Source organism: Arthrobacter sp. B3I9, assembly GCF_030816935.1.
Classification (GTDB): domain Bacteria; phylum Actinomycetota; class Actinomycetes; order Actinomycetales; family Micrococcaceae; genus Arthrobacter.
The window spans coordinates 3,189,254-3,304,596 of sequence record NZ_JAUSYO010000001.1; the positions used below are offsets into that span (position 1 = coordinate 3,189,254).

90 protein-coding genes, 1 tRNA gene, 2 pseudogenes and 2 riboswitches (2 of these 95 running past the window's edge) are annotated in these 115,343 nt (G+C 67.7%); of the genes and pseudogenes, 40 read left to right on the top strand and 53 right to left on the bottom strand.

What is annotated here, in order from left to right; genetic code table 11:
* Positions 1–107 carry the 5' end (the start) of a glycine--tRNA ligase gene (locus tag QFZ65_RS14850; RefSeq protein WP_306911471.1) on the bottom strand. The gene continues 1,279 nt to the left of window position 1, outside the view, so 107 of the gene's 1,386 nt are visible here — the first part of the coding sequence; the start codon lies at positions 105–107; its stop codon lies off the left edge, out of view.
* 196 nt (positions 108–303) lie between these two features.
* Positions 304–1,272 carry a DMT family transporter gene (locus QFZ65_RS14855; RefSeq protein ID WP_306911472.1) on the bottom strand — a complete coding sequence of 323 codons (969 nt, stop codon included), beginning with the start codon at positions 1,270–1,272 and terminating at the stop codon, positions 304–306.
* A gap of 33 nt (positions 1,273–1,305) precedes the next feature.
* Between QFZ65_RS14855 and QFZ65_RS14860 the strand changes: the two genes are divergently transcribed.
* Positions 1,306–1,542, top strand: coding sequence for an RNA-binding S4 domain-containing protein (locus tag QFZ65_RS14860; RefSeq protein WP_306911473.1), 237 nt, complete (start codon positions 1,306–1,308; stop codon positions 1,540–1,542).
* A 45-nt stretch (positions 1,543–1,587) separates the two neighbouring features.
* Here the strand turns inward: QFZ65_RS14860 and QFZ65_RS14865 are convergent, their stop codons facing one another.
* Positions 1,588–2,238: an alpha/beta hydrolase gene (locus QFZ65_RS14865; RefSeq protein WP_306911474.1), complete on the bottom strand. Its 651-nt coding sequence runs from the start codon at positions 2,236–2,238 to the stop codon at positions 1,588–1,590.
* Positions 2,239–2,308: 70 nt separating this feature from the next.
* On the opposite strand from QFZ65_RS14865, the gene QFZ65_RS14870 reads away from it, so the two are divergent.
* On the top strand, positions 2,309–3,187 hold the full coding sequence (locus QFZ65_RS14870; protein ID WP_306911475.1) for an SGNH/GDSL hydrolase family protein: 879 nt from the start codon (positions 2,309–2,311) through the stop codon (positions 3,185–3,187).
* Between the two features lie 111 nt (positions 3,188–3,298).
* Entirely contained in the window at positions 3,299–3,778 is a 480-nt protein-coding gene (locus QFZ65_RS14875; RefSeq protein ID WP_306911476.1) for a hypothetical protein, read from the top strand.
* A gap of 73 nt (positions 3,779–3,851) precedes the next feature.
* On the opposite strand, the gene QFZ65_RS14880 is transcribed toward QFZ65_RS14875, so the two are convergent.
* A complete protein-coding gene (locus tag QFZ65_RS14880) occupies positions 3,852–5,336 on the bottom strand; it encodes a CoA-acylating methylmalonate-semialdehyde dehydrogenase (protein WP_306911477.1) in 1,485 nt (494 codons plus the stop codon).
* A gap of 51 nt (positions 5,337–5,387) precedes the next feature.
* On the bottom strand, positions 5,388–6,290 hold the full coding sequence (gene mmsB, locus QFZ65_RS14885) for a 3-hydroxyisobutyrate dehydrogenase (protein WP_306911478.1): 903 nt from the start codon (positions 6,288–6,290) through the stop codon (positions 5,388–5,390).
* Between the two features lie 189 nt (positions 6,291–6,479).
* Between mmsB and QFZ65_RS14890 the strand changes: the two genes are divergently transcribed.
* A complete protein-coding gene (locus tag QFZ65_RS14890) occupies positions 6,480–7,379 on the top strand; it encodes a LysR family transcriptional regulator (RefSeq protein ID WP_306912597.1) in 900 nt (299 codons plus the stop codon).
* Positions 7,380–7,521: 142 nt separating this feature from the next.
* On the opposite strand, the gene QFZ65_RS14895 is transcribed toward QFZ65_RS14890, so the two are convergent.
* The 3 genes from QFZ65_RS14895 to QFZ65_RS14905 form a co-directional block, all read right to left on the bottom strand.
* Positions 7,522–8,904, bottom strand: coding sequence for an MFS transporter (locus tag QFZ65_RS14895; protein WP_306911479.1), 1,383 nt, complete (start codon positions 8,902–8,904; stop codon positions 7,522–7,524).
* Positions 8,905–9,105: 201 nt separating this feature from the next.
* A complete protein-coding gene (locus tag QFZ65_RS14900) occupies positions 9,106–10,242 on the bottom strand; it encodes a homoserine O-acetyltransferase (protein ID WP_306911480.1) in 1,137 nt (378 codons plus the stop codon).
* Positions 10,243–10,252: 10 nt separating this feature from the next.
* Positions 10,253–10,368, bottom strand: a riboswitch (SAM riboswitch).
* A gap of 125 nt (positions 10,369–10,493) precedes the next feature.
* Positions 10,494–11,810: a bifunctional o-acetylhomoserine/o-acetylserine sulfhydrylase gene (locus QFZ65_RS14905; protein WP_306911481.1), complete on the bottom strand. Its 1,317-nt coding sequence runs from the start codon at positions 11,808–11,810 to the stop codon at positions 10,494–10,496.
* A 65-nt stretch (positions 11,811–11,875) separates the two neighbouring features.
* A riboswitch (SAM riboswitch) is annotated at positions 11,876–11,991 on the bottom strand.
* Between the two features lie 202 nt (positions 11,992–12,193).
* Between QFZ65_RS14905 and QFZ65_RS14910 the strand changes: the two genes are divergently transcribed.
* Positions 12,194–12,832, top strand: a complete 639-nt coding sequence (locus QFZ65_RS14910) for a VOC family protein (protein WP_306911482.1) — start codon at positions 12,194–12,196, stop codon at positions 12,830–12,832.
* Positions 12,833–12,931: 99 nt separating this feature from the next.
* Here QFZ65_RS14910 and QFZ65_RS14915 read toward each other — a convergent pair whose 3' ends face one another.
* The 6 genes from QFZ65_RS14915 to tdh all read right to left on the bottom strand — a co-directional run bounded on the left by QFZ65_RS14915 (position 12,932) and on the right by tdh (position 19,292).
* The gene (locus QFZ65_RS14915; protein ID WP_306911483.1) at positions 12,932–13,681 is read right to left on the bottom strand and encodes a CPBP family intramembrane glutamic endopeptidase; all 750 of its coding nucleotides are present in this window, start codon (positions 13,679–13,681) and stop codon (positions 12,932–12,934) included.
* Between the two features lie 101 nt (positions 13,682–13,782).
* Complete coding sequence (locus QFZ65_RS14920) at positions 13,783–14,388, bottom strand: Rho termination factor N-terminal domain-containing protein (RefSeq protein ID WP_306911484.1); 606 nt, start codon at positions 14,386–14,388, stop codon at positions 13,783–13,785.
* Positions 14,389–14,512: 124 nt separating this feature from the next.
* A complete protein-coding gene (gene hutI, locus QFZ65_RS14925; RefSeq protein ID WP_306911485.1) occupies positions 14,513–15,721 on the bottom strand; it encodes an imidazolonepropionase in 1,209 nt (402 codons plus the stop codon).
* A gap of 11 nt (positions 15,722–15,732) precedes the next feature.
* Entirely contained in the window at positions 15,733–16,866 is a 1,134-nt protein-coding gene (locus QFZ65_RS14930) for an FAD-binding oxidoreductase (RefSeq protein ID WP_306911486.1), read from the bottom strand.
* A 106-nt stretch (positions 16,867–16,972) separates the two neighbouring features.
* On the bottom strand, positions 16,973–18,193 hold the full coding sequence (locus QFZ65_RS14935) for a glycine C-acetyltransferase (RefSeq protein WP_306911487.1): 1,221 nt from the start codon (positions 18,191–18,193) through the stop codon (positions 16,973–16,975).
* 52 nt (positions 18,194–18,245) lie between these two features.
* The gene (gene tdh, locus QFZ65_RS14940) at positions 18,246–19,292 is read right to left on the bottom strand and encodes an L-threonine 3-dehydrogenase (RefSeq protein WP_306911488.1); all 1,047 of its coding nucleotides are present in this window, start codon (positions 19,290–19,292) and stop codon (positions 18,246–18,248) included.
* A 160-nt stretch (positions 19,293–19,452) separates the two neighbouring features.
* Between tdh and QFZ65_RS14945 the strand changes: the two genes are divergently transcribed.
* Entirely contained in the window at positions 19,453–20,358 is a 906-nt protein-coding gene (locus tag QFZ65_RS14945) for a LysR family transcriptional regulator (RefSeq protein WP_306911489.1), read from the top strand.
* A gap of 9 nt (positions 20,359–20,367) precedes the next feature.
* On the opposite strand, the gene gatB is transcribed toward QFZ65_RS14945, so the two are convergent.
* The 4 genes from gatB to QFZ65_RS14965 form a co-directional block, all read right to left on the bottom strand.
* Positions 20,368–21,873, bottom strand: coding sequence for an Asp-tRNA(Asn)/Glu-tRNA(Gln) amidotransferase subunit GatB (gatB, locus tag QFZ65_RS14950; protein ID WP_306911490.1), 1,506 nt, complete (start codon positions 21,871–21,873; stop codon positions 20,368–20,370).
* Positions 21,873–23,444, bottom strand: a complete 1,572-nt coding sequence (gatA, locus tag QFZ65_RS14955; RefSeq protein ID WP_306911491.1) for an Asp-tRNA(Asn)/Glu-tRNA(Gln) amidotransferase subunit GatA — start codon at positions 23,442–23,444, stop codon at positions 21,873–21,875. The genes gatB and gatA overlap by 1 nt, the downstream gene beginning before the upstream one ends.
* Before the next feature lie 4 nt (positions 23,445–23,448).
* Entirely contained in the window at positions 23,449–23,745 is a 297-nt protein-coding gene (gene gatC, locus QFZ65_RS14960) for an Asp-tRNA(Asn)/Glu-tRNA(Gln) amidotransferase subunit GatC (RefSeq protein WP_306911492.1), read from the bottom strand.
* 231 nt (positions 23,746–23,976) lie between these two features.
* The gene (locus tag QFZ65_RS14965; protein WP_306911493.1) at positions 23,977–25,446 is read right to left on the bottom strand and encodes a CitMHS family transporter; all 1,470 of its coding nucleotides are present in this window, start codon (positions 25,444–25,446) and stop codon (positions 23,977–23,979) included.
* A gap of 156 nt (positions 25,447–25,602) precedes the next feature.
* On the opposite strand from QFZ65_RS14965, the gene QFZ65_RS14970 reads away from it, so the two are divergent.
* Positions 25,603–27,318: a sensor histidine kinase gene (locus tag QFZ65_RS14970; RefSeq protein ID WP_306911494.1), complete on the top strand. Its 1,716-nt coding sequence runs from the start codon at positions 25,603–25,605 to the stop codon at positions 27,316–27,318.
* Entirely contained in the window at positions 27,311–27,982 is a 672-nt protein-coding gene (locus QFZ65_RS14975; protein ID WP_306911495.1) for a response regulator, read from the top strand. The genes QFZ65_RS14970 and QFZ65_RS14975 overlap by 8 nt, the downstream gene beginning before the upstream one ends.
* Before the next feature lie 19 nt (positions 27,983–28,001).
* On the opposite strand, the gene QFZ65_RS14980 is transcribed toward QFZ65_RS14975, so the two are convergent.
* The 9 genes from QFZ65_RS14980 to QFZ65_RS15020 form a co-directional block, all read right to left on the bottom strand.
* Positions 28,002–28,523: a hypothetical protein gene (locus QFZ65_RS14980; protein WP_306911496.1), complete on the bottom strand. Its 522-nt coding sequence runs from the start codon at positions 28,521–28,523 to the stop codon at positions 28,002–28,004.
* Between the two features lie 65 nt (positions 28,524–28,588).
* Positions 28,589–29,092: a GNAT family N-acetyltransferase gene (locus tag QFZ65_RS14985; protein ID WP_306911497.1), complete on the bottom strand. Its 504-nt coding sequence runs from the start codon at positions 29,090–29,092 to the stop codon at positions 28,589–28,591.
* 19 nt (positions 29,093–29,111) lie between these two features.
* The gene (locus tag QFZ65_RS14990; RefSeq protein WP_306911498.1) at positions 29,112–29,963 is read right to left on the bottom strand and encodes an inositol monophosphatase family protein; all 852 of its coding nucleotides are present in this window, start codon (positions 29,961–29,963) and stop codon (positions 29,112–29,114) included.
* Positions 29,960–32,260, bottom strand: coding sequence for an NAD-dependent DNA ligase LigA (gene ligA / locus QFZ65_RS14995; protein WP_306911499.1), 2,301 nt, complete (start codon positions 32,258–32,260; stop codon positions 29,960–29,962). The genes QFZ65_RS14990 and ligA overlap by 4 nt, the downstream gene beginning before the upstream one ends.
* A 78-nt stretch (positions 32,261–32,338) precedes the next feature.
* Positions 32,339–33,229 carry a PP2C family serine/threonine-protein phosphatase gene (locus QFZ65_RS15000; protein ID WP_306911500.1) on the bottom strand — a complete coding sequence of 297 codons (891 nt, stop codon included), beginning with the start codon at positions 33,227–33,229 and terminating at the stop codon, positions 32,339–32,341.
* A gap of 141 nt (positions 33,230–33,370) precedes the next feature.
* The gene (locus QFZ65_RS15005) at positions 33,371–34,609 is read right to left on the bottom strand and encodes an adenylate/guanylate cyclase domain-containing protein (protein ID WP_306911501.1); all 1,239 of its coding nucleotides are present in this window, start codon (positions 34,607–34,609) and stop codon (positions 33,371–33,373) included.
* On the bottom strand, positions 34,606–35,208 hold the full coding sequence (locus QFZ65_RS15010) for a PH domain-containing protein (RefSeq protein ID WP_306911502.1): 603 nt from the start codon (positions 35,206–35,208) through the stop codon (positions 34,606–34,608). Before QFZ65_RS15010 ends, QFZ65_RS15005 begins: the two co-directional genes overlap by 4 nt.
* On the bottom strand, positions 35,201–36,145 hold the full coding sequence (locus QFZ65_RS15015; protein WP_306911503.1) for a biotin--[acetyl-CoA-carboxylase] ligase: 945 nt from the start codon (positions 36,143–36,145) through the stop codon (positions 35,201–35,203). The genes QFZ65_RS15010 and QFZ65_RS15015 overlap by 8 nt, the downstream gene beginning before the upstream one ends.
* A gap of 73 nt (positions 36,146–36,218) precedes the next feature.
* The gene (locus QFZ65_RS15020) at positions 36,219–37,109 is read right to left on the bottom strand and encodes an NAD(P)-dependent oxidoreductase (protein WP_306911504.1); all 891 of its coding nucleotides are present in this window, start codon (positions 37,107–37,109) and stop codon (positions 36,219–36,221) included.
* Positions 37,110–37,319: 210 nt separating this feature from the next.
* Here QFZ65_RS15020 and QFZ65_RS15025 point away from each other — a divergent pair, with 210 nt between their 5' ends.
* From QFZ65_RS15025 to QFZ65_RS15045, 5 genes are all read left to right on the top strand, one after another.
* Positions 37,320–38,903 (top strand): acyl-CoA carboxylase subunit beta, encoded by a 1,584-nt coding sequence (locus QFZ65_RS15025; protein WP_306911505.1) that lies wholly within the window; start codon positions 37,320–37,322, stop codon positions 38,901–38,903.
* Positions 38,900–39,139, top strand: a complete 240-nt coding sequence (locus QFZ65_RS15030; RefSeq protein ID WP_306911506.1) for an acyl-CoA carboxylase subunit epsilon — start codon at positions 38,900–38,902, stop codon at positions 39,137–39,139. The genes QFZ65_RS15025 and QFZ65_RS15030 overlap by 4 nt, the downstream gene beginning before the upstream one ends.
* Positions 39,140–39,185: 46 nt before the next feature.
* Positions 39,186–40,880, top strand: a complete 1,695-nt coding sequence (locus QFZ65_RS15035) for a DUF885 domain-containing protein (RefSeq protein WP_306911507.1) — start codon at positions 39,186–39,188, stop codon at positions 40,878–40,880.
* Between the two features lie 411 nt (positions 40,881–41,291).
* Positions 41,292–42,857, top strand: coding sequence for a glycoside hydrolase family 71 protein (locus QFZ65_RS15040; RefSeq protein WP_306911508.1), 1,566 nt, complete (start codon positions 41,292–41,294; stop codon positions 42,855–42,857).
* A gap of 261 nt (positions 42,858–43,118) precedes the next feature.
* Entirely contained in the window at positions 43,119–44,567 is a 1,449-nt protein-coding gene (locus tag QFZ65_RS15045; RefSeq protein ID WP_306911509.1) for a dicarboxylate/amino acid:cation symporter, read from the top strand.
* A 129-nt stretch (positions 44,568–44,696) separates the two neighbouring features.
* Here the strand turns inward: QFZ65_RS15045 and QFZ65_RS15050 are convergent, their stop codons facing one another.
* Entirely contained in the window at positions 44,697–45,257 is a 561-nt protein-coding gene (locus QFZ65_RS15050) for a hypothetical protein (protein ID WP_306911510.1), read from the bottom strand.
* Positions 45,258–45,458: 201 nt separating this feature from the next.
* Between QFZ65_RS15050 and QFZ65_RS15055 the strand changes: the two genes are divergently transcribed.
* Both QFZ65_RS15055 and QFZ65_RS15060 read left to right on the top strand, forming a co-directional pair.
* Complete coding sequence (locus QFZ65_RS15055) at positions 45,459–46,193, top strand: TetR/AcrR family transcriptional regulator (RefSeq protein WP_306911511.1); 735 nt, start codon at positions 45,459–45,461, stop codon at positions 46,191–46,193.
* 1 nt (position 46,194) lies between these two features.
* Positions 46,195–48,738, top strand: coding sequence for an MMPL family transporter (locus QFZ65_RS15060; RefSeq protein ID WP_306911512.1), 2,544 nt, complete (start codon positions 46,195–46,197; stop codon positions 48,736–48,738).
* A gap of 47 nt (positions 48,739–48,785) precedes the next feature.
* Here the strand turns inward: QFZ65_RS15060 and QFZ65_RS15065 are convergent, their stop codons facing one another.
* Positions 48,786–50,213, bottom strand: a complete 1,428-nt coding sequence (locus QFZ65_RS15065; RefSeq protein WP_306912598.1) for an HNH endonuclease signature motif containing protein — start codon at positions 50,211–50,213, stop codon at positions 48,786–48,788.
* A 216-nt stretch (positions 50,214–50,429) separates the two neighbouring features.
* Between QFZ65_RS15065 and QFZ65_RS15070 the strand changes: the two genes are divergently transcribed.
* The 3 genes from QFZ65_RS15070 to QFZ65_RS15080 all read left to right on the top strand — a co-directional run bounded on the left by QFZ65_RS15070 (position 50,430) and on the right by QFZ65_RS15080 (position 53,910).
* Entirely contained in the window at positions 50,430–51,128 is a 699-nt protein-coding gene (locus tag QFZ65_RS15070) for a nucleoside triphosphate pyrophosphatase (protein ID WP_306911513.1), read from the top strand.
* Positions 51,129–51,286: 158 nt separating this feature from the next.
* Positions 51,287–53,113, top strand: coding sequence for a biotin carboxylase N-terminal domain-containing protein (locus QFZ65_RS15075; RefSeq protein ID WP_306912599.1), 1,827 nt, complete (start codon positions 51,287–51,289; stop codon positions 53,111–53,113).
* A gap of 65 nt (positions 53,114–53,178) precedes the next feature.
* Complete coding sequence (locus QFZ65_RS15080; RefSeq protein WP_306911514.1) at positions 53,179–53,910, top strand: glutamine amidotransferase; 732 nt, start codon at positions 53,179–53,181, stop codon at positions 53,908–53,910.
* A gap of 187 nt (positions 53,911–54,097) precedes the next feature.
* Here the strand turns inward: QFZ65_RS15080 and QFZ65_RS15085 are convergent, their stop codons facing one another.
* Positions 54,098–55,507 (bottom strand): MFS transporter, encoded by a 1,410-nt coding sequence (locus tag QFZ65_RS15085; RefSeq protein ID WP_306911515.1) that lies wholly within the window; start codon positions 55,505–55,507, stop codon positions 54,098–54,100.
* Between the two features lie 287 nt (positions 55,508–55,794).
* Between QFZ65_RS15085 and QFZ65_RS15090 the strand changes: the two genes are divergently transcribed.
* From QFZ65_RS15090 to QFZ65_RS15110, 5 genes are all read left to right on the top strand, one after another.
* A complete protein-coding gene (locus QFZ65_RS15090) occupies positions 55,795–57,246 on the top strand; it encodes an MFS transporter (RefSeq protein WP_306911516.1) in 1,452 nt (483 codons plus the stop codon).
* Between the two features lies 1 nt (position 57,247).
* Positions 57,248–59,494: a molybdopterin oxidoreductase family protein gene (locus QFZ65_RS15095; protein WP_306911517.1), complete on the top strand. Its 2,247-nt coding sequence runs from the start codon at positions 57,248–57,250 to the stop codon at positions 59,492–59,494.
* The gene (locus tag QFZ65_RS15100; RefSeq protein ID WP_306911518.1) at positions 59,491–61,056 is read left to right on the top strand and encodes an FAD-dependent oxidoreductase; all 1,566 of its coding nucleotides are present in this window, start codon (positions 59,491–59,493) and stop codon (positions 61,054–61,056) included. The genes QFZ65_RS15095 and QFZ65_RS15100 overlap by 4 nt, the downstream gene beginning before the upstream one ends.
* A 70-nt stretch (positions 61,057–61,126) precedes the next feature.
* Positions 61,127–62,695, top strand: coding sequence for a hypothetical protein (locus QFZ65_RS15105; RefSeq protein ID WP_306911519.1), 1,569 nt, complete (start codon positions 61,127–61,129; stop codon positions 62,693–62,695).
* Positions 62,692–63,231 carry an NUDIX hydrolase gene (locus QFZ65_RS15110; protein WP_306911520.1) on the top strand — a complete coding sequence of 180 codons (540 nt, stop codon included), beginning with the start codon at positions 62,692–62,694 and terminating at the stop codon, positions 63,229–63,231. The genes QFZ65_RS15105 and QFZ65_RS15110 overlap by 4 nt, the downstream gene beginning before the upstream one ends.
* Positions 63,232–63,515: 284 nt before the next feature.
* On the opposite strand, the gene QFZ65_RS15115 is transcribed toward QFZ65_RS15110, so the two are convergent.
* Positions 63,516–64,736, bottom strand: coding sequence for a S1C family serine protease (locus QFZ65_RS15115; protein ID WP_306911521.1), 1,221 nt, complete (start codon positions 64,734–64,736; stop codon positions 63,516–63,518).
* Positions 64,737–64,912: 176 nt separating this feature from the next.
* Between QFZ65_RS15115 and QFZ65_RS15120 the strand changes: the two genes are divergently transcribed.
* Both QFZ65_RS15120 and QFZ65_RS15125 read left to right on the top strand, forming a co-directional pair.
* Positions 64,913–66,193, top strand: a complete 1,281-nt coding sequence (locus QFZ65_RS15120; RefSeq protein ID WP_306911522.1) for a neutral zinc metallopeptidase — start codon at positions 64,913–64,915, stop codon at positions 66,191–66,193.
* Positions 66,194–66,247: 54 nt separating this feature from the next.
* Entirely contained in the window at positions 66,248–66,976 is a 729-nt protein-coding gene (locus QFZ65_RS15125) for a hypothetical protein (protein ID WP_306911523.1), read from the top strand.
* A gap of 30 nt (positions 66,977–67,006) precedes the next feature.
* Here QFZ65_RS15125 and QFZ65_RS15130 read toward each other — a convergent pair whose 3' ends face one another.
* Both QFZ65_RS15130 and QFZ65_RS15135 read right to left on the bottom strand, forming a co-directional pair.
* Entirely contained in the window at positions 67,007–67,732 is a 726-nt protein-coding gene (locus tag QFZ65_RS15130) for a hypothetical protein (protein ID WP_306911524.1), read from the bottom strand.
* 20 nt (positions 67,733–67,752) lie between these two features.
* A complete protein-coding gene (locus tag QFZ65_RS15135; protein WP_306911525.1) occupies positions 67,753–69,168 on the bottom strand; it encodes an NAD(P)H-quinone dehydrogenase in 1,416 nt (471 codons plus the stop codon).
* 104 nt (positions 69,169–69,272) lie between these two features.
* On the opposite strand from QFZ65_RS15135, the gene QFZ65_RS15140 reads away from it, so the two are divergent.
* Positions 69,273–70,091 (top strand): purine-nucleoside phosphorylase, encoded by an 819-nt coding sequence (locus QFZ65_RS15140; protein WP_306911526.1) that lies wholly within the window; start codon positions 69,273–69,275, stop codon positions 70,089–70,091.
* Between the two features lie 54 nt (positions 70,092–70,145).
* Here the strand turns inward: QFZ65_RS15140 and QFZ65_RS15145 are convergent, their stop codons facing one another.
* The gene (locus QFZ65_RS15145) at positions 70,146–70,628 is read right to left on the bottom strand and encodes an Rrf2 family transcriptional regulator (RefSeq protein ID WP_306911527.1); all 483 of its coding nucleotides are present in this window, start codon (positions 70,626–70,628) and stop codon (positions 70,146–70,148) included.
* Between the two features lie 209 nt (positions 70,629–70,837).
* Here QFZ65_RS15145 and QFZ65_RS15150 point away from each other — a divergent pair, with 209 nt between their 5' ends.
* Positions 70,838–72,592, top strand: a complete 1,755-nt coding sequence (locus QFZ65_RS15150) for a phospho-sugar mutase (protein ID WP_306911528.1) — start codon at positions 70,838–70,840, stop codon at positions 72,590–72,592.
* A 20-nt stretch (positions 72,593–72,612) separates the two neighbouring features.
* Here the strand turns inward: QFZ65_RS15150 and nirD are convergent, their stop codons facing one another.
* Positions 72,613–72,990, bottom strand: coding sequence for a nitrite reductase small subunit NirD (gene nirD / locus QFZ65_RS15155; RefSeq protein WP_306911529.1), 378 nt, complete (start codon positions 72,988–72,990; stop codon positions 72,613–72,615).
* A gap of 256 nt (positions 72,991–73,246) precedes the next feature.
* On the opposite strand from nirD, the pseudogene nirB reads away from it, so the two are divergent.
* From nirB to QFZ65_RS15185, 6 genes and pseudogenes are all read left to right on the top strand, one after another.
* Positions 73,247–75,944 (top strand): annotated as a pseudogene (nirB, locus tag QFZ65_RS15160) (nitrite reductase large subunit NirB).
* 2 nt (positions 75,945–75,946) lie between these two features.
* The gene (gene cobA, locus QFZ65_RS15165) at positions 75,947–76,981 is read left to right on the top strand and encodes a uroporphyrinogen-III C-methyltransferase (protein WP_306911530.1); all 1,035 of its coding nucleotides are present in this window, start codon (positions 75,947–75,949) and stop codon (positions 76,979–76,981) included.
* A gap of 5 nt (positions 76,982–76,986) precedes the next feature.
* Complete coding sequence (locus QFZ65_RS15170) at positions 76,987–78,123, top strand: uroporphyrinogen-III synthase (RefSeq protein ID WP_306912600.1); 1,137 nt, start codon at positions 76,987–76,989, stop codon at positions 78,121–78,123.
* A gap of 147 nt (positions 78,124–78,270) precedes the next feature.
* Positions 78,271–79,131, top strand: coding sequence for an FAD-dependent oxidoreductase (locus QFZ65_RS15175; protein ID WP_306911531.1), 861 nt, complete (start codon positions 78,271–78,273; stop codon positions 79,129–79,131).
* A gap of 87 nt (positions 79,132–79,218) precedes the next feature.
* Positions 79,219–79,950, top strand: coding sequence for a deoxyribose-phosphate aldolase (gene deoC, locus QFZ65_RS15180; RefSeq protein ID WP_306911532.1), 732 nt, complete (start codon positions 79,219–79,221; stop codon positions 79,948–79,950).
* Positions 79,951–80,004: 54 nt separating this feature from the next.
* Positions 80,005–80,238, top strand: a complete 234-nt coding sequence (locus QFZ65_RS15185) for a hypothetical protein (protein ID WP_306911533.1) — start codon at positions 80,005–80,007, stop codon at positions 80,236–80,238.
* Positions 80,239–80,300: 62 nt separating this feature from the next.
* On the opposite strand, the gene QFZ65_RS15190 is transcribed toward QFZ65_RS15185, so the two are convergent.
* Both QFZ65_RS15190 and mfd read right to left on the bottom strand, forming a co-directional pair.
* Positions 80,301–81,134, bottom strand: a complete 834-nt coding sequence (locus QFZ65_RS15190) for a metal-dependent hydrolase (RefSeq protein ID WP_306911534.1) — start codon at positions 81,132–81,134, stop codon at positions 80,301–80,303.
* Between the two features lie 3 nt (positions 81,135–81,137).
* On the bottom strand, positions 81,138–84,791 hold the full coding sequence (gene mfd / locus QFZ65_RS15195; RefSeq protein ID WP_306911535.1) for a transcription-repair coupling factor: 3,654 nt from the start codon (positions 84,789–84,791) through the stop codon (positions 81,138–81,140).
* Between the two features lie 152 nt (positions 84,792–84,943).
* On the opposite strand from mfd, the gene QFZ65_RS15200 reads away from it, so the two are divergent.
* The 5 genes from QFZ65_RS15200 (at position 84,944) to QFZ65_RS15220 (ending at position 89,089) form a co-directional block, all read left to right on the top strand.
* Positions 84,944–86,470 (top strand): SDR family oxidoreductase, encoded by a 1,527-nt coding sequence (locus tag QFZ65_RS15200; protein ID WP_306911536.1) that lies wholly within the window; start codon positions 84,944–84,946, stop codon positions 86,468–86,470.
* 45 nt (positions 86,471–86,515) lie between these two features.
* Positions 86,516–87,013 carry a DUF2505 domain-containing protein gene (locus tag QFZ65_RS15205; protein WP_306911537.1) on the top strand — a complete coding sequence of 166 codons (498 nt, stop codon included), beginning with the start codon at positions 86,516–86,518 and terminating at the stop codon, positions 87,011–87,013.
* A 4-nt stretch (positions 87,014–87,017) separates the two neighbouring features.
* Positions 87,018–87,239 (top strand): SCO4848 family membrane protein, encoded by a 222-nt coding sequence (locus QFZ65_RS15210; protein WP_306911538.1) that lies wholly within the window; start codon positions 87,018–87,020, stop codon positions 87,237–87,239.
* A 62-nt stretch (positions 87,240–87,301) separates the two neighbouring features.
* Positions 87,302–87,748, top strand: coding sequence for a VanZ family protein (locus tag QFZ65_RS15215; protein WP_306911539.1), 447 nt, complete (start codon positions 87,302–87,304; stop codon positions 87,746–87,748).
* 27 nt (positions 87,749–87,775) lie between these two features.
* The gene (locus QFZ65_RS15220) at positions 87,776–89,089 is read left to right on the top strand and encodes a UDP-glucose/GDP-mannose dehydrogenase family protein (RefSeq protein ID WP_306911540.1); all 1,314 of its coding nucleotides are present in this window, start codon (positions 87,776–87,778) and stop codon (positions 89,087–89,089) included.
* A 5-nt stretch (positions 89,090–89,094) separates the two neighbouring features.
* On the opposite strand, the gene sufU is transcribed toward QFZ65_RS15220, so the two are convergent.
* From sufU to QFZ65_RS15300, 16 genes and pseudogenes are all read right to left on the bottom strand, one after another.
* Positions 89,095–89,550 carry a Fe-S cluster assembly sulfur transfer protein SufU gene (gene sufU / locus QFZ65_RS15225; protein WP_306911541.1) on the bottom strand — a complete coding sequence of 152 codons (456 nt, stop codon included), beginning with the start codon at positions 89,548–89,550 and terminating at the stop codon, positions 89,095–89,097.
* A gap of 12 nt (positions 89,551–89,562) precedes the next feature.
* Positions 89,563–90,876 (bottom strand): SufS family cysteine desulfurase, encoded by a 1,314-nt coding sequence (locus tag QFZ65_RS15230; RefSeq protein ID WP_306912601.1) that lies wholly within the window; start codon positions 90,874–90,876, stop codon positions 89,563–89,565.
* 684 nt (positions 90,877–91,560) lie between these two features.
* Complete coding sequence (locus QFZ65_RS15235) at positions 91,561–94,233, bottom strand: LuxR C-terminal-related transcriptional regulator (protein ID WP_306911542.1); 2,673 nt, start codon at positions 94,231–94,233, stop codon at positions 91,561–91,563.
* Between the two features lie 59 nt (positions 94,234–94,292).
* A complete protein-coding gene (locus QFZ65_RS15240) occupies positions 94,293–96,995 on the bottom strand; it encodes a LuxR family transcriptional regulator (protein WP_306911543.1) in 2,703 nt (900 codons plus the stop codon).
* Positions 96,996–97,329: 334 nt separating this feature from the next.
* The gene (locus QFZ65_RS15245) at positions 97,330–100,032 is read right to left on the bottom strand and encodes a LuxR C-terminal-related transcriptional regulator (RefSeq protein ID WP_373427599.1); all 2,703 of its coding nucleotides are present in this window, start codon (positions 100,030–100,032) and stop codon (positions 97,330–97,332) included.
* Positions 100,010–102,745 (bottom strand): LuxR C-terminal-related transcriptional regulator, encoded by a 2,736-nt coding sequence (locus QFZ65_RS15250; RefSeq protein WP_306911545.1) that lies wholly within the window; start codon positions 102,743–102,745, stop codon positions 100,010–100,012. Before QFZ65_RS15250 ends, QFZ65_RS15245 begins: the two co-directional genes overlap by 23 nt.
* A 148-nt stretch (positions 102,746–102,893) precedes the next feature.
* The gene (pth, locus tag QFZ65_RS15255; RefSeq protein ID WP_306911546.1) at positions 102,894–103,481 is read right to left on the bottom strand and encodes an aminoacyl-tRNA hydrolase; all 588 of its coding nucleotides are present in this window, start codon (positions 103,479–103,481) and stop codon (positions 102,894–102,896) included.
* Between the two features lie 126 nt (positions 103,482–103,607).
* Positions 103,608–104,183: a 50S ribosomal protein L25/general stress protein Ctc gene (locus QFZ65_RS15260; protein ID WP_306911547.1), complete on the bottom strand. Its 576-nt coding sequence runs from the start codon at positions 104,181–104,183 to the stop codon at positions 103,608–103,610.
* A gap of 240 nt (positions 104,184–104,423) precedes the next feature.
* Positions 104,424–105,404 (bottom strand): ribose-phosphate diphosphokinase, encoded by a 981-nt coding sequence (locus QFZ65_RS15265; protein WP_306911548.1) that lies wholly within the window; start codon positions 105,402–105,404, stop codon positions 104,424–104,426.
* Between the two features lie 5 nt (positions 105,405–105,409).
* Positions 105,410–106,900, bottom strand: coding sequence for a bifunctional UDP-N-acetylglucosamine diphosphorylase/glucosamine-1-phosphate N-acetyltransferase GlmU (gene glmU, locus QFZ65_RS15270; protein ID WP_306911549.1), 1,491 nt, complete (start codon positions 106,898–106,900; stop codon positions 105,410–105,412).
* Positions 106,901–107,012: 112 nt separating this feature from the next.
* Positions 107,013–107,084, bottom strand: a tRNA-Gln gene (locus QFZ65_RS15275).
* Positions 107,085–107,202: 118 nt separating this feature from the next.
* Positions 107,203–109,038, bottom strand: coding sequence for an ABC-F family ATP-binding cassette domain-containing protein (locus QFZ65_RS15280; protein ID WP_306911550.1), 1,836 nt, complete (start codon positions 109,036–109,038; stop codon positions 107,203–107,205).
* 94 nt (positions 109,039–109,132) lie between these two features.
* A pseudogene (locus tag QFZ65_RS15285) lies at positions 109,133–110,096 on the bottom strand (4-(cytidine 5'-diphospho)-2-C-methyl-D-erythritol kinase).
* A 30-nt stretch (positions 110,097–110,126) separates the two neighbouring features.
* Positions 110,127–111,065 carry a 16S rRNA (adenine(1518)-N(6)/adenine(1519)-N(6))-dimethyltransferase RsmA gene (gene rsmA, locus QFZ65_RS15290; protein WP_373427600.1) on the bottom strand — a complete coding sequence of 313 codons (939 nt, stop codon included), beginning with the start codon at positions 111,063–111,065 and terminating at the stop codon, positions 110,127–110,129.
* Positions 111,066–111,147: 82 nt separating this feature from the next.
* Positions 111,148–112,347 carry a resuscitation-promoting factor gene (locus QFZ65_RS15295; RefSeq protein ID WP_306911551.1) on the bottom strand — a complete coding sequence of 400 codons (1,200 nt, stop codon included), beginning with the start codon at positions 112,345–112,347 and terminating at the stop codon, positions 111,148–111,150.
* Between the two features lie 281 nt (positions 112,348–112,628).
* Complete coding sequence (locus tag QFZ65_RS15300; protein ID WP_306911552.1) at positions 112,629–113,516, bottom strand: TatD family hydrolase; 888 nt, start codon at positions 113,514–113,516, stop codon at positions 112,629–112,631.
* A gap of 223 nt (positions 113,517–113,739) precedes the next feature.
* Between QFZ65_RS15300 and QFZ65_RS15305 the strand changes: the two genes are divergently transcribed.
* Both QFZ65_RS15305 and QFZ65_RS15310 read left to right on the top strand, forming a co-directional pair.
* Positions 113,740–114,888, top strand: a complete 1,149-nt coding sequence (locus QFZ65_RS15305) for a MoxR family ATPase (protein WP_306912603.1) — start codon at positions 113,740–113,742, stop codon at positions 114,886–114,888.
* A gap of 12 nt (positions 114,889–114,900) precedes the next feature.
* Positions 114,901–115,343 carry the beginning of a DUF58 domain-containing protein gene (locus tag QFZ65_RS15310; protein WP_306911553.1) on the top strand. 988 nt of this gene lie beyond the right edge of the window, so the window shows 443 of its 1,431 coding nt (coding positions 1–443); its start codon is at positions 114,901–114,903; its stop codon lies off the right edge, out of view.

Genomic DNA, 115,343 nt, shown 5'->3' on the forward strand with positions numbered 1-115,343 from the left:
TAGTCCCAGGCAGAACGGGAGCCACCATAGATTTCACCGGCCTGGAATACGAAACCCCGGCGCTTGGCGAGGGAAATGATCTGGTCGAGGACGGATTTTGCTGCCATGGGTACTCCACTTTCTACAGGGCCGCTGGGTGCGGTCCGCGGTCTTAGCCCCGGGACCCCGGCTGGTTGCCGGACGGGGCGCTTAAACGCAAAACAGTAGGCAAACGAACTAAGCACAGGATGATTGCGTGCAGGAAGCTGCGCCTCCAAGACTACCGGTCCGCCGGGGCCCCGGGGCCAGCCGCCCGTGGACACATCAACGCTTCAGCGCGCCCCTGGGCCACGGCAGGGTGGCCAGGATGATCGCGCCGAGGGTCAGCACGGTTCCCAGCACGGTCGGCAGAGCCACCACGGTCCCGGGCGCCGGGAAGGCCAGGTCCAGGCCGAGCGAACCCAGCAGCTGGCCGGAAATGGTGCCGAGTCCGGTCACGAGCACGCCGAGGCTCCGCACCAGCATGGCCGCCACGGCGATGAAGATGCAGCCCATCGGCCCGCCGAGGTAGTACCACCATTGCCCCGGCAACGGATTACCGGCACCGGCTAGCGCCAGCTTGACCAGCCAGGCAACCAACAGCAACGCCGTGCCGGAGACGAAGTTGACCAGGGTGGCGGTGATGGGCGTGCCGTAGTGCACCGTCGCGGTGCCGTTCATGGCCTGCTGGAAGCTCATGAGGAAACCGGCCAGCACGGGGAGAAGCACTGGGACCAGCAGCTCCAGGAGTCCCGAGCCTGCCCCGCCAAGCCTCGGGGACACGGCCCAGGCCACTGCAGCGACAGTGAGGATGCTGCCCAGCACCCGAATGCCCGTGACGGGCTTCTTACCGGCGGGACCGATGCCCAGCCGGTCCACGAGGAGCCCGCTCAACGTCTGGCCCGTCACGGCGGCCACCGTAAACAGCGCGACGCCGAGCAGGCCCACGGTGAAGGACTGGGCGAACACGAAGAACGCCCCGATGCAGCCGGCAAGGACGTAGTACGGAGGAAACTCCCGGTTCCGCACGGCCGGCACAATCCGCGCCAGCCCTGCCCTGCCCTTGGGCAGCAGGAACGAAACGGCGATGATCACCACCAGCCCGGTGCTGAAGCTGACGGCGGCAGCGGCGATGCCGTCCGCGAGCGCCGCGCCCAGCGCGCCGTTGATCCTGCCCTGGACCGGCATAAGGAGACCGGTTGCGACGGCCAGGGGCAGGCCGGCGAGGAGCGGCAGGCGGGGTGTGGAAGTCATTGCTGTTCCCTTACGTCAGGCATCATTGCTTGTATGAGCAACCCGGAAATTGAAGAAATCCCCATCCGCGACGACATGATCCGGCTGGGCCAGCTGCTGAAGCTGGCCAACCTGGTGGAGGACGGAGTGGAGGCGGCGGAACTGATCAAGGGCGGGCTCGTGAAGGTCAACGGTGATATCGATGACCGCCGCGGCCGCCAGCTCCATCACGGTGACACTGTGACCGTGAACGGCCGCACCGTACGGATCAGCACACCCTCGGGCGCCTAGCGTCCGGCGGGCCGTCCGGGCGCGCGCCGCTCTGCGGGGGCCGCCCTACTTGTTCAGCACTTCGTGGGTGAGGAACTCCGAGACATGGCCCACCTCCTGCTGGTTGATGCCATGCCACATTCCGGTGTAGAGCACCTTGGTGAGCTTGACGTGCTTGCGCACCCAGCCCATGGTGAAGTCGATCTTGTCCGGCGTGATCACCGGGTCCTGCTGGTCGCGGCCCCAGAACATCGGCACCGTTCCGTTCAGCTCGGCGTCGCGGAAGCTGGGGTCCGAATCGGCGTCCACCGCAAAGCCGGACAGCCCGACGACGGCGGCGAAGTCCGCGGGCCGCTGCCGCAGCAGCGTGGTGGCCATGGCCATCCCCATCGAGAATCCCAGCAGCGTCACGGACGGGTGGTTGTCCCTGACGGAATCGATCCAGTCCTGCGTATACGCGGAAGCTGCCTTGACGGCGTCGAGCGAATAGTCGATGGAGGCCGTCAGCGGGAACCAGGTGAAGCCGGGCCCGGAGACGAGGGGCGCCCGCACCGACGCCACCGCGAATTCCCGGGGAAGCATGTCCGCCAGGCTGAAGAGGTCCTGTTCGTTGGCCCCGTAACCGTGCAGCAGGACCAGCAGCGGCTTGCCGGTGCGCTCCTCCTCCGGATGGGACCACAGGACAACGGGCGCGGGGAAGGCAACAGCGGAAGTCATGAGTCCATTCTTGCAGTTACATCCGGGTCACAAGCGACGCTGGCGCCGGTTCGCCGTAAGAGTGCAGGATATGAACGTGAACGAATCCGTCGGAGTGGACCATTCAGCAGAAGCCGCCCTCAGCCATCCGTGGACGCGGTACGTGGCGATGGGCGACTCCTTTACGGTAGGCATCGGCGATCCTGAGCCGGCGAGCCCGGGTGGCCACCGCGGCTGGGCGGACCGCGTGGCCGAGGAACTCAGCCGGGGCCACCACGACTTTGCCTATGCCAACCTCGCCGTCCGCGGCCGGCTGCTGCAGCAGATCGTCGACCAGCAGCTCGCGCCCTGCCTGTCCCTCCGGCCGGACCTGGTAACCCTGTCCGCCGGCGGGAACGACCTGGTCCGGCCCGGCGGGGATCCGGACGCGCTGGCTGCGAAGCTGGACTCGGTGGTGCAGATCCTGAGCCTGGCCGGCGCCACCGTTGTCCTGTTCAACGCCCCGGACACCGGGTCTTCCGTGCTGGGGCGGATCCGCAGCAAGGTCGCCATCTACAACGAAAACCTGCGCACCGTCGCCGCCCGGCACGACGCCGTCATCGCGGACATGTGGTCCCTGCGGCAGCTAAACGACCCCCGGATGTGGGATCCGGACCGGCTGCACTTCTCGCCCCTGGGACACCACACGATCGCGGCCATGGTGCTGGATTCGCTGAACGTCCAGCACACGTTGGAGCCGCTCTCCCCCAAGCCGTTGCCGCCGCGCAGCTGGCGCGAAGCCCGTACCGGCGACCTGGTCTGGGCCCGAGAACATCTCGTGCCGTGGGTGATCCGCCGGCTGCGGCACCGTTCCTCGGGCGAGGGCATCACCGCCAAGCGTCCGTTGCCAGGCCCGGTCTTCGGTCCCGGGGTGCCGCTCGGCTGCGGCGAAGGCCCGCCGGGCGGCGCCCAGGAACCGGTGCGGTCCTAGCTGCCCTTGAGCTGCCGGAGGTTGCAGTTGTATCGCCCTGCGCGGAACCCAGGGGGTCCCGGACCGGTCCGGGCTTAAGCTGGGAGGACACTTCCCGAAAGGCGCCGTACCGTGAACAGTCTGTTCTTCTGGATCATCGTTCTCTCCTTCGTGGTTCCGGCGGCGATGCGCCTGTACCGGCGATCCATGCGCAGCCGTAACCAGGGCCAGGGCATGCCTGGCAGCTTCGGCCAGTTCCCCGGAAACTATCCCGGCCAGCAGAACACGCAGCCCAGGGACGGCTTCACCCAGCGGGACTACTACGGCGGCTTCGGCCAGCTCGGCGCCCCGCAGCAGCCCCTGCCCCCAAGGGACCAGCAGTTCCAGCCCCCCGTCCCGTACGAGGACAGCCCGGAGTACCCGGCCAACCGGAACCAGCCCGGGCCCCAGCAGTCCGGTTCCTCGGTGCCCCCGCCGCCCCCGGCGCCTTCGCCGTCAGGCCCGCAGGGTTTCCGGGCACGCAAGCTGGCGGAACTGGACCAGCAGTACAGCAACGGCGAGATAGGCATGGAAGAGTACATGGCCCGCCGCTCGGACATCATGAACGGCTGATCATCGCCGGTAGCTGCAACAACGACGACGGGCCCCGCAAGTTGCGGGGCCCGTCGTTGCGTTGCCGGCCGGGTCAGTCGACCTGGGGGAAGCCCAGGTCGATCACGGAGGTGGAGGGGTCCGGCCAGCGGGTCGTGACCACCTTGCCGCGGGTGTAGAAGCGGATGCTCTCCGGGCCGTACATGTGGGTGTCGCCGAACAGAGAATTCTTCCAGCCGCCGAAGGAGAACGTGCCCACCGGCACGGGAATCGGCACATTGACGCCCACCATGCCGGCCTCGACATCAAACTCGAACTGCCGCGCGGCGCCGCCGTCGCGGGTGAAGATCGCCACGCCGTTGCCGAACTCGTTGTCGTTGGCCAGCTGGACGGCGTCGGCGTAGGTCTCGACGCGGACCACCGAGAGCACGGGTCCGAAGATCTCGTCGTCGTAGACCTTCATGCCGGGCTTGACATGGTCGATCAGGCTGACGCCGATGAAGAACCCGTTGGAGTCGAACTCCTGCGTCCGGCCGTCCACAACCACAGTGGCGCCTTCGTCCTCCGCACCCGCAACGTAGGACGCGACGCGGTCCCGGTGCTCGGCCGTGATGAGCGGCCCCATCTGGGAGGCCGGGTCCGTGCCGGGCCCGATCTTGAGGGTGGCCATGCGGGTGGTGATGGCGCCGACGAGGTCGTCGGCGATGTTGCCGACGGCGACGAGGACACTCACGGCCATGCAGCGCTCGCCGGCCGAGCCATAAGCGGCGGAGACGGCGGCGTCCGCCGCCATGTCAAGGTCGGCGTCGGGCAGGACCACCATGTGGTTCTTGGCGCCGCCAAGGGCCTGCACGCGCTTGCCGTGGTCGGCGGCGCGCTTGTAGATGGACTGGGCTACCGGCGTCGAACCGACGAAGCTGATGGCCTTGACGTCGGGGTGCTCCAGCAGCACGTCCACAACTTCCTTGTCCCCGTGCACCACATTGAGCACGCCGGCCGGCAGGCCCGCCTCTGCGAAGATCTGGGCGATGAAGACGGCGGAGGACGGGTCCTTTTCGCTGGGCTTGAGCAGCACCGTGTTGCCGCACGCGAGGGCGCTGCCGATCATCCACAGCGGCACCATGGCGGGGAAGTTGAAGGGCGTGATGCAGGCGACGACGCCGACCGGCTGGCGGACCGAGTGGACGTCGATGCCGCTGGAGACCTGCTCGGAGCGCTCGCCCTTGAGCATGTGCGAGAGCCCGGTGGCGAACTCGATGTTCTCCAGCCCCCGGGTGATTTCGCCTTCGGCGTCGGAGAGCACCTTGCCGTGTTCGCTGGTCAGCAGGGCTGCCAGCTCGGGCCGGCGCTGCATCAGCAGTTCGCGGACCTTGTAAAAGATGGTGGTGCGTTTGGCCAGGCTCGTGGCGCGCCAGGCGGGCAGGGCGGCGCGCGCTGCCTGGACGGCCTCCTCGACGCGGGCTGCGGAGGCCAGGGCGACCTCTTTTTCCTGCTCGCCGGTAGCGGGGTTGAAGACCGGGCCGAAGCGCTCGGCGTCGGAAATCAGGGCGCCGTTGATAAAGTGCGGAATGCGTTCCATGGGGTGGGTCTCTTTCGTGTGGTGCAGGTTGGTAAAGGGCAGCCGGGAGGCCTAGTTGGCGGACTCGAGGGAGCCGTCGATGAGCTTGATGATCATGGAGCAGTCCTTGCCGGACTCTCCGGAGTCGATCAGGCGCTGGAACAGCTGCTGGACGTGCTCGCCGATTTCCAGCGGAGTGCCTGTGTCACGCGCGGCGCTGATGGCCAGCCCGATGTCCTTGTTCGCCAACTCGGTGGTGAAGGTCGGGGCGAAGTCGTTGTTGGAGGCAGCGGTCGGCACTACGCCGGCCACGGGGTACCAGGTGCGCAGCGCCCAGCTGTCCCCGGAGGAAACGGACGCGATGTCCCAGAAGACCTGTTTGTCCAGCCCCAGGCGGTCCGCCAGGACTGCGCCCTCCGCGGTCGAGGCAAGGTTGATGAACAGCATGAGGTTGTTGCAGATCTTCGCGGCCTGGCCCGTGGTCGCGCCGCCGGTCGGGATGATGTTCGCCGCCATGGGACGGATGTATTCGGTGGCCTCGGCGACGGCGCCTTCCTCTCCGCCCACCATGAAGGTCAGGGTTGCGGCCTTCGCGCCGCTCATGCCGCCGGAGACCGGGGCGTCCACGAAGCGGAAGCCGGCGGCAGCGGCGGCGTCGTGCAGGGCCTGGGCGGAGGCGATGTCGATCGTGGAGGAGTCCACCAGGAGCGTGCGGGTGTCGGCATGGGCCAGGACCCCGTCCTCGCCCAGGTAGACGGCGCGGGCGTGTTCACCCTTGGGCAGCATGGTGAAGACGACGTCCGCGCCCCCGACAGCCTCGGCGATGCTCCCGGCCGGCTTCACACCGCCCGCGGCGGCCGCGGCCACGGCATCGGTGTTGAGGTCGAAGCCGCGCACCTCGTGCCCGGCCTTGGCCAGGTTCACCGACATGGACCCACCCATGTTCCCCAGTCCGATCCAAGCGATAACCGCCATAACGTAAGCTCCTTTGCTTTTTCTGCTGCTGCTTTATCCGCTGCCGCTTTGTCCGCTGCTGCGCGGGTTCCGCGTGCGCTTTTTTTCCGTGTCCAGCATCACATCCTGCTACAGTGCAATCAAGGCAAAAAATCACAGATGGCATGTGCATGGATGCACATGGAGTCTCTAGGAGCATGACGCGTGGACCTGATGCGGTTACCCAGCCCGGACGACCTCCTGATCCTGTTGACCGTGGCACGGCTGGGCCGCTTCAACGCGGTGGCGGAGACGCTGGGCACCACGCACACCACCATCTCCCGCCGGATCCTCGCCCTCGACAGGCAGCTCGGCGGGCGCACCCTGGAACGGAGCCCGCACGGTTGGGAGCTGACCGAGCTTGGCAGCCAGGCGGTCGCCGCGGCTGAGGCCATCGAGGGCACGCTGGGAGCGCTGTCCAGCCGCATCGCCCGGACCGGTGACCAGCTGGCCGGCCTGGTGCGGATCGCGACGCCGGACGGCTTCGGTGCCGCCTTCGTCGCCCCGGCACTCGTGCGGCTGCAGCAGGATCACCCCTCGCTCAACGTGGAGATGCTTAGCGCCACCCGCAAGGTCAGCCAGAACCGCTCGGGAGTGGACCTGGAAGTGGTGGTGGGAAACCTGGATGCGACCAACGCGCAATCAATCTTCCTCAGCAACTACTTTCTGCGCCTGTACGCCAGTCCGCAGTACGCCCGGGAACGCGGACTGCCGCTCACGCTCGACGACGTCCGGCAGCACGGCTTTGTCTCCTATGTGGAGTCGGCCCTCCAGGTCGCGGAACTGGGCCACCGCTCAACCCAGCTCCCGGTGCCGCGCTCCAGCTTCCAGGCCACCAGCATCTTTGCCCAGCTCGAAGCCGTCCGGCGGGGTGCAGGGATCGGGCTGCTGCCCAATTTCATGGTGGTGGGGAACCCGGACTTCCTGCCGGTACTGCCCGACGATTTCCAGCGCCAGCTTCCCATCTGGGCCGTGGCGCGCTCGGAGTCGCTGCGCTCAGCACCCGTTCGGGCTGTGATCGAGGCGGTCCGGACCGGTATTTCTGAACGGCAGGACGTGCTGGCGGGCTGAGAAGGCACGCCGGTTTCGTCGCCGCAACGCCGGCACACAACGCCAGCAGCCCTTGTCCCGCGGAACGGGACAAGGGCTGCTGGTTGTTTTGCCGCTGTTACTTCGTGCCGTTACTTTTTGACGGTGTTACTTCTTGACGCGGTTACTTCTTGCCTGAGGCGAGGAGGTCGGCAGTCCCCTTGGCGTCGGCAGCGTCGACGTCGTGGAGCGAGATCCCCCGGGTTTCCTTGAGGAAGAACACGGCCACTGCCGTGATGGCGCAGGCGATGAGCAGGTAGACGGCCACCGGAGTGGACGACTTGTACTGGTTCAGCAGGGCGGTGGCGATGATCGGAGCCAGCGAGCCGGCCACGATCGACGTCACCTGGTAGCCGAGCGAGACACCTGAGTAGCGCATCCGGGTGGGGAACATTTCCGCCATGATGGCCGGCTGGCCGGCGTACATGAGGGCGTGGAAGAGCAGGCCGATGGTGATGGCCGCGAGGATGGTGAGGTCGTTCTTGGTGTCCATCATCGGGAAGGCGAAGAAGCCCCAGGTGGCTCCGAGGAGCGCACCGGCCATGTAGACCGGCTTGCGTCCGAAGTTGTCCGAAAGCTTGCCGACGATGGGAACGGCGCAGAAGTGGATGGCGTGCGCGACCAGCAGGAGCAGCAGGATCCGGGACGTGTCCGTCTGGACGACGACCTTCAGGTAGGTGATGGAGAACGTGACCACCAGGTAGTAGAGGATGTTCTCGGCGAAGCGCAGGCCCATCGCGGTGAAGACGCCGCGGGGGTAGCGGCGGAATACTTCGGCAACGCCGTAGCCCTTGTTCTCGACGACAACTTCCTTGCGTGCCTCGATGAAGATCGGGGCGTCCTGGACCTTGGTGCGGATGTAGTAACCGACGATCACGATCACGGCGGAGAGCCAGAAGGCAACCCGCCAGCCCCAGCCGAGGAATTCCGCGGAGGACAGCGTGGAGGACAGGACGAACAGCACGGCGGTGGCGAGCAGGTTCCCCATGGGAACGGCGGACTGCGGCCACGAGGCCCAGAAACCGCGGGACTTGTTCGGGCTGTGCTCGGCTACGAGAAGGACGGCGCCGCCCCATTCACCACCGACAGCGAAGCCCTGGACGAAGCGCAGGAAGACAAGCAGGGCCGGTGCCCAGTAGCCGATCTGCTGGAACGTCGGGAGGCAGCCCATCGCGAAGGTGGAGACGCCCACCAGGATGATGCTGAGCTGGAGGAGCTGTTTGCGGCCGAACTTGTCTCCGAAGTGGCCGAACACGATGCCGCCGATCGGGCGGGCGACGAAGCCGACAGCGTAGGTCACGAAGGCGGCGATGATGCCGTCGAGTTCCGTGCCGGAGTTCGGGAAGAACATCTTGCCGAAGACGAGGGTGGCGGCGGATGCGTAGAGGAAGAACTCATACCATTCGACGACGGTGCCCGCCATGGAGGCGGTGACCACCTTCTTCAGGCCGGAGGACTTGACGTTAGCCTCTTCCGTGCCTCTGGCGGCTGCTTTGTGCGTACTCATTTCGACTCCTTTGGTGTCGTCGTCGACACCCTATGGACCAATGGGAGGAGGACGCCTGTGATTTGTAACACGCGGCATCATTCTCAATGAGTATGGGGGCTCAGCGTCATCGCCTCAACGGCCATTAGTGCAGAGCGCATCTGCAAAAACGCACAGAGGGCCCGGGGAACATGCTCGCGCAGGAACGTTTCCGGCCGGCAATCAGCCGAAAAAGATGTCCCGCAGGTGCCCGCCCAGCTGGCCGATCTCGGTGAGGAATCCGTCGTGGCCGATCGGTGCCTCGATCATGCGCACCGGAACGGTTCCCGGCAGTGCCGCTGCGAGGGCAAAGGACTGGGCCGGGAAGTACAACCGGTCCGAGTCCACCGCGGCCACCAGGAACTCGGCCGTGGCCGAGGCCAGGGCCTCCTCGAGGGTGGCACCCCTGCCCCGGCTGACGTCGTGGCTCATGAGCGCCTCGGTGATGGCGATATAGCTGTTCGCATCAAAGCGCCGGACCAGCTTGTTCCCCTGGTAGTCCAGGTAGCTTTCCACCTGGTAGCGGCCCCGGCCGGCCAGCGACCCGGCAATCAGCGGGGTCTCGGACGCCTGCGGAGTCCGGCCGAAGCGTCCGTCCAGCTCCGCGGCGGACCGGTAGGTGATGTGCGCGATGCGCCGCGCCAGGGCAAGGCCTGCCTCGGGTCCGGGGCCGCCGTAGTAATCCCCGCCGTTGAAGCCGGGATCCTGGCGGATGGCGAGCGTCTGGGCCTGGGCAAAAGCAATCTGCTCGGCCGTGCTGCTGGCGCCGATGGAAATAACGGCGCAGCGCCGTACGCGCTCCGGATAGGTCACGGCCCACTCCAGCGCGCGCGCCCCGCCCAGGGATCCGCCCACGACGGCGTACCAGCTGCTGATGCCGAGGGCGTCCGCCAGCCGGGCCTCGGCCGCCGTCGTGTCCCGCAGGGTCACGAGCGGGAAGCGGGAGCCCCAGGGCTTTCCGTCCGGAGCGGGCGTGGAGGGTCCGGTGGAACCGTAGCAGCCGCCGAGGATATTGATGGAGACCACAAAGTACCGCTCGGTGTCCACGGGCGCGCCGGGGCCCGCAAGCTGTTCCCACCAGCCCGGCTCCCCGCTGGCGCCGCGGGTGACGTGCGTGTCGCCGGTCAGCGCATGCTCGATCAGGACCGCGTTGGAGCGGTCCGCGTTGAGGGTTCCCCACGTCTCGTAGGCGAGGGTGACGTCGGGCAGCCGGGAGCCGGATTCAAGCTCCAGGTCACTGATGCGGATGTACTGGACCGTCCCGTCGGGAACGGTGGTGGTGCTAACGGGTGCACCCGTACGGGCGGCGGCAATTGTCATTGGGGACCTCACTTCGCGCTTGCCCGCCGTCGGCAGACCGGCAGGCCAGGTCTTCACCCGGGGCACCCCGCCGCAAAAGGAGGGTTGCCGGCCAGCAAGCCGGGGCTGGCGCTGGCACTCATGACCTGTGTCGAGTTTACGAAAGGTGGCGCGCCTGTGGCCAAGAATGTGACGGTTATGTGACTACCCGCCGTTCCGGTGCCCGGTATTGGACCCGGGCACCGGAACGGCCCCGGGCACCGGAATACGGGTCAGTCGGCCTTGGCCGCGCGGAAGCCGGCATCAAGGTCCGCGAGGATGTCGTCGATGTGCTCCAGTCCGACCGAAAGCCGCACAAGGCCCGGATGGACGCCGGCGACCGTCTGCTGTTCCGGCGACAGCTGGCTGTGCGTGGTCGACGCCGGGTGGATGACCAGCGAGCGCACGTCCCCGATGTTCGCCACGTGGGAGTGCAGCTCCAGGGCATCGACGAAGCGCTTGCCGGCCTCCGCTCCCCCGGCGACCACGAACGACACCACGGCGCCGGTGCCCTTGGGTCCGTACTGGCGGCCGCGCTCATACCAGGGGCTGGACGGCAGCCCCGCGTAGGCGACCGATTCGACGTCGGCCCGGGCCTCAAGCCATTCGGCGACCTTGGTGGCATTGGCGACGTGGCGCTCCATCCGCAGGCTCAAGGTCTCGATGCCCTGGGCGATCAGGAAGGCGTTGAACGGGGAGACGGCCGAGCCCAGGTCGCGCAGCAGCTGGACGCGCGCCTTGAGGATGTAGGACAGGTTCGCGCCGAGGGCACCGTCCTTGCCGAGGTCCCGCGCGTAGACGATGCCGTTGTAGGTGGGGTCCGGGATGTTGAAGCCGGGAAAGCGCTCAGGCTCTGCTCCGAAGTCGAAGTTGCCGGAGTCGACGATCACGCCCGCGATGGCGGCGCCGTGGCCGCCAAGGTACTTGGTGGCCGAGTGCACCACGATGTCCGCCCCCCACTCGATCGGCCGGATCAGGTAGGGGGTGGCAAGGGTGTTGTCCACGATCAGCGGGACGCCGGCCGCGTGCGCCACCGCGGATATGCCCCCGATGTCCAGGACGTCCTGGCGCGGGTTGGACACCACCTCGCCGAAGAAGAGCTTGGTGTTGGGCCGGACGGCGCCGCGCCACTGCTCCAGATCGTCGGGGTCCTGCACGAACGTCACCGAGATCCCGAACTTCTTCAGGGTATGGGCCAGCAGGTTGTAGGTGCCGCCGTACAGGCTGGGGCTGGCGACGATATGGTCGCCGGCCTCCGCGATGTTGAGGATGGCGAACGTCTCCGCGGCCTGGCCGGAGCTGAGCAACAGCGCCGCGAGTCCGCCTTCCAGGCTCGCCACGCGCTGCTCCACCGCGTCCTGCGTGGGATTGCCGATCCGGGTGTAGATCGGCGCTATCTCCGCCAGCGCGAAGCGGTTGGCTGCGCTTTCGGCGCTGGGGAACACGAAGGACGTCGTCTGGTAGATAGGGAGGGAACGGGCGCCGGTGGCGCCGTCCGGCTGCTGGCCGGCGTGGATCTGGCGGGTTTCAAAGGACCAGGCGTTGGACATCGGGATGCTCCTAGGGGACCGGGGCACGCACCGCCCCTGCAGCCGTCGGCCCGGGGTCGGCGCAGGCGCCGCGCTTGCCGGCCGGCGGACGCCGGACGGCCAGGTCTTCACCCGGGGCACCCCACCGCGAAACGAGGGTTGCCGGCCAGCAAGCCGGGGCTGTGCGCTGGCACTCATGACCTGGCTTCAGTGTAGGAACGGTTAGCGGGCCCTGGATAGGTTTATGACGAAGATGAAGTCCGCACTCCGGCCCTGGCCCGGGGGGTACCGCAACGCGCCCCGCCGGGGCTCCGCGGAGCTTCCCGTCGCCCGTAAAACGGCGCCCCGCGGCGGTAAGGGTTACCTAAGCTGAGAGCACCATCACAAAGTGCCAAGATGAGGGCATGCGCATGGATCACGTCTCTTACGCCTGTGAACAGGATGGCCTCGCTGCCACCACCGAACGTATCGCGTCCGCCCTCGGCGTTGAAGCCGTGAAGGGCGGAGTACACCCCCGTTTCGGAACCCGGAACATGATTATCCCGCTCGCTGGACACAAGTACCTGGAGGTCGTGGAGGTCCTGGACCACCCCGCCTCGGACAAGGCGCCCTTCGGCCAAGCCGTCCGGGCCCGGTCCGCGGCCGGCGGCGGCTGGATGGGCTGGTGCGTCGAGGTTGACGACCTGGCACCCTTCGAGGAACGCCTGGGCCGCTCTGCCGTCAACGGGAACCGGAAGTTCCCGGACGGCCGCGAGCTTGTCTGGAAGCAGATCGGCATCCTGGGCCTCATCGCCGATCCGCAGGTGCCGTACATGCTCAAGTGGGAGGGCGATCCGGAACTTCACCCCTCCAACGCCTACCCCAGCGAGGTCAAGATGACGGCACTGACCATTGCCGGTTCCGCAGACCGCGTGACCGAGTGGCTGGGTGAACCGGTGGAGGAACCGCTGGAGGATGTCGCCGTCAATTGGATGGCTCCGCACGGCACGCCGGGCATCCTTTCCGTTACGTTCGAGACTGCCTCCGGGGCCGTCACCATCTAGGCCTCGCCGCCCACCGCACTTCGGCCGCCAGCAAGGGGCGCCAACGATGTCGCCCCTTGCTGGCGGCCGAGATCCTTTAACCCGCCGGAGTCTGACGGCTCAGCCCAGGCCGATGGACTTGCCGAACAGGCTGAAGCCGACGAACGCCACCGTGTCCAGCAGGGCGTGGGCTATGACGAGCGGCATCACGCGGCGGGTGCGGGTATAGACGAGGGCGAACACCACGCCCATCAGCGCATTGCCGATGAACGGGCCAAAGCCCTGGTAGAGGTGGTAGCTGCCGCGGAGCATTGAGCTCGCGAAGATCGCCAGCGGCATGCTCCAGCCGAGCTTGCCGAGCCGGTCCAGCAGGTAGCCCACCACAATGACCTCCTCGACGATGCCGTGCCGGACCGCGGAGAGGATCAGCACCGGCACCGTCCACCAGTAGGAGTCCAACGCGCTCGGAATGATCGCCGTCGTGATGCCCAGCGCCCGGCCCGCGGCGTAGAGGCCCAGCGAGGGGATTCCGATCAGCGCCGCCAGGCCCAGTCCCTGCAGCAGGTCGTTCCCCGGCCGGGCGAAGTTGAAGCCCAGCTTGCCGAACGCCGTGGCGCGGTGCTCGGCGAGGAAGTAGATCACCAGGACCACCGGCACCAGCGCGAAGATGATGTCCAGCAGCTGGTAGGTCAGATCGAAGTACTCGCGTGTGCTTTGCGAGCGGTTCAGCGTGGAGGTCCCCTGCGCGAGCGGCGCTTTGGTCATCTTGACCAGCAGCTGGACCACCGAGTAGACGGCCGACTGCCCCAGTGACAGACCCAGGACAATCCAGACTTCGAGCCGCAGGCGGCGGCGGGAGGGAACCAACATGCTTCTATCTTGCCTGCCGATGCCGGGACTTCACTGCACGTGCCTGTGCACGCGCCTGTGCCCGGGCAGCATCCCTGGCGCGCAGGGGCGGCCCGATGATGTCAGCCGTCCTCCCGCTCAGGGTTCTCGAGGCGGAAGAAGTTGGACTGCTGCCCGTCGCTTCGCTGTTCCTGGTAAATAAAGTTCAGCCCGCGGTCGTCAAACGTCTTGAACCATTCCTCCCAGCTCACCTGCCGGAGGTTGGCGTCGTTGCCGCCAAAGTCGATCCTGAGAACGCCTAGGTGGTCACCGTGTTCGGTGCCCTCCACGGTGGCCGGAACGCCGTCCCGGTCCTCTGCCCACCGCCGGATGACTTCGTGGTGGGTCGTGGCCAGGCTCCGGCCTTCCCGTTCGGGTTCATCCTCCGTGGACGTGACTTCCTGGGAATACTTCAGGGACTTCGAGGAATCCGAGCCGCCACGGATCCGCCCGCCTTCCGGGCCGGGCCCCAGATCGTCCGAGCCCTCGTCAGTCCCACGGCCGGCTTCAGCGTCACCGCCCGAACGGGCCTTGGCCACTTCCTGGACGAGTTCTTCCTTGCGCAGGTTCGAGGCGCCGCTCACCTCTTCAGCCCGGGCCTCCTTCCGGAGCTCATCGACCTTCATCTCGCGCAGTTTGGACTCGTCAGCTGCGCGGGCTTTCTGGTTCCCCGAATCCTTGTCCGCCATGGTTGCCACTCCTCACATCAGTCTGTCGCCGGCTTCATAAGCGTACTTACTATCTAGCTTCGGGTGCGCCGGTCTTGTCAAGACCAGCACCCCCGCCTTGTCAGTATTTCGCTCAGCCTTTCCCTCAGCGGACCCGTGTGCCCGCGCGCCAGACCGCATGGGTCAGCGGGATGCCGGGCCGGTAGGCCAGATGCGTGGCGGAAGGAGCGTTGAGCACGTGCAGGTCCGCGCGGTGCCCGACGGCGATCGACCCGACGGCGCGTTCGCCGTCGACGTCGTTACCGGCGTCCCGCCCAAGCGCCAGCGCACCGCCGTAGGTAGCGGCCCGCACGGCCTCATGCACGCTGAGGCGCATCTGCAGCACGGCGGTGGTGACGCAGAACGCCATGGAACTCGTGTAGGACGTGCCCGGATTGCAATTGGTGGCCAGCGCCAGCTGCACCCCGGCGTCCAGCAACTCCCTGCCCGGAGCCAGCGGCTGCCGGGTGGAGAGGTCGCAGGCCGGCAGGCACGTGGCCACCGTGCCGCGACGGCCGCCGGTACCGGCCTCCCAGCCTTCCCAGCTCGCGGCGAGAGACTCGACGTCGGCACCGGAAAGGTAATTCACATGGTCCACGCTGGCGGCACCGAATTCCACGGCGAGCCGCACCCCTGCGCCCACGCCGAGCTGGTTGCCGTGGACGCGGAGCCCCAGCCCGGCTTCACGGCACGCCTGCAGCACCCGGCGGGACTGCTCCTCAGTGAAGGCTCCCCGCTCGCAGAACACATCGGCCCAGCGGACGTAGGGGCGGACCGCGGCGAGCATGGGCCCGCAGACAAGGTCCGTGTACTCCTCGGCATCCATTCCGGCGGGCACCAGATGCGCACCCAGGTAGGTCACCTCGTCCACTACCGAGGATGCAATCCGCGCGCTGCGGGCCTCGTTCTCCACGTCCAGGCCGTAGCCGGTCTTGGTTTCCAGGTAGGTGGTGCCCTGCGCCACGGCTTCGGCCACCCGTCCCATCGCCAGCCGGGTGAGGTCGAAGTCGCTCGTGCTTCGGGTGGCGCCGGTGGTCACGGCAATACCGCCTGCGCTGTAATTCTCCCCCGCCATTCGGGCCTCGAACTCGGCCGTGCGGTCCCCGGCGAAGACCAGGTGCGTGTGGGAATCCACCCAGCCGGGCAAGACCGCGCGCCCGCCCGCATCAACAACGTCATCGGCGGCCGGGGCGCCGGCGGCCGGGCCGAGCCAGGCGATCCGTTCCCCGTCGACCACCACGGCCGCGTTCTGCAGGACGCGGTGCTCGAGGTCCTGGGTCATCAGTTCGGCGATGTTGGTGATGAGGGTGCTCATGGGTCCATTCTTCAGCGGCGGATGGACCAGCGCGTGGCGGACAGGGCCTCTGTTGTCCGGGATGCCGGACCCGTTCCGGTGGCGTTTCCGGTACCGCCGGCGGCACCGCCGGTGCCCTGGCCGGCCAGGATCAGCCCGGCAGCCAGCTCTGCGATCCCCGATGAGGTCTGGAACCCGTACCCGCCCTGGCCGGCGAGCCAGAAGAATCCGGGGGCTTCGGCGTCGAACCCCACGACGGGAACGCCGTCGGCCGCTGCCGTCCGCAATCCCGTCCAGGCCTTGCGGACCCCACGGATGCCCAGCGCGGTGATCCCGTTGAGCCGGGCGACCAGGGCCTCCACATCGCCCGGGTGCGGCTGCGCGTCCTCGGGTCCGCTCGGCACCGACTCGGACGGCGAGATGAGCACCTGGTCGCCCTCGCGCCGGAAGTAGAAGCTCTCATCGGCGGCCGCGACCATCGGGCAGGTCTCCGGAAGGGGGCGCTCGACGTCGACGATCGCCGCCGTGCGCCGGTAGGGCTGGAGTCCGAGCTTCTCCACACCGCTCAGGACCGCGAATTCGTCCGCCCAGGCGCCCGCGGCGTTCACCACGACGGCGGCCTGGAAGCCCTCCTGCCCGGCTCCGAGTTCCCAGCCGGAGCCGAGGCGCTGGGCGGAGTGGACCCGGGCACCGGTGATGATGTCCACGCCGCCGGCCTCGGCGCGCCGGCGATGGTCCTCGAGCAGCAGGGGGGCATCGCAGGCGAAGGAACCCGTGTCCAGGCCCGCGGCGGTGAAGGATTCGGGCACCAGGACCGGACAAAGCTCCAGGGCCTCCGCATGGCTGATCATGCGCATATGCCCGCTGGCTTCCGCCCGTACGGTGGCGTCGTCCCCGATCAGCAGGAAGCTGCGCGGGCTGAGCACCGGTTCGGCCCTGGCGGCGTCGTCCGCGGCGATGAGTTCGAGGGTACGGACGGTCAGCTCCTGGACCACGGCGGGGCCGTAGCTGGGGATCAGCTGCCGCGCCGAGCGTGCCGACGTGTGGTACGCCAGGGTCTGCTCCGCTTCGACAAGAGCCACGGTGCACTTGCCCGCGAGGGTGGACGCAAGGGACAGGCCGGCGATCCCGCCGCCGACGATCACGACATCGTAATGGGCTGACATGGTTACATCCTTGCAGATCGCCCGGCACGTCCGTGCCGCGCCTGCCCCGGCCCTGCCCGCCGGCTAAGCCCGCCGGGCTAAAGCCCACCGGGCTAAGCCCGCCGGATCAGGCCGCGCCGGCCGCGGCGACGGCGGCCCGGCTCCGGACAAACGCCTGCACGCAGGCCTCGATGTCTTCAGCGCTGTGTGCGGCGGAGAGCTGCACCCGGATGCGGGCAGCACCCTTGGGCACGACGGGGTAGCTGAAGGCGGTTACGAAGACTCCGTTGTGCAGCATCTCGTCCGCCACCTTGGCCGCCATCACGGCGTCACCGAACATGACCGGGACAATAGCGTGCTCCCCCGGGAGCAGCTCGAAGCCTTCCTCCGCCATCCGGTTCCGGAACAGCCCGGCGTTGGCGAAGAGCTTGCTGCGCAGTTCGCCGGAGTTCTCCACGAGGTCCAGGGCCTGCAAGGTGGCGGCGACAATGGCCGGCGCAAGCGAGTTGGAGAAGAGGTACGGGCGGGCCTTCTGCCGAAGCATCGCGACGATTTCACCGCGGCCCGAGACGTAGCCGCCCGATGCTCCGCCGAGGGCCTTGCCGAAGGTCCCGGTATAGATGTCCACCCGGTCCGAGACGCCGGCATGTTCAGGCGTTCCGGCGCCTGTGGCGCCCATGAAGCCCACCGCGTGGGAGTCATCCACCATGACCAGGGCGTCGTACTTTTCGGCGAGGTCGCAGATCGCTTCGAGCGGAGCGAGGAAGCCGTCCATGGAGAAGACACCGTCCGTGACGATGACCACGCGGCGGGCGGGGTTTTCCTGCGTCGTGGCCTGGACCAGCTTCGCTTCCAGGTCCGCCATGTCCTGGTTGGCGTAGCGGAAGCGCTGGGCCTTGCAGAGGCGGATGCCGTCGATGATCGAGGCGTGGTTCAGCGCGTCCGAGATCACGGCGTCTTCCGGGCCGAAGAGCGATTCGAACACGCCGCCGTTGGCATCGAAGCAGCTGGAGAACAGGATGGTGTCCTCGGTGCCGAGGAACCTTGAGACCCGCTCCTCCAATGCCAGGTGCAGGTCCTGGGTGCCGCAGATGAAGCGCACGCTGGCCATGCCGAAGCCGCGCTCGTCCATCGCGGCTTTGGCGGCGGCGATGATCTCCGGGTGGTCCGCGAGGCCCAGGTAATTGTTGGCGCAGAAGTTCAGTACCTCGGCGCTGTTGCCGCCGATCTGTCCGGCCTTGATGCGGTTGGCCTGCGGGGAATCAATGTGCCGCTCGGTCTTGAACAGGCCGGCGCCGCGGATCTCGTCCAGTTCGTGCTGCAACTGGTCCTTGATGGCTGAATACATGGGTTGTGCTCCTCAGCTGGGTGTGGTCGGTATGCCGGATAGCGGAACGGGCCTAGAAACCGGTCCAGTCCAGGACGACTTTGCCGCCCACGCCGGCGCGGGCGATCTCGAAGCCTTTTTCCCAGTCCGACGCAGGAAGGGTGTCCGTGACGACGGCGGAAATGTTGGCGTGCAGCACGGGGTTGGACGACAGCATGGCGCTCATGGCGTACCAGGTCTCGAACATCTCACGGCCGTAGATGCCCTTCAGCGTCAGCATATGCGTCACAACCTTGCCCCAGTCGATGTCGATCGACTGGCTGGGCAGTCCCAGCATCGCGATCCGGCCGCCGTGGTTCATGTTGTCGATCATCTCAGGCAGCGCCGTGGGGTGCCCGGACATTTCCATGCCGATGTCGAACCCCTCGCGCATGCCGAGTTCACGCTGGGCGTCCTTGACGCGCGTGGTGGACACGTCGATGGCGAGGTCGACGCCGAGGGTGCGGGCCAGTTCCAGCCGCGGGGCGGAGACGTCGGTGATGGCGATCTTGCGCGCGCCGGCGTGCCGGGCAACGGCGATGGCCATCAGCCCGATGGGCCCGGCGCCGGTGATCAGCACGTCCTCGCCGACCAGCGGGAAACTGAGGGCGGTGTGGACGGCGTTGCCGAAGGGATCGAAGATGGCACCGAGTTCCGGGGTCACCGAGGGATCGTGGTGGACCCAGACGTTGGTCTCGGGGATCACGACGTACTCCGCGAAGGCGCCGTCGCGCTGGACGCCGACGCTGACGGTGTGGATGCACATCTGCTTGCGGCCCGCACGGCAGTTGCGGCAGATGCCGCAGACGATGTGGCCTTCACCGGAAACCCGGTCCCCCACCTTGACGTCCAGCACGTCCTCGCCGACCTCCACCACCTCGCCGTAGAACTCGTGGCCGGCGATCAGCGGCGCGTTGATGATGCCCTGCGCCCAGGCGTCCCAGGACTGGATATGCAGGTCCGTGCCGCAGATGCCCGTGGTGATCACACGGATCTTGACCTCGTCCGGGCCGGCTTCAGGCTCCGGCCGGTCCGTCAGCTCGAATCCTGCGTGGGCGCCGGCCTTGTAGAGAGCCTTCATTGCGTTCCTAACTGTGCTTGGTTACACCGTCCGCGCCAGGGGCTCAAGGACAGCCCGGTGTGGGACAACTCACCCCCATTAGAGCCGGAATAAAGCGTTAGCACAACCGGATTTCTCTCAATCCACGATTTAGCATTTGCTTGTGAATACAATGGGCGGCATGGAAATCCACCAGCTTGAAATGCTCCGCGAACTGGGGGCTCTGGGCAGTGTCAAGGCCGTGGCCGAGACGCTGCTCGTGACGCCCTCTGCGGTGTCCCAGCAGCTCGCGGCCCTGCAGAAAACGGTGGACGTTCCGCTGACCCGGAAGGAGGGCCGCAACCTGGTCCTCACCGAGGCCGGGCAGGTGCTCGCCGACGCCGGGGCCGCCGTCGTCAGCGCGATGGCTGACGCCCGGACGGCGATCGGCGCCTACCACGGCTCCCCCGATGCGCCGGTGACCCTCAGCGGTTTCCACAGTGCCGGGCAGGCGCTGTTCGCCCCGCTCGCCCGGCTGCTGGCAGCCCCCGGGCAGCCGAGGATCCTGCTCTCCGACGAGGACGTGGCCCAGCAGGACTTCCCCGCGCTGACGGCCCGCTACGACCTTGTCCTCGCGCACCGGATGGACCACAGCCCGCGCTGGCCCGCGGAGCGCGTCGCGGTGATCCCGCTGGCGCATGAACCGCTGGATGTGGCGCTGCCTGCCGGCCACCCGCTGGCCGGGCAGCGGGCGCTGACGGCAGACGACGTCGTCGGCGAACCCTGGGTGACCAGCCACGCCGGCTACTCCCCCGCGGACGTGCTGTCCGCGGTCGCAGCCGTCTCCAGCCGCGAACTGAACATTGTCCACCGGATCAACGACTACTCCACGGTGGCCCGGCTGGTGGCGACGGGCAACGTGATCGGCCTCCTGCCGCGGCATACGGCGCGGCCCGTGCTGGGCCCGGAGATCGTGCTGCGCCCGCTCAAGGGCATCAGCACCCGGCGCCGGATCGACATCCTGGCCCGCCCGGAGAACCTTAAACGCAGATCGGTCATGATGGTCTGCGAAGCACTGCAGAGCATCATGACCGATCTGGTCACCTGAGGGGCGGAGTCAGCCTTCGACGCCGAGCCGCTCCAGGATCAGCTCGCGCACGCGGGCGGCGTCCGCCTGCCCGCGGGTGGCCTTCATGACGCCGCCGACAATGGCACCGATCGCCTGGATCTTGCCGCCGCGGATCTTGTCCGCGACGCCGGGCTGCGCGGCGAGGGCAGCATCGATGGCTTCCAGCAGGGGTCCGTCGTCGGAGACCACGGCCAGGCCGCGCTTTTCGACGATTTCCGCCGGGGTGCCCTCGCCGGCGAGCACGCCGTCGAGCACCTCGGTGGCCATCTTGTTGTTGATCTTGCCGTCCTCGACCATCTTGTTCAGCTCCACGATGGTGGCCGGTGCGACGCCCAGCTGGCCGGGATCGACGTCCGCGTTCTTGGCGCGTCCGACAATCTCGCCCATCCACCATTTGCGGGCCACCGTGGGGGTGGCACCGGCGGCGATGGTTTCCTCGATCTCATCCATCACGCCGGCGTTGACGACGTCGCGGAATTCGAGCTCGGAGTAGCCCCAGGCGGCCTGCAGGCGCTTGCGGCGCGCGGCCGGCGGTTCGGGCAGGGTGGCCCGGAGTTCCTCGACCCACTCACGGGACGCGACGATCGGGACCAGGTCCGGTTCCGGGAAGTAGCGGTAGTCGTCCGCGTCGGACTTGGCCCGGCCCGACGTCGTGGTCCGCGTGTCCTCGTGCCAGTGGCGGGTTTCCTGGGTGACCGGCTCGCCGGAGTCCAGCACGGCGGCGTGCCGCTGGATCTCGTAGCGGACAGCGTGTTCGACGGCGCGCAAGGAGTTGACGTTCTTCGTCTCAGAGCGGATGCCGAAGCGTTCGCGGCCGTGCGGGCGGAGCGAGACGTTCGCGTCGCAGCGGACGTTACCGCGTTCCATCCGGGCGTCCGAGACGCCAAGGTTCTTGACGATTTCGCGCACCGCGGCGACGTACGCCTTGGCCAGTTCCGGGGCACGGCTGCCGGCGCCCTCGATCGGCTTGGTGACGATTTCGACCAGGGGCACGCCGGAGCGGTTGTAGTCCACGAGCGAGTAGTCCGCGCCTTGGATGCGGCCGGTGGCGCCGCCCATGTGGGTCAGCTTGCCGGCATCCTCCTCCATGTGGGCGCGTTCGATCTCGACGCGGAAGACGGTGCCGTCGGAGAGCTCGATGTCCAGGTAACCGTCGTACGCGATCGGTTCGTCATATTGGGAGGTCTGGAAGTTCTTCGGGGTGTCCGGGTAGAAATAGTTCTTCCGGGCGAAGCGGCAGTTCTCGGCGATCTTGCAGTTGAGCGCCAGGCCGATCTTGATGGAGGACTCGATCGCGGTCCGGTTGACCACGGGCAGCACGCCGGGCATGCCGAGGTCCACCTCGTTGACGTTGGTGTTGGGCTCGTCGCCGAAGACGTTGGGCGCGGAGGAGAACATCTTGGTCTTGGTGTTGAGCTCCACGTGGACCTCGAAGCCAAGAACGGGATCGTACTTCTCCATGGCCTCTTCGAAGCTCAGGGTTGCGTCAGTCATTAGTGGGAACCTCCGTGGCTTGCAACGGCGTCATCGGTCAGGGAAGGGGCCGTCAGTGAGGGAGCACGATCCAGGAGCGGACCGCCCCACTGCGCCTCGAGCAGGGACTCGAGCACAGCACCGACGCGGTACAGCCGGGCATCCTGGCGGGCCGGAGCCAGCAGCTGGATGCCGACGGGCAGGCCGTCCTCGTCGGCGAGGCCGCCGGGCAGGGACAGCCCGGGCACGCCTGCCATGTTGGCGGGGATGGTGGCGACGTCGTTGAGGTACATGGCCAGCGGGTCGTCGAGCTTCTCGCCGAGCTTGAAGGCCGTGGTGGGGGCAGTCGGGGAGATCAGGACGTCCGCTTTCGCGAACGCGGCGTCGAAGTCGCGCTGGATCAGCGTGCGCACCTTCTGGGCCGAGCCGTAGTAGGCGTCGTAGTAGCCGGCGCTCAGGGCGTAGGTGCCCAGGATGATGCGGCGCTTGACCTCGTCGCCGAAGCCGGCGGCCCGGGTGGCACCCATGACGCGTTCGATCGTCATCGGACCCTCTTCGGGCAGGACCCGCAGGCCGTACCGGACGCCGTCGAACTTGGCGAGGTTGGAGGACGCCTCGGAGGGCATGACCAGGTAGTAGGCACCCAGCGCGTACTTGAAGTTGGGGCAGGAAACCTCGACGATCTCGGCGCCCGCGGCCTTGAGCAGCTCAAGGGATTCGTTGAAGCGGTTCTCGACGCCGGCCTGGTAGCCCTCGCCGTGGAGCTCCTTGATGATGCCGATCTTCATGCCGTCCACGTTGCCGGTCCGGGCGGCGGCCACAAGGTCGTCCAGCGGGTCCGGCAGCGAGGTTGAATCGTGCGGGTCGTGGCCGCCGATGACCTGGTGCAGCAGGGCCGAGTCAAGCACCGTGCGGGAGACCGGGCCGATCTGGTCGAGCGAGGAGGCCATCGCAATCGCGCCGTAGCGGGAGACGCCGCCGTAGGTGGGCTTGACGCCGACGGTGCCGGTGACGGCGCCGGGCTGGCGGATGGAACCGCCGGTGTCGGTGCCGAGGGCCAGCGGCGCCTCGAAGGCGGCGACGGCGGCTGCGGAGCCGCCGCCGGAGCCGCCGGGGATGCGGTCCAGGTCCCAGGGGTTGTGGGTGGGGCCGAAGGCGGAGTGCTCGGTGGAGGAGCCCATCGCGAATTCGTCCAGGTTGGTCTTGCCCAGGATCGGCATCCGTGCGGCGCGCAGGCGCTTAACCACCGTGGCGTCGTAGGGGCTGTGCCAGCCCTCGAGGATCTTCGAACCGGCCGTGGTGGGCTGGCCGACGGTCACGATCAGGTCCTTGACGGCAATCGGCACCCCGGCGAGGGCGTGCAGTTCCTCGGCGGCAGCACCGCCGGCGGCGCGGATGGCGTCAACCTCGGCGGCGACGGCCAGCGCCTCGTCGGTGTTGACGTGCAGGAAGGCATGGACCTGGCCGTCGACGGCGGCAATGCGGTCCAGGTGGGCCTGGGTGACCTCGACGGCGGACACTTCGCGGGCAGCGAGCTTGTCTGCGAGCGCGGCGGCGGAGGAGCGGATCAGTTCGGAGTTCGTTTCAGTCATGTTCTTAGTCCTCGTCCAGGATTGCCGGGACCTTGAAGCGGCCTTCGTGTGCATCGGGAGCGCCGGAGAGCGCCTGTTCGGCCGTGAAGGTGTGGCCCACGACGTCGTCGCGGAACACATTGGTCAGCGGAATCGGGTGGGACGTGGCCGGGACGTCAACACCGGCGGCCTCACTGACGGACTTCACCGAATCGACGATGACGGCGAGTTCGCCGGCCATCCTGTCCAGCTCTTCGGCACTCATCTCGATGTGCGCGAGTTGCGCGAGATGCGCGACGTCGTCGCGGTTGATCGCAGCCATGGATCTCCCCTGCAAGGTTCGGATTATTTTCCGTCCCAGTCTACGTGGGTTGAACTGTTGTTACTGTCCGGCGCCGGGCCGGACGATCCTCCGCGTGCTCGCTCGTTCCTCGCTTAGACGCACGCTTCCGGATGTCCGTCCCGTCACCGTCGCGCCTCCCTCACGCAAACGAGACTGCAGGGTGCGGAAAATCTTCCGCACCCTGCAGTCTCGTAGTTATTCGCGGGGTGGTTAGCCGATGCCGATGGCTCCGGTCAGGACTCCTACGGCCAGCATGACCAGGGAGATGACGCCGGTGCGCCAGAGGACCTTCTTGTGGTGGTCGCCGAGGTCCACGTTGGCGAGGGAGACCAGGAGCAGGATGGCCGGAACCAGCGGGCTCTGCAGGTGGAATGGCTGTCCGGTGATGGAAGCCCGGGCCATGTCGGCGGCGCTGACGCCGTAGTGGGCAGCCGTTTCGCTGAGGACCGGCAGGACGCCGAAGTAGAAGGCGTCGTTGCTCATGAAGAACGTCATCGGGATGCTCAGGACGCCGGTGATGATGGCCATGAACGGGCCCATGTCAGCGGGGATGATCTGGACGAGCCATTCCGACATTGCCTTGACCATGCCCGTGCCGTTGAGGACACCGGTGAGGACGGCGGCGGCCATCACCATGCTGACGACGGCGACGATGGACGGTGCGTGGGCGATCAGCTGGGCACCCTGCTCCTTGACCTTGGGGAAGTTGACCAGCAGGGCGATGGCGGAACCGACCATGAAGACGAACGGGAGCGGAATGATGTTGGCAACGAGCGTTCCCATGACGGCAACCGTCAGGCCGAGGTTGAACCAGAACAGCTTGGGACGAAGGGTCTTGCGGTTGGGGTCCAGCGCAGTGTCCGCCATGGCCGTGTCGTGGTCATCGACGAGGACTTCAGTGCGTTCCAGGACTGCAACGGAGCCGCCGCCCGTGGGGAGTCCGGCCGGAGGAGTGGAACCCTTGCCTCCGGAAGCGCGGCGGCCGGTGCCGCCGGTGGGCGCTGATCCGCCGTCGAACGTGCCGCCCTCGAAGGTGCCGCCGTCGCCCCAGATTTCCGGTGCGACGGTGCGGAGGCGGTTGCGTTCCTGCAGGCCGAGCAGCCAGGAGAAGACCAGCACGACGACGAGCCCTGCGATGAGGGACGGGACCATCGGAACGAAGACATCGTTGACGTCGAGCTTCAGCGCGGTTGCCGCACGTGCTGTGGGGCCGCCCCACGGGAGAATGTTCATGGTGCCGTTGGCGAGGCCCGCCACGCAGGTCAGGACTACGGGGCTCATCTTGAGGCGCAGGTATACCGGCAGCATGGCCGCGGTGGTGAGGATGAAGGTGGTGGAGCCGTCGCCGTCCAGGGAGACCGCCGCTGCGAGGATCGCCGTGCCGACGACTACCTTGGCGGGGTCATTGCCGAGCTTGCGCAGGATGAAACGGACCAGGGGGTCGAAGAGCCCGACGTCGATCATCAGGCCGAAGTAGATGATGGCGAACATCAGCAGGGCTGCCGTGGACGTCATCGACTTCATGGAGTCCATGACCATGGGTCCGATGCCGAGACCAGCACCGGCGAAAAGCCCGAAAATTGTGGGGACGATGATCAGCGCCAGCACTGGCGTCAACTTCTTCGTCATGATCAGCACCATGAATACCGCGATCATGGCGAATCCTAGTAATACCAGCACGGCCGGCTCCTTATTGTGTTTGGCACCACCCCGGTGTGATGCGTACTACAGACGTTAGAGTGGCCCCGGTCACGGCAGTGCCTTTGGCTCAATTGATTGGCATACTGCTTATTGGGAGCATTCTGCTCATTTAGCTCACACCCAAGGAGGACCGCCGTGCAGCGCTTAGCCCGCCGGCGTTCAACCGGCCGGACTCCCCTGCGTTTTTCCACCCAGACCCTCCTGCTGCAGCTGGGTGTCGTGGCCCTCGCCGTCCTCCTCAGCGCGGCCGTCCATGCCTGGCTAACCTACGACAGGCTGGGCCGCGAGGCCGAGAGCCAGGCGCTGACGCTGGCACGGACCGTAGCCTCCGATCCCGCGGTGCGGGCGGACGTGCAGCAAATCAGCGCACAGCCCGGCACCCCGCCGGCCGCCGAACTCCTCACCGGCCCCCTGATGGCCGCGGCCGAGGGTGCCCGCACCCGGACCGGAGCGCTGTTCGTTGTCATCACGGACGAGACCGGCCTGCGCCTGGCCCACCCCGACGCCGACCGCCTGGGCGAACGCGTCAGCACCGACCCCTCGGAGGCCCTTGCGGGCAAGGAGGTCACCACCCGGAACACCGGCACGCTGGGACCGTCGGCCGGCGCCAAGGTCCCCGTGTTCGCGCCGGGCTCGCAGGCGGTGATCGGTGAAGTCAGCGTGGGCTACTCCACGGAAACCATCGGCCAGAGCCTGGCCCGGGACATCATCCCGATCGCCCTTACCGCCGCCGGAGCCCTGCTCGCCGGAGTGCTTGGCTCCTTCCTGCTGCGGCGCCGCCTGCAACGGCTCACGCTGGGCCTCGAGCCGGAGGAGATCAGCACCCTGGTGCATGACCAGGTAGCCGTGCTGCAAGGCGTGGACGACGGCGTCATCGGGATCGCCGCCGACGGCCGGATCAGCGTCTTCAACGCCGCGGCCCAGCGGCTCCTGGACCTGCCTGACTTGGCCGGCGCACCATGGGACGCGGCCCAGGTCCCGGCCCAGCTGCGGGCCCTCACCAGCGCCGACGCCGCCGAGGGGGACGCGGTGGAATTCGTGGCCGGCGGCCGGGTCCTGGTGGCGAGCGCGCGCAAGGCGCTGCACGGCCGGGAGGACCTCGGCTGGGTGGTCATGCTCCGGGACCGCACCGAGCTCCAGCAGCTCACCCAGCAGCTCGACGCCGTCGGCACCATGTCCACCGCACTGCGGGCCCAGCGCCACGAGTTCGCCAACCAGCTGCACACGATCGCCGGGTTCATGAGCATCGGCCAGCACCAGCAGGCCCGCGAGTACGTGGCCCGGCTGGCGGCGACCGGGCCGCTGAAGTTCCCGGTGGACCAGGCCGAGCTGCTCCAGGATCCCTACCTCCAGGCCTTCCTCGGCGCCAAGGGCGTCGAGGCCGACGAGCGCGGCGTGAGCCTGCGTCTGGGCCCGGAAACCCTGGTCCGCGGCCAGGTCATCGAGCCGCAGGAAGTTACCACCGTCCTTGGAAACCTCATCGACAATGCGGTGAACGCCGCCGTCGCCGGCTCCGCCGCCGAGCGGTGGGTGGAGGTGGAGGTCCTCGACGAACCCGGTACGGGCGCCGGACCCGGAACCCTGCACATCGTCGTCGGAGACTCAGGTGACGGCCTGCCGGCCGGAGCGGTGGACGGGGATGAGGTGTTCACGGAGGGCTTCACGACGTCGGACCGCCCTGTCCGCGCCGGCGCCGGGCAGGGCCTGGGGCTGGCTCTGGCGCGGCAGCTAGCGCGCCGCCGCGGCGGCGACGTGCGGGTGCTGGACCGGGGCTCCCCCGGCGGGCCGGGCGCCGTTTTCATGGCGACCCTGCCGGGAACGACATTGAACGGGAAGGATAGCGATGCCTGAGGATTTCCGGGTGCTGATTGTGGACGATGATTTCCACGTCGCCAAGCTGCACGCAGCCTACGTGGATTCGGTGGCCGGCTTCCTGGCGCTGCCGCCGGCCGGATCGGCCTCCCTGGCGCTGCAGGCCATCCACAGCCTGCGGCCGGACCTGATCCTGCTGGACGTGTACCTGCCGGACGCGTCGGGACTGGACCTGCTGCACCAGCTGGATGTGGACACCATGATCCTCAGCGCCGCCTCGGACACGGCGTCCCTCCGGCTCGCGTTCCGGCGCGGCGCGCTCGGCTACCTGCTCAAGCCGTTCACGGCCGAGTCCCTCTCGCAGCAGCTCCGGTCCTATGCCCGCTACCGGCGGATCCTGGCCCAGCCCGGGTCCGTCACCCAGGACACGGTGGAGCGGGCCAAGCGCGCGCTGATCCCGGGGGACGTCATCGCCTCGGCCAAGCCACGGTCCGCTACCGAGGCGGCCGTGCTCGAATCACTGGAACCAGGGGAACAGTATTCGGCGGCCGAGGTCGCCACGCGGGTGGGCGTGTCCCGGGCGACCGCGCAACGGTACCTGTCGTCATTGGCGGACGACGGCGCCGTCGATATCCAGCTGCGCTACGGCGCCACCGGACGGCCCGAGCACCGGTACGGGCTGCCGGCCGGCGCGGGCGGCTAGGGCGCGTGCCCGGCTGCGGCTAGGCGGTGATGTCCCCGCGGTGGCGGAAGGCATTGCGGCGAGCATGTTCGTGGACGCGGCTCAGCGCCTCAATCTGGCTCCGGGCGTCCTCGCCGAGTTTCTGGAAGACGGCCGGATCCAGCCCGAGCTCGGGAGCCAGCTCCTCGAGGGTCTGCCAGCCACCCAGCTTTCCCAGGATCGCGCCCCGCATCAGCTCCGTCTCCAGCACCAAGGTCATCGGGGAACGCCGGAGGATCCGGCCGTTGAGCTTCAGGCGCCCGGCGCGTTCCGCCACCCATGCCGCAGCCTGCCGGTAGGGCCGCTGCCGCAGGCCCAGGTCCTTTATCAGGCCCTGGAGCTGGTCCCGCTCACGCTGGAGTTCCGCGCTGACGCGGGCAATGTCGGCCGAGAAGGGGGTGTCGGCGTGGGCTTCGGCCATCCGCTGGATCCGGGACACTCCGGCGGTCGAGCCGGTCAGATGGTCCGACAGGTAGAGTCCGAGGAGCTTTGCGTCGATCGAACCGGGGACGTGCGGTGCCATGGAACCTCCAGGGTGGGCCTCTTGATCGGGCGGATCAGGTGTTCAAAACACTACCCCACGCTGCCTTACAGCTCCTGGCGGTACACAAGCAGCCTGATGTCCGTATCGGGCACCAGCCAGTCGCGTTCCGGAACCCGGACAAACCCGGTTTTCCGGTACAGGCCGTGCGCACTTTCCCAGGTCATGCCCGTGGTGAGGGCTACGGCGCGGATTCCGGGCAGCGCCCTGGCGTGGTCGAGGATGGCGCGGACCATGGCCATTCCGGCGCCGCTGCGTTGGACGGCGGGATCCACCACGAGCATGCGGAATTCCAGTTCGTCGCTGCGGGCGATGTCCGCGTACGGCTCGCCGGCGACGGCAAGCGTCACGGACCCCACCACCGTGCTGTCCCGCTCCGCCACCCAGATCGTCGCCTTCGCGGCGCGCTTGGCGACGTCTTGGATCTGCCGCATGTACGGGTGCTCGGCGTCCTCGAAGTAGCCCGCGGCCAGATAGGCGTCCCGGGTGATGCGCGCAATCGCGTCGAAGTCAGCGGGAACTGCGGGTCGGATACGGATCTGCGAAGGCACCTGTCAATGGTACGGGCTCTCAGAGCGGGAATTTGCCCGAAAACTCCAGGCCGCCGGCGCAGGTCCAGGCCGCCAGGCGTTCCTCGTCGGACGGGCCGCCGGCCAGCGGGCTGGTGAGGCGGGGGCGGCGCACCCAGCAGCCTGCCTCCTCCGCGATCAGGGCTCCGGCGGCGAAGTCGTGCTCGTTGAGGCCGCGTTCGCCGAAGGCATCAATGGTGCCGTCCGCGACGAGGCAGAGGTCCAGGGCAGCGGAGCCGAGCCGGCGGACGTCGGCGAAGCCATCCATCAGGAGGCCCAGGCCCTCCGCCTGTTCGGCACGGACACCCGGATCGTAGTTGAAACCGGTGGCGAGGATCTGCCCGTGGCGGCCGGGCACCGGCCCGAACAGCTGCGTCTGCCGGCCGTTCTCCTCAAGCCAGGCTCCGCCGCCGCGGGAGGCGTAGTACGTCCGCCCCAGCGCAGGCGCATTAACGACGCCGGCCAGCCAGGCGCCGTCGGGATCCGCCACCGCCACCGAGGTGCCGTAGTAGACAATGTTGCGGATGAAGTTGGTGGTGCCGTCCAGCGGATCAACGGACCAGCGGTAGCCGCTCGCCGAATCCGGCAGCACGGTGCCGCCCTCTTCGCCGGTGATGGTGTCCCGCGGCCGGGCGGAGTTCAGCACGCCGCGGACGGCTTTCTCCGCGGCGAGGTCGAACGCTGTCACCCAGTCCCCCGGGTCGCCCTTGTTGCTGGCGCCGAGTTGGGCCGCGTTCCGGCCGGCAAGGACTGCCGCGCCGGCCGCCGCCGCGGCCCGGGCCAGCTCCAGCAGGGCGCCCGGCTCCGGGCCGGACGCCGCATCGCCACGGGCATCACCCCGGGCAGCACTCATACCGAAAGCACTTCCTGGTGGTCCTCGCCGTCGTCCTCGCCGGCGCCGTCTGCGTCGTCCTCCGGCTCCGCCGCCCCGGACGGCCCGGCAACCGTGCCGGTGCCGCCGGCCGGGCCACTGGCCAGCAGGGCGCGGAAGCCGTCCTCGTCCAGGACCGGCACGCCCAGCTGTTCGGCCTTGTCCATCTTGGTGCCGGCGTTCTCACCGGCCACAAGGTAGTCCGTCTTCTTGGAGACCGAGCCGGCGGCCTTGCCGCCGCGGACCAGGATGGCCTCTTTCGCCTCATCCCGGCTGAAGCCCTCGAGGCTTCCGGTGACCACGATCGTGAGCCCCTCCAGGGTCCGGGGCATGGAGGCGTCGCGTTCGTCCTCCATCCGGACGCCGTCGGCGGCCCAGCTGTCCACGATCTCGCGGTGCCAGTCCTCCGCGAACCACTCGGTGAGTGCCTGGGCGATGACCGGGCCGACGCCGTCGACGTGCGCCAGTTCCTCCTCGGATGCCTGCCGGATGGCGGTCATGGTCCCGAACGCGGTTGCAAGCGCACGGGAGGCCCGCGGGCCGACGTGCCGGATGGACAGCGCCACCAGGACGCGCCACAGCGGCTGGGTCTTCGCCTTTTCCAGTTCCCGGAAAAGTTTTTCGGTGGTCGCCGTCGGCTTGGACGGGGACTTGGCCGTGCCCTTGCTGTAGAAGTACGGCACCAGTTCGAACTCGCCGGTCGGCACGCCCTTGGTGCGCTTTTCGCGCCGGATCTTAACGTCGGCGAGGTCCTCGGGCTTCAACCGGAACAACGTGGCCTCGGTGGTCAGCGGCGGGGTCTCCGGCTCCGTCGGCTGCGTGAGGGCGATGGCGGCTTCCCAGCCCAGGGCCTCGATGTCGAAGGCCCCGCGGCCAGCAAGGTGGAACACGCGTTCGCGCAGCTGCGCCGGGCAGGAACGGGAATTGGGGCAGCGGATGTCCACGTCCCCTTCTTTCGCCGGGGCCAGGGGTGTGCCGCAGAAGGGGCATTCGGTGGGCATCACGAAGTCCCGGACCGGCGGGTCCTGCTGGTCGCGGAGGGCGAGGACCGGGCCCACGATCTCCGGGATGACGTCCCCGGCCTTGCGCAGCACCACGACGTCGCCGATCTTGACGCCTTTGGCCTTGACCACTTCCTGGTTGTGCAGCGTGGCCATTTCCACCGTGGAGCCGGCCACCTTGACCGGCTCCATCACGCCGAAGGGCGTGACGCGGCCGGTGCGGCCCACGTTGACGGCGATGTCCAGCAGCTTGGTCTGGACTTCCTCCGGCGGGTACTTGTAGGCCACCGCCCAGCGCGGGACGCGGGTGGTGTAGCCCAGTGCACGCTGGGTAGCGAAGTCGTCGACCTTAACCACGATGCCGTCGATCTCGTGGGCGAGGCTGTGGCGTTTGTCCCCGTAGCGCCGGATGAACTCCAGCACCTCCTTCAGCCCCGGCAGGACCTCGACATAGGGGCTGGTGGGCAGTCCCCACTCGGCGAGCTGGCGGTAGGTGTCGGACTGGCTGGCGGTGTCGAGGCCTTCGCGGGCGCCGATGCCGTGCACGTACATCCGCAGCGGCCGCTTTGCGGTCTCGGCGGGGTCCTTCTGGCGCAGCGAACCGGCGGCGGCGTTGCGCGGATTGGCCAGCGGAGCCTTGCCGGCCGCGATGAGGGCGTCGTTGAATTCCGCGAAGGCCTTGGAGGGGATGAAGACCTCGCCGCGGACCTCCATCTCGGCCGGGAAGCCCGCGCCGCTGAGCTGCTGCGGGATTTCCTTGATGGTCAGGACGTTGTGCGTGATGTCCTCGCCCGTTGTGCCGTCGCCGCGGGTGGCTGCCCGGACCAGAACGCCGTCGCGGTAGAGCAGGTTGACGGCCAGCCCGTCGATTTTGAGCTCGGTCAGCCAGGCCGGCGCCCCGTTCCCGAGCCGGGCGATGCCGGCCTCGGCCTTGGCGATCCAGGCCTCCAGCTCGTCGAGCGAAAAGACGTCCTCGAGGCTGTACATGCGCTGCAGGTGCTCGACGGCGGCAAAGGCCGCGGACACCTCGCCGCCCACCTCCTGGGTGGGCGAATCGTTGGAGACAAGTTCGGGGTGCAGTGCCTCGAGGGTCTCCAGGCGCCGGAAGAGCGCGTCGAACTCCGCGTCCGAGATTGTCGGGGCGTCCTCCTGGTAGTACGCGAAGCGGTGCCGGCGGACCTGTTCAACGAGGTCCTCGTATTCGGCGCGCACGGCCCCGGAGGGGACCAGCTCGGCGGCGGGGCTTTGGGCGTCGGTTTTAGTGTTCCCTGTGCTCACAGACCTATCCTGCCCTAGATCACCGACATTGTCCGGTCAGCGCGGGGCACGGTCATAGGGCCGACGGCGGTCCCACGCTCAGCTGTTGGAGCGAAGCTCACCGTCCGGGCCGACGTCAAGCACATCGGTCCGTGCGGCAGCGGTTTCGTCCGCGCCTGCGATGTGGTCAGCGGCAACCGTCGAGGTGGCCGTCCGGACAGCACTGCCGTCCGGGACGTTGGTGGCGTCCACCACGATGCACGTGACGTTGTCCCGTCCGCCGCTGCGCAGGGCCGCCTGGATGAGTTCGTCGACGGCCGCCTGCGGGTCGGCCTCGGTGGCAAGGATGTCCGCGATCTGCTCGTCGTCCAGCTCGCCGTTCAGCCCGTCGGAGCAGACCAGGATCCGGTCCCCCTCCTCGACCGGGACCAGCCAGTAGTCGGCCTCGGTCTCATACCCCGTGCCCAGGGCACGCGTGACCACGTGGCGGCGCGGGTGCACCGCGGCCTCGCGCCTGCTGATCTGGCCCGCGTCCACCAGTTCCTGCACTTCGGAATGGTCCACGCTGATCTGGGTCAGGCCGCCGCGGCTGAACCGGTAGGTTCGGGAGTCCCCGATGTTCAGGACCAGCCAGTACGGCATCCCGAGCTGCTCCACCAGCACCACGCCTGAGAGAGTTGTTCCTGCCCGAGACCCGGTGGCCTCCCGGATTGTTTCATCGGCGGCCAGCAGGTACTCCTGCACGGCGCCGGCCGTGGCGTCGCGCGCGCCGCTTGCCAGCTGCGGCATCTCGGCGAGGGTACGCACGCAGATGCCGCTGGCGATCTCTCCGGCCTCGTGCCCTCCCATGCCGTCGGCCACCGCGAAGACCGGATCGGCGGCGATGTAGGAATCCTCGTTCATCTCCCGGCGCAGCCCGCGGTCGGTACCGTGGCCGACGTCGAGCCGCAGGTCAGCGGCGGAGGGAACGGTGGCCGGTTGTGGTTTCATGCCTGTCCTAGGTAGAAGGCTGCGTTACGGGGATACTACCCGGGATCGGGCCGCTGTCCACTGTACTGGGTCGGACAGGATCAGGCCCCGAACTCGCGGGCGGCAGGACCGCTGCGGCCCGGGCTCGCGGTCCGGATTGGGTCAGTCCAGGACCAGGCCCCGGCCGCGGCCGCGCTGCAGTTCCACCGGAAGGATCTCGCCGAAGCCGCGGACGTCTTCGGCAGGCCGCGGGAGGAGGATGAAGCGTTCATCCTGCTCCAGGGCGTCGGCGGTGACCGAATCAACCAGGACCGTTCCGGGATCCGCCAATGAGGTCAGCCGGGCCGCCAGGTTGACGGTCGGGCCGTAGATGTCCCCCAGCCGGGACAGGATGCGTCCCCACACCATGGCGACGCGGGCCTGCGGCAGGATCTCGTCCTCGGTGAACGCCTGGCAGAGGGCCAGCGAGATCTCGGCGCCCGCCGCGGGCGTCTCGGCGATGTAGAGGACTTCGTCGCCCACCGTCTTGACCAGCCGGCCGCCGCCGACCGAGATGATTTCGGCGCACTTGTTTTCGAAACGCTGCACCAGCTGGGCGAGCGTTTTTTCGTTCATGCGGCGGGACAGGCTTGTGTACGAGACCAGGTCGGCGAAACCGACAGCCCGTGCGAGGGGCAGCGGCGTGTCGTCCTCGTCCCCTTCGCGGCCTTCCTCGCTGGACTGGAGGCCGGCCTCGGCCCGCACGGCCAGCCGCTGGACGCCGGCGTTGAGCTGCCGGCGCCAGGAGTAGACCAGCATTTCCTCCAGCGCGTCCACCAGCGAAGGCAGTTCGCTGACCAGTCGCTTGCGGGCCACCGCGTCGGGAACGCCCTGCTGGTGGACCATGTCCTCGACCAGTGCCTCGATCTGCCACACCACCATGCGGTCCGTCATCTGGCCGATGGCGCGGGTCACCGAAATGGCGGCTTCCTCGGTCAGCCTTCCGGACCTGACCTGGTCCACGATGGTGTTGAGCGCGGCCTGGTCGCGTTCGGTGAAGGCGACGTCCTCATCGCCGAGGTTGGGAAAGCCCAGGGCGCGCCAGAGTTTCCGGGCGGAGAGCACGGACAGGCCGGCGCCGGCGGCGACTTCACGACGGCGGAGCTTGCGTTCCCCGCCGAGCAGGCGGTGTTCCAGCGCCTTCACGGCGAGTCGCTCCGCGGAGATCGCCCCGGTGGGCGGTCCGACGGCGGCGGGACCGGCAACGGCATCGTCCGGGTGGGCCTCGTCCCGCTCCAGGCTCTCCGCGACGGAGTCGAGAACGGCTTCTTCGAGCGTGGCGGCTTCGACGACGGCGTCTTCAACGTGCGACGGTTCCTCGGCCAGGAGCCCGGTTTCCTGGTGGACGTCCTCAGCGTTCATCTCTTCCACCTTCTCTCCTCTTCCAGTGCCGGGGTGCCGTACCAGCTGCCCTCGGGGTCGTGCGTTATGCCCTCGGCCCGGAATCCGCCGCGCGGGAGTTCATCCATGGCCTCGAGTATGAAAGTTCGAAACGTCGCGGCCTCCGGGACGTCAGGCACCACCGTGCTGGCGGGGTACCCGGTATCCAAGGATATATTCCCCGACCGCAATACCCGTTGGAGCAACGACTGCCGGACCTCTACATTTCGGACGGCTGCCAAGTAAACCTGTTGATCCCGCCGCCGTAACATGCCGTAACGGGCAACGACGCGCTGGCTCGTCAGCGTGTAGCGGGTGGCGTGCCAGGCCAGGGCCCGCGGCAGGCAGTAGCCAAGGAGTACCCACAATGCGAGCGCCACGCAGGCGCCCAGCAGCCAGACCGTCCACTCCGGCCTGATCAGCGGGACCAGCTTGGCCGGGCCGCCTTTGACGATCCAGGCGCAGGCATAGGCAGCCACGGCCGGAACAGCAATGAACAACAGCGCCGGGACGATCAGCCTCCGCGGCTGGGGCCGGGTGACCGCAATCACTTGCTCGCCCGGGAGAAGCTCTTTACGCATAACCGCTTTCGGGGCCGGCGGGCTGCCCGCCGGTGCCGGCCGACTCGTCTTGGGGCGGCGTCCAGGGCCGCAGGTGGACCACGTCCCCGGCCGTTATGACGTGCTCGTGGCCTCCGGAGTCGACCACCATCAGGGAGCCGTACTCGTCCAAGCGCGAGGCATGGCCGATGATCTCCTGGTCACCGGGCAGATGGGCGCGCACCTGCTTGCCGAGCGTGGTGAGCACGGCTTCGACCCGCTTGTGCAGCGAGTGGCCGCCGGCCATGCCGGCGGTCGGGTCGCCGTCGGCGTTGCAGAAGTTGCGGTACAACGTCGCGAAGCGCGTGAGATAGCTCTTCAGAAGTTCGGTCCGGTCTGCGGTGGCAGGGTGCTCCAGCGAGACGGAGGTGGCGGTGGGAACAGGAAGCTCGGCGGTGGTGAGCGAGACGTTGAGTCCGGTGCCGAGCACCACCGGCGGGACAGTGCTGCCCTCCAGCGGCCCGAGCTGGGCGAGAATCCCGGCAATCTTGCGGCCGCGCACCAGGACATCGTTGGGCCATTTGAGTTCCGCCGGAAGGCCTGCCGTCTCCAGCAGCACCTCGCGCAGGGCAAGCGCCGAGAGCAGCGAGAGCCAGGAATAGCTCTGGGTCGGCAGCGGGCGGCCGTCGGCGTTGACCGGCCGGAGGACCAGGGAAACGGACACAGAGCTGCGTGCAGGGGCTTCCCAGCGGCGGTCAAGCCGTCCGCGGGCGGCGGTCTGGTATTCGGCCGCGAGTACGGTCAGGTCCGGGTAGGCACCCGGATTCTCGCTGGCGGCGCGGAGCAGGTCCGCGTTCGTGGATCCGGTGGATTCCACCACCGCGAGTTGCGGGATTCCGTTGGCGGCCAGGAATGACTCGTCGCGCAGGGCGGCGAGGTCCAGCGGTGGGCGGTCCGGTGTTTCCTGGGCGGCTTCCATGGTTGAATCCTACCGAGGAACGGCCCCGGGGGCTCCGGTGCGGCGGCCCGGATGAGGCATGGCAGCGCAGAACTCAAAGGAAAATGTCAGGGACAAGGCGGCCTTCCGGGGCGCCGAGGCTGTACGGCGTAAAGTCCGTGACGCCCGCGGCGGCCAGGACCTGTTCATCGGTGTAGAAGTTTCCGCTCCGGCTGCCTGTGTCCGGGGTGGCATTAGCCCCCGTCAGCACGGCGTGCGCCGCATCGGCCATGATCTGCGGACCCCGGGCTCCGCGGACGATCTTCTCGCCGCCGGGCATGTTCCGGATCGCAGCAGTATCGATCAGGGTGCAGGGCCACAGCGAGTTCACGCTGATCCCGTCACCTTTGAGCTCTTCAGCCAGGCCCAGCGTGGTGAGGCTCATGCCGTACTTCGCCATGGTGTAGGCCAAGTGCAGGCCCGCCCATTTCGGGTCCAGGTTCAGCGGCGGGGACAACGTGAGGATGTGCCCGGCGCGGGACTCGCGCAGCGTGGGCAGGGCGAGCTTCGAGAGCAGGAAGGTGCCGCGCACGTTGATGTCCTGCATGAGGTCGTAACGCTTCATGTCCACGGCGTCGGTCTTGGAGAGGTCGATTGCGGAGGCGTTGTTGATAACGACGTCGATCCCGCCGAAGCGTTCGACGGCGGCGGCAACAGCGCCCGCAACGTCGTCGTCGTTGCGCACATCGCCGACCAGCGGCAGCGCTTTGCCGCCTGCTGCTTCGATCTGTTCCGCGGCGGTGTAGACGGTGCCTTCCAGCTTGGCGTGCGGTTGCCCCGTCTTGGCCAGCAGGACGATGTTGGCGCCGTCCCGCGCTGCCCGGGTGGCGATGGCCAGACCGATGCCCCGGCTGCCTCCGGAGATGAGAATGGTGCGGCCCTCAAGGGAACCGGCGGCCTTGTAGGGCCCTGCGGCGGCGTCCGAAGCGTCGTTGCTTGAAGTCATGGGCACACTCTAGCCGACCGATGTTACTCGCGGGTAACAAAAGCGCCCGGCGGACAGGATAAGGGGAAAATTGTAGGTTCCCTACAGCCGTATGCGCCGATAACGTCATTAGGACTTGCCATCAGGGCTGTGGCTTTGTGTGGAATCTACTTAAATCCGCACGGGGCGCATGAGTCATGGAATTATCAGCGACAGAGCCGGAGACACTTGATGAGCCACGATCTGACCACGACGGCGGGAAAGATTGCAGACTTCCGCGAGCGCCAGGCCCGTGCGGAGCAGCCTTCCGGCCCGGAGGCCGTCGAGAAGCAGCATGCGCGCGGCAAGAACACGGCCCGCGAGCGCATCGACCTGCTGCTGGACGCAGGCTCCTTCGTCGAGTTCGACGCACTGGCCGTGCACCGTTCCACCGCCTTCGGCATGGAGAAGAAAAAGCCGCTGGGCGACGGCCTGGTCTCCGGCTATGGCACCGTCGACGGCCGGCCCGTCGCCGTCTACAGCCAGGACTTTTCCGTCTACGGCGGTTCGCTGAGCCAGGTCAACGGCGAGAAGATCGTCAAGGTCCAGGAGTTCGCGCTGCGCAACGGCTGCCCCGTGGTCGGCATCCTCGACGGCGGCGGAGCCCGGATCCAGGAAGGCGTCGCCTCGCTGGCGATGTTCGCCGACATCTTCCGCAACAACGTCCACGCGTCCGGCGTCGTGCCCCAGATCTCGCTCATCATGGGCCCCTCCGCCGGCGGCGCGGCCTACTCCCCCGCCCTGACCGACTACGTGGTCATGGTGGACAAGACCTCGCACATGTTCATTACCGGCCCGGACGTGATCAAGACCGTCACGGGTGAAGACGTGGACATGGAAACGCTGGGCGGCGCCCGCCAGCACAATGCCAACACGGGAACGTCCACCTACCTCGCCGCGGACGAGGCCGACGCGATCGAATTCGTCCGCGAACTGCTCGACTTCCTGCCCTCCAACAACCTTGCGGAGGCCCCGGTCCTCGAGCACAGCCAGGAACTGGAGCTCGACGACGACGACCTCGCCCTCGACGCGCTGATCCCGGACTCGGCCAACCAGCCCTACGACATGCGCAAGGTCATCGAGCAGATTGTCGACGACGCGCACTTCCTGGAAATGCAGTCCCTCTACGCCCCCAACGTGATCATCGGCTACGGCAGGGTGGAGGGCCACACGGTGGGCATCGTGGCCAACCAGCCCATGCAGTTCGCCGGAACGCTGGACATCGCCGCCTCGGAAAAGGCCGCCCGCTTCGTCCGGCACTGCGATGCCTTCAACATCCCCATCATCACCCTGGTGGATGTGCCCGGCTTCCTGCCCGGCAAGGACCAGGAGTTCCAGGGCATCATCCGCCGCGGCGCCAAGCTGCTCTACGCCTATGCTGAGGCCACCGTACCCAAGCTGACCGTCATCACCCGCAAGGCCTACGGCGGGGCGTACATCGTGATGGGCTCCAAGAAGCTCGGGGCGGACCTCAACCTCGCCTGGCCCACCGCGCAGATCGGCGTCATGGGCGCCCAGGGTGCGGTCAACATCCTGTACCGCCGTGAACTGGCGGCGGTTTCGGCCGACGGCGGCAACGTCGAGGCCAAGCGCGCCGAGGTCATCCGGCAGTACGAGGAAGAGCTCCTCAACCCCTACCAGGCCGCGCAGCTCGGCTACGTGGACGCCGTCATCGCCCCGTCCGAGACGCGGCTGCAGATCATCAAGGGCCTGCGCGCCCTGCGGGACAAACGTGCCAGCCTGCCCGCCAAGAAGCACGGGAACATCCCGCTGTGATCGAGTCCAGCCCCTCCCTGACCAACCCCGGCGAGCCGGCCGAGAGCCTGCTGTCCGTCGTCAAGGGCGAACCGACGGCGGAGGAACTAGCGGCGCTCACCGCCGTCGTCCTCTCCCTGGCCAACGGCGGGGCCGCGGCGCCGGCGAAACCCAGCTCCCGGCAGTGGGTGCGGCGGCAGCAGCTGCAGCTGGCGCCCACGCCCGGTCCCGGGGCGTGGAAGCGCAGCCGCGGCTGAGCCGGCAACCCTTTGCGAACCGCCGCGCCCCGGCTAGTCTCGTCGGGTGACTGAAACCACCCAGCCTGCCGCCTCCGCACGCCCGCAGACCGCCATCGACGCCGTCGCCGATGCCTACACGGACACCCTGATCCGGCTTAACCCGACTTTCGCCACGGAACTCGGCCTGCCCGGCCACGAGACCGAATACCAGGATTTCTCCCCGGCCGGCCAGGAGGCCTTCGCCGCGGCCGCGCGTGAGGCCCTGGCCGAGCTGGACGGCCTGGAGCCCGCCGACGACGTCGACGCCGTCACCCTCGACGCGATGCGCGAACGCCTGGGGCTGCAGCTTGAGATCCATACATCGGGCTGGGATGCGGCGGAGCTGAACAACATCGCCTCCCCCGCCCAGGACATCCGGGCCATCTTCGACCTGATGCCCACGGACACCCCCGAGCAGTGGGACCACATCGCAGGCCGTGCCAACAACGTCCCGGCCGCCATCGACGGCTACATCGAGTCGCTGCGTTCGGCCAAGGCGCAGGGCAAGGTCGCAGCCGCCCGCCAGGTGTCGATCGTGATCGAGCAGACCACGAAGTATGCCGCTGAGGACGGCTTTTTCGCGAAGCTCGCCGCCAACGCCCGCACGGTAGAGGGCCCGCTGCCCGCAAACCTTCAGATGAAGCTCGACGCCGGTACGGCGGCTGCACGGGCGGCCTACTCACGGCTGGCCGGATTCCTCGCCTCCGAGCTGCTGCCGGCGGCCCCGACAACGGACGCCGTCGGCCGGGAGCGCTATGCGCTGGCCTCCCGGTCGTTCCTCGGAGCCACAGTGGACCTCGAGGAGACCTACGCCTGGGGAGTGCGGGAACTGGACCGCCTGATTGCCGAGCAGGAACGCGTGGCCGGACAAATCCGCCCCGGCGCCTCCATTGAGGAGGCCAAAGAGCTGCTGGACAACGATCCCGCGCGTCGGCTGAAAGGAACGGACGCCCTCCAGGCCTGGATGCAGGGGCTTTCGGACAAGGCCGTGGCCGACCTCGCCGGGGTGCACTTCGACATTCCGGACGTGATGAAGACGCTGGAATGCAAGATCGCGCCAACCGACGAGGGCGGCATCTACTACACCGGCCCCTCGGACGACTTCAGCCGGCCGGGCCGCATGTGGTGGTCCGTGCCCGCCGGCGAGGACACGTTCACCACCTGGGCCGAGACAACCACCGTCTACCACGAGGGCGTGCCGGGCCACCATCTGCAGGTAGCGACGGCCATCTACCGCCGCGAACTGCTCAACAAATGGCGCCGCAACGTCTGCTGGACTTCCGGCCACGGCGAAGGCTGGGCGCTCTACGCCGAGCAGCTGGTGCTGGAACTGGGCTACCTCAAAGATCCCGGCGACCATATGGGCATGCTGGACATGCAGCGCATGCGGGCCGCCCGGGTGGTGTTCGACATCGGCGTGCACCTGGAGCTGGAGATACCTGAACGCTGGGGTTCCGGCACCTGGACCCCGGACAAGGGTTATGAGTTCCTCAAGGCCAACCTGCCGATCAGCGAGGGGCAGCTGAAGTTTGAGTTCATCCGGTACCTCGGCTGGCCCGGCCAGGCCCCTTCCTACAAGGTGGGCCAGCGGCTCTGGGAGCAGATCCGCGCGGAGCTGGAGTCACGGCCCGGGTTCGACCTCAAAGAGTTCCACACCAAGGCGCTCAACATCGGCTCGGTAGGCCTCGACACGCTCAGGAGCGCCCTGCTCGGCCGATAATTGAAACACAATCGTGCCCTTGCCGCGGGCGTTTCTTTATCGCCAAGTAGACCTCCCTGTGATAATCGACTATTCTCTGGGTGACACATTTTCCGGGTTTTTGGTAACTCACGTCGGCGGCTGGGGCTTCGACGCAAGATGCTGGCTGTTTCCGCCGTTTCGGCTGGGCCGCCATCGGGGTAAGAATGACCGCGTGCGTGGTGCGGTTTCCTGATTGTCAAGGTTTGCGCGCGTCAGCATTGTGGCCGTCAGGCACCACGCTGCGGATTGCTTGCAAGCGCACCCCGAAAGCTCTTTCGCGCCTCGGTCTCAGGTGCACGTTGTTTGCGCAACGGAGTCCATGCGAATAATCGGTACCCCCTCCGACAATCGCCAGCCGAAATGCACGAAGACCCCATATTGGAGCACCCAATGAGGAAATTTGCCTCTACCCTGAGACCGCCAACCGCTAAATCGCCCCTCCGGCGGACGCTGGGCCGGAAAGGTTCCGCTGCCTCACTCGTAGCGACCGCCGCCCTCGCCGCCGCAGCTACGATCAGTGCCCCGGAACCTTTGAATGCGGCAACAGTCGCCGCAGCACCGTCGGCGGCACCCGCTGCCACGACAGCGCTCTGCAATCCCCTGCCCATCAATATGCCCGCCCCGGCGGACCGGCACACCTCCGCAAAAAAGGTCTGGGCCTACTACTTCCCGCCCTTCCCGCTCGCGGTGGACAGTCCGGATCCGCTTCGCGATGTCTACAATCGATGGCAGAACACCCACAACTCGGTCAACGGCGCATACGACCTGCGGGACCGTCCCCAGGTTCCCCAGCGCGTGAGCCAGACCAACTGGCGGCAGGCCGATTTTGAACAGGAGATCCGGCAGGCGGTCGACGCTGGCCTGGACGGGTTCATCTGGGAGTACCACAGCTCGAGCGACATTCGCTGGAGCCAGCTACCGGCGATGCTCGCAGCGGCCAAGAAAGTCGACCCGGGCTTTAAGATAATGCTCAGCCCGGATTTCAATACCGCAACAGGGTCAACTTCGGACAGCGTCTACAACGATGTCATGAAGGTGAAGGACGATCCGGCCATTTACCGGAATGGGGCCGGCATTGTGCTTGCCCCATTCTTCCCGGAGCGAAAGACCCCCTCCTGGTGGGACGGCCTGCGGAACCGCCTCGCCTCCGCCGGTGTCAAATCAAACCTCGTTCCGATTTTTATCTCTTGGGGCGGCGGGACGCAAAAGATGGATTGGAATAACTCGGTGTCGGGCTATTCACAGTGGGGAACCCGCACCGCCAGTGGCGTTGCGACGCTCGGCAGGGAAAGTGCGGAGGCCCATCGCCGCGGTAAGACATACATGCAACCCGTAGCCTTCGAGGATTCGCGGTCCTTCGACGGCCGATATTGGGAGTCATCCAACAGCTCCACCCTGCGGGACTCGCTCATGTCTGCGATCAACAGCAACGCAGACTCGGTCGCCTTCATCACTTGGAATGACTACACAGAGTCCTGGATGGCACCCTCCCGGCAACGCGGTTACGCACCGCTGGACATGGCCGCCTACTACATCTCCTGGTTCAAGAGCGGCGTAAAACCCACCGTTACTCAGGATGCGATGTACTGGAGCCACCGCTCGCACCCGACCAATGCCCCGTACTCAAAGACGGCCATCGGACGTAACGGCAAACCCGCGCCGATGTATATCACCAACGGCGACGCCGCCAAGAACGAAGTGGAGCTGGTGGCGGTGTTGAAGTCCCCCGGACGCCTTACCATCACTCAGGGTAGCAACGTCAAGACAATGGACGCCCCCGCGGGACTCACCTCCTTCAAGGTCCCTCTGGTGGCTGGCACAACGCCGGCATTCAAACTCACCCACGGCGGAATGACGGCGCAGACCGCGGCCAGCAACACCCCGGTGCGCTCCTCCGTGGTGTACCAAGACATGATTTACCACGCAGGCGGAGGCGTAGCGGCCTGTCCGCGCTAGCTCCTTCCGCGCGCCACATGCCAGTTCGCGGCGGTGTTTTCCGGAGCACTGCCGCAAATAGGCATCGCGGGTGTCTGCAGGATTGCCTTCCCTACTCGCCCGCCCGCGAGACAATCTCCACACCGGGGACAGGAATAACTTTGCAGACTGCTGTATTGGCGCCCCAATCCGGCTGATCCTGTCCGGCGGCGAGTAATGTTACGCGTAACATTTCTCAACATCCGTTAGTCGTGATAACCGGCCGCGTCCTAGCGTGTTCGGGTGAGCACTCAGACAACCTCCCCCGCACCCGCTGGAAAGACCGGCTTCCAGCTGCCCAGATGGGCCGGCTCGTTCGGCTTCCAGATCATCGCCGCCCTGATTGTCGGCCTGGCGCTCGGCCTCCTGGCCAAGTACACCGGCAGCACCAAGGCCAACCCCAATGCCCTCGGCACCACCCTGCAGACCATCGGCTCGAGCTACGTCTCACTGCTGCAGACCGCCGTCGTGCCCCTCATCTTCACCGCCGTCGTCAGCTCCATCTCCAACCTGCGGGCAGTCTCCAACGCCGCCCGGCTGGCCTGGAACACGCTGCTGTGGTTCGCGATCACCTCCCTGATCGCCGTGCTGATCGGCATCGGCCTGGGCGTGCTGATGCAGCCTGGCGCCAGCACCGGGATCACCCAGGAAGCCAAGTACGCCGGCAAGTCCGGTGACTGGTGGGCCTTCCTGACCGGCCTGTTCCCGAAGAACTTCCTTGGCCTGGGCGCCAGCACCACCGTCACGGACGGCGTCGCCACCACCGCGGTGAGCTTCAACGTCCTCCAGATCCTGGTTATCGCCATCGCCGTCGGTATCGCAGCGCTCAAGGTGGGCAAGGCCGCCGAGCCGTTCCTGAACCTGAACGCCTCCGCCCTCGCCGTGATCCAGAAGGTCCTCTGGTGGATCATCCGCATCGCCCCGATCGGCACGGTGGGCCTGATCGGCAACGCTGTGGCGGTCTACGGCTGGGACACCATCGGCTCGCTCGGCAAGTTCACGGTCGCCATCTACGTCGGCCTTGCCCTGGTGCTGTTCGTTGTCTACCCGGTGCTGATCCGCACCCACGGCCTGTCCGTCAAGCAGTACTTCTCCGGCGTGTGGCCCGCCGTGCAGCTGGCCTTTGTCTCCCGCTCGTCCGTAGGCACCCTCCCGCTCACCCAGCGCGTGACCGAGCGCAGCCTGGGCGTCCCCCGCGCCTACGCATCCTTCGCCGTGCCGCTGGGCGCCACCACCAAGATGGACGGCTGCGCCGCGATCTACCCGGCGGTCTCCGCGATCTTCGTGGCCCAGTTCTTCGGCATCCAGCTCGACTTCACCCAGTACCTGCTGATCGTGCTCGTATCTGTGCTCGGCTCCGCGGCAACGGCCGGCACCACGGGCGCCGTCGTCATGCTGACCCTGACGCTCTCCACCCTGGGACTCCCCCTGGCCGGCGTCGGCCTGCTGCTGGCCATTGACCCGATCCTGGACATGGGCCGCACGGCCGTCAACGTGGCCGGACAGGCACTGGTCCCGACTCTCGTCGCCAAGCGGCAGGGCATCCTGAACGAGTCGCTCTACAACGCACCGCGCAACGGTGACCCGTTCGTCGACGACGTCGACAACACAGTCGCCGGCACCGACGCCAACAGCACCGACCCTTCGGCTGCTCACGGCGTTGACCGCGACCTGGCAACGGCGCGGCCGTAACCGCCGCAACGGGCCACAACAGGAGAAGTCCCCGGGAAATGATCCCGGGGACTTCTCCTGTTAAGCGTCCCAGGCGCTTTAACGGTCCTAGGCGTTGCCTCCCGGAAACCGCCGCGGCCGCGGCGGTTCCTAGTGCCTTCCTCCCCCGAGGACGCCCTTTTCCACGGCCTTAGCCACCGCGTCGGCCTCGGCCTGATTCAGTGTTCCATCGGTGACGGCCTTGTCCAGCCTGGTCTTCAGGGTTGCGGCGCGGTCCGCCTGCGCAGCCGTGCGGAGCTCCTCGAGGGCCGCCGTGACCTTCGATTCCTCGATGCCGAGCGACGACGCCAGGGACTTGGCGAGGGCCGCTTCGCGGGCAGCGTGGTCCGGTTTAGTGCCTTCGGCAGGCGGGGCGGCGGGCTTGTTGGCATCGCGGAACGCCTTCAGTGCTTCCCTAAGTTTGGCCTCATCGACGCCGAGCTTGGCAGCCAGTCCGGATACCTGAACGCCGGCCCGGTCCCCGCCTCGGCCGTGACCCCCGTGCCGGCCCGGACCGTCGGTGGTCCCGGGCGTCGCATCCGTCGTGGCGCTGGTGCTGGGAGCGGGAGCCGGAGTAGTGGCGGCTGATGCCATGCCGGCAATCCCGAAGCCGGCGCCGAGGGCCAGGGCCGCTGCGGAGACGCCGAGGGCGATTCTCTTCGTGCTTGACATGTACTTCTCTCCTGGATCTGCCGTACGGTGACGGCTCCTTATGGTGCGGCCTTCGTCCCAAGACGAGGCAGTTCCAGTCTGCTCCAACAGCTTCACTTCTAGCTGTCGGGAAGCTTTGATCTTCCTGTGAATCGTCTTGCGCCCAGCTGGAACGCCCATCCTTGGTTGCCCACAGTGCAAACATGCACGTAGTGTAACCAAGTGACCTCCCCCGCCCCTGCCTCCGATTCACCGCCCGAGAGCTCGGGCCCCTCCCGCCGTGAACTCAACAAAGCGGCAACCCGCCAGGCCATCACGGATGCTGCCCTGGGACAGCTCCGCAGCAAGGGGCCCGGCAATTTCACCGTGGAAGACATAGCGGCCTCGGCCGGGATCTCCCGCCGGACGTTTTTCAACTACTTCAACAGCACCGAAGCCGCGATCGCTGCCGTCACCTTCAGTTTCCTCGACAAGGCGCTGCAGCAGTTCCGCTTGCGCCCGGCCGGCGAACCTTTCCTGGAATCCGCCCGGGCGGCCCTGGTGGCCCTCGCGGACCCGATGACGGCGGCCCCCATGGCCGAGCTCTACATCCTGGGCAAGTCCAACCCGCAACTCAGCCGCTCCGAACTCGAGGCCTGGGACCACTGCACCGCTGAAATCATCGCCGCCGCCCGCGAGCGCTTCAGCGAGGGGACCGGCGTCGAACTCGATGAACTGTACCTCCGCGCCCTGGCCGGCTCCGTCATCTCCTGCGGCAAGGCCGCCATGGACGTGTGGCTGGCACGGTGCGGCGGGTCCCTCACCGCGGAATCCCTTTCCATCCTCCGCCAGCTCCTGATCGATTCCATGGGCCTGCTGGGCTCTGGTTTCGCCCTCCCCGCAGCCGGCGAGGAAGCTTCCCGGGCCGCCAGTGCGGCCGTCCCGTCCACCGCCACCCCTTCCCCAGATCGGCACTGACATGGCACTGCTCCTGTACCGCCTCGGCAAGTTCTCCTACCGGCACCGCTGGCTGGTCGTTTCACTGTGGCTCGCGGTGATGGTCGCCGTCGGCGGTGCCGCCGCAGCCTTCCACGGCACGTTGTCCAACAACTTCCAGATTCCGGGCACGGAAACCCAGCAGATGGCTGACAAGCTCAAGACTGACCTCCCGGCTTCCTCGGGCGGCTCGGCGAGCATCGTCTTCGAAGCCAACGGCAGCGGGTTCAGCGAGGCCGGCAAGGACGCGGTTTCCGCCGCTCTGACAAAGCTGGAGACCCTCCCGGATGTCCGGGGAACCGTGGATCCGTTCGCAACCCAGGCGCAGCTGGGCAATGCCGCTGCCGAACTGGCCGCGGGCGAGCAGCAGGCAGCCGCGGGCAAGGCACAAGTGGACAAGGCCGCCGCCGACCTCACGGGCGGAAAGTCCCAGCTGGCCGCCGCCGAAGCGCAGATGGCAGCAGCAGGCCTCCCCGCCGCGGCCATCGAGGCCCGGCTGGCGCCACAGAAGGCCGCCCTCGCGGAAGGCCAGGCAAAGCTCGACGCCGGCACCAAGGAGCTGGAGGCCGGCAATGAAAAGCTGGCCCTCGGCAAGCGCCAGCTGGAAGCCTCCCAGGGGCTGCGCTTCGTCTCCGAGGACGGCAAGGCCGCAATCGCGCAGGTCCAGTTCAAGACCTCGATCAACGGCCTGAAGCCGGAGGTGCGGCAGGAAGTCCAGGACATCGTCAAGGAAGTTTCCGCCGCCGACGTGACCGCCTTGCCCAGCAAGGAAATCAGCGAGGACATCTCGGAGATCTTCGGCACCGCCGAGATCATCGGCATCGCCGTTGCCGCCCTGGTCCTGGTGCTGATGCTGGGCACCCTGGTCGCCGCGGGGCTCCCCCTGCTGATGGCTATCGTCGGCGTGGCCGTCGGCGTCGGCGGCACCTTCGCGTTCAGCGGCGCCGTCGACATGAGCTCCATCTCGCCGATGCTGGCCCTCATGCTCGGCCTCGCCGTTGGTATCGACTACTCCCTGTTCATCGTCAACCGGCACCGCGGCCAGCTGCTAGCGGGGATGGACGCCGAGGAGTCCGTGGCGCTGGCCACCGGCACGTCCGGCAACGCCGTGCTGTTCGCGGGACTCACCGTGATCATTGCCCTCGCCGCCCTCGTGGTTCCGGGGCTGCCGTTCCTCACGGTCATGGGCCTCTCCGCCGCCGCTACCGTGGCCGTCGCCGTCGTCGTCGCTTTGACCCTGACGCCGGCCATCCTGTCGCTGGTCGGCCGTAGGCTCATCTCCAAGCGGGCCTGGGCCAAGGCCGAGCGCCACAATGCCGCCCCCGGGCACGTGACCGAGGACCGCGCCAAGGACGAGTTCCGCAGCAGCCATGGCTGGGGCGGCGCGGTCACCCGGCACCCCTGGCTCGCGCTGCTGGCCGGTGTGCTGCTGCTGGGCGTCGTTGCCCTGCCCGCCAGCCAGCTCCGGCTGGCCCTGCCGGACGCCAGTTCGGAGCCGGTGGCTTCCCAGGCGTTCCAGGCCTATGACGTCACCAAGCGCAGCTTTGGCGAGGGCATGACCGGGCCCATCATCGTCGTCGGCGATCTGCCTGCAGGGCTCACCGCCACCGAGGCACAGGCCAAGCAGTTCGACGTGGCCGACATCCTGCGCGAGACGGACAACGTTGCCGCCGCCGTGCCGCTGGCCCTGACCGAGGACCGCCGCACCGCCGTCTTCCAAATCCTGCCGAAGGAGGGTCCGGCCAGCGCCAGCACCGTCGAGGTGGTCTCGGATCTGCGCGCCGAGAAGGGCCAGATCAAGGATTCCACGGGTGTCAGCATCGGCCTCACCGGCCAGACCGCGGGCAACGTGGACGTCTCCACCAAGCTGGGCGATGCCCTTCCGCCGTATCTGGCGATCGTGGTGGGCCTGTCCCTGATCCTTCTGCTGCTGGTGTTCCGTTCCATCTGGGTGCCGCTGCTGGCCACCGGAGGGTTCCTGCTTTCGCTCGCTGCCGCGTTCGGCGCCGTAGTGGCCGTGTACCAGTGGGGTTGGCTGGGCAGGGTGTTCGGCGTCGAGAACCCGGGCGCGGTGCTGAGCTTCCTGCCGATCATCCTGATCGGCGTGCTCTTCGGCCTGGCCATGGACTATCAGGTCTTCATCGCCTCCGGGATGCGCGAGGCCTTCATGCACGGCGAACCGGCCAAACATGCAGTTCGCTCCGGCTTCAGCCATGCCGCCGCGGTGGTCACGGCGGCAGCGATCATCATGGTCAGCGTGTTCTCGGGCTTCATCTTCTCCCACCTGAACATGGTCCGGCCGCTGGGTTTCGCCATGGCCTTCGGGGTGCTGATCGATGCGTTCGTGGTCCGCATGACGATCGTTCCGGCCGTGATGTACCTGCTCGGCGGGAAGGCGTGGTGGCTGCCCCGCTGGCTGGACCGGATCCTGCCCGACGTGGACGTTGAGGGCGCGAAGCTGAGGAAGCCGGACACGACGCCGACAGGCACCGCCGCCGAGGAGCCTGAAGAGGTCGGCGCCCGCTGACCGTTGTGGCCGGTCACGGTTGTGGCCGCTGACGCTGTTCCGGAGGCTTAGGCCGCGTCGGACTCGTGACGCCGGTGCTGGGTCCGTTTGCGAGTCTTGGCATAGTGCCGGATTTCGCGCCGGAGGTGCAGGGTCGACGGGTCTGCGGATGCGACCGCGGGTACGGCGGCCACGCTTGTGCCTGCCGCTGCTGCCCGTACCGGTGTGCCGGGCAGGGGTGGCGCAGCGGAGTGGTAGCTGTGGCCGGTGGGGGTGGTTACTTCGACGGTGTGCCTAAGCTCTGGAGTCCCGGTGGGATCGGGGCGGGGCCGGCTTGTCCAGCCGGGGATTTCCTTGGTGTGGTTGCAGGCTTCGCAGAGGCCGGCTCCGTTGGCCGCGGTGGTTGGTCCTCCTTGGGCCCAGGGGAGGATGTGGTCCATGTGCCGGATCGGGGCGTCGCAGTACGGGGTGCGGCAGGTGTCGTCGCGGGCTTGGAGGAACCGGCGGAGCCCGGCCGGGAAAAGCCGGGCCTTGGAGTCCATCGCGACGAGGTCCCCGCTGCCGGGTGCGGTGTAGAGCCGCCGCACCCAGGTCTGCAGCTGCTCCAGACTGGTTGCCGTTGAGACCGAACCCGGGCCGCCGCGTTTGATGAGTTGGCGGGCCCAGCCGGCGGGGACGACGCCGTAGCCCGGAAGCCGGACGGGTTCGCTGTCGCCTTGAAGGAGGGTGCGGTCGGTCATGACGAGCTGGATTTCAATGCCGCTGATCCCGCCCGCCCGCCCGGTGCTCCGTTCGACCAGGGCGTCGGACGTCAGCTGACCCCGGGTGCGGGGGTCCCCGGCGGAGCGGGCGGTGTCGGCGTGCCGGGTCAACGCCGCGTAAACGGCGACGCCCTCGTCCACCGGCAGCAGGGCGGTCAGGTAGCACATGGTGTCGGGCGCCGGGCGCAGGCTGACGTGACGTTCGGTCGCGGCGTGCGCCGCTCGCTGCGTGACGGACCGCGGGTCCCGCCGGTACGAGGCGGCCCGGGCCGCGGCGATGATGGCGCGGTCCCCGGCGCCGGTGAAGGTGCCGGTGTCGGCGGCGAGTTCCTCGTCCACAGCAGCCCGGTCGGCGGCGGGCAGGCAGGCGGTTTCGCGCACGATCAGGGTGGCGCCCCATTCGTTGAGCTGCCCGGTCTCGAGCGCGGCGAGGGTGTGCGGCATTTCGGTCACGAGGGCTTTGGCGAGGCCCAGATGCCGAGAGCCGCGGGCCGGCGATTCCCGCCGGGCCAGGGCAATCTGTGCCGCGACGCCGGCGCCAAGCTGGTCGGCGGGCATCCCGGCGTCGGCTTGTTCACGGCGCTGGGCCAGGTCGAAGGCGACGGCATTCCGGGCCTGGCGGGCGGCCAGGGCGGACTTCATGTCTTCCAGTTCGCGTGTTTCGCTGATGAGTTCGGCGGCGCTGGCCGGGGCCGGCAGAGCGGCCAGGTTCCGCGTGAGGTCAGCGACGGTCATGCCTGCCGTCTGCACTGTGTCGTGCTCCTGCTCGTCGTGCTCCTGGCTGCCGTGCTCCCGCTTGCCGTCCATGGTTCAAGTGTCCCTGCGGGCTATGACATTTTATGGCCAACCGACACTGTTCGGGTATCCCGACGCTGTCTTCGACCGGACGCCGCTCGAAGGTGAGCCACACACGCCCCGCACGGACCAAGGGCCGTCGTCTAGGCTGGAACCGTGACCCGCCTTATCCTCGCCTCCCAGTCCCCCGCCCGCACCAAGCTGCTCAGCTACGCCGGCATCCGGCACGAAGTCCTCGTCTCGGACGTGGACGAGGACGCCGTCCAGGCCCGGTACGGTGTCACAGATCCGCACGACACCGCCCTGCTGCTCGCCCGGGCCAAAGCTGAGGCAGTGGCATCGCTGCCCGACGCGGAAGGCGCACTGGTGCTAGGCTGCGATTCGGTCTTCGAGTTCGACGGCGAGGCCCACGGCAAGCCGTACACGCCCGACGTCGCGAGGGAACGGATGCTGCGCATGAGCGGCAGCATGGGTGTGCTGCACACCGGCCATTGGCTTGTGGACTGCCGCGACACCGACGGTAACGCAGACGGCGAAAGCGCCCAGGCCGGTTCCGAGGGCCCCGGTACCGGCGCCACCCTGGGGTATGTCACGTCCGCCGAGGTGCACTTCATGGAGATGAGCACCGAGGAGATCGACGCTTACATCGCCACCGGGGAGCCGCTGCAGTGCGCCGGGTCCTTCACCATCGACGGCTACGGCGGGGCCTTCATCCGCAAGGTCGACGGCGATCCCCACACCGTCGTCGGGCTCTCCATCTCAACCCTCCGCGGCCTGCTCAGCCAAGCTAAAGTAAGCATCACCGAACTCTGGGCCGAAGGGGCGGTGGATCTGGCCGAGGTGCGCGCCGAGTGAGCCGTTTAGCAGTTCCTTTGTGGCAACCCTACAAAGACGGGGCCGTTTACGGGCGGATTCCGCAAGTAATATCAGCGGAACCCACAAAACCGCGCTAGGCTCCCTGAAGGAAAGAAGGAGACGCCTTGTCAGCAAATTCGGAGCAGTCCGCAAATCCCGTGCCGTCGTCAGCCACAGAATCGTCAGCCGCCGGCAACCATCGGCTGACCAAGGTGCTGGTCGCCAACCGTGGCGAAATCGCCGTACGGATCATCCGAGCCGCCCGCGACGAAGGCATCGCCTCCGTGTCGGTCTACGCAGACCCGGACCGGGACGCCCTGCACGTCAAACTGGCCGACGAGGCCTACTCCCTGGGCGGCAACACCGCAGCTGAGTCCTACCTGGTGATGGACAAGCTGATCGAAGTGGCACACCGCTCCGGCGCCGACGCCATCCACCCCGGCTACGGCTTCCTGGCCGAAAACGCCGAGTTCGCCGCCAAGGTGATCGCCGCCGGCATCACGTGGATCGGGCCCTCCCCCGAGGCCATCGCCGCCCTGGGCGACAAAGTCCAGGCCCGGCACATCGCCGAAAAGGTCGGTGCCCCACAGGTCCCCGGCACCGCCGACCCGGTGGAATCAGCCGAGGAAATCCTCGAGTTCGTGGACAAGTTCGGACTGCCGGTCGCCATCAAGGCGGCCTTCGGTGGCGGCGGCCGTGGCATCAAGGTGGCACGCAGCCGCGAGGAAATTCCCGAACTGTTCGAATCCGCGGTCCGCGAGGCTGTCGCCGCGTTCGGCCGCGGCGAGTGCTTTATTGAACGCTTCCTGGACGCCCCGCGCCACGTCGAAACCCAGTGCCTGGCCGACGCCCACGGCAACGTCGTGGTGGTCTCCACCCGTGACTGTTCACTCCAGCGCCGCAACCAGAAACTCGTGGAAGAAGCCCCTGCCCCCTTCCTGACCGAAGAGCAGAACCGGCGGCTCTACGAGTCCTCCAAGGCCATTCTCAAGGAAGCCGGCTACCTCGGCGCCGGGACCTGCGAATTCCTCGTGGGACAGGACGGCACCATCTCCTTCCTTGAGGTCAACACCCGACTCCAGGTGGAGCACTGCGTCTCCGAGGAAGTCACCGGTATCGACCTTGTCCGTGAACAGTTCCGGCTGGCCCGCGGCGAAGAACTCGGCTATGACGACCCCGAGGTCCGCGGCCACTCGATCGAATTCCGCATCACCGGCGAGGACCCGGGCCGGAACTTCATGCCCGCACCTGGCACGATTTCCCTGCTCAAGAACCCCACCGGCCCCGGCATCCGGATCGACTCCGGCGTCGAGCAGGGCGACGTCATCAGCGGCAACTTCGACTCGATGCTGTCCAAGCTCATCGTCACCGGCGCCACCCGCCCGCAGGCCCTGCAGCGGGCCCGCCGCGCCCTCGAGGAAATGGTGGTCGAGGGCATCCCCACCGTCATCCCGTTCGACCTCGCCGTCGTCAGCAACCCCGACTTCGCTCCCGTTGAGGGTCCGTTCAAGGTCCACACCCGCTGGATCGAGACAGCCTTTGTCAACGACATCCCCGCCTGGACGCCCAACGGCACCGATGCTGCAGCGGCCGACGCCGGCGATCGCCAGCGCGTCGTCGTCGAGGTCGGCGGCAAGCGGCTCGAGGTCGTCCTCCCGGCGTCGCTGGGTTCCCTTAACTCCGGTGGCGGGGGCGGGGCCAAGCCGGCCAAGTCCAAGAAGCGCTCCCGCGGGGGCGGGGCAGCAGCTGCGGCCAGCGGCAACGCTCTTACCTCCCCCATGCAGGGAACCATCGTCAAGGTGGCCGTCGCGGAGGGTGACACCGTTGCTGAAGGCGACCTCGTCGTCGTGCTTGAAGCCATGAAGATGGAACAGCCGCTCACCGCGCACCGGGCCGGAATCGTGACGGGCCTGTCCGCAACAGCCGGCGAGACCGTTTCCGCCGGCGCCGTCATCGCCATGATCGAAGACGTGGCGTCGGAGTAGTAGAGGGGCCGGGTAGCGGACGGTCCGGGTAGCGGAAGGACGGACCGGAACGGCACACTAGTTCCGTGAAGCCGTTCCTGCTCCTCGCCTCCCGGGCGGAAGACACCGCCGCCGACGACGAATACCGCGCCTACCTGCGCTATACCGGGCTGGCCGCGGCGCAGCTGCACCGGATCCGGATGGAGGCGGCCCCTTTGCCGCCACTGGAGCTCTCGGACTATTCGGGTGTGATCGTCGGCGGCAGCCCGTTCACCTCCAGCGACCCGGAAGATCAGAAAACTGCCGCCCAGCAGCGCGTGGAGCGCGAACTCTCCGCGCTGCTGGACCGGATCGTGGCTGAGGATTTCCCGTTTCTGGGCGCCTGCTATGGGGTCGGCACGCTGGGCCTGCATCAGGGCGCGGTGATTGACCGGACCTACGGCGAAGGACTGGGCGGCGTCACCATCAAACTGACCCCCGAGGGGTTGAACGATCCCCTGCTCAAGGGCCTGCCGGAGGAGTTCACGGCGTTCACCGGCCACAAGGAGGGATGCACCGTCCTGCCGCCGCACGCGGTTCTGCTGGCGAGCTCCGCCGCCTGCCCTGTGCATATGTTCCGGATCAAGACGAACCTCTATGCCACCCAGTTCCACCCGGAGCTCGACGCCGAAGGGCTGATCACCCGGATCGACATCTACCGCCATGCCGGGTACTTCCCGCCGGAATCGGCCGAGATGCTGATGGAAGATGCCCGGCAGTTCGTTGCCACGGAGCCGATGAAAATCTTGGAGAACTTCGTGGAGCGGTACGCCAGCTGAGGGCCGGCGGAAGGGCCCAGGTCTGGACCGCGCCCGGGTCTGGACCGCCGTCGATTCCGGGAGGGCCCGGCCCTAAGGCCCGTGAAGGCACAAAGAAGCCCGGTGTGCTCAACACACCGGGCTTCTTCTTCCGTACAGGTTCGCCGGAACCAGCCTCAGGGATCAGTCCCAGGAACGACGGGGAGGGTCAGGCTACGTTGTTTTCGTAGTCCAGGTCGCGGGTTTCCTTGCTCAGGAACAGGGCGATGAGCGTCAGGACCGACATGACGGTGAGGTAGACACCCACCAGCACGGGGCTGCCCTTCGCCATTTCCCAGAGCCAGACGGCGATGAACGGCGCCACGGCTGCGCCCAGGATGCTGGAGACGTTGTAGCTGACGGCTGAGCCGGTGTAGCGGACGTTGGTCGGGAACAGCTCCGGGAGCAGCGCACCCATCGGGCCGAACGTCAGGCCCATGAGGGAGAAGCCGATGATGAGCAGGGCCATGGTGCCCACGAAGCCACCACTGAAGAGCGGGACGAACAGCAGGCCGAAGACGAAGATGCCGGCGGTGACTGCCAGCAGCATCTTACGTCGGCCGTACTTTTCGGCCAGCGGGCCGGAGACCAGGGTGAAGATTCCGAAGAACACGACGCCGGCGATCAGCATCCAGAGGAAGTCGTTGCGGGAGTAGCCCAGGCCGGGGACGAACGCGGCTGCGGCCGCCTCGGTCATCGGCTTGCCGGCCTTCTCGGCTGCGGCCTGCGCGCCGGCCAGGGTCGGCTTGGTGCCGTAGGTCAGCGTGAACGTGGTCATCAGGTAGAAGAGCACGTAAGTGGCCAGCATGATGAAGGTGCCCAGGATCAGCGGACGCCAGCTGGTCTTGAAAACGCGGCCCAGCGGCAGCTTGGCGACCTCGTTGGACTCCAGGACCTTGGTGAAGGCCGGGGTTTCGATTAGCTTGAGGCGGACATATAGGCCGATGATGACCATGACCGCGCTGACCAGGAACGGCACGCGCCAGCCCCAGTCGGTGAAGGCCTGCGGCGACAGCGTGTAGCTGAAGACCAGGAAAAGCACGTTGGCGATGATGAAGCCGATCGGGGCGCCCAGCTGCGGGAAGGTGCCGTAGATGGCGCGCTTGTTCGCAGGGGCGTTCTCGGTGGCCAGCAGGGCCGCGCCGCTCCATTCGCCGCCGAGGGCCAGGCCCTGGGCGAAGCGCATGACCACCAGCAGGGCCGGCGCCCAGAACTCCCAGCCCGGGACGAGTGCGGTGGGCAGGCAGCCGATCAGGAAGGTGGCGATTCCCATCGTCAGCAGCGAGGCTACGAGGGTGCCCTTGCGGCCGAACTTGTCACCGAAGTGGCCGAAGACGATTGAGCCGAGCGGGCGGGCGATGAACGCGACGCCGAAGACGGCGAAGGAGCTCAGAAGCTGGGTCGTCTCGTTCTGGCCGGGGAAGAACAGCCGGGGGAAAACGAGGACAGCGGCCGTGGCGTAGACGTAGAAGTCGTAAAACTCGACGGTGGTGCCGATCAGGCTGGCCACGATGACGCGGCCGCGCGAGTTCACCTGCGTGGCGGAACCATGCCCCGAGGAGGTTGCAGTGGATGACATGTAGGAACGCTTTCTTGATGACCGGACAGTTCTAGCGCAGGGTCCGGGTGAGAAGAGGATATGAGGCTTACATATTAGTTCCGCAGGTCCATCGTATGGACAAACGTCTCAGTATTCGGACGCCCGGAGCCGTCTCACGTGATGGTCACCACACTACGCCGTCCGGAAGCCTCACGCCCTTCGAGGAGCGCCGATAGGCAAACGTCACAGCGCGTTAACAAAAGGCGCCGGTCCCGGAAACGCGGCTTGCCTACCTTGGGAGGACAACATCCCCCAAGGAGGTCTCCGTGACTGCTGAACGCACCTCAAGCGCCGAAGCCGGCGCAACTGCCGCTTCCGGCACCACTGCCACTTCCGGCACTACTACAGGCGTTACCACCAGCAGCGGCCCGGCCCTCGAGTACCGCCCGGGCCGCTGGATCGCCAACTGGGATGCCGAGAACAAGGACCAGTGGGAAACCATCGGCCGCCCTATTGCGCGCCGCAACCTGAACTGGTCCATCTTTGCCGAGTTCCTGGGCTTTGTGGTCTGGCAGCTCTGGTCGATCGTGGTGGTGCAGCTGCCCGCGGCCGGATTCACCTTCAGTACCTCGGAGATTTTCTGGCTGATCTCCATGCCCAGCCTGGTGGGCGCCACGCTGCGCATCCCGTACACCTTCATGGTCCCCCGCTTCGGCGGCCGTAACTGGACCATCGTCTCCGCCATGCTGCTGTTGCTCCCCTCGGCCGGACTCGCCCTGTGCGTCTCCAACCCGGAGACCCCGTTCGGCACCATGCTCCTGGTGGCGGCCCTCGCCGGCTTCGGCGGCGGCAACTTCGCCAGCTCCATGGCCAACATCACCTTCTTCTACCCCGCTAGGGAAAAGGGCTGGGCGCTGGGACTGAACGCCGCGGGCGGAAACCTCGGTGCCGCCGTCGCACAGCTGGCGGTTCCGATCGTCATCACCCTCCTGGCCGCGGGCACCGTGAACCTGCCCATGGCGGGCCTCATGTGGATCCCGCTGATCCTGCTCGCCGCCTTCGGCGCCTGGAAAAACATGGACAACCTCACCAGCGCCAAGGGCGACGTCGCCGGCTCGCTTGCCGCGCTGAAGGAACCGCACCTGTGGATCATGGCGCTGCTGTACATCGGCACCTTCGGCTCCTTCATCGGTTTCGCGGGCGTTTTCCCCAAACTCATCAAGGACTACTTCCCGGCGTTCTCCTCGATCGGCGTCGGCACCGTGGCACTCTCGCTGGCGTTCCTCGGCCCGCTGGTCGGCTCCCTGGCGCGCCCCTACGGCGGCCGGATGGCCGACCGCATGGGAGGTGCCCGGATGACGGTCACCGCGTTCGCATCAATGGCCGTGATCACGCTGACCATGATCTGGACCCTTCCGCTGAAGAACTTCTGGCTCTTCCTGGCCCTCTTCCTGATGCTCTTCACTGCCAGCGGCTTCGGCAACGGAGCCACCTACCGGATGATCCCCGTCATCTTCGCCACCTCCAGCCGGGCAGCCAAGTCCGGCGCCAGCACGGTGGCCACCCAGCGCCTCGCCTCCTCGGCACTGGGTCTGGTCTCGGCCATCGGCGCCTACGGCGGTTTCGTCATCCCGCAGGTACTGAACGCCTCCAACACCGCCAGCGGCTCCTACACCCCGGCGTTCTACGGCTTCGTCGGCGCGTACGTCCTGATGCTCACCGTCTGCTGGGCCTGCTACATCCGCAACGCCAATCGAAACGCGATGGGACACGTCTAACATGACCAACAGCGCCGACACGCACTGCCCTTACTGCGCCCTGCAGTGCGCCATGACGCTTACGTCCCGTGCGGCTCCGGCCCCGGCTCTCCAGCCGGGGCCGGAGCCCGTGCCGACCGCTGGCTCCTCCCTCGTTGAGGCGCCCCTTGAGGTCACCGGACGGGATTTCCCGACCAACCGCGGCGGCCTCTGCCGCAAGGGCTGGACCTCCGCCTCGCTGCTGAACCACAGCGGCCGGATCACCGAACCGCTGCTCAAGGGCGCCGACGGCGTCCACCGTCCGATCGGCTGGGACGAGGCCCTGGAGCTCATCGCCGCCGCAGTCAAGACCACCCGCGCCCGGTACGGCGCGGACGCCGTCGGAGTCTTCGGCGGCGGCGGGCTGACCAACGAGAAGGCCTACCAACTCGGCAAGTTCGCCCGGCTGGCCCTCGGCACCTCCCGGATCGACTACAACGGCCGGTTTTGCATGTCCTCGGCCGCCGCGGCCGGAATGCGGGCCTTCGGCCTGGACCGCGGGTTGCCCTTCCCGCTGGCGGACCTCGACGCCGCCAGCACCATCCTGATGCTCGGCTCCAATGTCGCCGAGACCATGCCGCCGTTCGTGCAGCACCTGCAGGGCGCGCGCGACGCCGGCGGCTTGATCGTGGTGGACCCCCGCCGCTCGGCCACCGCCGCTTTCACGTCCGACGGCGGCGGCCTGCACCTCGCGCCGCTGCCCGGCACGGACCTTGCCCTGCTGCTTGGCCTCTCCCACGTGGTGATCCACGAAGGCCTCGCGGACGCCGATTTCATCGCCGCCCGCACCACCGGCTTCGAGTCCGTGGTCCGCAGCGTGGCCGGCTTCTGGCCGGAGCGTGTGCAGTCCCTCACCGGAGTGCCCGCCACCCTCATCCGGGACGCCGCCCGGCGGCTGGCCGACGGCGCCCGCCACGATGGCAGCTACATCCTCACCGGCCGCGGCGTGGAACAGCACGTCGACGGGACGGACACTGCCACGGCCGCCATCAACCTCTCGCTCCTGCTGGGGCTGCCCGGCTCCGCCCGCAGCGGCTACGGCACACTGACCGGCCAGGGCAACGGCCAGGGCGGCCGTGAGCACGGCCAGAAAGCGGACCAGCTCCCCGGCTACCGCAAAATCACCGATCCCGCTGCCCGCGCTCACGTGGCCAGGGTATGGGGCGTCCCTGAGTCGCTGATCCCCGGAGCCGGGGTGCCCGCCGTCGAACTTCTGAAGTCTTTGGGACAGCCCGACGGCGTCCGGTGCCTCTTCGTACACGGCGCCAATGTGGCGGTGTCCGCGCCGGACGCCAACGCAGTGATCAAGGGACTGCGCAGCCTGGACTTCCTGGTGGTGTGCGACTTCTTCCGGTCCGAGACCGCCGCCGAGGCGGACCTCATCCTGCCCGTGACCCAGTGGGCCGAGGAGGAAGGCACCCTTACCAACCTTGAGGGCCGCGTGCTCCGCCGCCGCCGCGCCCTCGCTCCCCCGCCCGGCGTGCGCACCGAGCTGTGGATTATGAACCGGCTGGCCGAGGCCCTGGATGCGCCGTCCACGTTCAGTGCGGACCCGGAGACGGTCTTCGAGGAGCTCCGGCTCGCATCCGCCGGCGGCCTGGCCGACTACTCCGGGATCGACTACGCCATGCTGGACCGCGGGGAGGCAGCCTACTGGCCCTACCCCGCCGGCAGCACCGGCACGCCCCGGCTGTTCCGGGACTCCTTCGCCCACGCCGACGGCCGGGCCGTGTTCACCCCGGTGACGCCCCGCCGTCGTAGGGCTTCTGCGGCGGGAGCCACGGCGGCCAAGGCCGGCTGGGCGGGCGCTGATCGACGCGGAACACCGATGACCCTGATCACGGGCCGGCTGATGGAGCACTACCAGTCCGGCGCGCAGACCCGCCGGGTGGCCGCCCTTGCGGCCGCCCAGCCCGAAGCCAGGCTGCAGATCCATCCCTCGGCCGCCGCCGCGCAGGGCATCGCCGCGGGCGACTTCGTCTCCATCTCTAACGAGCGCGGCGAGGTCAGCTGCCGGGCGGAACTCAGCACGGACATCCGGCCCGAGACGGTGTTCCTGCCGTTCCACTTCCCGGAGCTGGAGAGTGCCAACCGACTCACGGAAGCCGCAACCGATCCGATTTCCGGAATGCCGGAGTTCAAAACCAGCCAGGTGTGGGTCCGGCCAGAAATCGTTTCCAGTGCCGGTGCCGTGCACGCGAGCGTTCCCCAGATGGAAGGTGCCTCATGACTGAGCGGATTGTTGTGGTGGGCTTCGGGCCGGTGGCCGCGCGGCTGATTGACGAGCTGCTGCCGGCGGTGCGCAGCGGGCTGGCGCAGCTGACGGTGGTCGGCGAGGAAGCGGAGGCGGCGTACAACCGCGTGCTGGTGGCGGATCTTGGCGTGGGCCGGACTACGGCGTCTGCGCTGGCGCTGTCCGAGGCGGCCGCACTTGTTGCCGACGGCGTCGACGTTCGGCTCGGCGTCCGCGTCCGCCGCGTGGACCGCGCGCGGCAGCGGCTGATCCTCAGCGACGGCACCTCCCCCGGTTACGACCGGCTGGTCTTCGCCACCGGCTCCCGTCCGGTGATTCCCAACCTCACCGGGCTGAACCCTGACCCGGCTTCCCCGGTGCTGCCGCCGGGCGTGACCGCGCTGCGCGACCTGCGTGACGCCGCGGTTCTGCGGGCGGCGGTGTCGGGCGGCAAGCGTGTAGTGGTTCTCGGCGGCGGGGTCCTTGGCCTGGAGACGGCGCTGGCCGCGGCCGAGGAAGGCGCCACCGTGACCGTGGTGCACAACGGGCCGCACCCGCTGGGCCGCAACATCGACCGCGGTGGCGGCGCCGTCCTGGCCGCAAGCCTGCGGAGCTGCGGCGTCCGGGTGGCCGGCAACGCGCGGTCGGTCGGGCTGGAACACAACGGGCCTGACGGCGGTTTTTCGGCGTTGCTGCTGGACGATGGTTCCGCGATCGACGGCGACCTGCTGGTGCTCTCCTGCGGCGTCCGCCCCCGGACGGAGCTGGCGGAAGGCTGTGGACTCTCGACGGCGGCCGGGATCCTGGTGGACCACAAACTTCGGGCACACCACGAGCCGCACATCTTCGCGATCGGCGACTGCGCCGAGGTCCGCTGCCCGGAGCCGGAGTGCGTGGAGTGCCGGACCGCGCGTGGGCCGTCCGGGCTGGTGGGGCCGGGCTGGCGGCAGGCCGAATGGCTGGCCGACTACCTGACCCTGCTGGCATCCGGGGCTGTTTCGGAGGCCGACGAGTTGACTCCGTTGCCTGCGGAAAAGCCGGGCGTGATCGTTCTCAAGGCCCGCGGGATGAACATGGCCGTGGCCGGCGAGGTTGCCTCAGAACCGTGGGATGAGGAGGTGCTTTGTGGCGGGGCGGCTGCTGGCCGGGCCCGGTTGCAGATAGCCCAGTGGGCCGACCCCGAGCACGGCCGCTACGTAAAGATGACCACGCGTGCAGGTGTCCTCGAGGGGCTCGTGTCCGTGGGGATGCCCAGGACAGCGGCTGAGCTGGTCCAGCTGTTTGAACGCGGCGCGGAGCTCCCCGCGGATAGATCTCTATTGCTGCGGCTGGACGGGCCCGACCAAGCAACGTATGCGGGTGCGGCCGACCCGGAGCGGACCGTGTGCCGGTGCGCGGGCGTGAGCGGGACGAAGATTGCCGCGGCCGTTGCTTCCGGCTGCGGGACGGTGGCGGAGGTTTCCGGCGCGACGCGGGCCGGTACGGGGTGCGGAGGATGCCACGAGGACATCAAGGGGCTCATCGAGAAGCACTTCCAGGGGGTGGCGGCGTTGGGGTAGTTACCTCATCGCCGCCACGTTGCCCTACCCGCCGAACTCCGGCTGTCCAGCTTGGACCGATGCTAGAGTCATGCCCAACTGGGCCGAGGAGGGCAGTGAAGAAATGCGACAACCAGTGCACTACCTTGAGTCGACCGACTCGATCAGGTCTCGCTGGGACCCCACGTCGGTAACGGCAGTCGGGGGCCGCGAGGCGCATGCGCAGCTGTTCATCGAAACACTTCTAAGCATCGCCCTTGGCCGCGACATCGCTATTCAGCAGTCCTTTGCATTCGACTCGTACGCTTTCCAAATGGTGCTTGTCGACTTCAAGGCTGCCCACGATGCTGTCGCAGTTCCCCCCGCACTACTCGACAGCGTCGAGACGGCCCCGATCCTGCTTCACCTGCACAACGTGGATTCATTTGCGGAGTCGGTGGCATCAAACCTCCGCCGCATGGCACCAAACTCGCCTGGCGTCCGGCCCTTCTTTAGCTCCCTCTATCCGGACCTACACGACCGGCAGGAACTGCTGGCCATAGCCGACGATGTGCAACATGGCGCAATCGACTCGTTTACGAGGCTTTTGGGAGATGTTCGCGCACCCCTGTTCGAAGACCTTTGGGCCTGGTTCGGTGGTACCCGCCGAGCAAACCCGGATCGACGGATCAAGGTGTTGGAGGTCAAGCCCCCCGCTGAGGAAGCTCCACCTAGCCTGGGAGCAATGCTGTCTCCCCTCCTTGATCCCTCTTCTCCCCTTCTGCACGCATTGAAGAAGCGGGGCTACTGGGACAAACAAGAAGAAATCCGGCAGGTAATCGAGGCCTTACAAACGCTGCACCGAGAGGCAGGAACGCCTAGCCCGTTTGCGGATCGAAGCCTGCTCTATGGTCACTGGAACTGGCACGGAGCGACCGAATCGGCGGAGTCGCTAGTCGGCTCTAAGGCAATCGGTCTCGTGCGAGAGGTCATTAGCACGCTGTACAACCAGGTCACCGTGGATTCCATGAGCCTCGATTCAGCTTCTTTCTCTACGCCGATGAGCCGACCGGGAATTGCTGAGCAAGAACTCGCGGCACAGCAGCTTGCACTCTGGTCTCGAGGGGCCGCAATGGGCCACGACCCTTGGTCCGCAGCAGTCGGCGACAGTGCCAATGCCGCACCCGACCTGGAAGTCCACATAGACGTAACCGACCAAGACGCCCAAAACTCCGCCCTGGGCGTCTTTAAACGCAAGGATGACACTCAGCGGCCCTTGATGCGGGAAGCGTTCGAAGCGGTCCTCCAATTTCGAAAGGAGCCGCGCTGGCAGACCGGTATCGATAGGATACGGGCAGCCGTTGACGACGGCGACAAGTCAGCCATCGACTATGCGGTGGACGCACATGTTGCCTCACTAGCCGACGCTCTGTCTGGCAAATGCGTCGTGGGCAGAGAGAAACTGGGTGGCATCCGGGTGACCTTGCCAGTGGGGGCCGCGCTGCTGGCGAATGCAACGGAATACCTGTCGGGAACAATCAACCCTTGGCTCGGCGTCGGTGCGGCAGGGCTGGCGGCCGGAATTCTTCCGGTCAAAAACAGGCTCGCCCAGAGGGCCTTCCATCGGAACGCCCGCACCTCCCTTGGTCAACTCGTACAGTGCCGGGAGATCCGCCGGTGAAGCATGAAGTCAAGCAGATCCGGGAGCGACTCGCGTACTCCAATCCATTCATCGAGCTTTACGACGACGATGTGGAATTTCCCGATGGCACAACCGGACGATATGTCCGACTTCGGGCGACGATGCCAGGGGCGCCGGTCGTGCTTGTCGCCATGCACGAGGGCCGGATAGCACTCGTTCGAACCTTCCGATATCCACTCGGCCAGCTTGTATGGGAGCTCCCCCGCGGGTTCTCGCAGGGCGTGAGCGTGGAAGATACAGCCCGTAACGAGCTCCGGGAGGAACTTGGAATATCAAGTGCTGATATCGAGGTCATAGGGTTTCTTGCGCCTGACTCCGGCGTACAAAGCATTAGGGCTGCTGTAGTCGCTGCAACTGTCAGGGCCCCGGGACAGGGCCCTGAGGACATCAATGAGGTCGAATCGATAGGCTGGGTCACCCTTCAGGAGCTGGAGCAGATGATTAGGCGGGGCCAGGTGGAAGATAGCTTTACTGTCGCCGCCTGTACACTGATCCGACTGCACGAGCGTCTTTAGTGCGCGCAACGGTGCGGCATTACGCGGTCGAACGGTTCACACTGCCTGAGCATTCTTGCGGCACGGGACTATCCCCTCGCCGCAGTCGTCTCAGCCTCCCCGGGCCCAGAAACCAGGAAACATGGACCTGCGGCCGTGACGGAATGCTTATTCGCTGCTGCCTCAAGCCACCGAGTCACTTCGCGCCCCGATCGTGATTGTATGGGCGCACATGGGAGTCCTTCTGGCGGCTGTCGACCTCATCGGTGCGGTGTTGCCCAGCCAGGCGTCCCCCGGCCCCACCCTCACCCCGCCGTCGCGCTCCCCAGCACCACGTCCACACTCGCTTCCTTGCCGTCACGCTGGTATGTGACTTTGACGGTGGTTCCGGCCGCGTGTTCGTGGGCGGCGGCTATGAGTTCCGAGGCGTCAGTGATGCTCCGCCCGGCCAGGCCGGTCACGACGTCGCCGGCCTTGAGGCCCGCCGAGGCCGCACCGGATCCTGCAGTCACCGCGGAGATCTTTGCCCCTGCTGTGAATTCCGATGACGTTCCCGAGGCCATGTCCTGGACGGAGATTCCGAGCTGGCCGTGGGTGGCGGACCCCTTGGCGATGATTTCCTGCGCCACGCGTGAGGCCTCGTTGATGGGTATCAAGAAGCCGACGCCGATGTTTCCGGACTGCGTGGAGGAGGACGACGAGTCCGCCGAGGCGATGGCTACGTTGACGCCGATGACCTGGCCCTTCGTGTTCACCAGGGCACCGCCGGAATTGCCCGGGTTGATGGCCGCGTCGGTCTGGATGACGTTGGTGCTGATCGAGGCTTGCGTGGCCGTGGCGGAACGGCTCTGCGTGCTGGGTGTGGCTGACGAAGCGGTTTCGATGGTGCGGTTGGCGGCCGACACTATGCCGTCCGTGACCGTGCCGCTCAGTCCCAAGGGGGCGCCGATGGCAATGGCGGTATCGCCGACGTTGACCTTGGCGGAATCCCCCAGGTCCGCGGGGACCAGACCCTCGGCGTCGATCTTGACCACTGCCAGGTCTGCGAGCGCATCCGTGCCAACCACTGTGCCCGAGTAAACCTTGCCGTTGCTGGTGCGGACTTCAATGACCGCGTTCGCGGCGGCTCCGTCAAGGGTGACCACGTGCATATTCGTCAGGATGTCGCCATCCGCATCCAGAATGATGCCCGAGCCGGTTCCGCCTGAGTTCGCGCTGGTGGCGCTGATCGTCACCACACTGGGTGTCGCCTTCTGCGCCGCGGCCGTGACGGCATTGACGCTGTCCGGGTTGTTGACGATCACCGGGGTGAACTCAGCCGATTGCACCGCACTGGCCGCCGGGGATGAGGCGCTGAAAAGGGTCGAGGCTGCGGCAACAGTGCCGCCGCCCAGGACACCGGCGGCCAACATACAGGAGATGAGCCCACCGGCGCCGACACGCTTCGGCTTAGGGGTTGGGGTGCCCGTCCATTTTTCGACCCCCGACGCCAGCGGCTCGGGCCCGAATTGAGCGGTTTCATTCATTACCGGGCTCCTTGGAGTGTGATGCTCCGAGTCTTTCGAAGCTGTATCCCCATCCTGAAAGACCCGGCTTTCGGCCGTCTGTCGTGCTGCTGTGAAAGGACTGTGAGCGCCAATTGCTGCCTTAGGGGTTGCTCTTAGCCCTATTCCGGCAGGAATTCAGCCGCTACTGTTCGCACATGGCGAATTCTCAGGGAAGCTGGAGTCATCGGCTCTTGGCCGTCAGCGTCGCGGTCTTGGTGGCGCTACTCCTGGTGGCCGCGGGAATCTGGGCCTCGCAGTCCGGCTGGATCGCCGAGCTCGCCGGCGCAACCGGCACGCCGCCGTCCTCCAGCGCTGGCGGTTCTTCGCCGTCGGATCCGGCACGCGCCGGGACGAGCCCGAGCCCGACGCCGACGCCGACGCCTACGCCGACCCCGACCGTTTCACCGATGCCCGACCCTGCGCTGCTTTTGGATGAACTAGAGACCGCTGAGGGTATTGCCAACGGATTCTGGACACGGCACTGGAACGACTATTTCCCGGGCAAATACAGCCCCCCGAAGGTATTGGGCCTGTATGACGGAAACTCCTCCAGCGTTCCGATTTGCGGAACCAAACCGCTGTCCGCCAACAATGCCTACTATTGCCCGCCGGCGGACTACGTGGCCTGGGACTTGAACCTCATGAAGAAGGGCTATGCCGAGGGTAACACATGGCCCTACCTGGTGATCGCGCACGAGTGGGGACATGCTATCCAGGCGAGGCTCGGCGCCTCTCTCACTGAAAAAGCTGATGAACTTCAGGCCGACTGCCTGGCCGGAGCGGCCCTCTACGGGGCCGCCGCGGACGGAGAATTGGTCTTTGAAACGGGCGACCAAAAGGAACTGGCCTCCGGGCTCAGTGAGCTGGGAGATGAAACGCCCTGGACTTCCAGCGCGGATCATGGCGATTCGTTTGAACGCATCCGTCATTTCGACGAAGGCCGCCTCCATGGCATCGCCCGTTGCATCCCCGGTATGAAGTTCGGGGGCTGGGGCGGGACACTTGTCTACTCAAGTGGGATCTCCGTCTCCGTCCTCCCCTTGGGATACCGCGACGTCGGCTCGCCCATGCCAGGAACCGCAGCCCCGGCCACGCCGGGCACCACTCCGTCGGCGACTCCAACAAACCCTGCGCGGGTGGCCGTGATTTTCGAGATCACCGTCAAAAACGGCAGCCCGTCAGCCTTCGACGCCACCGACATGGGACAACCGATCATCCGCTATGGTGAGCGCGGACTTCTCGCAGAAACCGTCGCCGACCCCGCAGCCGGCCGGGACTCCAGCTCATTCGGGACCCTCAAGCCGGGGCAGAGTAAGAGCATCACAGTTGGCGCCGTAGTTCCTCCGAACGAGCGGACGGTGTGCGTAGCTGTCCCTGGTCCCAATCCCGACGCCGACTGGTCCGCGTCCTTCGAAGGGGAACTGAACCCCCGGTGAGACATGAACCGTCACGAATCGGCGAGCGAACCCGCTGCGGGTAGCATCGGGGCCATGAGCGCCGACGACGACGACATCACCGACGAACTGCTGGCTGACGCCGACAAGCTGACCGGGCTGGGCCTTGAGCTCCTGGGCCTTGATCCGCATCCGGACGACATGACTCCCGAGCAGCGGCTCCAGTTCGATCCCGAAGACCTCGAGGAGATGGCCGCCGTCGCGCCGGAGGAACGCCAGAAAGCCCTGCGCCAGACGCGCCTGCTGGCCGGGCTGTTGTGGAACTCCTCCAGCATCCTCATCGACCAGCTCTTCCGCGATCTGGGCACGCTCAGCAGGTCGGAAGCAGTGACGCCGACCGATATCGCCGGCACCTCCGTGCTGTCCTGCCTGCCGCCGCAGTTCGCCGCCAGCTATGACGCGAAGTTCACCCAGAAGTTCATCGTCGTGGCATCCGACGTCACGGCGGCCCTGGCCCGCGGCTGGACGGCGCCCGGGTGCCTTGCCGCCGAGCTCGCCGTCCGCTGCCTGCTCGACCAGGCCGAGATCACCGAGGACATCTACGAGCTGGACCTTCCCGAGGACTGGCGGGCAAACGTCGAGGAAGTCCTCCTGGAGGACGCGGAGAGCGACGCGCTGTACGTCCATGACCAGCACAGCAACGACGACGACGGCGGCCACCACGGCGGCCGGGTTGCGGCCGCGGACGCCGCGCAGCTGGGCTTCGAGCACTGGTTCAGGCCGTTCACGCCCGGCGACACCGTCCCGCCCTACGCCTGCTCCTGACGCACGCCGGCTCCCGAGGGTGGGCCCGGCTCAGTGCCCCGGAGCGAGGTGCGTGGCGGTGTCGAAGGGCTCGAATACGGACGATCCGAGCATGAAGATGCCGCGCTGCGGAATCCAGAAGTCGCCAAGCTTGTCCTGGACGGGCAGGGCCGAGATCCGTCCCAGGCTCTGCCCCTTCAGCTGCGCCGTGCTCGCACGGACAAACCACATCCGCCGCGGGCGGGCTGCAAAGCTTTGGCCGTTGGGCACCCTGCCCGTCAGTCCGATGTGCCCGGCCCCCAACGCCGGGCCGGCCACGGCCCCCATCGCACGGAGGAAAGAACGGCTGCGCCACAACCGCTCCGGAACGGCGCCGGACACGGCGGACATCAAACGGGTGACGGGCGTCGCCGCGAGCGTCACGTCCCAGTCCAGGTCCACCCCGTCGCCGACCTCCACGCTGAAGGAGTAGCCGTCCCGCCAGCGGATGGAGATCCCGCCGGTCGACGCCCATCCGAGGGCGCTGCCGAAGTAGCGGGGGCAGGAAGCCCCGGGGTCCGTGGTGCTGTGCATCGTCCAGGAGCCCGCAGGGTCGCGGATCCAGACTGAGGTGTAACCCGGCCCCACGGAGGAGGCCGGAAAGTGCCGCAGTGCCAGGACGTGGCCGGAGCTGAACGGAACACCCATCACGCCGTAGCCCGCGAAGCGTTCCTCCGTACCGGAAGGCAGAGCGGCGTTCTGTTCCACGGACTCAACCATGGTGCGCGGGCTCTGCATGGCTACGGCCTCCGTCGTTGTTACATGTGGACGTGCAGGCGCCGGGCCGCTTCGGAAATGGAGCCGCTCAGGGACGGGTAGACGGTGAAGGTGCTGGCGACGTCGTCGACGTGCAGTTTCTGCTTCACCGCAATCGAGATGGCGAAGATCAGTTCGGAGGCATTCGGACCCACCACGACGCCGCCGATCACGGTGCCGGAGCCCTTGCGGGCGAAGATCTTGATGAACCCGTCCTTGTGGTTGCGCATCTTGGCGCGGGCGTTGCTCTTCAATGACAGCTTGACGATGTCGCCCTGGTACTTGCCGGAGTCGATCTCGGCTTCGGAGACGCCCACGGACGCGATTTCCGGTGACGTGAAGATGTTGGACGCCACCTGGTGCAGCTTGATCGGCGTCACGCTGTCGCCCAGGAAGTGGGCGATGGCGATCCGGCCCTGCATCGCGGCCACCGAGGCCAGGGCGAGCACGCCGGTGCAGTCACCGGCCGCGTAGATGTTCGGCGCGCTGGTGCGGGAGACGCCGTCGACCTTGATGTGGCCGCTTTCCGTGAGCGCGACGCCGGCCTCCTCGAGGCCGATCCCCGCGGTGTTCGGAATGGAACCCACGGCGACGAGGCAGTGGCTGCCGGTGACCTTGGCGCCGTCGGCGAGGGTGACCACCACGCCGTCCTCGGTGCGCTGGACCGTTTCGGCGCGGGCGCGCGAGAGCACCTTCACACCACGGCGTTCAAAGACACCCTCAAGGACTTCGGCGGCATCCGTGTCGGAGCCGGGCAGCACGCGGTCGCGGCTGGAAATCAAGGTCACCTTGGAGCCGAGGCCGTTGTAGGCGGAGGCGAACTCGGCGCCGGTGACGCCGGAACCCACCACGATGAGTTCTTCGGGGAGTTCGTCCATGTTGTAGATCTGGGCCCAGTTGAGGATGCGGATGCCGTCCGGCCGGGCAGTAGGCAGTTCGCGCGGGTGGGCGCCGACGGACAGGAGGATCGCGTCCGCTTCGATTTTCTCGGTGCCCTCGGCGGTGAGGACCTCGATGGTGTGGCTGTCCAGCAGCTTTCCGGAACCGATCACAATCCGGACGCCCTGGTTCTCCAGTCCGGCGCGGATGTCCGCGGACTGCTGCCGGGCCAGGCCCAGGAGCCGGTCATTGATGTGCTTGAGGTCCGCCCGCATGACGGGGGCGAAGTCGCCGCCGTCGACGTCGAACTTAACGCCCAGCTCATCCGCCTCGCCCACGCGCGTCATCAGGTCTGCCGTGGCGATCAGCGTTTTCGAGGGAACGACGTCGGTCAGCACCGCGGAGCCGCCGAGGCCGGCGCGCTCGACGATGGTGACCTTCGCCCCCAGCGAGGCGGCCACCATGGCGGCTTCATAGCCGCCGGGGCCTCCGCCGAGAATCGCGATACGGGGGGCACTGAAATCGGGATGCGTAGTCACAATCGACCATTCTCCCCCATCGGCCCCGGCGCACCAAGAAACGGGCCTGCTTCTCGCCGCTCCCGGTGCTGGGCAGCATGCCACCGGCACGGTAGCTTGTTCCAGTGAGCAATACAGAATTCCTGAACACTGACCCCTTCGACGCCGCGCGTGCCGCAGCCGACTACATCGCCGAAGAGACGGGTGTGGACTCCCACGACGTTGCCCTCGTGCTTGGTTCGGGCTGGGGCGAGGCCGCCGACCTGATCGGCGAGACCACCGCCACGCTGACCGCGTCCGAGGTTCCGGGCTTCTCCCCGCCGTCCGTCGTGGGCCATGTGGGCACCATCCGCTCCGTGCTGACCAAGGAGGGCAAACGGGCGCTGGTCCTGGGCGCCCGGACGCACTACTACGAGGGCAAGGGCGTCCGCGCCGTGGTCCACGGTGTGCGCACCGCCGCCGCCGCAGGCTGCAAAACGCTCGTGTTGACCAATGGATGCGGCGGCCTGAACGAGGACTGGGCACCGGGCACCCCGGTGCTGATCAGTGACCACATCAACCTCACCGCCACATCCCCGCTCGAGGGCGCCACGTTCGTGGACCTGACGGACCTGTACTCCTCGCGCATCCGAGCCCTGGCCCGCGAGGTGGACTCCACGCTGGACGAGGGTGTCTACGCGCAGTTCACCGGCCCGCACTACGAGACCCCCGCCGAGGTGCAGTACGCGAAGCGGATCGGGGCGGACCTGGTGGGCATGTCCACCGCGCTCGAGGCCATCGCCGGACGCCATGCAGGTCTGGAGGTCTTCGGCATCTCGCTGGTGACCAACCTCGCCGCCGGCATCAGTCCGGTGCCGCTCAGCCATGAGGAAGTCCTGGAAGCCGGCCACGCGGCGGGTCCCCGCATCTCCAAGCTGCTCGCGGAGATCATCGCCAAGCTCTAGGACCGGCGGGCTGCGGGCTGCGGGCTCCAGCCGCCTAGGTTCAGCCGCCGGGGTCTAGCCGGCGTCGGCCAGGAACTCCAGCGCCTTCTGCCTGCTGTCCGGGAACCGCCGACCCATCGAATCGGCGATCCCGGCGATGGTCTGGCGCGCCAGGGCCTGCCGCCACACCAGTTCGGCCTGCCGCATGGTCTGGGAGATGAGGCAGCTCCGGACGAAATTGACGTGCTGATCCGCCTCCGGGGCGTTGCCCGCAATTCCCTCGCAACGGAACGTCGGATCCGGCCCCTCCAGCGCCAGGACAACGTCCAGCACGGTGATGTTCTCCGGCCGCCGGGCCAGATGGAAGCCTCCGCGAGGCCCTGACACCGAGGCCATGACCCCGGCGCGGACCAGGGCCTGCAGTTGCTTGTTCAGGTAGGCGGCGGGGAGTTGGTAGTACTCGGCCAGCCGGGCGCTGTTGACCGCCTCGCCCGCGGGAGTCCATGCCATGTTGACGCAGCTGTGTATGGCCCACTCCACCCCACGGCCCATCTTCATGTTCGAGACGCTACGTGTCCGCAAATTTGGGTGTCAAGGTTGCCCGGCGCGGCGAGATGACACTTCGCGGCAGTATCAGGCCCGCACACTGCCGTGAACTGCCATCTCGGGCAACCGGCAGGGCCGCGGAGCGGGGCGTGACCCAACCGGAAGGCGCGCGCCGCCGCCGAAGGAGCGCTTCGCCGGCGATTGCGGATAGTTTGGTACCTATGACTTCTCCTGATGCCGAACTCATCCGACTGCTGGGCGAAGCCCGGGACTGGGCTGCCCAGGACCCCGACCCGACCACCGCTGCCGGTCTCACCGAACTGGTCCAGCTCACTGCGAACGGCGCCGCCGCCGCCCGGCAGGAACTGGCAGACAGCTTCAGCGGCACCCTGCAGTTCGGCACGGCAGGGCTGCGGGCGGCCCTCGGCCCGGGCCCGAACCGGATGAACCGAGTGGTGGTGCGCCGCGCCGCGGCCGGGTTCACCGCTTTCCTGGCCAACGCCGTTGAGCAGGCCTCCCCCGGCACCCGGCCCCGCGCCGTCGTCGGCTATGACGCCCGCTACAACTCCGATATCTTCGCCGAAGAGACGGCGGCCATCCTCACCGCGGCCGGCGTGGAAACCTTTTTGATGCCGGCGGCCCTGCCGACGCCGCTGCTCGCCTACGCGGTCCGGGCACTGGAGTGCGACGGCGGCGTGATGGTGACCGCCAGCCACAACCCGCCGCAGGACAACGGCTACAAGGTCTACCTCGGCCGGCACGCCGTCGAGGAAAGCGGCCGCGGGGCGCAGATCGTCGCCCCCTACGATGCCCTGATCGCCGCCAGGATCGACGCCGTCGGTCCCCTGGAGTCCATCGTCCTGGCACAGGAAGGCTGGACCGTACTGGACTCCTCCATCGCCGCCGACTATGAGGCCGCCGCCGCCGCCCTTGCCGTTCCCGGCCATTTCCCGGCGCGGGACCTGAAGATCGTCCTGACCCCCATGCATGGCGTGGGCGGTGAGACAGCCGTGGCCGTCCTCAACGCTGCCGGCTTCGCCGATGTCACCCTGGTCGCTGAACAGGCCGAGCCGGACCCCGACTTTCCCACGGTGAACTTCCCGAACCCGGAAGAACCCGGGGCCCTGGACCTGGCCCTGGAAACCGCCGTCCGGGTGGACGCCGACATCGTTCTCGCCAATGACCCCGACGCCGACCGGGCTGCGGTGGCCGCGAAGGACCCGGACACCGGTGCCTGGCGGATGCTGCGCGGTGACGAGGTGGGCGCCCTGCTGGGCGCGCACGTCGTGGCGCGTCTGGCCGCCGGTGGCGAATCCGCCGGCAGTGCCGCAAATGGAGGCGTGTTCGCGAGCTCGATCGTATCCTCGCGCCTGCTGGCACGGATTGCCGCGGCCGCAGGTTTTGCGCATGAAGAAACCCTGACTGGTTTCAAGTGGATCGCGCGCGTGCCGGGCCTGCTGTACGGCTATGAGGAAGCGCTGGGCTACTGCGTCGCCCCGTCGCTGGTGCGGGACAAAGACGGGATCTCCGCCGCCGTGCTGATTGCCGAACTGGCGGCTGCGGCCAAGGCCGAGGGCAAGACCATCTTCGACACGCTCGACGAGCTGTACCTGGTGCACGGCCTGCACATGAGCGACCAGCTCAGCATCCGGGTGGCGGACCTGGGCCTGCTGGACGCCATGATGAACCGGCTGCGCGTCAGCCCGCCGGAATCCTTTGGCGGCTCCGCGGTGGAAACGGTGGTGGACCTGGCCGAGGGCAGCGAACAGCTGCCGCCGACCGACGGCCTGCTGTACCTGACAAAGGACCTCAGCCGCGTCATCATCCGCCCGAGCGGGACGGAGCCCAAGCTCAAGTGCTACCTCGAGGTCATCCGCAGCGTCGGTACAGCAGCGGAACTGCCGGAGGCCCGGCAGGAGGCACGCGGCGCGCTGGACGGCGTGCTCGCCGACGTCCGCGAGGCCTTAGGGCTGTAACAGGCCCGGAGCCGCGGGGCCTAGAGCTCCACTTCGACGTACCCGGCCACAACCCGGGTGCTGAACGTCTGCAGCCGGAGTCCCGGTGCTGTCAGGCACTCCCCTGTTTCGAGGTCATAAACCTCCTTGTGCAGCGGTGAGGCCAGCGTTGGCCGTGCCCCGCGGGACCCCGTGATTCCGCGGGCCATGACATGGGCACCGGTGGCCGGGTCCTCCTGCGCGACGGCGAAAACCTGTCCGGCGGCGGTACGGAACAGTGCCACCTGGCGCCCCGCGATCAGTGCCGCCTCTCCCCAGGCGGGCTCCAGTTCTTCTACGGCGCACACCCGGTGCCAGCCGCTTCCGAAGCCCGAATCTTCGACAAAGCTCCGTGCTGCGCTCTCAAGTACGGCAGTCATGTCGGCCCCTCTCTGATCCATCCCTCACGTGTTCAACCGCTCCTGCGGCCACACCTTCAAGCTAGGCCTCCGGTGTTTCAGCCGGAGGCCTCCAATGTGTCCAGCGGGTAAAAGAGACCTCACCCGGCCCGAAACGCGTTCGTGATGCAGAAGTTAAGATCACGAAACATAAGGGAAACTGAGGCGAAACTGCGCCTGCCTAGTCTGGGTACACAAGCTGCAGAGCACCGTCTGCGGCCCATGCGAAAGGCCTCCAGTGACCGGACAGACTTCCAGCCCAGCAGCAACGGGCTCACCTTGCCCCCAGACCCCCCGCCGGGTGGTGGTTGCCGGCGGCGGCCCTGCAGCCCACCGCTTTGCTGACGCGATGCACTCCCGGGGCCTCGACGGCTGGCACGTAACAGTCCTCACCGAGGAAGCGCACCTCCCCTACGACCGCGTCGCACTGAGCAAGGCCCTCACCGACGGCGACGTGGACCTCACGCTCGGCAGCGCCTCGATGTGGGACCACGAAGCCCTCAGCCTCAAGACCGGCGAGCGCGTCACCGGCATCGACACCGCCGCGAAGACCGTCACGACGGCGGCCGGGACCGTCTGCCCGTACGACGAACTCGTCGTCGCCACCGGCTCCGACGCGGCCCGCCTCCCCATCCCCGGCGCGGAACTCACCCACGTCTACCGCACCCTGGAGGACGTCCGGGCCATCAACCAGGCCATCGCGGAGCTGACCGCCAGGCTCGGCCGCCGCGTCAACGCGGTCACCATCGGCGGCGGCCTGCTGGGGCTGGAGTCCGCGGCCGGCACCGAGCAGCTCGGCGCCACCCCCATCGTCATCAACGGCTCGCCCTGGCTCATGAACACCCAGCTCGACGAGGGCGCCGGGCAGGCGCTGGGCCGCTTGATCGAGGCCAAGGGCTTCACCGTCCACGGCGGCGTGTTCCCTTCCGAGGTCCTCTCCGACGACGCCGGCCAGGTCACCGGCGTGCTCATGGCCGACGGCCGCATCATCGACGCCGACATCGTCATCGTCGCCATCGGCGTAAAGCCCCGCGACGAACTGTTCCGCCTCGCCAACGGCCCGGAAGCAGAAGGCACGTCACCGCAGTTCCAGCTCGGCCCGCGCGGCGGCGTCGTCATCTCCGACGACTGCTCCACCGAGGTCCCCGGCGTCTGGGCGATCGGTGAAGTCGCCAACTTCGGCGGCATGTGCCTGGGACTCGTGGCGCCGGCCAACACCATGGCGGAAATCGTCGCGGACCGGCTGCACGGCGGCGTGGCGACCTTCCCCGGCTTTGACACGGCCACCAAGCTCAAACTCTCCGGCGTCGACGTCGCCAGCTTTGGCGACGCCTTCGCCAAAACCGAACACGCCCTGGAGATCGTCTACGCCGACCCCGCCCGCGGCGTCTACCAGAAAATCGTCACCACCGACGACGCCAAGACCCTGCTCGGCGGCATCTTCGTCGGCGACGCCTCGCCCTACACCAGCCTCCGCCCCATGCTGGGCCGCGAACTGGCCGCCGAACCCGGCGCGTACCTCACTGCGGCCGGCGGCGGCGACGGCGGGGGCGAAGCCCTGGAGGCCAGCCTGCCGGACGACGCGATCCTGTGCTCGTGCAACAACGTCGCCGCCGGCAGCATCCGCGACGCCATCAACGGGTGCGGCGCCTGCGACGGCAACGCTCCGGTGCAGGAACTCGGTGGGCTCAAGGGCTGCACCCGCGCAGGCACCAGCTGCGGTTCCTGCGTGCCGATGCTCAAGAAGCTGCTCGAAACCGAACTGACCAAATCCGGCGTCGAGGTCTCCAAGGCCCTGTGCGAGCACATCGAACTGTCCCGCCAGGAACTCTTCGAGACCATCCGCGTCCTGGAGCTCACCTCCTTCGAGGAGGTCATGGCCAAGTACGGCACGGGAGCCGGCTGCGACATCTGCAAGCCGACCATCGCCAACATCCTCGCCAGCCAGAACAGCGCCTACGTCCTGGACGCCGGCCGCGGCACCCTCCAGGACACCAACGACCGCGCCCTTGCCAACATGCAGAAGGACGGCACCTACTCCGTGGTGCCGCGCATCGCGGGAGGCGAAATCACTCCGAAGAAGCTTGGCGTGATCGCCGCCGTGGCCGAGAAGTACAACCTTTACACCAAGATCACCGGCGGCCAGCGGATCGACATGTTCGGCGCCCGGCTGGAACAGCTCCCGGAAATCTGGAAGGAGCTCGTGGACGCCGGCTTCGAGTCCGGCCAGGCGTACGGCAAGTCCCTGCGCACGGTGAAGTCCTGCGTCGGTTCCACCTGGTGCCGGTTCGGTGTCCAGGACTCCGTGGCCATGGCCATCCAGTTGGAGCTCCGCTACCGCGGCCTGCGCAGCCCGCACAAGCTCAAGATGGGCGTCTCCGGCTGCGCCCGGGAATGCGCCGAGGCCCGCGGCAAGGACGTCGGAGTGATCGCCACCGCGGACGGCTGGAACCTGTACGTCGGCGGCAACGGCGGTGCCACCCCGGCCCACGCCCAGCTGCTGGCCAAGGACCTGGACGACGAAACACTCATCAAGTACATCGACCGCTATTTCATGTACTACATCCGCACCGCCGACCGCCTGCAGCGCACCGCGCGCTGGCAGGAAGAGCTCGACGGCGGCATCAAGCATGTCGAGGATGTGGTGGTCAAGGACACCCTGGGCATCGGCGAAGAACTCGAAGCGGCCATGGCCAAGCACGTTGACACCTAGCGTGGATGAATGGGCGGACACTCTCAAGGACCCGGAGCGCCTGCGGCGGTTCCGTTCCTTCGTCAACGCCCCGGACCAGAAGGACGACTCCATCACGTTCGTCCCCGACGAACGTGGCCAGATGCGCCCGGCAACGGCAGAAGAAAAGGCGCTGGCGGGCCAGCAACCGGTCCTGATCGGCGCTTCCATCCCCATGAGGTCCCGCGATGAGAACGAGGTATAGGCATGGAACTCACCATTGATCTCACCGGCCGGGAAATCCTGGTCACCGGATCCGACACCGCCGCCCGCCAGGCGGTCCGCCGCTACGAAGCCGCCGGCGCCATCGTCTCCCGGCTCAGCACCCCCGGCGGCGCCCCCAACGACGGGCGCCTGCCGGAACGGCCCTTCCTGGTCGCCGCGGTCGACGACGGCCAGGCTGGCTGGGAGCCCCTGCTGGAGCGCTGCCGGGAGACCGGCATCCTCGTAGCCGCCGAACCCGCCGCCGGTCCCGCCGGCAGGGTCACCCTGGTGGGCGGCGGCCCGGGAACCACCGAGCTGCTGACCGTGGCGGCCGTCAAGGCGCTGCGGGATGCCGACGTCATCTTCTACGACCGGCTGGCCCCGTACCAGGAGCTGCCCTCGCTGAGTACGGCGGAACTCGTGGACGTGGGCAAGCGCCCCGGCCACCACCCGGTCAGCCAGGCCGGAATCGAGGAGCTGATTGTCAGCGCGGCCCTTGCCGGCAGGAATGTTGTCCGGCTCAAGGGCGGTGACCCGTACGTCTTCGGCCGTGGGGGCGAAGAAGTGGCCGCATGCGTCAAGGCCGGCGTGCCGGTCCGGGTGATTTCCGGCGTCACCAGCGCCATCTCGGTCCCGGCCGCGGCAGGAATTCCGGTCACCCACCGCGAGGTCAGCCACATGTTCACCGTGGTTTCCGGCCACGCCCCGCTGACGGAGAAGGAGCACACCCACCTGGCGGGACTCGGCGGAACCATCGTGGTCCTCATGGGCATCGGCACGCTGCACCAGCTCGCCGCCGGCCTGCGCCGCGCCGGCATGCGGGCCGATATGCCGATGGCCGTCGTCGAACGCGGTTACCGTCCCGGACAGCGCACCACCATCGCCAGCCTCGGCACCATCACCACCGCCGCCGCGGACTGCACCAACCCCGCGGTGCTGGTGATCGGCGACGTCGTCCGGGTTGCCGAAGCGAACCCGGGCTCCGCCGAGGCCTCCGCCGAGCTGGACCGCCTCGCCGCGTCCCTGATGGGGGCGTGAACACGATGATCGCGCTGGAAGCCGCCGCTGCCGGGGACGCCGTAGAGAAAGAGCTGCCCCTCGAGGGGTTCCGGGTCGGCGTCACCTCGCACCGGCGCTCCCAGGACCTGATCGAGGCCCTGGAACGGCGCGGGGCCGAGGTGCTGCACGCACCGGCGCTGAAGATCGCCCCCGTGCAGGAGGACCTGCGCCTGATCGAGGATACCCGCGCCATTATCGACGCCAAGCCGGAGCTCTGCATCGCCACGACGGCCTACGGCATGCGCCGCTGGTGCGAGGCCGCGGACACGTTCGGGATCGGCGAACAGCTGCTTGAAACCCTGGGCGCCACGCGGATGTTTGTCCGCGGACCCAAGGCCCGCGGTGCCGTCCGCGCGGCAGGGCTGGCCGACGTCGGCATCAGCAGCGACGAGACCACTGCCACCCTGGTGGACATGCTCCTTGCCGAAGGCGTGCGCGGAAAGACCGTGGCCGTCCAGCTGCACGGCTACACGGACGTGCGCCAGCTTGAGCGGCTGCGGATGTCCGGCGCCACCGTGCTGACCGTCACCCCGTATCGCTGGGTGAAGCCCGACGGCGCTGACCGGCTGCCGCGGCTCATCGAGGCCGCCTGCAGCGGGAACCTCGACGTGCTGACGTTCACCAGCGCCCCGGCCGTGGACGCGATGTGGAGCACGGCCCACGAGATGGGCCTCTACAAGCAGCTTGTGGAAAGCCTCAAGACAAACGTCGCGACCGCCGTCGTGGGGCCGGTCACGGCCCAGCCGCTGCTCGACGCCGGACTGCAGCCGCTGGTTCCGGAGCGGTTCCGGATGGGCGCCCTGATCCGGCTGGTCTGCGAGCACCTGGCCCTGAACCACGTCCGCCGGCTGGACACCGCCTCAGGCAGCGTGGAACTCCGCGGCCGCTCGCTGCGGATCGACGGCCAGGCCGTGGAGATGGCGCCGGCGCCGCTGCTGCTGTTGCGCGCGCTGCTGGGCGCCGGCGGGGCGGTCCTCTCCCGCGAGGACCTGTCCGAGCTGCTGGAACTTCGGGGCTCCGTCCACGCCCTGGACATGACGGTGAGCCGGCTGCGCTCCGCGCTCCCCGACGGGCGCCTGGTCGAGACCGTGGTCAAGCGCGGCTACCGGCTCCGGGTGTGACGCAGGCCATTACCGACGGGTAAATACTGGCGAACGGGCGGCGAAAAAACAGCAACAACGGGGAAACACGCCGGAAAAACCGTCCGCCTACGCTGGTGGCATCAAGCACGAAGGCCGCACCACAGGCCACCAGCGAAAGGGCCCACCATGTCCAACGTTCCCAGCGCAGCACCCGATTCCCAGACCCGGCCCCGGATTGTTGTCGCCGGCGCCGGCCCGGCCGCCCAGGCCCTGGTCCGGCAGCTGACCCGGACCCCCTTTGCCGGCGGAATCACCGTGCTGAGCAACCGCGACGACGCCCCCGACGGGCTGCTCGAACTCGCCACCCTGCCGCAGGTCTCCTTGCGCTTCGGCCAGCCGGTCAGCTACATCGATCCGGACGGACAGCGCGTCACCACCGCGGACGGACTCGAGTTCAGTTACGACCAGCTGGTCATCGCCACGGGCTCCTCCCCCGCCGCCACGCCCCTGGAAGGCGACGGCCGCTGCCTCCGCTACTCCACGATCGACGACGCCACCGTGCTCGGTGAGGCCGTAAAGGACGTCACCCGGGTCCTCGGGCGGCGGCCGCTGGGCATCCTGGTGGGCAACGGAACCGCCGCCGGGCAGGCCGAGGCGGTACTGCGGGCCAGGGGCGTCCGCCCCGTCCGCACCACACTCCGGCCCGCTGCCATCATCCCCAACCTCGCGGGGTCGATGCTTCCGGCCGCCGGCGTGGTTTTCGACGACGGTTCGAGCATGAACGGGGACCTGGTGGTCCTGGCGGAGGAGCGGGTTGCCCGCGACGCCCTCTCGGTGAGCGCCGGGCTGAAGACCGCGCCGCGGGGCGGCATCGTGATCGACCAGGAGTTCCGCACATCGGTGCCCGGGATCTGGGCGATCGGGGATGCTGCCGTGTTCGACGGCGTCCGGCTGGGGCTGCTGGTCGCCGCCGCCTCGGCCGCCTCGGTCTGCGCCTCACAGCTGCTGCGCGCCACCCTGTCCGGGCCGCTCACGGACGCCGCCTGAGCGTCCGCTCCGGGACGGGTTTCAAGGACCCCGTGCGGGTGCGGCGTTGTGGCAAGATGGACACCGAGAAGCCACGAAAGGGACCCCATGAGCCACGAAGCCACCACGGCCGCCGGCAGCGCCGCCCCCGCCCCGCGGGATGCCACGGCCGGCAGCATCGCCTCCTTCATCGACCACACCCTGTTGAAGCCGGAGGCCAGCGAAGCCGAGATCCTCAAGGTCTGCGCGGAGGCGGCGGAGTACGGGTTCAAGTCCGTCTGCGTCAATCCCGTCTGGGTGAAGACCGTCCACACCGCGCTCAAGGGCTCTGGTGTGCTGACCTGCTCCGTGGTCGGCTTCCCGCTGGGCGCCACCCCGAGCGACGTCAAGGCCTTCGAGGCACGCGGGGCCGTCCTGGACGGCGCCGAAGAGGTTGACATGGTCATCAACATCGCCGCCGCCCGGGCCTACGACAAGGGCGCGCTGGTTGATGACATCACCGCCGTCGCTGAGGCCGTCCACGAAGGCGGAGCGATCCTGAAGGTGATCATCGAGACCGCCCTGCTGGACGACGCCCAGAAGGTCCTGGCCTGCGAGGCTGCGGTGGAAGCGGGAGCGGATTTCGTGAAGACGTCCACCGGCTTCAACGGCGGCGGAGCCACCGCGGAAGACGTCGCCCTGATGCGCCGCACGGTCGGCCCGGACCTCGGGGTCAAGGCCTCCGGCGGCGTGCGTTCCCTCGCGGACGCACAAGCTATGATTGCTGCAGGTGCAACACGTATTGGCGCCAGCTCCGGGATCGCGATCGTCAACGGTGAACAAGGCTCATCCGCGTACTGATCCGCTCCGGACAACTGCCACAGTTTTGAGCCCCACGGGGCCGAGGAGGAACGAATGTCCAGCAACACCCAGAAGACCCAACAGACCCCGCAGACCGAGAACCACCTTGGCTCTACCATCGTCAAGTTTGTCGTGATGATGGGCCTGTTCCTCGCCTCCGTGTACTCGCTGAACTTCCTGACGCTGGGCAACCCGTGGCCGATGGCCGTCTGCCTGGTCCTGTTCGCCCTGTCGTTCTGGATCCCGCAGACGATCCTCGGCCGCTCGGACTCCGCCGGCGAAAGCTAGACCCAAACCACGCTTAACCAGCTGAAGCTCCGGATTCCGGAGCTTCAGCTGGTTAAGGCGCGTTAATTCCCGACGACGGCGGCCAGCAGGCGGTGGACCAGCGAGGTGCCCAGCGCGACGGCGGCCGGGAAGTGCACTTTCGCCAGCGCCAGCGCGGCCGCGAACATGCCGATCATGGCGTAGCCGCTGACCGGGATCAGCACGAACCATTCCCGCCGGGACCCGGCGCGTCCCAGCAGGGGGATGGAGAACGCCCCGTTGGCTTTCCAGACGTTCTTCACGAGCGGCAGCTTCCGCAGGAACCTCGGCGGCTTGATCACCAGCGGCCAGAGCAGCGGCACTCCCCCGGTGGTGATCATGTCCCCGACGATGTGGACCAGCACGCCGGTGAGCATTGAGACTGGCAGCCAGGTCCACTGGTGCGGCGCAAACCAGGTCACGAGTCCCGCCATGGCCAGGCCAAAGGCCCAGTTGCTGATCCAGCCATACTTCGGAAAGAGCTTCAGGGCCTTGGCCGCGATGTTGATCAGGAACATGCACAGCAGCCCGGCGCCGACGGACAGGAGCCCCCAGTCGGTTTGCAGCTGGAGCTGTCCGGCCAACGCGGCGAGCAGCACGAAGAACGCAGCGCCAAGCACCGAGTGGGTGCCCTGCCGGTGCCCGCCGCTGGCATTCTCGATGCCGACGGCGATCACGTTGGACAGCGGCGGCAGCGAGTGCGCAATGGTGCTGGAGCGGTGGTCCCAGTCGCAGACCAGGGCTGTCCCCGCCGTTGCCATTCCCCCGATGACGATCCCGGTGGCGTCCAGCGGATACCACCCCAGCGCGTACGGCCCGGTCGAGGCAATAGCCACCCACGCCGCGGCTCCTGACGCGGCGTGATGTCCTCCCATCATCCTTTAACTCCCTGTCGGTGAGACAGGCACAGCGGCGTCGGAGAAGATGTTCCGGATGACGCCGTTGGCCCAGTCGAGGATCTCGGCATCCTGCAGGTCCCGGCCGCCGATCCGTGCCGTCTTGGGCTTGGGAATGAGCACCGCGTCCAGCGCCGGCTTGGCCTGTGCCCCCGGGTACATCCGGGTGAGGCGCATGAGCTTGGACTCCGGCAGCTGGGCCGGGGAGAACTTGATGAAGTTCCCCTGCAGGGCAACATCGCTCAGCCCGGCTTCCCGGGCGCCCACCCGGAAGCGTGCGACGTCGATCAGGTTCTTCGCGGGAAGCGGCAGTTCACCGTAGCGGTCCACTAGTTCGGCGAGGACCTCGTCGATAGCCTCGTGGGTCAGGGCGCTGGCGAGCTTGCGGTAGGCCTCCAGCCGCAGCCGTTCCCCCGGCACATAGTCATGCGGCAGATGGGCATTGACGGGCAGCTCAATCTTCATTTCGGCGGCCTTCTCCTCCGCCTCGCCCCGGTACTCGGCCACGGCTTCGCCGACCAGCCGGATGTAGAGGTCGAACCCGACTCCCTGGATGTGCCCGGACTGTTCGCCGCCGAGCAGATTGCCGGCGCCGCGGATTTCCAGGTCCTTCATGGCCAGCTGCATGCCGGCGCCGAGCTCGTTGTGCGTGGCCACGGCCTTGAGCCGTTCCAGCGCCACCTCGCCCAGCGGCTTTTCCGAGGGGTAGAGGAAGTACGCGTAGGCGCGTTCACGGCCGCGGCCCACCCGTCCGCGCAGCTGGTGCAGCTGCGAGAGCCCGTACTTGTCCGCGCCGTCCACGATCAGGGTGTTCGCGTTTGAGATGTCCAGGCCGGTCTCGATGATCGTGGTGCAGACGAGGACGTCAAAGCGCTTTTCCCAGAAGTCCACGATGATCTGTTCGAGCCGGCTCTCGGACATCTGCCCGTGCGCCACCTCCACCCGGGCTTCCGGGACCAGCTCGCGGATCTTCGCCGCGGTGCGGTCGATGGTGGACACCCGGTTGTGGACGAAGAAGACCTGGCCCTCGCGCATGAGTTCGCGGCGGATCGCGGCGGAGGTCTGCTTGTCCGTGTACGGGCCGACGTAGGTCAGCACCGGGTGGCGTTCCTCCGGCGGAGTCGCGAGGGTGGACGTCTCGCGGATCCCGGTCAGTGACATTTCCAGGGTCCGGGGAATCGGGGTGGCGCTCATCGCCAGGACGTCCACATTGGTGCGCATCTTCTTCAGCGCTTCCTTGTGCTCGACGCCGAAGCGCTGTTCCTCGTCGACGATCACCAGGCCCAGGTCCTTGAACCCGAAGTCTTTGGACAGCAGCCGGTGCGTGCCGATGACGACGTCGACGGAACCGGCCTTCACGCCGTCGGCCGTCTCCTTGGCTTCCTTGCCCGTCTGGAAGCGGGACAGCGGTTTGACCACCAGCGGGAAACCGGAGAACCGCTCGGTGAACGTCTCGTAGTGCTGCTGGGCGAGCAGCGTGGTGGGCACCAGCACGGCAACCTGCTTGCCGTCCTGCACCGCCTTGAAGGCGGCCCGGACCGCGATTTCGGTCTTGCCGTACCCGACGTCACCGGAGATGAGCCGGTCCATCGGGATCTCGCGCTCCATGTCGGCCTTGACCTCGTTGATGGTGGTCAGCTGGTCCGGGGTCTCCACGTACGGGAAGGCCTCCTCCAGCTCCCGCTGCCAGGGGGTGTCGGCGGCGAAAGCGTAACCGCGTGAGGCCATCCGGGCCGAGTACAGCCGGATCAGCTCACCGGCGATCTCCTTGACCGCCTTGCGGGCCTTGGACTTGGTACTGGCCCAGTCCGCGCCGCCCATCTTGCTCAGCGCCGGGGTGTCACCGCCGACGTACCGGGTGACCTGGTCCAGCTGGTCTGTGGGCACGAACAGCCGGTCCCCCGGGGCGCCGCGCTTGGAGGGAGCGTATTCGAGGACCAGATATTCGCGTACCCCGTCGCCGCCGCCCGCAACCTTCCGCTGGATCAGCTCCACGAAGCGGCCGATTCCGTGCTGTTCGTGCACTACGGAGTCGCCGGCCACGAGCTGGAGCGGGTCGACGGCGTTCCGCCGCTTGGACGGCATCCGGCGCATGTCCTTGGTGGAGCCGGCCGAGGTCCGGCCGAGCAGGTCGGCCTCGGTGAGCAGCGCAAGCTTGAGCGGATCCAGGACGAAGCCGCGTCCGAGGGCGGCGGTGGTCACCTCGATCAGCCCGGCCTGCGGGTCGTCGTCGAGCTTGTCCACACGGGCGCAGGGGATGTCGTTGTCGTGGAAGAGTTCGGCGAGGCGCTGGGCCGGGCCGGGACCCTCCGTGACCACCACAATCCGCCACTGGTCCCGGATCCGGGAGCCGATGAAGTCCATCATTTCGGCAACATCGCCCTGGTAGCCGCGGGGCTCCCGGGCATGCAGGTTTAGCACGTCGATGTCGGGCAGCAGCTCCTCGTCGGTGGCCAGCGACGTGATGGACCACCAGGAAACGCCGTGCGCGAGGGCCGCCGAGCGCGTCTCGGCCAGCGAGCGGAAGCTGGCGGAGTGCAGGGCCTCGGACGCCTGCGCGGTCAGATCAAGGGGCGCGGCGCCGCCGTCGGACGCCGTCGCCCACGCCGCCTCGAGGAATTCCTCGTTGGTGGCGGCAAGGTCGTGCGCGCGGGTGCGGACCTTCTCCGGCTCGATCACCACCGCGATGGAACCGGCCGGGAGCTGGTCCAGGAACGGGACCATGGCGTCCACCAGCACCGGGGCGAGGGATTCCATGCCTTCGACGGCGATGCCGCCGGCGATCTTCTCCAGCATGTCCGCGGCGGCCGGGAGCTGGGACTTCAGCGTCGCTGCGCGGGACATGACGGAAGGAGTGATCAGGATTTCCCGGCACGGCGGGGCATGGAGCTCCGTGGGGTGGTGCAGTCCGGGCGCGGTCAGCGAGCGCTGGTCGGCGACGGCGAACCAGCGCATCTGGTCGACCTCGTCGCCGAAGAACTCGACCCGGATGGGGTGGTCCTCGGTGGGCGGAAACACGTCGAGCATGCCGCCGCGGACCGCGAACTCACCGCGGCGGGTGACCATGTCCACCCGGGCGTAGGCGGCATCGGCCAGGCTCTTGACGACGCTGCTGAACGGGGCCTCCTGGCCCACCTTGAGCGTGACCGGAACCAGTTCGCCCAGGCCGGCGACGATTGGCTGGACGACGGCGCGCACCGGGGCGACGACGACCCGCAGGGCGACGTTCGGAGAGGCTTCGGGGTGGGCGAGCCGCCGCAGCACCGACAGGCGCCGGCCGACGGTGTCCGACCGGGGCGAAAGCCGCTCGTGCGGAAGGGTCTCCCAGCTGGGGAACTCCGCGACGGCGTCGGCCGGCAGGAAGGCGCGCAGGGCCTCGGTCAGGTCCTCGGCCTCCCGGCCGGTCGCGGTGACGGCGAGCACCACGGGTGCTTTCGCGGCTGTTTCTGTGGCTAACGCCCTCAACCCGTCCGCCATTTCGGCGAGCAGGACCGATCTCATTCCGGCCGGAGCGCTGATCTGATAGTCCTCGCCGCGGGCATCGAACCCACGGGCCGCCTCGGCCTGGACCCGGGCGTAGTTCCGGTCTTCGGCAAGGGCACGGCGCAGACCGGTGAGAGAAGGGCCGTTGAGGCTCATAGCTGTTGCTCCTGATGGGATTCCGGGGTGCAGGCAACACGAATACCCGAAATTCGTGAGAATCCCGGGGTATCCCAAGCCTACAATGCAATGGCAGTCCGCAGCCGCCGCGGCTCCGAACCGTAGGTATGCGCAACGACAAGGAGCTTCCCATGCACGGCACGCCGCAGGACCGCACTTCGAAGCCGGGCAGCCCCAGGACGGTGCTGGTCACGGGCGCGACGGGCTACATCGGCGGCCGGCTTGTCCCGCGGCTGCTGGAGGCCGGGCACGAGGTCAAGGTCCTGGTCCGGACCCCGGCCAAGATCGCCGGCGTGCCGTGGCTCGACCAGGTCGAGGTGGTCCAGAGCAGCCTTGACGACGGCGAGGCGCTGCGCGAGGCGCTCACCGGCGTCGACGTCCTCTACTACCTCGTCCATTCCATGGCGGCCGGAGCAGGTTTCGAGTCGAAGGAAAAGGCGATGGCAGAGACCGCAGCGACGGCGGCGGCTGCAGCCGGTGTGGGCCGGATCGTCTACCTCGGCGGTCTGCACCCGTCGGACGCAGAACTGTCCACCCACATGCGGTCGCGGGAGGCGGTGGGCAAGGTCTTCCTCGAGAGCCCGGTGGACGCCGTCGTGTTCCAGGCCGGTGTGGTGATCGGTTCGGGTTCCGCCTCGTTCGAGATGATCCGGCACCTCGCCGAGACGTTGCCGGTCATGCCTGCGCCGAGCTGGGTGCGGAACCGAATCGAGGCCATCGCGGTGCGCGACGTGCTGCACTACCTGCTCGGCGCCGCGTCGCTGGACGGCAGGATTGACCGGACCTTCGACATCGGCTCGCGCCAGGTGCTCAGCTACGCCGGCATGATGAACGAATACGCCGCCGAGGCCGGGCTGCCGCGGCGCTGGGTGCTCGCCCTGCCCGTTCCGGCCCCCAAGCTGGCCGGGCTGTGGGTGGCGCTCGTGACACCGATTCCGCTGTCCATGTCCCTGCCGCTGGTCGAGTCCCTGCAGACCGACGCCGTCTCACGCGAGCACGACATCGATTCCTTCATTCCGTTGCCCGAGGGCGGCCTGACCCCTTACCGGCGTGCGGTTGCCCTCGCCCTGGGCAAGGAGCGCGACGGCCAGGTGGAAACGGCCTGGTCAAGCGCCGGCGCCGACGCCGATCCGCTTCCCTCCGACCCGGACTGGGCCGGCCACCGGGTCTACCTCGACGAACGCACCTACACCAGCACGGTGGATCCCGAGCATGTCTGGACCATCATCGAAGGCATCGGCGGGCGCAACGGCTGGTACTCGCTGCCGCTGGCGTGGCGCGTCCGGGGCTGGCTGGACAAACTGACGGGCGGAGCGGGCCTGCTCCGCGGCCGCCGGCATCCGCACCTGCTGGCCGAGGGGGAAGTGGTCGACTGGTGGCGGGCCGAACGGATAGACCGCGGCCGCCTGCTCCGGCTGCGGGCCGAAATGCGGGCGCCGGGCCGGGCCTGGCTTGAACTCTCCGTGGAACCGGACGGCAGCGGCAGCCGCTACCGGCAGCGTGCCATCTTCTTTCCCAAGGGGCTGAGCGGACGGCTCTACTGGCTGGCCGTCCTGCCGTTCCACAGCCTGATCTTCCCCGCCATGTCACGGAATATCACCGCCGCCGCCAGGGACCTGCAGGCGCTTGAATCGAAGCCCGCCGGGCACACCCCGTAGGATGTTGGGAGCCGCATCGACCGCAACAACTGCTTTGGAGAACCCGTGCCCCTGAGTGCATCCACCACCCTGCCCCACAGTGTTGACCGCGTTACCGCCGTCCTCGTGAACGAGGACTTCCTGCGCCACACCAGCGAATACGTCGGCGGCACGCTGGAATCGTTTAACGTGGACGGCGACACCGCCGGGGCATTCGTCACCACCATTGTCCGGACCATCCCCACCACGAGGATGCCGGAGATGGCCCGCAAGTTTGTCGGCGAAAGCCTTAAGGTCACCCAGGTCGAAACCTGGGCTGCCCCCGCCGCGGACGGTTCGCGCCAGAGCAACATCTCGATGAAGGTCGCCGGCGCACCGCTGGATGTCAACGCCGTCCAGCGGCTGGTGTCCGAAGCCGGCGGCACGCGGATCGAACTCGAGGGCACCGTCACGTCCTCGGTGCCGTTCCTCGGCGGCAAGATCGCCGAAGCGGCCGAGCCCATGGTCGGCAAGGCCCTGAACATCCAGTCCCAGCAGGCCCAGGCCTGGCTCGAAAGCCACTAGCGGCGTGGAGCTACCCGCAGCCCTGGCAATCGTCCTGATCGTGGCCGGCCTCTGGTCCCTCCTGGTCTGGCCGCAGTTCCTGCGCCGGGTGATGAAGGACCCGCGGGCCCGCGACGCCGGCGGCCGGGCCACCCGGTTCCTCACCGTCCACGTCGTCCTGGTCAGCATCTCGATGGTGCTGGGAGCGGCAACGCTGGCCATCGGAATCGCAAGCCTGCTCGCCTAGCCAGCTCGCCTAGGGCGCTACACTCAGGGAAACGCCCGCGAACTCCCGAAAGGCGCCTCCCGTTGCCACCCCGCCGCCGCGTAATTACGTGGGAGTTCTTCGCCTACGCGCTGATTCTGGGGGCCATTGCCCTCTGGCCCACGCCGGTGGACCGTGCTGGTGGCGGGAAGCTGGCGGAGGCGCTCCAGGACCTGCACCAGCGCGGGATGCCCGGCTGGATCGACTATGCGTTCATTGAGTCGGCGGCAAACGTGCTCCTGTTCGTTCCGCTGGGAGCCCTGGTGGTCCGGATCTTCGGCAGCCGATACTGGTGGACCGGCGGGGCCGCCGGCCTGGTGCTCTCCGCCCTGATCGAGCTCGCCCAGTTCCTCTTCCTGCCTGCCCGGTACCCCACCCTGCTTGACGTCGCGGCGAATACAGGCGGGGCAACCCTCGGCAGCCTGCTCACCCTGCTGGTGCTCACTCTCCGCAGGCCCGTGCCAAACCGGGCCCCGCGACGTACTCTGTGATCACACCCCTTTGCGGGAGGACCAGGAATGCGGATATCGGTTATCGGCTGCGGGTATCTGGGCGCGGTGCACGCGGCGTGCCTGGCGAAGCTTGGTCACGATGTGGTGGGCATCGACCTGGACGCCGGCAAAGTGGCGCAGCTGTCCGCGGGGCAGGCGCCGTTTTATGAACCCGTCCTGGACGAGCTGCTGTCCGCGCTGGAGGAATCGGGGCGCCTGAGGTTTACCACGGAGATGGAGGCCGTGCACGGGTGCGAGGTCCATTACATCTGTGTCGGCACGCCGCAAAAGCGGGGTGAAAACGCGGCGGACCTGCGCTTTGTCGATGCCGCGGTGGAGGCCCTGGCAGCCCAGGTGTCCCCCGGCGATGTGGTCGCCGGCAAGTCCACCGTTCCGGTCGGGACTGCCGCCCGGCTGGCTGAGGTCATCGCCGAGACCGAACCGGGCGCCATGCTGGTGTGGAACCCCGAGTTCCTCCGCGAAGGCCATGCGGTGACCGACACGCTCAATCCGGACCGCCTGATCTACGGCGTTCCGGACGGCAGCGAGGACCACCCCGCGGTGGCCATCCTGGACCAGGTCTACCAGGCGTCCCTCGCCCACGGGACCACCAGGCTGGTCACCGACTACGCCACCGCCGAGCTTGTGAAGACCGCGGCCAACTCGTTCCTCGCCACCAAGATTTCCTTCATCAATGCGATGGCCGAGGTCTGCGAAGCCACCGGCGCTGACGTCACGCGACTGGCCGACGCCATCGGCCTCGACGAACGGATCGGCCGGAAGTTCCTCAACGCCGGCATCGGTTTCGGCGGCGGCTGCCTGCCCAAAGACATCCGGGCCTTCATGGCCCGCGCGGGCGAGCTGGGCGCGGACCAGGCCCTGACCTTCCTGCGCGAGGTGGACGCCATCAACATGCGGCGCCGCACGCGCGTCGTCGAACTGACGCGGGAACTGTGCGGGGGGTCCCTGATGGGACAGCGCATTGCCGTGCTCGGGGCCGCCTTCAAACCCGAGAGCGACGACGTCCGGGACTCACCGGCGCTGAGCGCAGCGGCCCAGCTCCAGCTGCAGGGTGCCGTGGTCACGGTCACTGACCCGCAGGCCCTGCCCAATGCCGCCAAGCGCTTTCCGGAGCTGCCGCTGGAGCCGGACCTGGAAACCACCCTGCGCAGGGCCGACGCGGTGCTGCTGCTGACCGAATGGAAGCAGTACCGCGAGCTGGACCCGCACGGCACCCGGGCCCTCGTCTCGGCTCCGCGCATCCTCGACGGGCGCAACGTCCTCGATCCGGCCAAGTGGCGTGCCGCGGGCTGGACCTACAAGGGGCTCGGCCGGCCCTGACCCTCCTAGTGCGAGATGGCCTGTCCGAGGGCGTCTTCCGCGGCGACCCAGGAGAGCATGGCGCACTTGACGCGGGCCGCGTAGCGCGCCACGCCCTCGAACGCGGCGGCGTCACCGAGTATTTCCGGGTCCGCGGGCACCTTGCCGCGGGAGCGCAGCACCTCGCGGAAGCTGCTAATCACGGTGCGCATCTCATCGACGGCCATACCCTCTGCGAGGTCCGTCAGCACGGAGGCGGACGCCATGGAGATCGAGCAGCCGTTGCCGTCCCAGCGCAGCTCCCTGACCTTGCCGTCCGCGACGGCGACCCGGAGCGTGATCTCGTCCCCGCACACCGGGTTGAGCTGATGGGACTGGCCGCTGCTCGCGCCGTCGGGGACTGCCGCAGCGGACAGCCCGCTGCCGTGCCGGGCCTTGGAGTGGTCCAGGATGATCTGCTGGTACAGCTGGTCGAGACTCATGTACTGCCGTCCTCAGGCTTGGAAGTAGCCGCGGACATCGGCGACGGCGTTAAGGAACGCGTCGACATCGTCCGTCGTGTTGTACAGGTACGTGCTGGCACGGGTGCTCGCAGTGAGGCCAAGACGGCGGTGCAGGGGCTGGGCGCAGTGGTGCCCCACGCGCACGGCGATCCCCCGGCTGTCCAGGAACTGCCCGACGTCGTGCGCGTGGACGCCCGCGACGTCGAACGCTGCCAGGCCGATCCGCTCCTGGCCGGCGGCGGGTCCCAGCACGCGGATTCCGGGGATGGATTCCAGGCCCGCCACGAGACGCTGCCCGAGCTCGAATTCCCAGGCGTGGATCCGGTCCAGCCCGGTCTCGCTCAGGTAGTTCGCGGCCGCCGCCAGGGCGACGGCCTGGGAGATCCGCTGGGTTCCGGCCTCGAAACGCTGCGGGCTCGGCAGGAATCCTGCCCGCTCCATCGTGACGGTGGTGATCATGGACCCGCCCGTGAGAAACGGCGGCATCGCGTTGAGCAGCTCGGCCCTGCCGTACAGGCCGCCGATACCGGTCGGGGCCAGCATCTTGTGGCCCGAGAAGACGGCGAAATCGACGTCGAGTGCCTTGACGTCCAGGGGCAGGTGCGGGGCCGACTGGCATGCATCGAGCACCACGAGCGCTCCCGCTGGCCGGGCGAGGGCAACCAGTGCTGCTACGGGGTTGATGGTGCCAAGGACGTTGGACGCATGGGTGAAGGCGAGGATGCGCGTCCGGCTGCCGATGATGCGGGCGGCGGCCTCGAGGTCCAAGGTGCCGGCGTCGTCGACCGGAATGTAGCGCAGCGTGGCTCCGGTGCGTTCCGCCAGCTGCTGCCACGGAATCAGGTTGGCGTGGTGTTCCATCTCCGTAACCACGATCTCGTCGCCGGCGGAGAGGGCGAAGCGGGCCGCTTCCGGGGCAGCACCGGGCAATGAGGCATTCAGGAAGGAGTAGCTGAGCAGGTTCAGGCCCTCGGTGGCATTCGACGTCCAGATGAGTTCATCCGGACCGGCTCCGATGAAGGCCGCCACCGATTCCCTGGCGTCCTCGAAGGCCTCCGTGGCTTCAACGGCGAGGTGGTGGGCGCCGCGGTGCACCGCTGAGTTCCGCTGCTCATAGAATTCCTGCTCCGCTTCCAGCACGCTGAGCGGGTTCTGGGAGGTGGCGCCCGAATCCAGGTACACCAGCGGCTTGCCGTTGACACTCTGGCCCAGGATCGGGAAGTCGTTGCGGATCCTGAGGACCTCCTCGTTTCCCAGCGCGGTGGCTGAGCGGAGGAGGTGGGCTGGTGTGGCAACCATGGGTATAACTCCTGGATCGGCGGCGGCGTGGCGGAGGAGCATGGCCGCCGATGGGACGGCCGGGCGCTATTACGTCACGCAGATTGATCCTAATTATCCCATGCTTGGCGAGTTGTCCGGGCAGTCGGTCGAGGGACGCTACCGGACCCAGATCCGGACAACGTGTTGGGTCACACGACGGACCGGTCCGGACAAACAGACGCCCCAGCGGGTAACCCGCTGGGGCAGACCGTTTAAGGGAGCCGGCGGCGGCTGGGGGGAGAGCCTCGGTCTCAGAAGGCTCTGACGCCGCCGGCTCCGACCTTGGGGCACAGCTACCGGCTACGGCACTGTGCGATTTCCAATGAAGGAGAACGGAGAAGGGAAAGTATCGGCGCGACCACCTTCAATGGTGGCAGTAGCTGCAACAGCAATCAAGAGTCGCTTGTGAGCAACTCCCCCGTGCTGGTAAAGCCACCGGCCGATGCCCGCCCTGAAGTAATTTCAGTGAAACTTGTTCAGTTCGAGACCGCTGTTCTTTTTCAAGAACTGACTTAATTGAAGCCCCTCGGTCAAACCTGTGCACGAGTAGCCTTTACCCGACTTCTCGATCCTTTCCCCCCGTCCCACTACTTGCAGGTACCCCCGCGGAACCTGCAACCCACTCGTGCAGTACGTAGACGGGCCGGGGACCGGGCGTGGCCGGCGCTGTCACCCCAGCTCAGGGGCCTCCTCCGGAGCATCAGCCGGGTGACGGCTTTCGCGCTTCACCTCAAGGAGCTCGGCACGCCGGCTCACGCCCAGCTTGGCGAAGATCCGGCTCAGGTGCCCCTCAACGGTGCGCGGCGATAAGGAAAGCGCGGCGGCAATGTGGGCGTTCGTAGACCCGGTCGCCACGAGCTCCAGGATCTCCGCTTCGCGGGCCGTCAGCACCGGTCCCTGTTCGTTCCGCAGAGCCGGCACCGGGCCGGATATGCCGGCGTCTGCCATGAGGTGATGAAGCCTGCGCTGGACCGCGGTGAGCCGCCAGCGGTCCGGGCTGTGCTCCAGGCACGCCGCCGCTTGCTGCGCAGCCTCAAAGGCCAGAAGCCCGTGGCCGGTGGCGGTCGCCTCGTCGCTGATGGCGATTAACCCGGCCGCGTCGTTGGAGGCCACTGCGCGGGCGAAATCAGCCAGCAGCCGCCCCTCGGGCCCCTCCATGGCGCTGCTGCTCGAAGCCAAAGCCGTAGCACTGCCGGTGTCCCCGCTTCTGAGCAGAAGCCTTCGGATGTCCGTTTCAACGCCTCTCAAGCCTTGGTGCTGCGCCTGGTCAGCCAACGCTTCGAGCTCCGCGCTGTCCCCGTCGCTGGTGAGCCTCTCCACGGTAAGGCAATACGCGGCGGAAAGCAGCCGAAGGCTCTGGGGTCCGCTGTAGGCTGCCGCGTGGAAGCCCTTGGCCTGCTCCCGGGCCTCCCCCGGGCGCCCGGCAAGGGCTGCTGCGTACCCGGCGGCAGCACGCGCGAAAGGCAGCACCTCCAAGGGATCAGCGATGGCGAGTTCTTCCACGGCCCGGATCAACTCAGCGAAGCTTTCCATGATTCGTCCCCGGCGCAGAAGCGCGAACCCGCTCATGGCATGCAGCATTCCGCCGCTGTACAGCAACCGGGAGGGATAATCCGCGGCGTAGCCCTCAAGGACTTCCGCAAGTTCCCCCCATTCCCCCGCCCGGACGAGGCTGAGGCAGTGCCGGGCCAGTACCTCTTCCTGGGCCAGCGGCAGCGTCAGCCCTCCGGAGACGGCGCCTGCCCAGGCCTCACGGTCCAGCCGCAACCCCGCAGAGAGCCGGCCCTGGGCCGAGCGAAGCTCGCCGAGGGCCGAGACGGCCGGAAGGCGGACTTCCGGAACGGTCCCGGCCGCATCGATCAGGTCCTGCAGCCGCGCCTCGCGGACCGCCGATGGTCCGTCCCACTGGCCGTGCAGGATGTCGGCTGCCAGTCCTCCGGCGGGCAATTGGGACCACGGGGATTCATTCGGACCGAGGCCGGCGTTTCCGGTTGCTGGTTCCGCCACCCGTTCCCGCCCTGCAGCGTCCATCCTGTCCGGTAGCCGCGCGGCGAGGCGCGCTGCAAGGTATGACAGCCTGCCATGGGGCACAGGCCCCACCGCCGCAAGGTCGGCGGCGGCTTCCGCCGGCAGGCCAAGGAGGTAATGCGCATACGCGAGGTGCATTTTGGCTTCGGCAAGAAACCGCGTTTCGCGCACAGCCTCGGCCGCCTGGATCGCGGCCGCAGGGTTCAGGTCCGTGTTGGCCGCTGCGGCGGCCTGGAGCAGTTGCGCTGGCGGGACCGGCGCACCGCATTCCAGGGACCAACGGAGCTGGTTCAGGAACGCTTCAGGCCCCACCACCCCTGCCGAGGGCAAATCAAGTAGGCTCGCCCGCAAGGTCGCACTCTGGCCCGCCGGGACCCGGTGCCGGATTATCTCGCCGAGCAACGGGCTGGCTGGCCGGACGGTACGGTCATGCCCCGGGGAAACGGTGAGTATTCCCGCTGCCTCCAGCGCGTCGACCGTTTTCGGGTTGCTGAATCGCAGGATCTGGCCCAGCGGGAGCGGCCCGGCCAGGGCCACGATGGCGGCCACGGTCCGCTCTTCGGCGGTCATGGAGCGCAACTGCTGGTCGATGACGTCTGCCGCAGGCACCCCGGCCAGATCGGGGTTCGCGCTCAGGAACCACACGCCGTGGCGGAGGACGAGGGCGCCGCTGTATCGCTCGTGCTCGATCAGGGACATCAGCATCAGCGGGTTCCCACCTGTTACCTCAGCGAAGACGGCACTGGCCCAGGGGGAAACGTCAGCTCCCAGCACGTGTTTGCAGAGCTCGTGGACTCCGGCCCGGTTCAGCGGTGAAAGCTCGAACTTGGACAGGAGCCCGTCGTCCCACAGGGCCAGGAACTGTTCCGGGATCGACGGGCCCGGACGGCTGGTGGCCAGGATTTCCGCGGCACCGACGGCAACGGCGCGCGCGAGCAGTTCCGTGGTGCCACGGTCCAGGAACTGGGCGTCGTCGACCACGAAGAGCGGCCGGACCGCCTCGGCCTTGAGCCGGTCCGACACGGCCTTTAGAACGGCGGCAAAGGAGTCCAGTTCTGAATCCGGCAGTTCGGACAGATAAGGCGCCAGCGCTCCGAAGGGCACCGCGGCCAAGGCTCGCGTGGCGGCCAGCCGGATCACCGAGCCGCCCGGAGGCAACTCGCGGAGCACCGCCTTGTACACCGCCGTCTTTCCCGTGCCCGCGGCACCGATGATCAGGACACCTGATTTTGAGTCATCGAGCAGGGACCGGGTCACATCCTTGACCAGGCCGGACTGCCCGATCAGCGCAGCGGCCTCAGCGGTGCCATCCATGCCGGACACCTCCCCCGGTACCCCGCCGGACCACGGACGGCCGGCGGGGCGGTCGGGGATCAGCCAATCCGAACGCTTTCCGCCGGAGTGGAGATGACATCTTTGAGTTCCGATCTGCTGGCCACGTGGAGCTTCGAGTACACCTGGTAAAGGTGACCCTCAACCGTGCGGACCGAAACATGCATCTGTTCGGCGATCTTGCGGTTGGAGGATCCGGCAGCAGCCCTCACCGCGACTTCGCACTCCCTGGCAGTGAGGGTGGACGTCGTGAGCGAGTGCAGGCCGTTCTTCGGGCTGCCGAACCTGTCATCGAGTGACTGTTGCGTCCGCTGTCCGACCCGCAGGGCGATCCGGTTACCGGCGTCGTTCGCGGAGCTGACGGACTTGCGTGCCGCGTCACGGGCGAAAATGGCGTTGCTTGCTGCATCGGAATCCTTCGATACGGCCAGAAGCTGCTCGCTGTCCGATTCCTTCACGCCTTCCGCGAGCCGCACACAGAGACCGGCAAAAGATCCGGTCACGCGGGCGGCAAGGTTGCCGAGCTTGACGGCCATCTGCCGGTCACCGAGCCTGGCCGCGGCGGACAGGAACAGCAGTCCCGGGGCCAGCAGGGAGGCTGCGGCATCGCGGTCTGCCTCGGCCACAAGCGCCCGGATGGCCATGGCGCGCTGTCCGAGCTCGGCCAGGGCACAGAGTTCGAAATACCGGGTCATCCGGACCACCAGCCAGGGTGCGCGCGGTTGCAGCTGAGCCAGTTCCGCCAGCTGAAGGCCGGCTTTCTCCTCGTCCCCCTGCAAGGCGGCGGCGTAGGCGAAGGCCGCCATTGCCAGGCCGGCCACCGAGTCGGTGTCCCGGGCCAGGAGCTGCTCCATGCCGGCCCTGAGCCGCGGCAGCGCGTCGTCGAGGAGGCCGGCATGAAGGTCAAGGACTCCCTGCCCGATCTCGAACATTCCGCCCAGCCGTTCCTGCGGGTCGGCGGTGCCGGTGGTAGCCGACAGGAAGGCCGCGGCCTCACGGAACTTGGCCGAGAGCAGCATCAGGAGCAGAAACCGGCCCCGGATGTGCCGCATGGCCCGGTCCGAGAGCGGCACCGACCCCGCGGATGAAATGATCTGCTTGCCCAGGCCGAATGCCGCGGCGACGTTTCCGGTGACGGCCATGGCTTCGCAGCGCAGGCTCGCGGTCAGGATTCCGGCTTCCGTGTCCAGCAGGCCGCCGGTCGGGTTGTCGGTCATGGAAAGGACGTCCTGGTACCGGCCTTCGAAGACAGCGAGTTCCGCTTCAGCGACCCGCAGCCGCTGCCGGGCCGCGTCCACCACTGCCTGGTCCTCGTCGGAAACAGCTGCGAGCCGCCGTCCGATTTCCTGCAGCGTGGCGTTGGCGTCAGCCGCCGCGGAGCCGTTCTGGGAGCCGGTCTGCCTGTCCAGTTCTGCCCGAAGAAGCTGCAGCGAGGTCCAGTCGGCCAGCGGAATGCCTTCACCCGCGGCGGCATCCAGGGTGGAGAGAAGCCGCCGTGCGGAGTCGGGGTTGTTCGCCGACATGTGGGCCTGGACTGACTCGACCGTGGCCTGGGTGGACGTTCCGCGGCCCTGCATCTCGTTGAGGAACCGCAGTGCCGCTACCGGATCGGACGAGTTGTTCGCCATCCGCGCGGCAGCCAGGGCCTGCTCCGGACCTACCTGTTCGCCGCAATCCAGCGCCCATGCAACGCCTGCTGATCCGCCGCCGGCGTCCGGCTGCTCCGAATCCTGGAGCACGGCCGTGAGCCGGCGGCGGAGCTCGGCGCTGCGGCCGGGCGGCACCACGCTGGCAACGATGCCGGCCGACAGCCGGTTGGCAACGCTGACCATCGGGGGGTGTTCGTGGCTGACGTGGATCATGGCCCGCTCCTGCAGGGCGTCCATATCCTGGGGGTCAGCGATCTTCATGAGCGTCTGCAGCGGAACCGCGCCGGCCAGGGCCAGCAGTTCGAAAACGTCGCGCTGGCCAGGGCTCAGCCGGTTCAGGCGGGCCTTCACGACGTCGCGGATCTCCCCGGTCAGGGCGATGGGGCTGTTGCCCAGCACCCAGACGCCGTCCTGACGGATGATCGTCCCCAGTTTGATCTGTTCCCGCGCGAGGGAGTGAAGGAAGAGTGCGTTTCCTCCGCTTGCGCTCCACAGGGCCCGTGCGGCGGCATGGGAGAACTGGCCCCCGTATTCGTTGCCCAGGGAAGCCGCTACTTCGTTGAAGTCGAACGGCGAGAGGTCCATCCGCCGCAGCAGGTCATCTTTCCACAGCCCCATGATGTCCCCGCCCACATGCGGAAGATCCACGCACGCCGCCAGCAGGGTGACGTGCGAGCCGGCGCCCAGCTGGGCAACCATCATGCTGGACAACTCGTCCAGGTCGTGGGCATTGTCGACGAAGAGGATGACCCTGCGTCCTTGTGCCTTGTTGTGCAGTACCTGGGTAAGGCCCCGCAGCACCATCAGGGGGTGCTCCAAGTGTGAGGCGTCCAGATCGTTCAGCAGAACGCTCAGGGCGCCGTAAGGGAGCTTCGAGGAGATGGAGCTGCCCCGGACCTGGACCACCGCGTAGTCCGGACCGAGCTGCTCGAGGGCACGCTGGGCGATGAACGACTTTCCCGCCCCGTGCTCGCCGACCAGGACGACGCCGCAGCCGGAGCCTGACGTCAGCGTCTCGACGACCTCCGCGACGATGTGGTTACGGATGAAGGGTTTGTCGTAGCGCCCGGGGGCGAACCGCTGGGCTGATGACATAGGAGTAGTTTTGCCGCTGCCCGCAGGCAGGCCGACGTCTTGCTGAAACATGAGTGAGACCTTCGCAATCAATGGTTGACCAGTGATAAGTCAAAACTATGGATCAGGGGACTTTTCGGTATGCGTAAGTAGTACTCGAATACGCAACGGGTACTTGGCCGCGTACACCCGGGTGTACTCAGTTATGCCGCAGCGCCGAGGGGCTGGAACCAAGTAGTCGGCAGCCGGTCCCGCGTGTCCTTCGCCGTAGCACCGGCCGGCCCGACGTCGTGGGGCCGGGTAGGCGGGGCCCGGAGCCACGCTGCGACTACCCGGCAGCCGGCTTCCGGAGCTGCTAGTTACCTGCGATGCCGGGGAGCTGGTCGCGGCCCTTGACGTTGAGCTTGGCGTAACTCCGGTACAAGTGGCCTTCCACGGTGCGGACGGAAACGTGAAGTTCGGCGGCGATCCTCCGGTCGCTGAACCCGCGGACAGCCAAGGCCACGATGTCCCGTTCCCGGCGGGTCAGCAGTCCCAGCACGTCGTCCGCGGCCTCCGGCTCGAGGCCCGGGTTGTTGTCGGCCCGGTCCAGGCACCGTTTCCGGTGGGACATGGCCATCCGCTCGCGCAGGGAATCCCCGGCTGCCCGGAAGGCGTTGGCGGCAGCGTCATAGGCGAGGGCCGCGAAGCCCCAGAGTTCGGCATCTTCGCAGCTCTTGGCAGCCGCCAGGTGGTCCGCGGCCAGATCCGTGCAGATCGCCGCGGCATAGTCGCAGATGGCTGCGGGCCGGGGGCCTTCGAGGAAAGGCTTCAACTCGAGGAGCCGGAAGGCGGCTTGCCGGTCCCCCAAAGCAAGGCAGAAGGCGAGCGCGTCGAACTCCGGCCCGGCACTGTCTGGTCCGGCATCGGGCCGGCCGAGTAGCCGGAGCTCGGCGATGGCCTCGGGATGATTTCCAAGCCGGGCCTTGCCGTAGACCACCGCCATCGCGGCGAGCCCGCGCAGGTAGCGTGAGACAACCGGCGGGACGCGCTCATAGTCCGCGAGAAATGATTCCGCCCTCTCCCGTGATCCCACTTCCGCGGCCGCGGCGAATGCCATCGCGGCGGTGAGGCCGAACAGCTGCTGGGGATCAGCCAGCCGCAAAGACTCGAGGGCGGCACTCAGCGTGTTCAAGGCCTGGGCGGCTTTCCCCTGGTAAAGAAGCATCACGCCACGCGCCGCATGCGCACCTCCGGCAAAGGAGATGAGGTTGGGTCCGCTTGCCGCGGCAAAGCGGGCCAGGAGGGTTTCCGCGGCCCCCCAGTCACCGGCATGGATTACGGCCGCAGCGGCCCGGACAACCAGGAAGTCCGTGAGGAAGTGCAGTTCATCGTGCCCGGCGCCAGCGGCCGTCAGAGCTTCGGCGGCTACCGCATAGGCACTGACCGATTTACCCTCGACGAGGAGCCGCTCGGACTCCAGGGAGAGCCTGAACGCCTGGTCCAGGTGGTTAACGGGCGGCTCTGCGGGGCCCGTGCCGGTGCCACTGCAGCTTTCTCCGGCCATGGCGAGCACCATGCTCCGGATCGTGGCATACCGGTCCTGCATGGCCGCCCGGATCCGTGAGGCCTCGGCAGGCTTTTCCTGCGCCAGACGCTCACCGGCTTCGAGGAGAGCCTCCGCCCGCCGCGAAATGTCCTCCGGCGTGTGGCCCTGCGCGGACAGCACCGCGGCCCACAGCAGGGTTCCGGTCAACAGGCTCGCAATGCTGTGGCCTTTGCCGAAGTCGGCATCGAGGATCTCGCGTGCGGCGGCGTAATCGGAGGTGTTGTAGTGGGTGCGGGCCATCACCGACCGGGCCGCCAGCTGCAGGTCGGGGTCCTTGACCAGGGACGCAGCATGGCGGGCCAGGTCGTCCTGGTACAGCCTGCTTGCCAGGGTCGCGGCCCTGAGCAATTGCCGGTCCGGCAGCTCCGCCCCGCATTCTATGGACCAGCTGACCTGCCGCAACAGCCCTTCGGCGGACGCCGGCTCCTTATCCATGAGCCGCAGCAGGCTTTGCCGGAGCTGCAGGCTGCGCGCGGGGGAAATCAGGTTCCTCAGCGTGTCGGCGTACACGGGGTGCCGCAACCGCAATTCAGGATCGGAGGCGGCCGTGACTTGGATCAGATCGTGTTCTATCAACGCCCCCACGGTCTGTTCGCCTACCACGGCTTCAATCAGTTCCTTGGATACCGGTTCGGCGAGCGCCACGAGGTTCAGCGCCTGCCGCTCTTCGGGCGAGCGCCGCAGCAGCTGCCGCCGGACGACGTCGGTGAGTCGGTCGCCGTGGCTGTTCAGGGGACGTGTCAACAGCCAGACGCCATTGTGCTGGTGCAGCGTGCCGTCATTCTTGGCGTCATCGATCAGGGAATTGAGCAGCAAGGGGTTGCCCTCGGACGCCTCCCAGAGGATCTCGGCGACGTTCGGCAGGACCTGGGGACCCAGCGTACGTTCCAGCATGTCGGTTGTTTGCTGCTGGGTCAGGGGACGTAGATCGTGCCGCTCGGCGATGCCTTCAAACCACAGCTGCAGCAGCGGTTCGGGCAACCCCGGCCGTGAGGCGGCGCCGACCAGCAGCTTCGCCCAGCCCGCGGCGGCCAGCTCCACGAGGATTCCCGCGGTGGCCTCGTCGAGGTCGTGGGCGTCGTCGACGATCAGCAGCAGGGGCTTCCCGGTGGCACGCCGCTCTTCCTCCAACTGGCTCCACAGGGTCCGAAGGACTGCCAGCTGGGAGGTTGCTTCCTGCACGGGAAGGCCAACGATGAACGGGCCGAGCACACCGTAGGGGACGTGGCTCAGCGAGGGGCTGCCGTGGATCCGGACCGGTGTCACCTCGGGCGCCAGCTCTGCAACCACTGCCTCCATGAGGGTGGTTTTCCCGATGCCGCTGTCGCCGAGCAGCATCACGGCGACATGCGTGCCGCCCCGTAGTGCCGCCACTGCCGATCCCAGGTCCTCCGACCGCCCCGTGAGAGCGGCGGTTGTCCCGGTTCCGGGCTCGCTGGCGCGCAGCTTAGATGAGTCCAAGCAGATCACTCCGCGAGGACACCCCAAGCTTTGTGAACACCTGGTACAAGTGGCCCTCCACGGTGCGCACCGAAATGCCGATGTCCAGGGCAATGTCCTTATTGGAAACTCCGTTGCCGGCCAGGGTCGCTATCTGGCGCTCGCGTTCAGTCAACAGCGGCCCCTTGTTCCGGGGGGTGACCGGCAGCGCCTGCACGGACTCCGAAAGTTTGTTCAACATCGTGTGCGCTGTGCTGGCCGTGCCGCTCAATCCTGCAGCCTGGGCGAAGTCCAGGGCCAGGGCGGCGCATCGGGCCTGCACGGCGTCGAGCTCCAGGCTGGCGGAAAGCTCGGCGGCCTGCAGCATGACCGCGGCGTCCTTCGTCCGGCTGCCGATGGCGACGACCCGGGACAGCTCCGCCAGGGGTCCCTGCCGTTTCGCCGCAATCTCCTCCATGAAGGTGAAGTCCTTGGCTGTGCCGTTGACGGTGGCACCGAACATGCAGATCCCCGCCAGCGTGAAACGGCCGGCCTGGTAGTGGACCTCGGCCGAGTGCACCAGCCGTTCCCGGGCCTCGGGATCGCCCAGCCAGCGCGAGGCCATGTCCATGCAGAACTCGGCGGAGGTACGGACGGCAAAGCGGGCCGGTCCCTCGGCCGACCGCGCCCGGTCAAGGTAGATGGTCGCCTGGATGGAGTTGCCGGTCTGGGCGTAGGCGAACGCAGTGGCGGCGTAGGCCTGCCGCAGGGACTGCAGGCTGGTCCGCACCTCAAGCTGTGCGATGGCCGCCAGCAGGGGGTCCAGCGCCAGGTAGCCGCGCCCGGCGTACACGTATGCCAGCCCGACGGCCAGGTCCGTGGCGGCGCTCCCGGAGTGCAGGCCGTGACCTGCCCGTCCGCTGGCGTCCTTGAGCATTCCGATGCTCTGCCGCCAGTACCCGGAGAACAGGAGCACATTGAACGACCGCCACGCGAAGTTCTCCCGGATGCGCGGGACGTTGGACCAGTCCCCCAGCTGCCCGCCGATTTCGCGCATGAGCATCCGGGCGTCCAGCTCCTTGCCCGTCATGCTGAGGGCTTCCATCAGGATGATGGAGCACCGGAGCAGGTGCACAGGATCGCCGCCCCCGCCCTCAGCCGCCGCCTTGAGCCGCTCCATCATGGGTTCAAAGTCGCCGATGAAGGACAGGAAGTTGAACTCGCAGAGGTCCAGGCACAATGCCGCCTGGTGGATGTCTTCCCCGGATTCCGCAGGCGTCTCGAGGCTGAGCTCCTGGAGCCGCAGCCGGGCCTGGCGCACCATTTCGGGAACTTTGCCGGAACGGTGCTCCAGCCAGGCCATGCAGTCCGCCTTGGCCGTGATCAGCTCCGCAAAGGCCACAGCACCCAGGGCGCGGATCTGCTCCTCGGAAACGTCGTCAAGGGCGGACATCGCCTGCAACGGCAGACCCAGTTGCAGGTAGGCGGCCGACTTCTGCAGCTGCCCCTCCGCCCATTCCGGATCCATTGGACTCAGGCTGCCGGCACATTCGAGCGCAAACTTGGGATCGAAAAGTTTGACGGCGGCCTGCGCGGCGGCCAGGGCGTGGGTGGGGGCGAGCGGGGCCTGGCAGTCGTGGGTCCAGGCCGCGTAGGCCAGCAGGTCCTCGACGGTTAATTCGCCGAGCTCGTCCGGCTGATGGCCCGGAACCTTGTCCCGCAACTCCAGTCGGCGCTCCACGCTGAGCCAGTTGCGGACGATGTCGCCCAGGTAGCGGTCCCCGAGCGACACGAAGTGGCGGTCGGTGCGGTCCACGACGATCTGGCCTGCGTCCTCCATGTCAGCGATGACTCCGGCTCCGTACATCCTCGCGAGCCGGGACAGCGCCATCGTCCGGGCGCAGGACAGGACTTCGATGACTTCCTTGGCCACGGGCGTTTCGCGGGCGTAGCGGGCCCGGACGATGTCCTCCAGTCCCGTGCGTCCGTCGAGGACGACCTCGTCCAGCAGGGTCCATACCGAGCCGGACAGGACGAGGTTTCCGCGCTCGATCTGCTCGGAGACCACGGCCTGCAGCAGGGTCGGGCTGCCGCCGACGAGCTGATGCATCTGGCTGGCGAGGGCGCTTGATACGCGGTGGCCAAGCGCCTTCTGCAGCACGTCCAGGGTTTCCAGCTCGGTGAGGTTGGCGAGCCGGACCTCGGCGAGCTGGCCGGTGGTGATGAGCCAGTAGAAGTCCGGAGGGAGGTCCGTGGTCCGTTGGGCTGTCGCAATGAGCCTGGCGGTCTGGGTCTGGAGCAGGTTGAGCAGGACCCCTGTACTCAGTTCATCCAGCGAGCCTGCGTTGTCCAGCAAAATGACGCACGGCCGGCCCGCCGCGTCGTCGCGGATCAGCGAGGTGATTCCGTGCATGATGGCGGTCGGGGATCCGAGTGAACTCTGCGGCAGCCGGGCGAGCGTGAACGCCAGGCAACCATACGGCGTCGCGGAACCCGGTCCCGAGCTGCGCAGCTGCAGGGCATAGACGTCGGGTCCGAATCCGGACAGCGCAGTCCGTCCGACAAGTGACTTGCCGACGCCGCGGTCCCCTGTGATGACGACACCGGTCCGCCCGTCTTCCAGCAGTGCGGCCCGGACGCGGTCCGCATCAGCGGCACGCGCCAGACCTGACCACCGGTGCCTGCTGACGGCACCGGCAGCGTGCTGTTCGGCGGGCGCTAATGTAGTGGAAACATTCCCCCAGCCCAGTGATTCCCTCGACATCCAGTTTCCTTCGTACCACTTCGCAGCGGACAGCCCCAGGCCGCCCACTTAGAAGTAGCGTATCTCCATCCCCCGACATGAGAGTAGAGCGATCATAGCCGGAAAATGCGATGGTTGAAAGGAAAACCGCTTCGGGGCGGGCCGTGCCTCAAGGCGCCTTAACGGGATGGAACTGCTGTTGGGCGGCGAGCAGGCCGTTGCGGATGAGGACCTCCACAGCGTCCGCCGCGGAATCGAGCAGGAACGGCAGTTCCTTTTTTTCCGTGGAGGAAAAGTCCCGAAGGACGTAGTCGGCCGTGTCCATCCGCCCCGGCGGGCGTCCCACGCCCACCCGGACCCGCAGATAATCCTTCGTGGCGAGGGCCTTCGAAATGTCGCGCAGCCCGTTGTGGCCCCCCTCCCCACCGCCGATTTTGATCTTGACGGTGTTAAAAGGGATGTCGATTTCGTCGTGCACGGCAATAATGTGCCCGGGAATTATGTCGTAAAATTTCGCCAGTGCCGACACCGGGCCACCGGAGACATTCATGTAGCTCAGCGGCTTGGCGAGAACCACGCGGGGGCCGCCGATGCCGAGCCGGCCTTCAAGGACCTGGGCCCGGGACTTGGAGGACTTGAAACTGCCGCCTACCCGGGCGGCAAGTTCGTCCAGGACCATCTGTCCGACGTTGTGCCGGTTGTGTGCATACTCGGCTCCGGGGTTGCCAAGGCCTGTGATCAGCCAGTTGTCGGTCATGGATCAGTCCTTCGTAGTGGGCACGAGGTGGGCAGGTCGCGGGCAGTTCAGCGCGATGGGCTCCGGCGGCGGAGACGACGGTGGCCGGGCCCCAAAGGGACCCGGCCACCGGTGAAGTCGCCGGAATTACTCGGCTGCAGCCTCGGAGGCCTCTTCGGTGGACTCTTCGGTCGCCTCGGAGATGTTGACCACGAGGGACTCGGGGTCGGCCAGCAGGGTGGAGCCGGTCGGCAGGACCAGGTCCGAAGCGTGGATGTGCTGGCCGGCGGTGCGGCCTTCGATGCTGACCTCGACGGCGGTCGGCAGGTGGGTCGCCTCGGCCTCGAGGGAAACGACCGTCATCTCCTGGTTGTAGGCGGTGCCCGGGGCAACCTCGCCGGTCAGGTGCACGGGGACGTCCACGGTGACCTTCTCGCCGGTGCGGACGGTCAGGAGGTCGAGGTGCTCGATGATCTGCTTGATCGGGTTGCGCTGGATGTCCTTGACCAGGGCGAGGTGCTGCTCGCCGTTGATGTCCAGGGCCAGGAGGGCGTTGGAAACGCGGACCGCGAGCGTGGTGGCCTTGGCAGGAAGGGTGATGTGGATCGGCTCTGCGCCGTGGCCGTAGATGACGGCAGGGATGCGGCCTTCCATGCGGGCGCGGCGGGCGAAGCCCTTGCCGAATTCGGTGCGTACTTCTGCTGCGAGCTTCTGCTCAGCCATGGGTATCTCCTAGGTGGACTAGCGGTGTTCAGCAAGGGCGGAGGTCTGTTTGCGACCTTCAACGCCGGGCGGCGTGCGGCCGCCCTTCCGAAGGGAGATTCAGACCCAGTCGATAACGGAGACCAGCAGTCCGGCTTCCGCTTTAACACGGATTAGAACTGCTCTCCCTCGCCAAGGTTTCGAACTAAGGCTACCAGCGCCGGGCCCGGTTGCGAAAACCGGGCCCGCGCCGGTGAGGCACTAGGCCTTGCCGTCGAAAAGGCTGGTGACCGAGCCGTCGTCGAACACTTCGCGGATGGCGCGCGCGATCAGCGGCGCAATCGACAGCACGGTGAGCTGCGGGAAGCGCTTGTCGGCACCGATCGGCAGGGTGTCGGTGACCACCACTTCGCGGGCCCCGGACTCGGCCAGGCGCCGGGCGGCGGGGTCCGAGAAGACCGCGTGCGTCGCGGCAATGATGACATCCTTGGCCCCGGCGTTCTTGAGGACCTGGACGGCGCCGGAGATCGTTCCACCGGTGTCGATCATGTCGTCGATCAGGACGCACGTGCGGCCTTCGATCTGCCCGACCACGGTCTTGGAGACAGCCTGGTTGGGGACGGTGAGGTCGCGGCTCTTGTGCACGAAGGCCAGCGGCGCCCCGCCGAGGCGCTCCGCCCACTGCTCCGCGACGCGGACGCGGCCGGTGTCCGGGGAAACCACCGTGATGTTCTCGGTGGCGACGCGGGTCCGGATGTATTCCGCGAGCAGCGGGATGGCCATCAGGTGGTCCACCGGCCCGTCGAAGAAGCCCTGGATCTGCGAGGTGTGCAGGTCCACGCTCATGATGCGGTCGGCGCCGGCCGTCTTGTACAGATCCGCGACGAGGCGGGCCGAGATCGGTTCGCGGCCGCGGCCCTTCTTGTCCTGGCGGGCATACGGGTAGAACGGCGAGACCACGGTGATGCGCTTGGCGGAGGCACGTTTCAGTGAATCAATCATGATCAGCTGTTCCATGAGCCAGTTGTTCAAGGGTGCCGGGTGCGCCTGGATGACGAAGGCATCGGTGCCGCGGACGCTTTCGCCGGCCCGGACATAGATCTCGCCGTTGGCGAAGTCGTACGCGTCCAGGGGCAGCAGTTCCGTTCCCAGCTCCTTGGCGATCTCCTTCGCCAGCTCGGGATGCGCACGCCCGGCCGCAAGCACCAGCTTCTTCTCGCCGTGTGCCGTAATTTCGCTCATGATTGCTAGCCCTCTTCTGTTGTTGCCGGAGTACTGGAGGATGATGGGGTGGCGCCGGCTGCCTCGGCCAGCGCGGCGGATACCGAGCCCGGGCGGTGTGCGATGACCCAGCCCTCGGCGTTGCGCTGCTTGGCGAGGGACACAGCCAGGGCCCCGGCCGGCACATCGCTGCGGATCACGGCGCCGGCGCCGCTGTAGGCGCCGTCGCCCACCTGCACCGGGGCCACGAACACGGTGTTGGAACCGGTGCGGACGCCGGAACCGATGACGGTCCGGTGCTTCTTCTCGCCGTCGTAGTTGGCCGTGATGTTGCCGCAGCCGATGTTCGTATCCTCGCCGATCTCGGCGTCCCCGGCGTAGCCGAGGTGGGAGAGCTTGGAGCCGCGGCCGATCGTGACGTTCTTCGTCTCGTAGAAGGCACCGATCTTGCCGGTCTCCCCCAGCACGGTCCCGGGCCGGAGGTACGTGAAGGGCCCGACGCTGGCCTTGGCCCCGATCGTGGCCCCGGAGCCATGGGTGCGGATCACCGTCGCGCCTTCGCCGATCTGGACGTCCGTCAGGGTGGTGTCGGGGCCGACGACGGCGTCCCTCGCCACCGTTGTTGCGCCGTGGAGCTGCGTGTTGGGCAGCAGGCGGACGTCCTCGTCGAGGGTGACGGTGGCATCGATCCAGGTGGTGGCCGGATCCACGACGGTGACGCCGGCGCGCATCCACGCCTCGACGGTGCGCCGGTTGAGCTCGGCCCCGAGGGCCGAGAGCTGCACCCTGTCGTTGGCCCCTTCGACCTGCCAGCGGTCCTCGGTGACGACGGCGGCCACCCGGCCGCCTGCCTTCCGGGCCAGGGCCAGCACGTCGGTGAGGTACTTCTCACCCTGGGCGTTGTCCGTTGTGACGTGGGCGAGCGAGTCGCGCAGGACTTCGGCGTCGAAGGCGTAGATGCCCGAATTGATTTCGCGGATGCTCCGCTCTGCGTCGGTGGCGTCCTTGTGTTCCCGGATGCCGGTGACGGTGCCGTCCTCGGCACGGAGGATGCGGCCGTAACCGGTGGCATCCGCCAGCACGGCGGTGAGGACGGTGACGGCATTCCGGTCCGCCTCGTGAACAGCGACCAGCTCAGACAGCAGCTGCCCGGTCAGGAGGGGCACATCGCCGTAGGTGACGACGACGGTTCCGCTGAGCGGGGCCTCCGGGCGGAGCGCGTCGAGCGCCTCGAGGGCCGCTTCCACGGCGCGGCCGGTGCCCGGGACCTCGTCCTGGTCGACGATGAGGGCGCCCGGGTCAAGGGCGGCGATGTGTGCCGCGACAAGGTCGCGTTCGTGCCGGACGACGAGGGCCAGTTCCCGCGGCGCGATGGCGCGGGCGGCGGCCAGGGCGTGTCCCACGAGGGAGCGGCCGCCGATGCCGTGGAGGATCTTGGGGGTACGGGACTTCATCCGGGTGCCGGCACCTGCAGCTAGGACGATTACGGCGGCCGGGCCGGAATTCTCGGGGCTCACGTACGGGCTCTCCTTGCTCAGCGGCTCAACTCTCGCCGCCGTTCGGTGGATCTGATTGCCCCGCGGCCGAGGCCGGACAGTGCAACTTCCGTTCCCCGTCAAAGCACGGGAGTTCCGCCCATAGGACTCGAACCTATACTCCACGGCTCCAAAGGCCGGGGTGCTGCCATTACACCAGAGCGGACCGTGCCCGGGCGCTGAGCCCCGGCACGAGAGTCAATTCTGCCACGAAGGTTGAGCCTCGTGCGACTCAGCCGCGGCGGCGGCTGCAGGAGGCAACTGCGGGCACGTGCGGGCAGCGCCTATTCCCCGAGGACTTCCAGGGCTTCGAGCCATTCCAGTTCCAGGGCTTCGCGCTCGACGGCGAGGTCCTTGAGTTTCTTGTTCAGGTCCCCGAGCTGGCTGACGGCTGACGGGTCGGCGGCCGCCGCAGTCATCTGGGTGTGGAGTTTGTCCTCCTGCGCGGTGAGCTTGCCCAGCTGGCGGTCGATCCGGTTCTTGGCTTTCCGGGCGTCGCGCTTTTCAGCCTCCGAGGGGCCGGCCACGGCAGGAGCGGCGCCCGAGCCGGAGCCGGAGGACGTGACGGGGCTGCCTCCGCCGGTGATCGTGGAGCCGGCGAGGGCACCTTCCCGCAATTCGAGGTACTGGTCCACGCCGCGCGGCAGGGCGCGGATCTTGCCGTCGCCCAGGAGCGCCATCTGATGGTCCGTCACGCGCTCCAACAGGTAGCGGTCGTGGCTGACGACGACGAGCGTGCCGGGCCAGCCGTCGAGCACGTCTTCCACCGCGGCAAGGGTGTCGGTGTCGAGGTCGTTGGTCGGTTCGTCGAGCATCAGCACGTTGGGCTCCCCCACGAGCAGGCGCAGGAGCTGCAGCCGCCGGCGTTCGCCACCGGAGAGGTCCTTGACCGGCGTCCACTGCTTCTCGTTGGTGAAGCCCAGCTGCTCCACCAGCTGTCCGGCGGTGAATTCCTTGCCGCCGACGTTGAAGGAGCGCTTTTCCCGCTCGATCACTTCGATCACGCGCAGGTCCGCGACGTCGTCGAGCTCCTTGACCTCCTGGGTGAGGACCGCGGTGACCACCGTCTTGCCGCGTTTGAGCTTCCCGGAGCTGGGCTGGATCTCGCCGTTGAGGAGCTTCAGCAGGGTGGTCTTGCCGGCGCCGTTGACGCCCACGAGGCCCAGCCGCTCACCCGGTGCCAGCCGCAGCGTTATGTTGTCGAACAGCTTCTGCCCGGCCTCCCCGCCGAGGAAGTCCAGGGACACGTTTTCGAGGTCCAGCACGTCCTTGCCGAGCCGGGCCGTGGCCATCTTGCTCAGCGCCGTCGAGTCGCGCGGCTCCGGGACGTCAGCGATCAGGGCGTTGGCTGCCTCGATCCGGAATTTGGGCTTGGCGGTGCGGGCCGGGGCGCCGCGGCGCAGCCACGCCAGCTCCTTCTTTACCAGCTGCTGGCGCTTGCTCTCCATGACGGAGGCGGAGCGGTCACGTTCGGCGCGGGCCAGGACATAGGCGGCGTAGCCGCCGTCGAAGGGGTCCATGATCCCGTCGTGGATTTCCCAGGTCTTGGTGCAGACTTCGTCGAGGAACCAGCGGTCGTGGGTGACCACGAGGAAGGCGCCCTGGTTGGCCCGCCAGCGGCTCTTGAGGTGCCGGGACAGCCACGCGACGCCTTCGACGTCGAGGTGGTTGGTGGGCTCATCGAGCATGATGACGTCATGGTCCTCGATCAGCAGTTTGGCGAGCGCCACCCGGCGCTTCTGCCCGCCGGAAAGGGCATGCACGTTGGCGTGCCAGTCGACGTCGGACACGAGTCCGCCCATCACCTCACGGATCTGGGGATTGCGGGCCCATTCATAGTCGGCCTGGTCCCCGACGATCGCAGCACCGACGGTAAGGTCGCCGTCGAGCACGTCACTTTGGTCCAGGTATCCGATGTTGACCTCGCTGCGCTTGGTCACCCGGCCGGAGTCCGGAGTGGAGCGCAGAGCGAGCAGGCGCATGAGGGTGGACTTGCCGTCACCGTTGCGGCCCACCATCCCGATCCGGTCGCCCTCCTCAATGCCGAGGGTGATGCCGTCGAGGACGGTACGGGTTGCGTAGGAAACCGTGAGGTTCTCGCCGCCGAGCAGGTGTGCCACTGGGAACTGCTTTCCTAGATGAAATGTAGGGCTGGGTAAGGTACCGGGCTGGGTTAAATGCCGACCCGGAGAGCGCCGGCGAAAGCCGGGGCTACTAAAGGAGCGTATCGGAGATGATGCGCGCCCCGTGCACCGGCCCGTGCACGGCCATCGCATCGAGGCCGTGGTGGCGCAGGTCCTCGGCCAGGCCGGCCGCGGCTGCCGGGCTGTGCGCGAGGAAGGCCACGGTGGGCCCGGACCCGGAGACGATCCCGGCGATGGCACCGCATGATTCGCCGAGGCCGAGGGTGTCCCGCAGCTGGGGTGCCAGTTCGATCGAGGCCCGCTGGAGGTCGTTGACGAGGACCCTGCTCAGGGCGTCCGCGTCGCCGCCGCGCAGCGCCTTGAGGATCCGCGGGTCCACGGAGTTCGGTTCCTCGACCATCACCCCTTCCGCTGAGCGCAGCCGGTCCAGGGTCCGGTAGACCTGGGGGGTGGGCAGGCCGAAGTCGGCCGTGACGAGAACCCAGTCCGTCTGGGCCTTGACGAGCGCCGGGGAGAGGTCATCGCCCAGGCCGAGCCCGACGGCGGTCCCGCCGAGCAGGGAAAACGGCACGTCAGCGCCGAGCTCGGCCGCCAGGTGCGCCAGTTCGTCGCGCGAAAGCCCGCTGTTCCACAAGGCGTCACAGGCCAGCAGCGTGGGCGGCGGCATCGGCGGAGCCGCCACCCATCCCGCCGGCGACAGGAACGCGCTTGGTGATCTCGAGGTGGACACCGGTGGAGTGCTCCGAGACGTCGGCCATGATGGCGGCGGCCTTGTAGGCCAGGTTGCGCTTGTCCAGGGGGATGTCGGCGGCGTCGAGGTCCACCGTGCTCGCCGGGCTGAGGCTGACGGTGATGTCGCCGGTGTCCGTGCTGGTGGCCGCGACCTCCTCGTAGAGGGACACCGCAAGGTAGACGCTGGCGACGGAGTGGTAGCCGTCAGCCCGCAGCGGCCCGACGTCGAGTGAGACGTTGACTTTGCCGGGGGCCTTGACCCGCACGGTCCTCGCGGCAAAGCGCCCTCTCACTGCGTTCATGGCTCCACGCTATGGCATGGCGGCGCAGGCTCAAAGCCTCTCGGGCCGGGTGTGCGCTTCGGCTATCCGGGAAAACGCCGTGATGTCGAGCACTTCGCCCCGTGCAGTGGGGTCCACGCCCGCGGCCCGCAGGCACCGCTCGGCTTCCGCCGCACTCCCGGCCCATCCCGCGAGGGCCGCCCGCAGGGTCTTGCGGCGCTGGGCGAAGGCGGCGTCGATCACGGCGAAGACCTGTTCCCGGGTCGCGGCGGTGACCGGTGGTTCCCGGCGTGTGAAGGCGACGAGGCCGGAATGGATCTTGGGCGCCGGCCAGAAGACGTTCATGCCGATCACGCCGGCCTTGCGCATGCTGCTGTACCAGGCGGCCTTGACCGACGGCACGCCGTAGGTTTTGGACCCGGGGCCGGCCGCGAGGCGGTCGGCAACCTCGTCCTGGACCATGACGAGGCCGTGCCGGAGGCTGGGGAAACGCTGCAGCAGGTGCAGGACCACGGGAACGGCAACGTTGTAGGGAAGGTTGGCGACGAGCGCGGTTGGTTCCACGGGCAGTTCCGTGACCTTCATGGCGTCGGCCAGGACAAGGTGGAAATTGTCCGCGGCCTGCGGGCGCCACTTGCTGACCGTGGCGGGAAGCTTTGCCGCGAGGACGGGGTCGATTTCGACTGCCACGACGGAGCGCGCTGCGTCGAGCAGGCCGAGGGTCAACGACCCGAGACCCGGGCCTACTTCCAGTACTGTCTCGTCCGGCTGGACGTCCGCGGCGGCAACAATCCGCCGGATGGTGTTGCCGTCGATCACGAAGTTCTGGCCCAGTGTCTTGGTGGGCCGGACCCCGATCTCCTCAGCCAGCCGGCGGATGTCGGAAGCGCCCATCAGGGGTGCAGGCGCGGCCACGGAGCCAGTTCCGGGCGCGCTGCCGCGGTCGGTTCCGGGCGCGGCGGCAGGCGCGGGAGGGGTCGGTTCAGTCACGTAGGTATCCTATCCCGGACATGGCAACGGCCGGGTCCGGAGTACCGGACCCGGCCGCATGGCCGTCTTTAGCGGGCGTCTCTTAGCGAGCGGCCCAGCCGCAGCCCCAGGGCTGCAGGCCGCGCTGCGCGTAGACACGGTTGGCAATGTCGATCTGCTGGGCCTTGGTGGCAAGGCTGGCGTTGGGCGCGTACGCCCCACCGCCGGAACCGAGCCAGGTCCGGACATCGAACTGCAGGCCGCCGTAGTAGCCGTTGCCGTTGTTGATCGACCAGTTGCCCGTGGACTCGCACTGGGCGACCTTGTCCCACATGGCTTCGTTCATCATCGCCGGAGCGGCGGCACCGGTGTTGCCTGACTGGGCTGCTGCCGGGGCTGCTGCCTGGGCGGCGGGCTTGGGCTTTTCCTTGGTGCCGACAGTGACCTTCTCGGTAACCGGCTGGACGCTGACCGCCTCGGAAACCAGTGTCCGCGACGCTTCCCGGCCGTCGACGAGGACCAGCTTGAAGCTCTTGTTCAAAGTACCGGCGACGCCGGCCTGCGTCACGTCCCGCTGGCCTTTGGGCAGGTCGGCACTCTCGGTGCTGACGGTCTCGAACGGTACAGGCTCGGTGGTCTCGGCCGTCTTGGTCAGGTCAATACGTGAGACCTTGATGACCATGTCATTGACCACGGGGGCGTTGCCGGGCTGGGAGGTCCGGTCATCGGCGCCGAGCGTGACGCCGGCGTCGGTAAGAAGCTGTGAGACGGTGGCGGCCGTCGTGGTGGTCGGAGTGACCTTGCCATCAGCGACGATGCTCACGGTCTTCGGCGTCGAAATGGCCACGAAGGACCCGGACACGGAGAGCTGCGCATCCTTCGGAACCGACAGTTCCGAGGCGCTGGCGACGCCGAGTTCCGTTACGAGGCCCTCGACGGTGGGTGAGGTGGTGTTAATGGTCCGCTCGGCGCCGTCGAGGCTGACCTTTACGGCCTTTGCGAGATTGACGTTGATGACCGATCCGTCCTGCACATGGGAATCCGCCGAGGGAGACACCCTGTCAGACGACTGCAGTTCCACCTTCGCGCCCTTGACGACCTCGCCGACGGTGCCGCCGAAGGTCTGCACGGAACTTACTTTTCCGTCGACGTTGAGCGTCACTGTCTTGTTGTTGCCGACGAAGGCCACCAGGCCCAGCACGAGGGCCACGAGCACCACGATCTGGGTGCCGACCTTGACGAAGCTGAACTTGCCGTCGGAAGTGAAGAACTTGACCACGATTGCCCGTATCTCTTGGACCATCCGGGCACGGGGAAAGCGCACAGAATCAGCCGCCGCGAAAAGCCCCAAGGGGCAGCCCGGAACGAGCCCAGGTATTCGCCGTAGCAGTGTGCACTGGCACACTCACATACAAAAGCGCGCATGCGGATTCTTCGCCGCAATGCACGCCCTGCAGGAGTGAATTTATCCGTTGGCCTTCCCCGACCCCGGCTAATTGCTTACCACTGTAACCGTAGCGTTATAAACGAGCCAAGATTTTGTGCATACCCGGTATGCCTGATCGGCGCCCTATGATGTGTGTTTCAGGCCCAGGATCCGTACGCGCGCACCGTATTTTCGCTGATTTGCGCGCACAATGCCGAGAGCTCGCTTCCAGTCAATTCCGCCATGGCACGAACGGTATACGGAACCATATAGCTGGCGTTGGGCCGCCCCCGGTGCGGGTGCGGCGTCAGGAAGGGTGCGTCGGTTTCAACGAGGACCCGGGAGGGCTCCGCAATTGCCAGCGCTTCGCGCAGGTTCACCGCGTTCTTGAACGTCACCGTGCCGGCAAAGGACATGTACCAGCCCTGCTCGTTGCAGATCCGGGCAAGGGGCTCCCCGCCGGAAAAGCAGTGGAAGACCACGCGCTCGGGGGCGCCTTCCTCGCGCAAAACCTGCACCACGTCGTCATGGGCGTCCCGGTCGTGGATCTGCAGCGTCAGGCCGAGGCGTTTGGCGATGTCTATGTGGCGGCGGAACGAATAGCGCTGGTGGGCCAGGCCCTCGCCTTCGGTGCGGAAGAAGTCCAGGCCGGTCTCCCCGATCGCGCGGATGCGGGGATGCGAAGCAAGCGCCTCGATTTCGGCCAGGGCCTGCTCCAGTTCCCCGCGTGCGGCGTACAGCGGGGCATCATTCGGGTGCAGCGCGACGGCTCCCAGCAGCCGCTCATCGAGGTCGACGGCCTGGACAGTAAACCGGGAGGACTCCAGGTCGCACCCCACCTGCACGGCACCCCGGACACCGACGGCCTCGGCCGCGTCCAGCGCCTCTCCGACGCTGACCGTGAGCTCGGCGCTGGGGAAGTCCAGATGGGTGTGGTTGTCCAGCACCGGGACCGGAAGGGGCTCCGGTGCGGGCGGGTACCCTCGCCGGTCCGCACCGTCGCTGCCGGCGGCACGGAAGGGGGCCGGAGGAAGGGGGTTGCGCATCCGTCCACCTTAACGGGGAGCCGCGCTCCCGCCGAATTTGCCTCTCTTAACAGTGGTGGGTTAAATCGTGCGGCAGCCGTGTCTGGAGATTTACCGGGAACTCTCTGTCAGCCCGGGCAGTTCTGTTAGTACCCTGTTATAAATACAGGCGCTATCACCCATGACGAGCCCGGCAATCGAAGCCGATCCGTCGAGGCAACGCGCCAGGGCTGAAAGGCTGCCGATGGACTACCACCGCTCCTCCATAGACGAAGTGCTCCCTGAGGATCGGGGTTTCCAGACTGGTCCGGCGGTCCAGGGGAACGGCGTTGCCCGGCGCCCGGGCCGGGTGCCGGCGGCCATGGACGCTGAACAGTTCCACGCCTTCAGCGAACGCATCCTGAAGGCCATCAACACCGTGATCGACGGCAAGGCGGAGGCGGCCAAGCTCGCGCTGACCGTACTGCTGGCGCAGGGGCACCTGCTCCTGGAGGACGTCCCCGGCGTCGGCAAGACGCTGCTGGCCAAGACGTTGGCCCGCACCATCGACTGTTCGGTGAGCCGGATCCAGTTCACCCCGGACCTGCTGCCCTCCGACGTCACCGGCGTCTCCATCTATAACCAGGCGTCCCGGTCCTTCGAGTTCCGGCCGGGGGCGGTTTTCGCCAACATCGTCATCGGTGACGAAATCAACCGCGCCTCCGCCAAGACGCAGTCGGCGTTGCTGGAGTGCATGGAAGAGCACCAGGTCACCGTGGACGGCAAGTCCTACACCCTGGAGGAGCCCTTCATGGTGGTCGCCACCCAAAATCCCATTGAGATGGAGGGGACCTACCCCCTTCCGGAGGCCCAGCGGGACCGCTTCATGGCGCGGATCTCCCTCGGTTATCCGGACAAGGACGCCGAAATGCAGATGTTGGAGACCCACCAGGCCTCGTCGCCGCTGACGAGGGTAACGGCGGTGGCGACCGCCGGGGACGTCGCGGCCATGATCGCTACAGTGCAGCGGGTCTACGTCTCCCAATCGATCAAGGAATACACGGTGGCGCTGGGGCGCGCGACGCGTGAAAGCGGGATGCTCCGGCTGGGCGCCAGTCCCCGGTCCATGCTCCAGCTGCTCCGGGCCGCCAAAGCCACAGCTGCTCTGGCGGGCCGGGACTTTGTGCTGCCGGACGACGTCGTGAGTGTGGCCGAAGCGGTCCTGGCCCACCGGATCATCCTGGACCGAAAGGCGGCCAGCACCGGGGAAACGCCGCAGAGCGTCATCCGCGCCGTGCTGGCAAAGATCCCGGTCACCCCGGAGGTCGGCGGGGCGCCGGCCTCTCCTGACGGCCGGAACCCCTTTCCTGCCCGCGGGGCCGCGCCATCCGTCCCGCGGCCGCAACGCCGCTAGGGTGGTTCCGCCATGGGGCTGATGGACCGGATTCCGAGAAACATCTTCAGCACCCGCGGCTGGGGCCTGCTGGCCGCGGGTGCGGTTTCCTTGCTGGCGGCCCAGGTCATGGGGCGCCGCGACCTACTGGCGCTGGCCATCTTCCTGTTCGTCCTGCCGCTTCTCGCGCTCGCAGGAACCCGGGTACTCAAGCCACGGTTCCAGGTTTACCGGGAGTTCCATCCCTCCACTGTCGAAACCGCTGCCACCACGTCTGTCCTGCTGGCGGTGGCGCGGACCGGGGCCGGCTCCGGCCACGCCCTGATGGAAGAGAAACTGCCGGCCAGGTTCGGGGAATCGCCCGCCTTCCGTTTTCCCGCGCGCGGGGCGGAAAACGGGACCAGCCGCTACGAATACCATCTCCGGTCCGGGCAGCGCGGCCAGTTCCGGATCGGACCGGTCACGGCCGAGTTCAG

Excerpts from the sequence above, each read along its gene's own strand:
- QFZ65_RS14895 (WP_306911479.1), bottom strand. The coding sequence starts at position 8,904 with ATGAGTACGCACAAAGCAGCCGCCAGAGGCACGGAAGAGGCTAACGTC.
- QFZ65_RS15250 (WP_306911545.1), bottom strand. The coding sequence starts at position 102,745 with ATGTCGAGGGAATCACTGGGCTGGGGGAATGTTTCCACTACATTAGCG.
- QFZ65_RS15130 (WP_306911524.1), bottom strand. The coding sequence starts at position 67,732 with ATGCAGAGCCCGCGCACCATGGTTGAGTCCGTGGAACAGAACGCCGCT.
- QFZ65_RS15185 (WP_306911533.1), top strand. The coding sequence starts at position 80,005 with ATGTCCAGCAACACCCAGAAGACCCAACAGACCCCGCAGACCGAGAAC.
- mmsB (WP_306911478.1), bottom strand. The coding sequence starts at position 6,290 with ATGGCGGTTATCGCTTGGATCGGACTGGGGAACATGGGTGGGTCCATG.
- nirD (WP_306911529.1), bottom strand. The coding sequence starts at position 72,990 with ATGACTGCCGTACTTGAGAGCGCAGCACGGAGCTTTGTCGAAGATTCG.
- QFZ65_RS15295 (WP_306911551.1), bottom strand. The coding sequence starts at position 112,347 with ATGGTCCAAGAGATACGGGCAATCGTGGTCAAGTTCTTCACTTCCGAC.
- QFZ65_RS14855 (WP_306911472.1), bottom strand. The coding sequence starts at position 1,272 with ATGACTTCCACACCCCGCCTGCCGCTCCTCGCCGGCCTGCCCCTGGCC.
- QFZ65_RS14930 (WP_306911486.1), bottom strand. The coding sequence starts at position 16,866 with ATGTCAGCCCATTACGATGTCGTGATCGTCGGCGGCGGGATCGCCGGC.
- gatC (WP_306911492.1), bottom strand. The coding sequence starts at position 23,745 with ATGGCTGCGATCAACCGCGACGACGTCGCGCATCTCGCGCAACTCGCG.
- QFZ65_RS15115 (WP_306911521.1), bottom strand. The coding sequence starts at position 64,736 with ATGAATGAAACCGCTCAATTCGGGCCCGAGCCGCTGGCGTCGGGGGTC.
- QFZ65_RS15060 (WP_306911512.1), top strand. The coding sequence starts at position 46,195 with ATGGCACTGCTCCTGTACCGCCTCGGCAAGTTCTCCTACCGGCACCGC.
- QFZ65_RS14975 (WP_306911495.1), top strand. The coding sequence starts at position 27,311 with ATGCCTGAGGATTTCCGGGTGCTGATTGTGGACGATGATTTCCACGTC.
- QFZ65_RS15305 (WP_306912603.1), top strand. The coding sequence starts at position 113,740 with ATGGACTACCACCGCTCCTCCATAGACGAAGTGCTCCCTGAGGATCGG.
- QFZ65_RS15010 (WP_306911502.1), bottom strand. The coding sequence starts at position 35,208 with ATGCGTAAAGAGCTTCTCCCGGGCGAGCAAGTGATTGCGGTCACCCGG.
- QFZ65_RS15005 (WP_306911501.1), bottom strand. The coding sequence starts at position 34,609 with ATGAACGCTGAGGACGTCCACCAGGAAACCGGGCTCCTGGCCGAGGAA.
- QFZ65_RS15175 (WP_306911531.1), top strand. The coding sequence starts at position 78,271 with ATGTCCAACGTTCCCAGCGCAGCACCCGATTCCCAGACCCGGCCCCGG.
- tdh (WP_306911488.1), bottom strand. The coding sequence starts at position 19,292 with ATGAAGGCTCTCTACAAGGCCGGCGCCCACGCAGGATTCGAGCTGACG.
- gatA (WP_306911491.1), bottom strand. The coding sequence starts at position 23,444 with ATGACTGAAACGAACTCCGAACTGATCCGCTCCTCCGCCGCCGCGCTC.
- QFZ65_RS15040 (WP_306911508.1), top strand. The coding sequence starts at position 41,292 with ATGAGGAAATTTGCCTCTACCCTGAGACCGCCAACCGCTAAATCGCCC.
- QFZ65_RS15050 (WP_306911510.1), bottom strand. The coding sequence starts at position 45,257 with ATGTCAAGCACGAAGAGAATCGCCCTCGGCGTCTCCGCAGCGGCCCTG.
- QFZ65_RS15200 (WP_306911536.1), top strand. The coding sequence starts at position 84,944 with ATGCACGGCACGCCGCAGGACCGCACTTCGAAGCCGGGCAGCCCCAGG.
- QFZ65_RS15150 (WP_306911528.1), top strand. The coding sequence starts at position 70,838 with ATGACTTCTCCTGATGCCGAACTCATCCGACTGCTGGGCGAAGCCCGG.
- QFZ65_RS14880 (WP_306911477.1), bottom strand. The coding sequence starts at position 5,336 with ATGGAACGCATTCCGCACTTTATCAACGGCGCCCTGATTTCCGACGCC.
- QFZ65_RS14990 (WP_306911498.1), bottom strand. The coding sequence starts at position 29,963 with ATGAGTGCTGCCCGGGGTGATGCCCGTGGCGATGCGGCGTCCGGCCCG.
- QFZ65_RS14900 (WP_306911480.1), bottom strand. The coding sequence starts at position 10,242 with ATGACAATTGCCGCCGCCCGTACGGGTGCACCCGTTAGCACCACCACC.
- QFZ65_RS15105 (WP_306911519.1), top strand. The coding sequence starts at position 61,127 with ATGCCCAACTGGGCCGAGGAGGGCAGTGAAGAAATGCGACAACCAGTG.
- QFZ65_RS15170 (WP_306912600.1), top strand. The coding sequence starts at position 76,987 with ATGATCGCGCTGGAAGCCGCCGCTGCCGGGGACGCCGTAGAGAAAGAG.
- QFZ65_RS15120 (WP_306911522.1), top strand. The coding sequence starts at position 64,913 with ATGGCGAATTCTCAGGGAAGCTGGAGTCATCGGCTCTTGGCCGTCAGC.
- QFZ65_RS15095 (WP_306911517.1), top strand. The coding sequence starts at position 57,248 with ATGACCAACAGCGCCGACACGCACTGCCCTTACTGCGCCCTGCAGTGC.
- QFZ65_RS15235 (WP_306911542.1), bottom strand. The coding sequence starts at position 94,233 with ATGGATGGCACCGCTGAGGCCGCTGCGCTGATCGGGCAGTCCGGCCTG.
- pth (WP_306911546.1), bottom strand. The coding sequence starts at position 103,481 with ATGACCGACAACTGGCTGATCACAGGCCTTGGCAACCCCGGAGCCGAG.
- QFZ65_RS14905 (WP_306911481.1), bottom strand. The coding sequence starts at position 11,810 with ATGTCCAACGCCTGGTCCTTTGAAACCCGCCAGATCCACGCCGGCCAG.
- hutI (WP_306911485.1), bottom strand. The coding sequence starts at position 15,721 with ATGAGCACCCTCATCACCAACATCGCCGAACTGATGACCCAGGACCTC.
- QFZ65_RS15220 (WP_306911540.1), top strand. The coding sequence starts at position 87,776 with ATGCGGATATCGGTTATCGGCTGCGGGTATCTGGGCGCGGTGCACGCG.
- QFZ65_RS14865 (WP_306911474.1), bottom strand. The coding sequence starts at position 2,238 with ATGACTTCCGCTGTTGCCTTCCCCGCGCCCGTTGTCCTGTGGTCCCAT.
- QFZ65_RS15125 (WP_306911523.1), top strand. The coding sequence starts at position 66,248 with ATGAGCGCCGACGACGACGACATCACCGACGAACTGCTGGCTGACGCC.
- QFZ65_RS15260 (WP_306911547.1), bottom strand. The coding sequence starts at position 104,183 with ATGGCTGAGCAGAAGCTCGCAGCAGAAGTACGCACCGAATTCGGCAAG.
- QFZ65_RS15190 (WP_306911534.1), bottom strand. The coding sequence starts at position 81,134 with ATGATGGGAGGACATCACGCCGCGTCAGGAGCCGCGGCGTGGGTGGCT.
- QFZ65_RS15065 (WP_306912598.1), bottom strand. The coding sequence starts at position 50,213 with ATGACCGTCGCTGACCTCACGCGGAACCTGGCCGCTCTGCCGGCCCCG.
- QFZ65_RS15100 (WP_306911518.1), top strand. The coding sequence starts at position 59,491 with ATGACTGAGCGGATTGTTGTGGTGGGCTTCGGGCCGGTGGCCGCGCGG.
- QFZ65_RS14860 (WP_306911473.1), top strand. The coding sequence starts at position 1,306 with ATGAGCAACCCGGAAATTGAAGAAATCCCCATCCGCGACGACATGATC.
- QFZ65_RS14915 (WP_306911483.1), bottom strand. The coding sequence starts at position 13,681 with ATGTTGGTTCCCTCCCGCCGCCGCCTGCGGCTCGAAGTCTGGATTGTC.
- gatB (WP_306911490.1), bottom strand. The coding sequence starts at position 21,873 with ATGACTGACGCAACCCTGAGCTTCGAAGAGGCCATGGAGAAGTACGAT.
- deoC (WP_306911532.1), top strand. The coding sequence starts at position 79,219 with ATGAGCCACGAAGCCACCACGGCCGCCGGCAGCGCCGCCCCCGCCCCG.
- mfd (WP_306911535.1), bottom strand. The coding sequence starts at position 84,791 with ATGAGCCTCAACGGCCCTTCTCTCACCGGTCTGCGCCGTGCCCTTGCC.
- QFZ65_RS15000 (WP_306911500.1), bottom strand. The coding sequence starts at position 33,229 with ATGAAACCACAACCGGCCACCGTTCCCTCCGCCGCTGACCTGCGGCTC.
- QFZ65_RS15240 (WP_306911543.1), bottom strand. The coding sequence starts at position 96,995 with ATGTCATCAGCCCAGCGGTTCGCCCCCGGGCGCTACGACAAACCCTTC.
- QFZ65_RS14920 (WP_306911484.1), bottom strand. The coding sequence starts at position 14,388 with ATGGCGGACAAGGATTCGGGGAACCAGAAAGCCCGCGCAGCTGACGAG.
- QFZ65_RS14935 (WP_306911487.1), bottom strand. The coding sequence starts at position 18,193 with ATGTATTCAGCCATCAAGGACCAGTTGCAGCACGAACTGGACGAGATC.
- sufU (WP_306911541.1), bottom strand. The coding sequence starts at position 89,550 with ATGAGTCTCGACCAGCTGTACCAGCAGATCATCCTGGACCACTCCAAG.
- QFZ65_RS15025 (WP_306911505.1), top strand. The coding sequence starts at position 37,320 with ATGAGCCACGATCTGACCACGACGGCGGGAAAGATTGCAGACTTCCGC.
- QFZ65_RS15145 (WP_306911527.1), bottom strand. The coding sequence starts at position 70,628 with ATGAAGATGGGCCGTGGGGTGGAGTGGGCCATACACAGCTGCGTCAAC.
- QFZ65_RS14870 (WP_306911475.1), top strand. The coding sequence starts at position 2,309 with ATGAACGTGAACGAATCCGTCGGAGTGGACCATTCAGCAGAAGCCGCC.
- QFZ65_RS15085 (WP_306911515.1), bottom strand. The coding sequence starts at position 55,507 with ATGTCATCCACTGCAACCTCCTCGGGGCATGGTTCCGCCACGCAGGTG.
- QFZ65_RS15265 (WP_306911548.1), bottom strand. The coding sequence starts at position 105,404 with ATGAGCGAAATTACGGCACACGGCGAGAAGAAGCTGGTGCTTGCGGCC.
- QFZ65_RS15300 (WP_306911552.1), bottom strand. The coding sequence starts at position 113,516 with ATGCGCAACCCCCTTCCTCCGGCCCCCTTCCGTGCCGCCGGCAGCGAC.
- QFZ65_RS15020 (WP_306911504.1), bottom strand. The coding sequence starts at position 37,109 with ATGACTTCAAGCAACGACGCTTCGGACGCCGCCGCAGGGCCCTACAAG.
- QFZ65_RS14980 (WP_306911496.1), bottom strand. The coding sequence starts at position 28,523 with ATGGCACCGCACGTCCCCGGTTCGATCGACGCAAAGCTCCTCGGACTC.
- QFZ65_RS14945 (WP_306911489.1), top strand. The coding sequence starts at position 19,453 with ATGGAAATCCACCAGCTTGAAATGCTCCGCGAACTGGGGGCTCTGGGC.
- cobA (WP_306911530.1), top strand. The coding sequence starts at position 75,947 with ATGGAACTCACCATTGATCTCACCGGCCGGGAAATCCTGGTCACCGGA.
- QFZ65_RS15015 (WP_306911503.1), bottom strand. The coding sequence starts at position 36,145 with ATGGAAGCCGCCCAGGAAACACCGGACCGCCCACCGCTGGACCTCGCC.
- QFZ65_RS14910 (WP_306911482.1), top strand. The coding sequence starts at position 12,194 with ATGCGCATGGATCACGTCTCTTACGCCTGTGAACAGGATGGCCTCGCT.